This is a genomic window from Paenibacillus sp. Negev47 (assembly GCF_058313655.1).
In genome coordinates, this window is record NZ_CM177754.1 from 4,151,125 (window position 1) to 4,266,467 (window position 115,343).

General features: G+C 45.4%; 130 protein-coding genes and 4 pseudogenes (2 of these 134 only partly in view). 13 read left to right on the plus strand and 121 right to left on the minus strand.

The window, feature by feature from the left end; genetic code table 11:
- Together AC4G47_RS18415 and AC4G47_RS18420 are read right to left on the minus strand one after the other, a co-directional pair.
- Positions 1-397 carry the 5' portion of a hypothetical protein gene (locus AC4G47_RS18415; RefSeq protein WP_491102140.1) on the minus strand. Its footprint begins 170 nt before the window's first position, so only the first 397 of its 567 coding nucleotides appear in the window; it begins with the start codon at positions 395-397; the stop codon falls past the left edge of the window.
- A gap of 289 nt (positions 398-686) precedes the next feature.
- Positions 687-1,040 carry a DUF3243 domain-containing protein gene (locus AC4G47_RS18420; RefSeq protein WP_491102141.1) on the minus strand — a complete coding sequence of 118 codons (354 nt, stop codon included), beginning with the start codon at positions 1,038-1,040 and terminating at the stop codon, positions 687-689.
- A 242-nt stretch (positions 1,041-1,282) separates the two neighbouring features.
- Between AC4G47_RS18420 and AC4G47_RS18425 the strand changes: the two genes are divergently transcribed.
- Entirely contained in the window at positions 1,283-1,492 is a 210-nt protein-coding gene (locus AC4G47_RS18425; RefSeq protein ID WP_491102142.1) for a hypothetical protein, read from the plus strand.
- 120 nt (positions 1,493-1,612) lie between these two features.
- Here AC4G47_RS18425 and AC4G47_RS18430 read toward each other — a convergent pair whose 3' ends face one another.
- The 13 genes from AC4G47_RS18430 to AC4G47_RS18490 all read right to left on the minus strand — a co-directional run bounded on the left by AC4G47_RS18430 (position 1,613) and on the right by AC4G47_RS18490 (position 14,201).
- Entirely contained in the window at positions 1,613-2,530 is a 918-nt protein-coding gene (locus AC4G47_RS18430; protein ID WP_491102143.1) for an NAD(P)/FAD-dependent oxidoreductase, read from the minus strand.
- Positions 2,531-2,711: 181 nt separating this feature from the next.
- A complete protein-coding gene (locus tag AC4G47_RS18435; RefSeq protein ID WP_491102144.1) occupies positions 2,712-4,343 on the minus strand; it encodes an S-layer homology domain-containing protein in 1,632 nt (543 codons plus the stop codon).
- A 94-nt stretch (positions 4,344-4,437) separates the two neighbouring features.
- On the minus strand, positions 4,438-5,037 hold the full coding sequence (locus tag AC4G47_RS18440) for a nitroreductase family protein (RefSeq protein WP_062833966.1): 600 nt from the start codon (positions 5,035-5,037) through the stop codon (positions 4,438-4,440).
- Positions 5,038-5,186: 149 nt separating this feature from the next.
- Entirely contained in the window at positions 5,187-5,441 is a 255-nt protein-coding gene (locus tag AC4G47_RS18445) for a YczO family protein (protein ID WP_491102145.1), read from the minus strand.
- 131 nt (positions 5,442-5,572) lie between these two features.
- Positions 5,573-6,421 (minus strand): AraC family transcriptional regulator, encoded by an 849-nt coding sequence (locus tag AC4G47_RS18450; protein ID WP_491106738.1) that lies wholly within the window; start codon positions 6,419-6,421, stop codon positions 5,573-5,575.
- Positions 6,422-6,501: 80 nt separating this feature from the next.
- Entirely contained in the window at positions 6,502-6,666 is a 165-nt protein-coding gene (locus AC4G47_RS18455) for a hypothetical protein (RefSeq protein WP_491102146.1), read from the minus strand.
- A gap of 53 nt (positions 6,667-6,719) precedes the next feature.
- Positions 6,720-6,911, minus strand: coding sequence for a redoxin domain-containing protein (locus AC4G47_RS18460; RefSeq protein ID WP_491102147.1), 192 nt, complete (start codon positions 6,909-6,911; stop codon positions 6,720-6,722).
- Positions 6,912-7,100: 189 nt separating this feature from the next.
- Positions 7,101-7,931: a carbohydrate ABC transporter permease gene (locus AC4G47_RS18465; RefSeq protein WP_076249967.1), complete on the minus strand. Its 831-nt coding sequence runs from the start codon at positions 7,929-7,931 to the stop codon at positions 7,101-7,103.
- A gap of 78 nt (positions 7,932-8,009) precedes the next feature.
- Positions 8,010-8,891 carry a carbohydrate ABC transporter permease gene (locus AC4G47_RS18470; RefSeq protein WP_491102148.1) on the minus strand — a complete coding sequence of 294 codons (882 nt, stop codon included), beginning with the start codon at positions 8,889-8,891 and terminating at the stop codon, positions 8,010-8,012.
- Positions 8,892-9,103: 212 nt separating this feature from the next.
- On the minus strand, positions 9,104-10,420 hold the full coding sequence (locus tag AC4G47_RS18475) for an ABC transporter substrate-binding protein (RefSeq protein WP_491102149.1): 1,317 nt from the start codon (positions 10,418-10,420) through the stop codon (positions 9,104-9,106).
- 172 nt (positions 10,421-10,592) lie between these two features.
- Positions 10,593-11,447: a response regulator transcription factor gene (locus tag AC4G47_RS18480; RefSeq protein ID WP_491102150.1), complete on the minus strand. Its 855-nt coding sequence runs from the start codon at positions 11,445-11,447 to the stop codon at positions 10,593-10,595.
- 25 nt (positions 11,448-11,472) lie between these two features.
- Positions 11,473-13,293: a sensor histidine kinase gene (locus tag AC4G47_RS18485; protein ID WP_491102151.1), complete on the minus strand. Its 1,821-nt coding sequence runs from the start codon at positions 13,291-13,293 to the stop codon at positions 11,473-11,475.
- 140 nt (positions 13,294-13,433) lie between these two features.
- On the minus strand, positions 13,434-14,201 hold the full coding sequence (locus tag AC4G47_RS18490) for a helix-turn-helix domain-containing protein (protein WP_491102152.1): 768 nt from the start codon (positions 14,199-14,201) through the stop codon (positions 13,434-13,436).
- A gap of 145 nt (positions 14,202-14,346) precedes the next feature.
- On the opposite strand from AC4G47_RS18490, the gene AC4G47_RS18495 reads away from it, so the two are divergent.
- Positions 14,347-16,608 (plus strand): FAD-dependent oxidoreductase, encoded by a 2,262-nt coding sequence (locus tag AC4G47_RS18495; RefSeq protein ID WP_491102153.1) that lies wholly within the window; start codon positions 14,347-14,349, stop codon positions 16,606-16,608.
- A gap of 246 nt (positions 16,609-16,854) precedes the next feature.
- On the opposite strand, the gene AC4G47_RS18500 is transcribed toward AC4G47_RS18495, so the two are convergent.
- The 21 genes and pseudogenes from AC4G47_RS18500 to AC4G47_RS18600 all read right to left on the minus strand — a co-directional run bounded on the left by AC4G47_RS18500 (position 16,855) and on the right by AC4G47_RS18600 (position 30,689).
- Positions 16,855-17,277, minus strand: a complete 423-nt coding sequence (locus tag AC4G47_RS18500; RefSeq protein WP_491102154.1) for a DUF1801 domain-containing protein — start codon at positions 17,275-17,277, stop codon at positions 16,855-16,857.
- Positions 17,278-17,296: 19 nt separating this feature from the next.
- Entirely contained in the window at positions 17,297-18,091 is a 795-nt protein-coding gene (locus AC4G47_RS18505) for an aminoglycoside phosphotransferase family protein (RefSeq protein ID WP_491102155.1), read from the minus strand.
- 17 nt (positions 18,092-18,108) lie between these two features.
- A complete protein-coding gene (locus AC4G47_RS18510) occupies positions 18,109-18,384 on the minus strand; it encodes a hypothetical protein (RefSeq protein WP_491102156.1) in 276 nt (91 codons plus the stop codon).
- A gap of 169 nt (positions 18,385-18,553) precedes the next feature.
- Complete coding sequence (locus AC4G47_RS18515) at positions 18,554-19,093, minus strand: GNAT family N-acetyltransferase (protein WP_491102157.1); 540 nt, start codon at positions 19,091-19,093, stop codon at positions 18,554-18,556.
- 203 nt (positions 19,094-19,296) lie between these two features.
- On the minus strand, positions 19,297-20,484 hold the full coding sequence (locus AC4G47_RS18520; RefSeq protein ID WP_491102158.1) for a glycoside hydrolase family 5 protein: 1,188 nt from the start codon (positions 20,482-20,484) through the stop codon (positions 19,297-19,299).
- A 208-nt stretch (positions 20,485-20,692) separates the two neighbouring features.
- A complete protein-coding gene (locus tag AC4G47_RS18525) occupies positions 20,693-21,109 on the minus strand; it encodes a hypothetical protein (protein WP_491102159.1) in 417 nt (138 codons plus the stop codon).
- A 25-nt stretch (positions 21,110-21,134) separates the two neighbouring features.
- Positions 21,135-22,163: an alpha/beta fold hydrolase gene (locus AC4G47_RS18530; protein ID WP_491102160.1), complete on the minus strand. Its 1,029-nt coding sequence runs from the start codon at positions 22,161-22,163 to the stop codon at positions 21,135-21,137.
- Positions 22,164-22,280: 117 nt separating this feature from the next.
- On the minus strand, positions 22,281-22,469 hold the full coding sequence (locus AC4G47_RS18535; RefSeq protein WP_491102161.1) for a hypothetical protein: 189 nt from the start codon (positions 22,467-22,469) through the stop codon (positions 22,281-22,283).
- Positions 22,466-22,999, minus strand: a complete 534-nt coding sequence (locus AC4G47_RS18540) for a GNAT family N-acetyltransferase (protein WP_491102162.1) — start codon at positions 22,997-22,999, stop codon at positions 22,466-22,468. Before AC4G47_RS18540 ends, AC4G47_RS18535 begins: the two co-directional genes overlap by 4 nt.
- Before the next feature lie 35 nt (positions 23,000-23,034).
- Positions 23,035-23,538 carry an NUDIX hydrolase gene (locus AC4G47_RS18545; RefSeq protein ID WP_491102163.1) on the minus strand — a complete coding sequence of 168 codons (504 nt, stop codon included), beginning with the start codon at positions 23,536-23,538 and terminating at the stop codon, positions 23,035-23,037.
- A 316-nt stretch (positions 23,539-23,854) separates the two neighbouring features.
- Positions 23,855-24,289, minus strand: coding sequence for a GNAT family N-acetyltransferase (locus tag AC4G47_RS18550; protein WP_491106739.1), 435 nt, complete (start codon positions 24,287-24,289; stop codon positions 23,855-23,857).
- Positions 24,290-24,373: 84 nt separating this feature from the next.
- Positions 24,374-24,910, minus strand: coding sequence for a P-loop NTPase family protein (locus AC4G47_RS18555; RefSeq protein ID WP_491102164.1), 537 nt, complete (start codon positions 24,908-24,910; stop codon positions 24,374-24,376).
- A gap of 33 nt (positions 24,911-24,943) precedes the next feature.
- Positions 24,944-25,492 (minus strand): GNAT family N-acetyltransferase, encoded by a 549-nt coding sequence (locus AC4G47_RS18560; protein ID WP_491102165.1) that lies wholly within the window; start codon positions 25,490-25,492, stop codon positions 24,944-24,946.
- A 2-nt stretch (positions 25,493-25,494) separates the two neighbouring features.
- Entirely contained in the window at positions 25,495-25,995 is a 501-nt protein-coding gene (locus AC4G47_RS18565) for a GNAT family N-acetyltransferase (RefSeq protein ID WP_491102166.1), read from the minus strand.
- Positions 25,996-26,208: 213 nt separating this feature from the next.
- Positions 26,209-26,358, minus strand: a pseudogene (locus tag AC4G47_RS18570) (methyltransferase); the annotation flags it as partial.
- 53 nt (positions 26,359-26,411) lie between these two features.
- Positions 26,412-26,783 (minus strand): hypothetical protein, encoded by a 372-nt coding sequence (locus AC4G47_RS18575; RefSeq protein WP_491102167.1) that lies wholly within the window; start codon positions 26,781-26,783, stop codon positions 26,412-26,414.
- Positions 26,784-26,903: 120 nt separating this feature from the next.
- Complete coding sequence (locus AC4G47_RS18580) at positions 26,904-27,371, minus strand: DUF2691 family protein (RefSeq protein WP_491102168.1); 468 nt, start codon at positions 27,369-27,371, stop codon at positions 26,904-26,906.
- A gap of 84 nt (positions 27,372-27,455) precedes the next feature.
- On the minus strand, positions 27,456-27,998 hold the full coding sequence (locus tag AC4G47_RS18585) for a GNAT family N-acetyltransferase (RefSeq protein WP_491102169.1): 543 nt from the start codon (positions 27,996-27,998) through the stop codon (positions 27,456-27,458).
- Positions 27,999-28,448: 450 nt separating this feature from the next.
- Positions 28,449-28,979 carry an AAA family ATPase gene (locus tag AC4G47_RS18590; protein WP_491102170.1) on the minus strand — a complete coding sequence of 177 codons (531 nt, stop codon included), beginning with the start codon at positions 28,977-28,979 and terminating at the stop codon, positions 28,449-28,451.
- Between the two features lie 188 nt (positions 28,980-29,167).
- Positions 29,168-29,704 carry a GNAT family N-acetyltransferase gene (locus AC4G47_RS18595; protein WP_491102171.1) on the minus strand — a complete coding sequence of 179 codons (537 nt, stop codon included), beginning with the start codon at positions 29,702-29,704 and terminating at the stop codon, positions 29,168-29,170.
- 148 nt (positions 29,705-29,852) lie between these two features.
- Complete coding sequence (locus AC4G47_RS18600) at positions 29,853-30,689, minus strand: phosphotransferase family protein (protein ID WP_491102172.1); 837 nt, start codon at positions 30,687-30,689, stop codon at positions 29,853-29,855.
- Between the two features lie 203 nt (positions 30,690-30,892).
- On the opposite strand from AC4G47_RS18600, the gene AC4G47_RS18605 reads away from it, so the two are divergent.
- Positions 30,893-31,342 carry a DUF1569 domain-containing protein gene (locus AC4G47_RS18605; protein WP_491102173.1) on the plus strand — a complete coding sequence of 150 codons (450 nt, stop codon included), beginning with the start codon at positions 30,893-30,895 and terminating at the stop codon, positions 31,340-31,342.
- A gap of 14 nt (positions 31,343-31,356) precedes the next feature.
- Here AC4G47_RS18605 and AC4G47_RS18610 read toward each other — a convergent pair whose 3' ends face one another.
- From AC4G47_RS18610 to AC4G47_RS18665, 12 genes and pseudogenes are all read right to left on the minus strand, one after another.
- Positions 31,357-31,956, minus strand: coding sequence for an HAD-IA family hydrolase (locus AC4G47_RS18610; RefSeq protein WP_491102174.1), 600 nt, complete (start codon positions 31,954-31,956; stop codon positions 31,357-31,359).
- A gap of 66 nt (positions 31,957-32,022) precedes the next feature.
- Entirely contained in the window at positions 32,023-32,538 is a 516-nt protein-coding gene (locus tag AC4G47_RS18615) for a hypothetical protein (protein ID WP_491102175.1), read from the minus strand.
- Between the two features lie 87 nt (positions 32,539-32,625).
- The gene (locus tag AC4G47_RS18620; protein ID WP_491102176.1) at positions 32,626-33,105 is read right to left on the minus strand and encodes a DinB family protein; all 480 of its coding nucleotides are present in this window, start codon (positions 33,103-33,105) and stop codon (positions 32,626-32,628) included.
- Between the two features lie 86 nt (positions 33,106-33,191).
- Positions 33,192-33,394, minus strand: a pseudogene (locus AC4G47_RS18625) (chemotaxis protein); the annotation flags it as partial.
- A gap of 54 nt (positions 33,395-33,448) precedes the next feature.
- Positions 33,449-33,931 carry a DinB family protein gene (locus AC4G47_RS18630; RefSeq protein ID WP_491102177.1) on the minus strand — a complete coding sequence of 161 codons (483 nt, stop codon included), beginning with the start codon at positions 33,929-33,931 and terminating at the stop codon, positions 33,449-33,451.
- Positions 33,932-34,012: 81 nt separating this feature from the next.
- Entirely contained in the window at positions 34,013-34,378 is a 366-nt protein-coding gene (locus AC4G47_RS18635) for a DUF4180 domain-containing protein (protein ID WP_491102178.1), read from the minus strand.
- Between the two features lie 74 nt (positions 34,379-34,452).
- A pseudogene (locus tag AC4G47_RS18640) lies at positions 34,453-34,602 on the minus strand (histidine phosphatase family protein); the annotation flags it as partial.
- A 2-nt stretch (positions 34,603-34,604) separates the two neighbouring features.
- The gene (locus tag AC4G47_RS18645) at positions 34,605-35,372 is read right to left on the minus strand and encodes a nucleotidyltransferase domain-containing protein (RefSeq protein ID WP_491102179.1); all 768 of its coding nucleotides are present in this window, start codon (positions 35,370-35,372) and stop codon (positions 34,605-34,607) included.
- Positions 35,373-35,610: 238 nt separating this feature from the next.
- Entirely contained in the window at positions 35,611-36,237 is a 627-nt protein-coding gene (locus tag AC4G47_RS18650; RefSeq protein WP_491102180.1) for a Type 1 glutamine amidotransferase-like domain-containing protein, read from the minus strand.
- 51 nt (positions 36,238-36,288) lie between these two features.
- Positions 36,289-36,618 (minus strand): annotated as a pseudogene (locus AC4G47_RS18655) (VOC family protein); the annotation flags it as partial.
- Between the two features lie 179 nt (positions 36,619-36,797).
- Positions 36,798-37,406, minus strand: coding sequence for a dienelactone hydrolase family protein (locus tag AC4G47_RS18660; protein WP_491102181.1), 609 nt, complete (start codon positions 37,404-37,406; stop codon positions 36,798-36,800).
- Positions 37,407-37,797: 391 nt separating this feature from the next.
- Positions 37,798-37,998, minus strand: a complete 201-nt coding sequence (locus tag AC4G47_RS18665; protein WP_491102182.1) for a helix-turn-helix domain-containing protein — start codon at positions 37,996-37,998, stop codon at positions 37,798-37,800.
- Between the two features lie 171 nt (positions 37,999-38,169).
- Between AC4G47_RS18665 and AC4G47_RS18670 the strand changes: the two genes are divergently transcribed.
- Entirely contained in the window at positions 38,170-38,457 is a 288-nt protein-coding gene (locus tag AC4G47_RS18670; protein ID WP_491102183.1) for a hypothetical protein, read from the plus strand.
- A 159-nt stretch (positions 38,458-38,616) separates the two neighbouring features.
- Here the strand turns inward: AC4G47_RS18670 and AC4G47_RS18675 are convergent, their stop codons facing one another.
- From AC4G47_RS18675 to AC4G47_RS18715, 9 genes are all read right to left on the minus strand, one after another.
- Positions 38,617-39,126, minus strand: a complete 510-nt coding sequence (locus AC4G47_RS18675) for a GNAT family N-acetyltransferase (protein ID WP_491102184.1) — start codon at positions 39,124-39,126, stop codon at positions 38,617-38,619.
- 230 nt (positions 39,127-39,356) lie between these two features.
- On the minus strand, positions 39,357-39,854 hold the full coding sequence (locus tag AC4G47_RS18680) for a hypothetical protein (protein ID WP_491102185.1): 498 nt from the start codon (positions 39,852-39,854) through the stop codon (positions 39,357-39,359).
- A 246-nt stretch (positions 39,855-40,100) separates the two neighbouring features.
- Positions 40,101-40,730, minus strand: coding sequence for a histidine phosphatase family protein (locus AC4G47_RS18685; RefSeq protein ID WP_491102186.1), 630 nt, complete (start codon positions 40,728-40,730; stop codon positions 40,101-40,103).
- 248 nt (positions 40,731-40,978) lie between these two features.
- Positions 40,979-42,076: a Gfo/Idh/MocA family protein gene (locus tag AC4G47_RS18690; RefSeq protein WP_491102187.1), complete on the minus strand. Its 1,098-nt coding sequence runs from the start codon at positions 42,074-42,076 to the stop codon at positions 40,979-40,981.
- Positions 42,077-42,323: 247 nt separating this feature from the next.
- Positions 42,324-43,496, minus strand: a complete 1,173-nt coding sequence (locus AC4G47_RS18695; RefSeq protein WP_491102188.1) for a Gfo/Idh/MocA family protein — start codon at positions 43,494-43,496, stop codon at positions 42,324-42,326.
- Positions 43,493-44,407, minus strand: a complete 915-nt coding sequence (locus tag AC4G47_RS18700; RefSeq protein ID WP_491102189.1) for a sugar phosphate isomerase/epimerase family protein — start codon at positions 44,405-44,407, stop codon at positions 43,493-43,495. The genes AC4G47_RS18695 and AC4G47_RS18700 overlap by 4 nt, the downstream gene beginning before the upstream one ends.
- 253 nt (positions 44,408-44,660) lie before the next feature.
- Positions 44,661-45,158 carry a metallophosphoesterase family protein gene (locus AC4G47_RS18705; RefSeq protein WP_458126464.1) on the minus strand — a complete coding sequence of 166 codons (498 nt, stop codon included), beginning with the start codon at positions 45,156-45,158 and terminating at the stop codon, positions 44,661-44,663.
- Between the two features lie 34 nt (positions 45,159-45,192).
- Positions 45,193-45,627 (minus strand): Rrf2 family transcriptional regulator, encoded by a 435-nt coding sequence (locus AC4G47_RS18710; protein ID WP_491102190.1) that lies wholly within the window; start codon positions 45,625-45,627, stop codon positions 45,193-45,195.
- Positions 45,628-45,669: 42 nt separating this feature from the next.
- On the minus strand, positions 45,670-46,047 hold the full coding sequence (locus tag AC4G47_RS18715; RefSeq protein WP_017689054.1) for a DivIVA domain-containing protein: 378 nt from the start codon (positions 46,045-46,047) through the stop codon (positions 45,670-45,672).
- Between the two features lie 199 nt (positions 46,048-46,246).
- Here AC4G47_RS18715 and AC4G47_RS18720 point away from each other — a divergent pair, with 199 nt between their 5' ends.
- Positions 46,247-46,813, plus strand: coding sequence for a TraR/DksA C4-type zinc finger protein (locus tag AC4G47_RS18720; protein ID WP_458126462.1), 567 nt, complete (start codon positions 46,247-46,249; stop codon positions 46,811-46,813).
- A 190-nt stretch (positions 46,814-47,003) separates the two neighbouring features.
- On the opposite strand, the gene AC4G47_RS18725 is transcribed toward AC4G47_RS18720, so the two are convergent.
- The 8 genes from AC4G47_RS18725 to AC4G47_RS18760 form a co-directional block, all read right to left on the minus strand.
- Positions 47,004-47,249: a hypothetical protein gene (locus tag AC4G47_RS18725; protein ID WP_491102191.1), complete on the minus strand. Its 246-nt coding sequence runs from the start codon at positions 47,247-47,249 to the stop codon at positions 47,004-47,006.
- A 146-nt stretch (positions 47,250-47,395) separates the two neighbouring features.
- Positions 47,396-47,623, minus strand: coding sequence for a helix-turn-helix domain-containing protein (locus AC4G47_RS18730; protein WP_491102192.1), 228 nt, complete (start codon positions 47,621-47,623; stop codon positions 47,396-47,398).
- A 77-nt stretch (positions 47,624-47,700) separates the two neighbouring features.
- On the minus strand, positions 47,701-48,420 hold the full coding sequence (locus AC4G47_RS18735) for an MFS transporter (RefSeq protein ID WP_491102193.1): 720 nt from the start codon (positions 48,418-48,420) through the stop codon (positions 47,701-47,703).
- A gap of 120 nt (positions 48,421-48,540) precedes the next feature.
- Positions 48,541-48,816 carry a barstar family protein gene (locus AC4G47_RS18740; protein WP_491102194.1) on the minus strand — a complete coding sequence of 92 codons (276 nt, stop codon included), beginning with the start codon at positions 48,814-48,816 and terminating at the stop codon, positions 48,541-48,543.
- Positions 48,817-48,829: 13 nt separating this feature from the next.
- Positions 48,830-49,270 (minus strand): ribonuclease, encoded by a 441-nt coding sequence (locus AC4G47_RS18745; protein WP_491102195.1) that lies wholly within the window; start codon positions 49,268-49,270, stop codon positions 48,830-48,832.
- A 267-nt stretch (positions 49,271-49,537) separates the two neighbouring features.
- Positions 49,538-50,545, minus strand: coding sequence for a Gfo/Idh/MocA family protein (locus tag AC4G47_RS18750; RefSeq protein WP_491102196.1), 1,008 nt, complete (start codon positions 50,543-50,545; stop codon positions 49,538-49,540).
- A gap of 2 nt (positions 50,546-50,547) precedes the next feature.
- Positions 50,548-50,922, minus strand: coding sequence for a replication termination protein (locus AC4G47_RS18755; RefSeq protein WP_105598241.1), 375 nt, complete (start codon positions 50,920-50,922; stop codon positions 50,548-50,550).
- A 375-nt stretch (positions 50,923-51,297) separates the two neighbouring features.
- Complete coding sequence (locus tag AC4G47_RS18760; RefSeq protein ID WP_491102197.1) at positions 51,298-52,446, minus strand: acyltransferase; 1,149 nt, start codon at positions 52,444-52,446, stop codon at positions 51,298-51,300.
- Between the two features lie 62 nt (positions 52,447-52,508).
- Between AC4G47_RS18760 and AC4G47_RS18765 the strand changes: the two genes are divergently transcribed.
- Entirely contained in the window at positions 52,509-52,910 is a 402-nt protein-coding gene (locus AC4G47_RS18765; protein WP_491102198.1) for a YidH family protein, read from the plus strand.
- A gap of 160 nt (positions 52,911-53,070) precedes the next feature.
- Here the strand turns inward: AC4G47_RS18765 and AC4G47_RS18770 are convergent, their stop codons facing one another.
- The 11 genes from AC4G47_RS18770 to AC4G47_RS18820 form a co-directional block, all read right to left on the minus strand.
- Positions 53,071-53,676 carry a general stress protein gene (locus AC4G47_RS18770; protein WP_491102199.1) on the minus strand — a complete coding sequence of 202 codons (606 nt, stop codon included), beginning with the start codon at positions 53,674-53,676 and terminating at the stop codon, positions 53,071-53,073.
- Between the two features lie 109 nt (positions 53,677-53,785).
- Entirely contained in the window at positions 53,786-56,305 is a 2,520-nt protein-coding gene (hrpB, locus tag AC4G47_RS18775; protein WP_491102200.1) for an ATP-dependent helicase HrpB, read from the minus strand.
- Positions 56,306-56,447: 142 nt separating this feature from the next.
- Positions 56,448-57,254, minus strand: a complete 807-nt coding sequence (locus tag AC4G47_RS18780; RefSeq protein WP_491102201.1) for an SDR family oxidoreductase — start codon at positions 57,252-57,254, stop codon at positions 56,448-56,450.
- Between the two features lie 188 nt (positions 57,255-57,442).
- Complete coding sequence (locus AC4G47_RS18785) at positions 57,443-58,285, minus strand: PP2C family serine/threonine-protein phosphatase (RefSeq protein WP_491102202.1); 843 nt, start codon at positions 58,283-58,285, stop codon at positions 57,443-57,445.
- Between the two features lie 10 nt (positions 58,286-58,295).
- Positions 58,296-59,048 (minus strand): vWA domain-containing protein, encoded by a 753-nt coding sequence (locus AC4G47_RS18790; RefSeq protein WP_145318689.1) that lies wholly within the window; start codon positions 59,046-59,048, stop codon positions 58,296-58,298.
- Between the two features lie 34 nt (positions 59,049-59,082).
- Positions 59,083-61,161, minus strand: coding sequence for a hypothetical protein (locus tag AC4G47_RS18795; protein WP_491102203.1), 2,079 nt, complete (start codon positions 61,159-61,161; stop codon positions 59,083-59,085).
- A 158-nt stretch (positions 61,162-61,319) separates the two neighbouring features.
- A complete protein-coding gene (locus AC4G47_RS18800; RefSeq protein ID WP_017689071.1) occupies positions 61,320-61,595 on the minus strand; it encodes a WXG100 family type VII secretion target in 276 nt (91 codons plus the stop codon).
- A gap of 186 nt (positions 61,596-61,781) precedes the next feature.
- Positions 61,782-62,327, minus strand: coding sequence for a WXG100 family type VII secretion target (locus AC4G47_RS18805; RefSeq protein ID WP_482073737.1), 546 nt, complete (start codon positions 62,325-62,327; stop codon positions 61,782-61,784).
- Positions 62,328-62,333: 6 nt separating this feature from the next.
- On the minus strand, positions 62,334-63,164 hold the full coding sequence (locus AC4G47_RS18810; protein WP_491102204.1) for a hypothetical protein: 831 nt from the start codon (positions 63,162-63,164) through the stop codon (positions 62,334-62,336).
- Positions 63,165-63,180: 16 nt separating this feature from the next.
- Complete coding sequence (essC, locus tag AC4G47_RS18815; protein ID WP_491102205.1) at positions 63,181-67,185, minus strand: type VII secretion protein EssC; 4,005 nt, start codon at positions 67,183-67,185, stop codon at positions 63,181-63,183.
- 52 nt (positions 67,186-67,237) lie between these two features.
- Complete coding sequence (locus AC4G47_RS18820; protein WP_458126446.1) at positions 67,238-67,558, minus strand: hypothetical protein; 321 nt, start codon at positions 67,556-67,558, stop codon at positions 67,238-67,240.
- 420 nt (positions 67,559-67,978) lie between these two features.
- Here AC4G47_RS18820 and AC4G47_RS18825 point away from each other — a divergent pair, with 420 nt between their 5' ends.
- Positions 67,979-68,218 carry a hypothetical protein gene (locus AC4G47_RS18825; RefSeq protein WP_074094612.1) on the plus strand — a complete coding sequence of 80 codons (240 nt, stop codon included), beginning with the start codon at positions 67,979-67,981 and terminating at the stop codon, positions 68,216-68,218.
- 119 nt (positions 68,219-68,337) lie between these two features.
- Here AC4G47_RS18825 and AC4G47_RS18830 read toward each other — a convergent pair whose 3' ends face one another.
- From AC4G47_RS18830 to AC4G47_RS18860, 7 genes are all read right to left on the minus strand, one after another.
- Positions 68,338-68,490, minus strand: a complete 153-nt coding sequence (locus tag AC4G47_RS18830; RefSeq protein ID WP_186327703.1) for a hypothetical protein — start codon at positions 68,488-68,490, stop codon at positions 68,338-68,340.
- Between the two features lie 246 nt (positions 68,491-68,736).
- Positions 68,737-69,117, minus strand: a complete 381-nt coding sequence (locus AC4G47_RS18835; RefSeq protein WP_491102206.1) for an aldehyde dehydrogenase family protein — start codon at positions 69,115-69,117, stop codon at positions 68,737-68,739.
- Positions 69,033-69,299: an aldehyde dehydrogenase family protein gene (locus AC4G47_RS18840; protein ID WP_491106740.1), complete on the minus strand. Its 267-nt coding sequence runs from the start codon at positions 69,297-69,299 to the stop codon at positions 69,033-69,035. Before AC4G47_RS18840 ends, AC4G47_RS18835 begins: the two co-directional genes overlap by 85 nt.
- 176 nt (positions 69,300-69,475) lie before the next feature.
- A complete protein-coding gene (locus AC4G47_RS18845) occupies positions 69,476-70,015 on the minus strand; it encodes a GNAT family N-acetyltransferase (RefSeq protein WP_491106741.1) in 540 nt (179 codons plus the stop codon).
- A gap of 152 nt (positions 70,016-70,167) precedes the next feature.
- A complete protein-coding gene (locus tag AC4G47_RS18850) occupies positions 70,168-70,506 on the minus strand; it encodes a L,D-transpeptidase (RefSeq protein WP_491102207.1) in 339 nt (112 codons plus the stop codon).
- 55 nt (positions 70,507-70,561) lie between these two features.
- On the minus strand, positions 70,562-71,707 hold the full coding sequence (rsgA, locus tag AC4G47_RS18855) for a ribosome small subunit-dependent GTPase A (RefSeq protein ID WP_491102208.1): 1,146 nt from the start codon (positions 71,705-71,707) through the stop codon (positions 70,562-70,564).
- A 409-nt stretch (positions 71,708-72,116) separates the two neighbouring features.
- The gene (locus AC4G47_RS18860) at positions 72,117-72,710 is read right to left on the minus strand and encodes a DUF2087 domain-containing protein (RefSeq protein WP_458127220.1); all 594 of its coding nucleotides are present in this window, start codon (positions 72,708-72,710) and stop codon (positions 72,117-72,119) included.
- Positions 72,711-72,888: 178 nt separating this feature from the next.
- Between AC4G47_RS18860 and AC4G47_RS18865 the strand changes: the two genes are divergently transcribed.
- The 3 genes from AC4G47_RS18865 (at position 72,889) to AC4G47_RS18875 (ending at position 75,042) form a co-directional block, all read left to right on the plus strand.
- Positions 72,889-73,887: a YpdA family putative bacillithiol disulfide reductase gene (locus AC4G47_RS18865; RefSeq protein ID WP_491102209.1), complete on the plus strand. Its 999-nt coding sequence runs from the start codon at positions 72,889-72,891 to the stop codon at positions 73,885-73,887.
- Between the two features lie 5 nt (positions 73,888-73,892).
- Complete coding sequence (locus AC4G47_RS18870; protein ID WP_036609212.1) at positions 73,893-74,336, plus strand: DUF441 domain-containing protein; 444 nt, start codon at positions 73,893-73,895, stop codon at positions 74,334-74,336.
- 193 nt (positions 74,337-74,529) lie between these two features.
- Positions 74,530-75,042 carry a hypothetical protein gene (locus AC4G47_RS18875; RefSeq protein ID WP_036609214.1) on the plus strand — a complete coding sequence of 171 codons (513 nt, stop codon included), beginning with the start codon at positions 74,530-74,532 and terminating at the stop codon, positions 75,040-75,042.
- A 91-nt stretch (positions 75,043-75,133) separates the two neighbouring features.
- Here AC4G47_RS18875 and AC4G47_RS18880 read toward each other — a convergent pair whose 3' ends face one another.
- Together AC4G47_RS18880 and AC4G47_RS18885 are read right to left on the minus strand one after the other, a co-directional pair.
- Positions 75,134-75,583, minus strand: a complete 450-nt coding sequence (locus AC4G47_RS18880) for an NUDIX domain-containing protein (protein WP_458126440.1) — start codon at positions 75,581-75,583, stop codon at positions 75,134-75,136.
- A 99-nt stretch (positions 75,584-75,682) separates the two neighbouring features.
- The gene (locus tag AC4G47_RS18885) at positions 75,683-75,979 is read right to left on the minus strand and encodes a HesB/YadR/YfhF family protein (protein ID WP_017689086.1); all 297 of its coding nucleotides are present in this window, start codon (positions 75,977-75,979) and stop codon (positions 75,683-75,685) included.
- Positions 75,980-76,460: 481 nt separating this feature from the next.
- On the opposite strand from AC4G47_RS18885, the gene AC4G47_RS18890 reads away from it, so the two are divergent.
- Together AC4G47_RS18890 and AC4G47_RS18895 are read left to right on the plus strand one after the other, a co-directional pair.
- Positions 76,461-78,206 (plus strand): ABC transporter ATP-binding protein, encoded by a 1,746-nt coding sequence (locus tag AC4G47_RS18890; RefSeq protein ID WP_491102210.1) that lies wholly within the window; start codon positions 76,461-76,463, stop codon positions 78,204-78,206.
- A 12-nt stretch (positions 78,207-78,218) separates the two neighbouring features.
- Positions 78,219-80,309: an ABC transporter ATP-binding protein gene (locus AC4G47_RS18895; RefSeq protein WP_491102211.1), complete on the plus strand. Its 2,091-nt coding sequence runs from the start codon at positions 78,219-78,221 to the stop codon at positions 80,307-80,309.
- Positions 80,310-80,462: 153 nt separating this feature from the next.
- Here AC4G47_RS18895 and AC4G47_RS18900 read toward each other — a convergent pair whose 3' ends face one another.
- The 8 genes from AC4G47_RS18900 to AC4G47_RS18935 all read right to left on the minus strand — a co-directional run bounded on the left by AC4G47_RS18900 (position 80,463) and on the right by AC4G47_RS18935 (position 87,265).
- Positions 80,463-81,089: a YdcF family protein gene (locus AC4G47_RS18900; protein ID WP_491102212.1), complete on the minus strand. Its 627-nt coding sequence runs from the start codon at positions 81,087-81,089 to the stop codon at positions 80,463-80,465.
- On the minus strand, positions 81,086-81,631 hold the full coding sequence (locus AC4G47_RS18905) for a hypothetical protein (protein ID WP_491102213.1): 546 nt from the start codon (positions 81,629-81,631) through the stop codon (positions 81,086-81,088). The genes AC4G47_RS18900 and AC4G47_RS18905 overlap by 4 nt, the downstream gene beginning before the upstream one ends.
- A 99-nt stretch (positions 81,632-81,730) precedes the next feature.
- Entirely contained in the window at positions 81,731-82,441 is a 711-nt protein-coding gene (locus AC4G47_RS18910; RefSeq protein WP_491102214.1) for a hypothetical protein, read from the minus strand.
- The gene (locus AC4G47_RS18915; RefSeq protein WP_491102215.1) at positions 82,438-83,493 is read right to left on the minus strand and encodes an ATP-binding cassette domain-containing protein; all 1,056 of its coding nucleotides are present in this window, start codon (positions 83,491-83,493) and stop codon (positions 82,438-82,440) included. The genes AC4G47_RS18910 and AC4G47_RS18915 overlap by 4 nt, the downstream gene beginning before the upstream one ends.
- A 5-nt stretch (positions 83,494-83,498) precedes the next feature.
- Complete coding sequence (argS, locus tag AC4G47_RS18920; RefSeq protein WP_491102216.1) at positions 83,499-85,229, minus strand: arginine--tRNA ligase; 1,731 nt, start codon at positions 85,227-85,229, stop codon at positions 83,499-83,501.
- Positions 85,230-85,508: 279 nt separating this feature from the next.
- A complete protein-coding gene (locus tag AC4G47_RS18925) occupies positions 85,509-85,643 on the minus strand; it encodes a hypothetical protein (RefSeq protein ID WP_256704105.1) in 135 nt (44 codons plus the stop codon).
- Between the two features lie 124 nt (positions 85,644-85,767).
- Positions 85,768-86,103, minus strand: coding sequence for a four-helix bundle copper-binding protein (locus tag AC4G47_RS18930; protein WP_062833864.1), 336 nt, complete (start codon positions 86,101-86,103; stop codon positions 85,768-85,770).
- A gap of 73 nt (positions 86,104-86,176) precedes the next feature.
- Positions 86,177-87,265, minus strand: a complete 1,089-nt coding sequence (locus AC4G47_RS18935; RefSeq protein WP_491102217.1) for a CobW family GTP-binding protein — start codon at positions 87,263-87,265, stop codon at positions 86,177-86,179.
- Positions 87,266-87,436: 171 nt separating this feature from the next.
- Between AC4G47_RS18935 and AC4G47_RS18940 the strand changes: the two genes are divergently transcribed.
- Positions 87,437-87,955: a MogA/MoaB family molybdenum cofactor biosynthesis protein gene (locus AC4G47_RS18940; RefSeq protein WP_264929223.1), complete on the plus strand. Its 519-nt coding sequence runs from the start codon at positions 87,437-87,439 to the stop codon at positions 87,953-87,955.
- 68 nt (positions 87,956-88,023) lie between these two features.
- Here the strand turns inward: AC4G47_RS18940 and AC4G47_RS18945 are convergent, their stop codons facing one another.
- From AC4G47_RS18945 to AC4G47_RS19080, 28 genes are all read right to left on the minus strand, one after another.
- Positions 88,024-88,578, minus strand: coding sequence for a hypothetical protein (locus tag AC4G47_RS18945; protein ID WP_491102218.1), 555 nt, complete (start codon positions 88,576-88,578; stop codon positions 88,024-88,026).
- Between the two features lie 74 nt (positions 88,579-88,652).
- Complete coding sequence (locus AC4G47_RS18950; RefSeq protein WP_491106742.1) at positions 88,653-89,672, minus strand: oxidoreductase; 1,020 nt, start codon at positions 89,670-89,672, stop codon at positions 88,653-88,655.
- A 110-nt stretch (positions 89,673-89,782) separates the two neighbouring features.
- Positions 89,783-90,430, minus strand: coding sequence for a hypothetical protein (locus AC4G47_RS18955; protein ID WP_491102219.1), 648 nt, complete (start codon positions 90,428-90,430; stop codon positions 89,783-89,785).
- 364 nt (positions 90,431-90,794) lie between these two features.
- Positions 90,795-92,249, minus strand: a complete 1,455-nt coding sequence (locus AC4G47_RS18960) for a nicotinate phosphoribosyltransferase (protein WP_145318764.1) — start codon at positions 92,247-92,249, stop codon at positions 90,795-90,797.
- Positions 92,250-92,444: 195 nt separating this feature from the next.
- Positions 92,445-93,002 carry a cysteine hydrolase family protein gene (locus AC4G47_RS18965; protein ID WP_491102220.1) on the minus strand — a complete coding sequence of 186 codons (558 nt, stop codon included), beginning with the start codon at positions 93,000-93,002 and terminating at the stop codon, positions 92,445-92,447.
- 67 nt (positions 93,003-93,069) lie between these two features.
- Positions 93,070-93,873, minus strand: coding sequence for an NUDIX hydrolase (locus AC4G47_RS18970; protein WP_062833857.1), 804 nt, complete (start codon positions 93,871-93,873; stop codon positions 93,070-93,072).
- Between the two features lie 78 nt (positions 93,874-93,951).
- Positions 93,952-94,356, minus strand: a complete 405-nt coding sequence (locus AC4G47_RS18975; RefSeq protein ID WP_491102221.1) for a PaaI family thioesterase — start codon at positions 94,354-94,356, stop codon at positions 93,952-93,954.
- A gap of 211 nt (positions 94,357-94,567) precedes the next feature.
- Positions 94,568-94,981, minus strand: coding sequence for a YlbF/YmcA family competence regulator (locus tag AC4G47_RS18980; protein ID WP_491106743.1), 414 nt, complete (start codon positions 94,979-94,981; stop codon positions 94,568-94,570).
- Between the two features lie 304 nt (positions 94,982-95,285).
- Entirely contained in the window at positions 95,286-96,842 is a 1,557-nt protein-coding gene (gene miaB / locus AC4G47_RS18985) for a tRNA (N6-isopentenyl adenosine(37)-C2)-methylthiotransferase MiaB (RefSeq protein ID WP_491102222.1), read from the minus strand.
- 315 nt (positions 96,843-97,157) lie between these two features.
- Positions 97,158-97,730: a phosphate propanoyltransferase gene (gene pduL, locus AC4G47_RS18990; RefSeq protein WP_017689107.1), complete on the minus strand. Its 573-nt coding sequence runs from the start codon at positions 97,728-97,730 to the stop codon at positions 97,158-97,160.
- Positions 97,731-97,925: 195 nt separating this feature from the next.
- The gene (locus AC4G47_RS18995; RefSeq protein ID WP_491102223.1) at positions 97,926-98,927 is read right to left on the minus strand and encodes a dipeptidase; all 1,002 of its coding nucleotides are present in this window, start codon (positions 98,925-98,927) and stop codon (positions 97,926-97,928) included.
- A gap of 86 nt (positions 98,928-99,013) precedes the next feature.
- Positions 99,014-99,274: a stage V sporulation protein S gene (locus tag AC4G47_RS19000; protein WP_007430104.1), complete on the minus strand. Its 261-nt coding sequence runs from the start codon at positions 99,272-99,274 to the stop codon at positions 99,014-99,016.
- A 117-nt stretch (positions 99,275-99,391) separates the two neighbouring features.
- The gene (locus tag AC4G47_RS19005) at positions 99,392-100,186 is read right to left on the minus strand and encodes a TIGR00282 family metallophosphoesterase (protein WP_062833853.1); all 795 of its coding nucleotides are present in this window, start codon (positions 100,184-100,186) and stop codon (positions 99,392-99,394) included.
- Positions 100,187-100,349: 163 nt separating this feature from the next.
- On the minus strand, positions 100,350-101,891 hold the full coding sequence (rny, locus tag AC4G47_RS19010) for a ribonuclease Y (protein ID WP_458126423.1): 1,542 nt from the start codon (positions 101,889-101,891) through the stop codon (positions 100,350-100,352).
- A 311-nt stretch (positions 101,892-102,202) separates the two neighbouring features.
- Positions 102,203-102,940: a regulatory protein RecX gene (locus AC4G47_RS19015; RefSeq protein ID WP_491102224.1), complete on the minus strand. Its 738-nt coding sequence runs from the start codon at positions 102,938-102,940 to the stop codon at positions 102,203-102,205.
- A 285-nt stretch (positions 102,941-103,225) separates the two neighbouring features.
- A complete protein-coding gene (recA, locus tag AC4G47_RS19020) occupies positions 103,226-104,290 on the minus strand; it encodes a recombinase RecA (protein WP_458126421.1) in 1,065 nt (354 codons plus the stop codon).
- 242 nt (positions 104,291-104,532) lie between these two features.
- On the minus strand, positions 104,533-105,789 hold the full coding sequence (locus tag AC4G47_RS19025) for a competence/damage-inducible protein A (RefSeq protein ID WP_491102225.1): 1,257 nt from the start codon (positions 105,787-105,789) through the stop codon (positions 104,533-104,535).
- A gap of 106 nt (positions 105,790-105,895) precedes the next feature.
- On the minus strand, positions 105,896-106,483 hold the full coding sequence (gene pgsA, locus AC4G47_RS19030) for a CDP-diacylglycerol--glycerol-3-phosphate 3-phosphatidyltransferase (RefSeq protein WP_145318782.1): 588 nt from the start codon (positions 106,481-106,483) through the stop codon (positions 105,896-105,898).
- 321 nt (positions 106,484-106,804) lie between these two features.
- A complete protein-coding gene (locus tag AC4G47_RS19035; RefSeq protein WP_458126419.1) occupies positions 106,805-107,296 on the minus strand; it encodes a YajQ family cyclic di-GMP-binding protein in 492 nt (163 codons plus the stop codon).
- A gap of 153 nt (positions 107,297-107,449) precedes the next feature.
- Positions 107,450-107,650 carry a hypothetical protein gene (locus AC4G47_RS19040; protein ID WP_133384340.1) on the minus strand — a complete coding sequence of 67 codons (201 nt, stop codon included), beginning with the start codon at positions 107,648-107,650 and terminating at the stop codon, positions 107,450-107,452.
- A gap of 61 nt (positions 107,651-107,711) precedes the next feature.
- Complete coding sequence (locus AC4G47_RS19045) at positions 107,712-108,767, minus strand: RodZ domain-containing protein (protein WP_491102226.1); 1,056 nt, start codon at positions 108,765-108,767, stop codon at positions 107,712-107,714.
- A gap of 66 nt (positions 108,768-108,833) precedes the next feature.
- Complete coding sequence (locus AC4G47_RS19050) at positions 108,834-109,601, minus strand: DUF3388 domain-containing protein (RefSeq protein WP_145318788.1); 768 nt, start codon at positions 109,599-109,601, stop codon at positions 108,834-108,836.
- A 197-nt stretch (positions 109,602-109,798) separates the two neighbouring features.
- Positions 109,799-110,062 (minus strand): DUF3243 domain-containing protein, encoded by a 264-nt coding sequence (locus tag AC4G47_RS19055; RefSeq protein WP_145318791.1) that lies wholly within the window; start codon positions 110,060-110,062, stop codon positions 109,799-109,801.
- 120 nt (positions 110,063-110,182) lie between these two features.
- Positions 110,183-110,953, minus strand: a complete 771-nt coding sequence (gene ymfI, locus AC4G47_RS19060) for an elongation factor P 5-aminopentanone reductase (protein WP_026081137.1) — start codon at positions 110,951-110,953, stop codon at positions 110,183-110,185.
- Between the two features lies 1 nt (position 110,954).
- Positions 110,955-112,235 (minus strand): EF-P 5-aminopentanol modification-associated protein YfmH, encoded by a 1,281-nt coding sequence (yfmH, locus tag AC4G47_RS19065; RefSeq protein ID WP_491102227.1) that lies wholly within the window; start codon positions 112,233-112,235, stop codon positions 110,955-110,957.
- 3 nt (positions 112,236-112,238) lie between these two features.
- Positions 112,239-113,519 carry an EF-P 5-aminopentanol modification-associated protein YfmF gene (gene yfmF, locus AC4G47_RS19070; protein WP_491102228.1) on the minus strand — a complete coding sequence of 427 codons (1,281 nt, stop codon included), beginning with the start codon at positions 113,517-113,519 and terminating at the stop codon, positions 112,239-112,241.
- A gap of 128 nt (positions 113,520-113,647) precedes the next feature.
- Positions 113,648-114,481 (minus strand): spore cortex-lytic enzyme, encoded by an 834-nt coding sequence (sleB, locus tag AC4G47_RS19075; protein ID WP_491102229.1) that lies wholly within the window; start codon positions 114,479-114,481, stop codon positions 113,648-113,650.
- A gap of 192 nt (positions 114,482-114,673) precedes the next feature.
- Positions 114,674-115,343: the 3' portion of an FtsK/SpoIIIE family DNA translocase gene (locus AC4G47_RS19080; RefSeq protein WP_491102230.1), read on the minus strand. Its footprint extends 2,069 nt past the window's final position; the window shows 670 of its 2,739 coding nt (coding positions 2,070-2,739); its start codon lies beyond the right edge, outside the window; it ends in the stop codon at positions 114,674-114,676.

Consider the following 115,343-nt stretch of genomic DNA (forward strand, 5'->3'; position numbering starts at 1 on the left):
GATCATATAACTGCATCAATACTTCAGCATTGGCACTAACTTCAACCTGTTCCTGCTCTTTACTGTCATTGACAATATAGTAGCCATCTGGTGCACCGTCTATACCTGCTTCCGGATTGCGCTGTGCAAAAATCGCATCAGCTTCTTCACCTTGATACCAGCCAATCTTGTCCACTGTCATAACCAACTTGCCATTCTCTTGGTGCAAACCTTCCACATAGGCTGTAAACATCTCAGAGTTGGCAACCTGAGCTTCTTTCGCAGTAGGTTGTTGAACGTCCGTACTACCTTGAGCATTCGCAGGGGTAAGTAAATATGTAGTCAGCACAATGATACCAAGTAAAGCAACAACTGCACCGATCATTCGTAGTTTCCATTGTTTTGCCGCGTTCTTCATAGGTAACATCTCTCCTTAATATGAACGTTACTATTCCTTAACCGGAAGTCTTCCTTCTCAAACGCTCATCTGAACTATTGATTCCAACGTTCTTTCTTTTCTTATCATACTTGCAACAGAGACTATAAAAGTATCAGCCAGATTAAAAATAGTTACAATGCGCGTCACCACTCCAGTCTGTAGTCTTCTTAAACGGTAAAAGAACCCCTGATGTCTTCTCCATTCAGGGGTTCAATACATATATACGATTCTTATGCTTGTCAATGTATCTTATGCATAGATGCTCATCTTAATGATTGGTTGTAGAGCCTTGCGCCAAACGAACGAGCATATGAGCCAGCATATGACGTTCTTCTTCCTTACCTACATTCCATAGCTCCTGAAGCAACTTCTCTTCACGATTGCGAGGTTCCTCCCGAGCTGCGAGATAATCCGCTACTTTCTCAGCGATTTTAGCCATCTGCTCCTCGCTTAGTCCAATGGATTCTCCCATCGCAATTCGCTTACCCAGGTACTCTTTGAATGCGTCAAAGTTCTGTAAAATCTGTTCTCTTTCTTCCGGCGCAATCTTCTCAATTGCATTGTCCACCTTGTCAGTAGAAACTTGGCCATCTTTACGGATTACGTGATTTTGTTCATTCATCTGAATAACCTCCTTGAGAATAGTTGTTCATTGGATTAATACAACATACTTAACATTAACCGGTTATCTATAATATAAACTCCTCACTTAAGTTTAATCAGTCCATTTCTATCCTGTAAGCGTATTGATCTTTGTGCATCACGTTTCAAATGAACTCCAGCGGTTAATCGTTTACATATACGTAATGGTGTTTGGACATCTTAAGAAACACCTGTACATTACGGAACAAGGAGGGATTTCCCATGAGCGACAAAACCAAACATGAGAAAACAAACGATGAACTTGAACCAGGCGTGAACACGGTGATCCATCCAGACAAGCAAAATCCTGGGCCAACCGATATGATTGAAGGTGTGGTAGGCGATATCGTGGATAATATTCGCAAAGATTTCTCACATGACTCGAAGGACGAGACGCCTTCTTCCAAGTCAACGGATTCATCGAGTAAATAAGCACGATCCTTTTCTCCATAGCAAAAGATAGCTTAAAAAGTCCTCCTGCCATACGTATGGCTTGGGAGGACTTTTTGGTAATGAACAATTGAATAATCAACCTCATATCTGGAGTGATTTTCAAAGCGAATCCTTTGTCATCTGCTGTAACGCCTTATGAATCCAGATCGCGGCAATGGAACCTTCACCCATCGCAACGGTTGCTTGTTCTGCATGCAGACCCAGATCCCCAGCAATCCATACATTCGTCGCTGCCTGCAAGCTGCGCGGATTGGCTTCTACATGTTTATTATCTGCGATCACAGCTCCAAGCTGCTCTGCCAATTCATAGTGCACCCGGTTGCCTCCAAAAGCGATAAACCCACGCTCCGACTCAAAGATCTGCCCATCATCGGTCAGAACACCGGTGATATGGCCGTCCTCAATCTGCTGCACTTCCTGGACCGCCGCTTCCAGATAACGAACGCCCGCCTCTTTCATGCTGCGATGAAGTTCAGCAGATATGGGGGCCTGCTCATGGTTGATATATAACAAATCATTCGTACGCTGAATTAAAATCATCGCCATATTGGCCCCTGCTTCACCAGATCCCAACAGAACTGTCCGCTGATCCTGAATCTCATAGCCGTCACAATCAGGACATACATAGACTGTACGACCCAACGTCGGGGTTAATCCTGGAATATCCGGAACTCGATCCGTAAGACCCGTTGCCAGAAGCACCGTTTTGCTCCTATATTCAGATCCGGAAGTACCAAATAATTGAATCTTCTCACCATGACGTCCTGCTTTAACGATACGGTCTTTCTCAAAAGCTACACCGGTTCGCTCTGCCTGCATCCTACCTCGGGCACGGAGTTCTTCGCCGGACACCCCATCAGGGAAACCGAGTATATTATGATACGACCGACACAATGTCGATCTGCCCTCTCCCGCATCAATCACCAAGACCTGATGGGCCGAATAACGCCCAAGCTGAATGGCCGCCTGAAGCCCTGCGAGCCCTCCACCTACTATTATGCAATCAACCTCTCGCATGCTCCTTCTCCTCCTGAACTTCCATTTATCTATTTTAGGTAAACAATTTGTCCTTCTATACATTAAACCGTTCAGTCAAGCTTAAACGCGTCCTCGTCCTCCTTATCTTATACCAAAATAAAAAGACCCAAACCATCCGCCTGAATCACGGTGAGTTTGGGCCTATAAAATTCATGATTGCTTAGAAGTTATACGATTCAAATCGTGATGCATTCGAAATGGCGTTCCATACATCAGCTGTTTCACCACCCATATACCAATAAGCCAGTCCAGCAATTTGCCGCTGCTCACTCATTAACACTTTGGCTGATAAAGAACGACTATCCTCTGCCCATATATATCTTGGTGTACCGTTACTGTTGTAACCAATAATATATTGAGCCAGACTTGCATCCCAACGTCTTACAGATCCCGTGGCATGCGCGCGGGTTCCCTGTTCTGCCAGTGTAATGTCCCAAGAACTGGTTGCCGGATTCACTGAAGACCAGTCTCGTGTATATAATGGAAGGGCCAAAATTGTTTTGGCACGTACTACTTCGGAGAGCATGGTATCCAGCGCCTTTTCCACCCATGGAAGCGAGGCCACCGATCCTGCTTTTGGATCACCATTCCAGTGTTCCTCATATCCCATCAACACCATATAATCCGATACCGCACCCAGTTTGGCATAATCAAATGCATCCGTCCAATCTGTACCGAGGTCTGGCGATACATCCACAGACACAACTGCACCCAGTGCGTGCAATGTAGCCGTCAAGGAGGTGACAAATGCTGTTAACCCTTCACGATCCACAGGATCGACATTCTCGAAGTCCACGTTAATGCCGTCCAGTTTATAGGTTTTGACATAGGTGGCTACCTGTGAGATCACTGCTGCTCGGTTGACTGAACTCGATAACATCTGATGGGTAAGTGCCGAATCTGAACGATTGCCAAGCAATGGCCATAGTTGTCTGTTGGTAGCGGATGCCCAGGATATTAATGCCGGGTCCGCGTGATCTGTTACTTTCATACTGCTATTCAGGAAAAACCAGCGCGGGACAAGCGTATTCACTTCAGACTGTTCCACTTGCTTCTTGAATTCAGCCGTCGTGGAGTTATATTGCCAACCCAGCTGGACGCCGAGTTCATCCGAACGCCGTAACTGCTCAGACCATGTTTTCTTTTGTAAAATGGCATCGAGCATGACGGCTGCTTCTTCTCGCGTTACCTGGTCATGCGGTCGGAACACGCCTCCACTGCCTCGCATCAGTCCTAGTTGATATACCGTCTGTACATAAGGGCGTGCCCAGTCCGAGATATCCGCAGCGTCGAAATATGTTGAAGATAAGAGCGACGTCTCTACGGGTTGTTGTTTTAACATGCGAACAAGAAGGGCAGCCGCTTCTTCGCGCGTAATGGAAGCATTAGGCTGGAACGTTCCCTGACCTTTACCCTCCAGAATAAAAAGATTCGTCATGGCGGCAACGTTGCCGTAATACCAAGCATTCATGCTTATATCCTGATAGGGATTAATGTTATTTTTAACGGGCTTCAAACCTAGCAATCTCACCGCAAACGTTGCAAACTCTGCACGAGTAACGGCCTTCTTCGGTTCAAAGGTAGTCTCTGACGTACCGGCAGCAATACCTTTGTCCACCAGATGCGTAATGGCATCCTTCGCATAACTCGTATGCGTATCCTGAAACTGTTGCTGTACGGTTGCAGCTTGAACGGTATTACTATATCCAGCCACCGATCCAAGTGCTAATACCCCGCATAAAGCCATTTTCCACTTGCGTTGGTTCGTTATGTCTTTTAATCTATTATTCACATCAAAAAGCCTCGCTTCATTGGATTACGATCAACTATCATCGTATCAAATTGAAGCGAGGCCGTATGTGGTTAAATGTTGGGAAATGCGAAGCTTACTTGTGTACTTTTACGCGCTCTTCAATCGGTTGGAATTCTTTCTCACCCGGTGTTGCCGTTGGTTTACCAAATGGCATCTGAGCGATCAATCTCCAGTTCTCAGGAATGTTCCATTCTTGTTTAACCTTCTCGTCAATCAATGGATTGTAGTGCTGCAAAGATGCACCCAGACCTTCTTGTTCCAGAGCAGTCCAGATCACCAGTTGCAACATGCCGTTGGATTGGTTCGCCCAGATCGGGAAGTTATCCGCATAAGCTGCAAAATTCTGTTGAAGCTGTGCGATTACATTGTTGTCTTCGAAGAAGAGAACCGTACCATATCCGCTGCGGAATCCAGTCATTTTCTCTGCTGTGGATTTGAAGGCTTCTTCATTGCCTACCACTTCACGTAAAATTTCTTCTGTGTGATTCCACAATTTATCATGTTGTTCACCGAGCAATACAACAGCACGGGATGTTTGTGAGTTGAAGGAAGTTGGTGTGTATTTCACCGCTTCTTCTACGATTTCCTGGATCTTAGCATCCGAAATTGTAGATTCCTTGCTGATTCCATAATAAGATCTTCTGTTTTTCAACGCATCAAAAAAAGTAGTCATTCTTATTCGCCTCCCAAAATAGTCTTTTTCATTCGCCAACATAGTAACTATAATATAGTAACATACATTAGTCAACAAACTAATTTATTTTCACCAAGCACACATTCATCGATAACACTTGAACTTTTTGATTCAAAACTTTAATGGGATTATTCTTCGTTCGTCTTTTTGCGATAATCAGCCCGGTATTTTTCTTCCGTAGACGAGTTACTCTTCGTCTGATCCTTATTCTTCTCTTCCTGTGCTTCCATGTTTAGGTCTTCCATTGGAATCGGGTCTACGGTCTGTTCTTCCTCATGCATGTCAAGCAAACTTTTCTTCTCTGTTTGATACTGCTCGGGATTGTCATGGAAACGTTTTGTATCGTTATCGTTGTTATTCTGATCCGGTGTGCGCTCTTTCATTCATGATCGCCTCCTCTGATTTCATTACCCTTTCTTTACCTGTTCTGCCTATCTTCTAAACACGGTGATGTGCATTCATGAAAGAAAAACAAAAAGCCAACCAGACAAGCTGGTCGGCTTCAAGAAGACTTCTATGACTGACCATGCAATCGGGTACGATACAGGTCGGGCGAACATCCTACACTTTGCTTGAATATCCGGCTAAAATGGGAAAGCCGTTTGAACCCGGACAATCGACTTGCTTCTGTCACCGTGATCTCAGGTTGAAACTGAAACAACAACTTTGCCTGATTGATGCGACGGTCATAGAGATATTTGAATATCGTCAAACCTGTCATTTCCTTGAACATACCTGCCAAATATGGTTTGGACAAATGCAATTCCCGTGCCAAATCATCCAGACCAATGTCTTTCATATAGTGGGTATCGACATAACGGATAATGTGCTGCACATGCCGCTCCCTCTCCGATGATGGAAGGTGTTCTTCAACATCGCCTTGGCAGATCTCTGCTACAAAATACAACAGGTCACACAGCCGGACATTCATGCGCTCCTGTCTGAAACGGGTCTGACTCTGAGACAGACGATGGAGATCGTGTAATAGCGCTTCGAATTCAGAGCGGGTATCTCCCGCCAGATTGACCCGGCAATTTCTGAGTTCTTCAAACGGCTTCAGCACCTCAACCATGCGATCCGGATGCAGGCTGCTGCGAATGGCAGACGGATCAAAATGCAATGTGCTTCGCTCATAAGCACTGCCGGGTTTCGGATGCGGTCGATGAAGAGTCAAGCCATGCATCAGCACCAGATCACCCGGCTCCAGGTTATATACCCGGTCTCCTATGATATAAGTACATTCTCCATCATGAAAATAATATATCTCATAATGCGGATGTGAATGGAATCCATCTGACTTGCCCGGGTTAAACGTGCTGGTGGAACGGTAACTATACTCCAGTGAAGCACTAAATTGCATCATGCTTGGCACATCCATGCACCTCCTGTTCGGGAGAGGGAAACGATTCGTGTCATGACCCTTTAGGATATATATAAAATGAATTATAGAAGCTGTTTAATGCTCTCCTGAATCTCGTCGATGGAGTCAACCGGTTCAAAACGTCTGACCACATGACCCTCAGCATCGATGAGGAATTTCGTGAAATTCCATTTGATTGCATCTCCATGTAACCATTCCGGTGCCTTCTCAGCCACCATTAATTTCAATAATTTGGCCTGTATGTCTGTCTCATCAAAGCCAGCAAAAGGCCCTGATCTTTTCAAAAAGTCGTAGAGCGGGTGCACCCTTGATCCTTGTACTGATCATACAGCTTCTGCATGTCATCGAACTGGTGCGTATACTTACATTTACTTGCCGTGTTTACGATGAGCACAGGCTTTCCTTCATATTGATAGAGCGGGAAACGCTCTCCACTGGTTCTGGTTACGGTAAAGTCATAGATGGTTGGCATAAGTCTAGTGCACCTCGCGATAGTTATGTAGTCATATAGAGTCATATATCATTGTTAATTATATACGATGTTTGAACTATTGTATCGCGGAAGATAAGTTACTCTCCTTTTCAATAGAAAACCCTTCTGCCGCGAAAATTTCTTCGTTCAGCAAAAGGGTTATTTTATGGGATCACAGTGACAGCAGCTTCAACCCTTCACGGCACTTCCGGCCACGCCCTGGATAATATAATGCTGACCCACCAGGAAGACGATGATCATCGGAATAATACCTGCCGTGGCAGCGGCCATCATGCCGTTGTAGTCTACATTGTTCTCCAGAATAAAGTTCTGCAGTCCGAGCGGCACGGTATAGAGGTCTTTGTCAATCAGGAACACAAGTGCATTCTCATAGTCATTCCAGTGCCAGGAGAAATCAATAATCGCCAGTGTAGCCAGTGCAGGCTTCGCCAGGGGCAGAATCAGCCTGAAGAAAATGCGCAGGTGACCGGCACCGTCGATGAACGCCGCTTCCGAGATCTCTGAAGGCACTGACAGGAAGAATTGCCGCAGCATAAACACCCCAAAGATCGTGAACATTCCAGGCAGGATCAATGCCCAATGTGTGTTATATATGCCGACCCACTCAAACATCAGAAACTTCGGTACAAAGAGCACCTGCGGAGGCACCATCATCATCGAGAGATAGATCAGGAACAATGTCTCCCGACCTTTGAATTGAATCCGTGCGAAGCCATAGGCTGCAAAAGCCGAGAGAAATACAGCTCCGACCGTGCTAATTAGTGATATTTTCAACGAGTTCAGATAATATGTCGCAAAAGTATCCGCTCCGCTCCAGACCTTGATATGATGCTCCCAGTTCAGGCTGGAGGGTATCCACTGGATGGGATAGGTGAATACGTCCGCAGGAGATTTGAACGATGTGCTGATCATCCAGATGAACGGCATAATCATCAGCAAGGCAAAACCGGACATCAGAAGTGTCAATATGATTTTTCGAATCTGGGTCAAGGACTCCATGCGGACTATAGGTGAATGCGGAGCTGTGGGCTTCGCGCTCGTGGTATTTCGTTGCTCCATAATGATTCCCTCCCCTCCTTAATAGTGAACCCAACGTTTCTGACCAAGCCACTGCAATACGGTGAAGATCATGATGATGGCAAAGAGCGCCCAGCTAATGGCAGCAGCGTATCCCATCTCGTAGTAGCGGAAGGCATTCTGGTAGATAAACAGCGACAGGACGGTTGTACTGTTCCCCGGCCCACCCTGGGTAATCGCTTGAATGATACCAAAGTTCTTAATGGTCATAATCAGCCCGGTAATCAGCAGCAAAAAGGTAGTCGGGCTCACAAGCGGCCAGATCACTTGGCGTATCGTCTGCCAAGGACGGGCTCCATCGATCCGTGCAGCCTCAACCAATTCCTCCGGGATTTCCTGCAAGGCGGCCAGATAAATAATCATGTTGTAACCCAGCATGAACCAGATCCAGATGATATCAATCGCAACCATGGACCATTCCGTTGTCGATAACCAGCCCGGTGGATTCGTTATACCGATCCCGCGCAAGAAACCGTTAATCGGCCCCGACGTAGGCTGGAATAACAGCATCCAGACAAAGGCGATGGCAACGCCGCTGGTGATATAAGGCATGAAATAGAGAGCACGCAGCGTTTTTTGCCAATACACCGACTTGTTCAGCGCCACCGCCACGATAAATGCCAACCCCATCGATACCGGAACTGCTAACAGAAATACAAATGTATTTCGCAGTGCCACGCCAAACAGATCATCATTTATCATTCGGCGAATGTTATCCAGCCCGACGAAATTCGTCTCCGGGCTCATGAATTTGTAATCGGTGAACATGAGATAGAACGAATAGACAGCCGGTATAATAAAAAACAACAGCACGCCAATCATATTGGGCCCAATAAACAGATACCCGAGCCTGCTCTGCCGTTTCATCCAGGATTTATGCATATGCTCCCCCACTCCTTAACATCTGTTCTGGAATTAAGCATAACAAGATGTCCTCTAACATTTAAGGAACATAACCCTGTACCTGATATCACAGATATATGTATTTCGGAAGTGCTTTTTGGGAGAGAAACAACATGGAATTGTTCTATTGCTTATATAGAAAAAGCCGTCCCATAAGGGACGGCCTTCGCTCTTGGTGTAGCACTTACATTCTATTGATTCTGCTTCAGCCAATCATTATGGCGTTTGACCATGTTCTGAACCGTAACTTCGGCAGTCTGGTTACCAAGGAAGAACTTTTCATACTCCTGTGCACGCAAGTCGACCACCTCTTGCGCAATGCTGCGGACAAACGTAGGTGTCTCATCACCATACAACACGAATTCCAGAGACTCCTTGTCATAGGAATCGGCATAATCACCCAGCAGATGATCGATCGCAGTCTGTTGATCGACCGCATTGGAGGAAGGCAAACGTCCACCAGCAGCCATCGGCATCATTCCTCCATCGGCGTACCATTTCAGGAACTCCCATGCGGCTTCTTTGTTTTTCGACTTGGAATTGATGGCGATAAAGTCTCCCAGTCCCCCGCTCTTCACCATATCCGCTTCCTCTGCAGCCAGTCTCGGTACAGGGGCAAAGGCGATTTTCCAATCTCGAGGGAACTCGGTTATGTTGTTCGATGTGCGGATCAGCCATTCGCCAATGTTGATCATGGCAGACTCACCACCAAGAAACATGTTTTCCACCGGCATTTTGGAGGTCAGCTGCTCACCGAGTGGCGGTGTTGTTGCATCCTCCTTCATCATTCCGTTCAACGTCTCCAGCCATTTGGTAACGAGCGGATCATCGAGATTGGAAGTGCCGTCTGCCTTCACATAACCGTTCTTCACCAGAACGGAATCAAGCGGGTCTACATAGGAAGCGGTATGCTGTACCAATCCGTACTTAAAGCCAGCCGTCTTCAGTTTGAGTGCATATTCACGGGCTTCATCCCATGTCCAGGCTGTCGGTACACTCAGTCCGGCCTGATCAAGCGCTTTCATATTTAAAGCGAAGAAGGCAGCGTTTTTCTTGGTCGGCATCCCGTAATATTTTCCGTCCACTTTCCAGGAAGCCGCATCTTCACCCATTTTCTCATCAATGTTGTAGTCGGTGAACTCGCCCAGATCCAGTGCTGTACCGCCCTTGATGCGTTTGTCCAGATTCGTGAGGGTATAGTTGACGTACAGGTCAACGTTTTGCCCGGTGGACAGCGCCGTATCCAGCTTCAGGTTGCCATCATCGTCATTCACAAACCGTACATATTCCACCTGAATATCGGGATTCTCCGCATTCCAGGTATCCACCACTTCCTGTGGACCATTCTCAGGCGGCACCGCGCCCCACATGGTGAGCTTCACTTTTCCCCCTGCCGCTCCACCTCCGTTATCTCCACCGTTGGTCTCATTTTTACCTACACAGCCGGCAAGCAATCCCAGCATCAGCACGCCTACGATCAATCCCGTTAATCCTCTTTTGGCTCTCATCTGGTCACATGACCTCCCTGAATTGAAGTGAATGTACCTTCCGTTACATCGTAGCAGGGACCTTCCTGGGTTCATAAGATACATATCCATGATTCGGATTGAACAAAAATACGGATTTACTTGTGCTTGCCTGTTCACTCGGTACACATATTCCTTCTACTCATCCGGTGAATCACGAGCGGTGGCGATACTGGCTGGGCGTGCAACCGGTCCAACGCTTGAATATTTTGATGAAATAATTATCGCTTCCGAATCCCACGCGGTAACCAATCTCCTGTACAGGAAGATCCGTCTCACGCAAGTATTCAGCCGCTTTCTCCATACGCACCCCATGCAAGTAGTGAATCAGGGTATGCCCGGTTTTCTTTTTAAACAAAGCACTCACATAATTCTCTCCCATCATCACATATCGTGACATGGATTTGACGGTAATGTCCTGATCGTAATGCTGCCCGATGTACTCGATAATTTTGCTAATTTCCGGGTGCTTCACAACCGGCTCACGAACAAGCGTGAACGGAAGATCAGTCTCAGACGCTGTCGCGGAAGAGACCGTAAGAGAGGTAGGCGAAACAGGCGTTGATGTGATTAGCGGAGGTGCAGAAGGCGACACTTCATGATGATTTGTTTCTGTCTGGGCTTCAGCCGATGCTCCCAGTTCCTCACTTACTTTACGAAGTGTATCACGCAGTGAATTCACACTCATGGACAGTTTCAGAATATAATTTGAAGCTCCGTATTCCATCGCACGCCGAACATATTCGAACTCCCCCATACAGGTGAGCATGACAAACTTGGTTTTCAACCCGGCTTGGCGGGTCTGTTTGAGTAATTCAAGACCATCCATACCCGGCATGACAATATCAGTCAGTACCAGATCCGGTGTATCCCGTATGATCATTGCCAGCGCTTCGGTCCCATTACCGGATTCTCCGATGACCGTGAAGCCCAGCTCTTCCCAGGAAATGATCTCTCGCACCGACTCTCGTACGAATACCTCATCCTCTACAAGTAATACTTTCCACATGTTCCAGATTCCCCTCTCCAGTCGGCTAGTCTGACCGCTTCTGTACATAAGGCGTCGACAATAAAAAAGGAATGCTGAACCTCACTAATGTCCCCGGCTTGGTATCGATCACCTCAAGTTTACTCTGACCTTTGAACAATAACCGCAATCGTTCCCTGAGGTTGGACAGGCCGATCCCCGGACGCGTCCGGGTTACCTGCAAACGCCGGGATTCCTCCATTCCGATACCGTTGTCTGCCACCTCCAGCATCAGTGTTGCTGTGTCTTGCCTATAAATGCTGATACGGATCTGCCCAAGCTGCTCCAGTGGCCCGACACCGTGGTGAATTGCATTCTCCACCAGGGGCTGCAAGCTCAGCTTAGGCACCAGCGCATACTCCAGCTTATCGTCAAATTCACAAGTTACCTCGAAGCTATCGCGGTAACGAATCCGCTGGATATGAAGGTAGGCTTGAACCAACTCGATTTCATCCTTCAGATATACCAATTCGACCTGTGAATTCAGGCTGACCTCCAGTAATTTGCCCAAGGAAACACACATCTCGGAGATCTCCTCATTCCCGCTGCGTATCGCACTCCATTTCATTGTATTCAACGTATTCAGGAGAAAGTGCGGATTCATCTGAGCCAGGAGCATATGAAAATGTACCGCTTCCTTCTGTCGTTCCTCCGTCTTGAGTCTGGCAATCATCTGATTGGCATCGTCCAGCATCGTATTAAATGTACGTGTCAGTTCCAGCACTTCTCCACGGCTGTGGCCCTCAGGAATACGAATCTTGAGGTTTTTGCGGACGACCTCCTTCATCTGTTTCTGTAGATGCGACAAAGGGCGCGTGAACGTCGCGGAGATCATAAAAGCCATCAGTACGAATGCTCCTGTGAACCCAAAAAAGGTCAGAAAATAACGCTGTTTCAGTTCAGATATCTCTGTAAAGAGAATCGAGAGCGGAATCCGATTCACCATATACCAGTCCAGTGATTCAATGTACACGTAGTTAATCAGCGTATCCGAAGCTGGATCGGTTAGATAAGCCTCTGCCGGATGGAGAGCTATTTCAGCCGTAACCTCAGGGGAGAGGGCTGCAGTTTTGGATGAACGGGCAATGGTCTCCCCACTACCTGTAATAAGATAATACTCCTGGCTACTCTGTGAATCCTTCAGCATGGTCTGGAACCAATAGGAATAATCGATGCTAATTCGTGCCAGTCCATACCGTTTGCCGCCGCTATCTTTCATGTAGGCATACAGTGACAAAAGGTACGGGCTGGAGGATAGCTCCCGCAGCACATGGTTAGTATCTCGGGCATCCCAGCGATAAAAAAGTTCTTCCGGTTGAAGCGGGTGTGAATCCGCACCACCTTTTGAAATCGTGATTTCCCCAAGACGCTCGCTGAATTGTTGCAAATAGGGGCCGTACGCCAGTGCTTTCTCGGGCAAATACGAAGTGTAAACGCTATCATAAAAATCCAGCAAGGTAAAGTACACGGAAGGATTATATAGGAAGAAACTGTTGTTGATCATCTTAAACTTCTCTTCCACCAACGACTTGTTCTCAAGCGGCGTACGATTGTCCGGGGAGGTCAGCACACTTCTTACCGCAGAATCCTGTTCCAGAAAAATGAGTGTTTTGAAGGCGATGCTCATCTGGTCCTCCAAAGAGCGGTACATCTGTACCAGCTGCTCATGACTCTGCTCACTGATTTTCTGCTCGACCAGCGATTCAATCTGCTGATAATTGTAGACATTCAATGCACTGAACGGCAAGAGAATCAACACCACAAACGCGCCGAACAGGCGGTATCTGAGCCGCTGTGGCAACCAACTTTTCCAGTTTGGCTTCTTCATTCCTTAGTGCTCGCTCCCCTACAATTAATGAACCCATTATAGCACCTGCCTGCCATTTATACCCGGAGTCGAATGATTTGCATGGATTTGTGATATCCGTTGCCTGCATTCAAGAGAAGTGCACAGATATGTTCTATTCGTCATACTTGATGCCGTCTCCGGTATTCTGAGGGGCTGATCCCCACCGTGGACGAGAATACGCGGCTCAGATAAAATCCGTTTTCATACCCACATCTCTCCGCAATCTGCGTTAGGGTTAAACGGCTGTCCGCCAGCAAGGCTTTGGCCTTTTTGAGACGGATCGCTTTCAGGTAATCGGATGGTGTTTCTTGAAAAGCCTCCCGGAACCTTCGGGTAAGCTGAACTGGACTCAACGCCAGACGCTGGGCCAATGCTCGGAGACTGACCGCCTCTCCTGCCCATTCCTCGAGCAGAACTGCCGCTTCAGTCATCAGAGCGTCTTCCGTGAACTTTCGCTCCATTAATCTACTCTGTCTGCGCTCCCATTGATAAAGTTGCCACAAATCCATCATCAGATGGGTTTTCCACCCTGCCGAAGCCTCATCATTGTCCTCGCTCATCTGTCGTAGATAAGCATACGTTGAAGCCAGACGCTTCGTATCATTAATCAGGGATTTTCCGATCGGCGGCAGAAGATCCTCATCCTCTGCGGAGTTACAACGGAACTGTATATAGTGAAACGTCAGCGGAGTTACAGTCTCTCTGCGAAAAGGAACGTGGGGCGGACACAACACCAGATCAGCAAAACCCGCCTCTCCCGTATGTCCCCCGATCTCATAACGAAATACGCCCTCTTCAACGGCAAAGACCACCCAAGCGTCGTAGATATCCTCAGCCAAGGCAAACTCAGCTTTCTTCTTCCAGTAGATGTGATTAAGGAGGTCCATGATACACCTGCCTTTGTTATGAAATAAAGTATATGCTCGATGATAATATAGTGTATTTGAAAAGTAAATATATAGAACTAATATGAAATTATAGATATGAAATACGAGCTTAGGCTCCTCCATATTCAATGAGAGAGGTGTTCATATGAACGAACTCGTTAAACCGGATATCACCGTCATCGGAGGCGGGCTAGCTGGCGTGTGCGCGGCCATATCTGCGGCTCGACTGGGCCAACAGGTCGCTCTGGTACAGAATCGCCCCGTACTCGGCGGCAATTCCAGCAGCGAAGTACGCGTATGGGTCTGTGGCGCTACCGCCCACGGGATTAACCGCTATGCCCGCGAAACTGGCATCATGGGAGAACTGTTTGTAGAGAATCAGTATCGTAATCCAGAGGGGAATCCCTATCTCTGGGACTTAATCATTCTGGAAGCCGTTCGAGCTGAACCCAACATCCGTCTGTACCTGAATACCGATGTCCATGAAGTCGTGGCCACTGGGGATGGAGAGGAACGTATGATTACCTCTGTTACCGGGTGGATGATGGGCTCAGAGCGCAAAATCCGATTTGAGAGTCAGATCTATCTGGACTGTACTGGCGATGGACTTGTTGGCTTTCTGGCTGGTGCCAAATTCGCACTCGGCCGGGAAGCCCGCAGCGAGTATGGTGAAGAATGGGCACCTGAGGTGGCCGATCAGATTACGCTCGGCAGTACACTTCTCTTCTATACCAAGGATGCTGGTGCGCCTGTCCGTTATATCCCGCCTTCTTTTGCAAAGGATATTACACAGACCAGCATTCCGATTCGCCGGGTCATTCGCAGCGGGGATTCCGGTTGTCATTACTGGTGGATTGAGTGGGGTGGTGAACATGACACTGTTCATGACAATGAGCTGATCCGTGATGAACTGTGGTCCGTGATCTATGGAATCTGGGACTATATCAAGAACTCCGGCAAGTTCGATGCAGAGCAGATGACGCTGGAGTGGATCGGTTCGCTGCCTGGCAAAAGGGAGTACCGCCGCTTCACGGGTGACTATGTGCTCACCCAGAACGATATTATCAGCCAGCGGGAGTTCCCGGATGCCGTTGCCTTTGGCGGCTGGTCCATTGACCTGCATCCCCCGCAGGGCATGTACGCCGAAGCGAGCGGCTCGAAGCATATGCATGCCGATGGCGTGTATCACGTGCCGTTCCGCTCGTTATATTCCGCCAATGTGCGGAATATGCTCATGGCCGGACGCGACATCAGCGCATCGCATGTCGCCTTCGGCACAACCCGCGTCATGGCGACATGCGCGGTCATCGGCGAAGCCGCCGGTACGGGCGCGGCGCTCTGCGCGGCCATGGGGGTGTCGCCGCGCGAGCTGCACGTGAGGCATCTTGCGGTGCTGCAGCAGACATTGCTGCGGCAGGACGCATCTATCATCGGGGTGCGCAGCCACGATGAGCTGGATCTGGCCCGGCGTGCCAAGGCTACAGCCTCCAGCACGCTGACGGGCATCGCTCTGGAGCAGCCTGGCGAGACGTACCCGCTGGGTACGGATGTTGCCCTGCTGCTGCCTGTGCATCCAATGCTCAGCGGCCTGGAGCTGCTGCTGGATGCATCCAGCGATACCGAGCTGACGGTAGAGCTGTGGGATACGGGGCGTAAGGAGAATTACGTCCCGCATTCGTTACAAGTTACGGCAACCGTTAACGTTACGGCGGGAATCGCGCAGTGGGTGAACCTTCCGCTCGAATGGAGACCGGAAGAACCGCAGAATGCTTTTATTATCATCCGCGCTAATAAAGCCGTCTCACTCTACCATTCGATAGAAGCACACAGCGGGGTGCTGATCTTCTTCAAAACGGAAGAAAACCATGTTTCCAAAAATCTGGAGGACCACGCGACGGATCAGCCTGTCGTCTTATGGTCCATGCAAGGGTTGGCACGTCAGCCATTCTGCTGTCGTACCCTCTCTGAGACCACGGCCTATTCAGCGGACAACACGATCAACGGCTACCATCGCCCTTTCGGTGGCCCGCAGCAGTGGATGTCACAACCTATGCAGCCTGACAGACCCGAGTGGGTGCAACTGACGTGGGAAGATCCACAGACCTTGGCTGAACTGCACTTGACGTTCAATGATGATGTGAACGAGGATCTGGTTAATCTGCATCACCATCAGACGACATTCCGCGTCATGCCTGAACTTGTGCGCGATTATCGGGTGGAAGTATTGACCCCGTCTGGGGAGTGGATCGAGATTATAAACGTATCGGAAAACCGCAGAAGAAAAGTCATCCATTCCTTGGCTACACCTGTGTATGTGCAGACGATAAGAGTAATCATCGATGCCACTAATGGCAGCAGGTATGCGGAGTTGATCGAGATTCGGGCGTACGGGGAAGCTACACGGTAGGAGGACTCTGAGCACATTAGGTTTGGATACCGATTCTGGCACTGATCAACGTTTACGATGGATATTTACAGTACGGATCACATATGTCATATGTATAAGTGTCTTCACTCCTGAACGAGAACTGCAAGCAAAAAACAGGTTGTCTTGATCTTCAAGACAGCCTGTTTGAGCGTTATAACGTTTATGGTGATGGAGGGAAGCAGTTTATTTCTCCAGTGATTCAGTACTTGTTGATAGCATGCAGAGTTATTGATCCGGATAAGTTTCTTTTAGGAACTCAACAGACTGCACGATTAGTGCTTTCAACACATCTACATGAATATCCGCGACCTTGTTGATGTACACACATGCTTTCCCTGTTGTATGTTTTCCAAAGTCTTTCAGCAGTTCTCCCCGCTCGCTATCCCCTGTGGCAAAATACAAACTGATCTTTGCCTTTCGTGGTGAGAAGCCCACTAGTGGTGCATCCCCTTCGTGACCAGATTCATATTTGTAATGGTACGCACCGAATCCAATAATACTCGGTCCCCACATTTTAGCTTCATAACCTGTCGTCTCCGTGAAGATGTCCAATAATTGATAGGCGTCTTCCTGTTTTTTTGCATGTTCGATCTGTTCAATAAATTCAATAACGCTTTGGTCTGTTATTGTTGTTTTAAGTTTATACATTGAAGGGATCACTCCTTAATTAAGTCCAGTCATCAAAATGCTTTTCCAGAAAGATAAGCTCTTTCTGATAGTGTGCGAGATGACCTTCTTCTATCATTTTCATAAAAGCATGTTCCCCGGCAGCCGCACGATCAGATAATGTTTTACACATAAAACGAATGCGCGATATAACCCATTCCTTCAGGTCTGCCGGCACACACAGTCCATACGTGCTCATAAATAATGTAATGCGTTCGTTACGAATAGATCCATGCGCCAGGCTAGAGTAAGGCATAACACCCTTTCCATCCATCTTTGGTGAGAAATCTGCGAGTGGGACGGACGTATACAAGGCATAGGCGATATCCCACAGGCGCGGACCCGGACCTGCCATATCAAAATCAATAATCCCTTGAGGACGGCCGTCCTTGTACACCACATTATACGGCGCAAAATCATTATGACATACAACTTCATCTTCAGTTATGCCCGGATATTTGTTCATTGTCTCTGATGTGGCTATAAATCCAACGGTCGCATCATGGTAACTTCTCAACAGTTTAGCGACACCCATCAAAGATTCGTCTGACCACATATACTCTTCTATATCAGGATAGTCATTGCCTGGAACGATTCCTTCAAGGTAAGAGAGTACTTCTCTCCCCTGTTCATCTGTTCCGAGAAATCGAGGAGCATGGTCATAACCAACTTTTTCGAGATGTAAAAGCAGTTCATGCACATATGAATTCGGTTGGGCATGCCGGCGAACCGTCTCGCCTATTCTGACAACCTGATTCACATTACCTCCCGTGAACTCTTGCTCCTGTTCGGACACTCTCATCCCTCCTAAAGCTAAACTTCTTTGGTATGGGCATGATTACGATTTTTCTTATAACTTCCCGGAAACCCTGCAACCAATAACATAAATCCTACGAAAAACATGAAATATACGAGTAACCCTGTAGGATTATCATTCGTCTGAGCAAACGGGGGTACGTTGGTCCCACTTGAAGCATATCCTGCTTCTACTATAGCGGTGGATACTCTTATAGCAATTCTCTCCATCGTCGAAATAAACACACTACCAATCATGAGGACTACACCCAAGATCTTGTTGATATTATTCATTTCATGCCTCCTTCATGATCCGTCCACTATTTTATGAGTTTCTCTACTTAATGTCTTTCGATTCTCTATTCCATATTCCTACATTTTATATCAAGGGACCTGTTCTAATATCATCACCGCAAACAGCGACGTCATCACTGACGCCGCTGTTGTTTGCTCTCACAATATGTTACGTAGCCACTTCATGGTGCAGATCCATACTATTTTCGAAAAAGGCGGACCGTTCTACATGATATAGATCATAGATCTGCTCCTTGATATTGATCAACTGGTATACATCGGGATAGACATCATTAGCTAATTTCACATAAGACAGTTTTTCTACCGCTTTTCTGGACCTTACATTTTGCTTGCGTATCTTCATAAATACCGTCTCAATCGCATGTTCCAGAAACAATTCAACAAAGAAGGCTGATTTCGCTTTTTGGCTATACCCATTCCCAAAATACGGCGATCCAATCCATGTAGCTAAGAATCCTCTTTGATACTCGATGTGATATAGATCAATCGTACCAATGGGCTGGCCAGTTTCATTCAAAATCGTTCGGGAAATCACCGTTTTTTGTTCTTCTTCAGCCATCAATTGTTTGGTCAGGAATAGATATTCCTCATACGATTGGCATGCATAACGAACGTAAGGAAAAACTGCGGGGTCCATCATTAAGCTGTACAGTGAATGGCATTCCTGCAAATCACGTTTTTTTAACATTATGTCTACCACCTAGTCCTTTTAGTCCGCTATATCAAGCAAATTAAGTATATAAAAGGTATTGTGGCATTTAATGAATTCTGTATATGGCTTATGTAAAATTGATTGGAAAAATATTCATTGGATTATTTCAGGCTGCACAAAAAACCGCGTGTCCCTTTTACAGGAATACGCGGTTTGCATGGATTAAGCTTAACAGTCAATTATTGCATACCTTGCATGATGGCGTTAATGATGTTTTGCTGCGTCACAGTATTGTTCGAACGGTTAAATAATGCAAATCCATGTTGACCATTGTGTCCATTGTCCCAATAAACAGGAACCATTTTGTATTTCTTCGCTTTTTCTGTAACTGCTTTTGCATATGCAGCACGATATACATTGTTGCTGGAATCGTAGGACGTTTTATCAATGGAACCGAACTCACCAATCACTACAGGATAGCCTTGAGTCACAAATTTATCATACATGGACTTGAACTGTGATTCCAGATAATCTTCTTGTCCCCAAGTAGATTTTTTGGAAGGATTCGTAGCCGTTGCCCCCCATTGCGTGATATTACCGTTTTCCTCACCTGCAAAATCCCATGGAGAGTAATAGTGTGCTGAGATCATGATTCTCTTCTGTGAGCTAGGAATGGCGGAGGATCTGAAATTATCTGTCGGGAGCGCGAAGCCATAATTACCAACAGTGAAGTCAATATTGGTGTTCCAGCCCGGAATCAGCAACCATCTGGCACTGTTGTTCCCTCCAGTCTGACGAACCGTATCCACGAAGATTTGATTATAGGCGTTCAGATTAGCGTAATACGCAGAATTCGGGTTACCATAGTTACCATCGAATACTTCGTTCATGGATTCGAAAATAAGACGGTCATTGTAGTTGCTAAACTTAGTGGCAATCTGCTGCCACACCTTTTTATACTTTTCCTTAATCGCCGTCTGATTGCCACCATTCACGAGCAGCCATCCACCTTGGACTGAATTGTACCCATCGCCATGAATATTGATAATGACATACAGGCCTTCATTGTACGCATAATCCACCACTTGCTGAATTCGATTCAGCCATGCTGCATTGATTGTATAATTGGGAGCGCTTCCAATGTTATTCAAATAGGAAACGGGAATACGAATGGACTTGAAGCCTGCTGCTTTCACCTTTTTGATCAACTCTGGAGTCACCGTAGGATTGCCCCATGCAGTTTCATTCGGTGTGCCGTTCACCGCTGCTTCCAGCTGATTGCCCAGATTCCATCCTGCACCCATCTCAGCCACAATTTGCGAAGCGTCCGCTGCAGACGCCTTAGCGCTCCATCCGGTAAAGGCTACCGTAGCCAGTAATACAAGCGCCAAGCTACTGATGCCAAACTTCTTCCATTTTTTGAACATAACCATACCTCCGCTTATCTTATTATTTTTTCATCAAGCAGTGCGGTTAATCTATTTATACAGATTGAATGATACGAGAATCCACACCCTCCTCTCTATCGATCAAACAAAAGAAATATTCGTCTACCCACAACATAATAACACATTTTTGGAAAATAAAGCACTATCTTTATCCTTATTTTTGACTGTTTATTACAAAAACCTCCATTTAACCATTTAAGTTGATTGCTTGGATTCGCTCTCTATCAAAATCAACAATCATGATGTGAGCTTGCAGGATATTGTCTCCACAAGCAATTGTTGCTCCATAATCCGCTATACTGTTAAATGTGATATCTACACGGTACACTTCAATTTCATTAAACCAATCCTTATGTACCTTTTCATGAAGTTCATTCTCATAATATTCTCGAAATACAGTCTCACAAGTTGAAAACCATTTAACGTAGGACTCTATTTCATTAGCAATCGAATTTAGTTGCATATCTGTGGACACATATATTCGGACGTCGTTTAAATCTTCATCCTGAATGGAATGTTTAAATATCTGCACTGTATTTTGCAGAATGTAGCACCGATAACGCTCATCACTCTCTTCTTCAAGCTCAATGAATTGACCTAACAATAGGATCTGCTCCTCTCAAGGCATCTTAGAATAACTCTTGTAACCAATCAGCGAATTTTTCTTTCTCCTCAAACTGTGGGTAATGCGCCGACTCGTTGAATACAACGAATTCTTTGATCGGTGCATCGAATCCGTCGAAATAATCACGTGCTGCATTCGCAGTGGTCATATAATCATATTTACCCATCACAAAATAGGTAGGAATCTCAAGATGATCAACAATTTCGGGTAAATTTTGATCCAATGCTTCTCTCAGTAAGATTTCTTGTAAACTCAGAACCCCTGTATAAAAGCGAATCATATCCAGCCCATTATATTCGGGATTGAAAAGGAATCCTGAAATATAATCGCTATTTTCATGGATGAGTCTGGCTGCACCACCGTACTTTTGCACAAGAATTCTAGGCGTAAGTTCCTTTCCTTGCTCAATCGAGCCTCGAACTAGCTCCAGTTTCTTAACGTCCTCTGCATTACCGGCTTGTTTCGCTTGTTCTAGCGTGTACTCTAAGCTTTCTAGCTCACTCTGAAGCGTATTTGCCATCTGCCCAATGCCTATATAAGCGTGAAACTGAGTAGGTGCTTTAGCCGCAGCTTTCATCCCGATGTATGTACCAAATGAATGACCGATTAATATAACCTTCTCTTGATTTAACTCCTTAGATACATAATCCCTTAACGCTAACAAATCATCTACTAATACATCTGTCGTCAGATTCGAGTAATCTTCAGAAAAGTGATAGGACTTTCCGCTCCCACGTTGATCATAATGCACAACAGTGAAGTTTTGTTCAAGCTCCTGTTGATACTTCCTAACGTAAGGAATCTCAGAGCATCCAGGCCCACCATGCACAAAAATCAGGATAGGGTTACTCCGGTCAACTCCCCTAATCATGACTTCATGTCCTGCACCGTTAATTTCGACCTGCTCTAACATGCTGATGCTGTTCTCACCTTTAATTTTGGGTGTCCATGTAGGAAATATCAGAGCTACTATAACCATTAAAATCATACTGAATATGCTGCACTTGAGTATCTTCCGTATTTTTTTGCGCATGAAATGCTCCTTAAATAATAAGTTTCATTTGTAATTCTACAACGGTTCCTTCACCGTAATGGATACAGCAATTCAACGGGTTCTTTCATCAGCTCTTCTTGGAAGATGTAATTGTGATCAGCTCCACCAGTATCCTCTATCATTTTTGTCCTCCAGATACCTCAACCAGCTCTGTGGATGAACTTCACCGCAAATAATATCCGGCTTAAACTCATGAATCACATCCTTGTAAAGTGAAAGAGAACAATGATATTGCTCCCTCAGTTCTGGATTATGAATGGTTCCGAGTATACCAACCGTTGTCATGTGCCCAGCTCCTTTATCATATGTATATCTTTAGGCTCTTTGTCATAGAGTTCTTGATCAATCTCTTTTGCAATCTGACTACCCTGGCTTCTGTAAAAGGATACCGCCGATCTCGTCTCTGTGGAGGAAATATACAGATACAGTGCTCCACGTTTCTTAGCCTCTTCACTTAACTGGCTCAGAATATGTTTTCCAATACCTTGTCTTCTGTAGGAGCGCGAGACATACATCAAGTCAATCTGTAATTGATTACATTCTTTCCCTCGGTATTGATGTGCCAGTACTCCAAATCCGATTAATTGATCCCCAGCAAAAGCGCCATATGCCATGCCGCCTTGTTCTAGTTCATAGACATACCGAGTTTGAATCTCTTCCAAAAGCTTTGCATCCCAGTTTGAACACTCATGATCTTGTTCTAGCTCAACCAATCCGTTCTCTCTCATTTCATATATGAGATCAATATGTTCCGAGCGATCTATTTCCTGCAAATGGTTTACATCTTCAATGGTCAAAGTTCTATACGTTATCATGGTCGTTGCTGGTCCTCCTTTCAATCTTGTTCTCTTCAATTAATTTTGACATATCCATTGGAACGGCTATTGTAGCTTATTTTAATTACAGGTAACTCCTTCGAATGATTTACTTCGATGGTGTATTTCTCAAGCTCATGATTCTCAAGTCCATCCCATCTGTCCGAGAAATGGTAAAACATATCTCCGAAGTTCATGCCTTCAGGTAATACATCCACAAGCTTTATTTCATCAATTTCAGACTCCGGTAAGCTCTCCAGCAATTTAACCTCAGCATAAAAGACCATACCAAAACTCCCATTCCATTCATATACTCCATAAGGTGTTAATTCAAAACGCACTGCGCCTGTCTCTTCATAGAGTTCTCGACTCGCAGTGTGTAGAATGGTTTCCCCTATTTCTTTGTTGCCTCCTGGGATCTCCCAACCTCCTCTTTTCCTATTTTTGATGATGATGAATTTATTGTTGTATTTCGCCATCATAACTGCAAATTTGATTAACTCTGGATCAATTTCATCTAGATCAAACCAGTGGCTCATGTTATCTCTCCCATAAACAACTATTCTTTCAATATATAATTTTCAAACCACTGAAGTGGTAGCAAGCTGTCATCGGATATAATCGTTGTAATTACCGCAACCAACCCTCGTTTTTGGTTAACAAATATGTATTGCTCTCTTCCGCCACACTCCATGCTGTTCGTATAAAACCCCAAACTTCAACATATCTTCGATCTTCATTCGCAAACCAAAACCACCGACGTCAATCCCTTGCGTATCCTGATACCAATGGAAATCGTTAATAGATGCTTAATCACCTGTGATTTAAAGCTTCAATAAGGTTATTCCCCCAATATTACAATACTTTCTTCAAAAAATATTGAATGATTCCATCAGGATATTTATCAATTATTCCAAACACGTTATAGCCCATATTTTGATAGAATTCCGGAGATTGATAAGAAAATGTACTCGTGTGTGAAAGCTTGCATCCTGATTCAGAAGCCATGCTTTCTGCTTGCATAATTAAAGATTTTCCATACCCTTTCTTTCTGTGTTCTTCATCTATCCAAAAGTTGTCGATATATAATGTCTCGCAATATGTAGCACAAAAAATCCCACCGACTGCCTCACCTGTCTTATCTCTCAAAAACAAATTAATAGTTTTTCCGGGTTTAGTTAACAACCCATTAGTTTCTTTAAGATTATAGTTATATAAGTTATTACAAACTTTTTTATAGTCTTCTTCATTATCATCAAATACGATTTGTAATTCATCTTCATGATTCATGCTATTCAATGTTTAAGCCTTCTCTCGTGTAACTGGTTGAATTTTTATAACTCCTACTATATCTCCTCTTTCGGTAATCCTTGATTACCCATAACGTTCTTTTTCACTCTCATTCACAACCACTTCCAAATAATGTTCAATTAACTGAATAACTTGTTTTTTATTTTTAGTGATCATTGCTATCTTTCTGTTTTTGTTAATCATATCTATGGCTGCTTCCATATTATATTGATGGTTCCACCTCACAATCATCTTGCATACGTTCTTGAATGACTGCTTGTAATTCCAAGGTCGCAAACCCAATCTGGATAATACAAATCTCTTTATAATTCGATAATCTCTGATGAAAACATTTGGATTTAATACAAAAACCAAATCGGCTTCTTGTATGGATTTTAAAGTCCAATCTTTGTACTGCACTCCTTCTATGATCCAGGCATCTGAACTGACGATAGATTGGATGGAGTCATCCCTGACACGTTCAGGATATCTCAGATTTTCGGCGCTTCTGTCCCATATGAGATTGTCTAATTCATAAGAAGGAATACCATATTTATCAGATAATTCTTTGGCTAATGTTGATTTCCCACTTCCACAAGATCCAATAATTCGAATTCTCATACACTCTCCTGGCGCCCCTGTCGTCTTTGTTCATTAGTCTGTTAGCTTATCTTTCTTCAAAAATGCATAGATGACATTATCAACAAATCGATTTTTCCAATAATAATTTTCTTTCAATATGCCTTCTTCACTGAAGCCAATTTTCTCAAGCAACGTTCTTGATCCCGCGTTTTCTGGCTCCACAAAGGCTTCAATCCTGTTTAATTCAAGGTTCTCAAATCCGTATTCAACGATTTTCTGAGTGACCTCGGTCATGTAACCCTGCCGCCAAAACTCCGGTGCTAACTCATATCCCAACACAGCTTTATGATGTTGTTTCATCCAACCATGAAATCCGCATGTTCCAATAACTCTACCGTCCGACTTCAAAGCAATCCCCCAGCGGAGAACCTGACCATTTTCGAATCGTTCATTCCATCTTTGTATGAGATCTTCTGCTTGTTTAGTATTCGTAAAACTTTCTACATCGTAAAACTTTGTAACTTCATCTGAAGAAAAAATATGAAATATGTCTTGGGAATCACTCTGTCTAATCTCTCTTAGCAGCAATCTTTTAGTTTCTAGTTCAGGAAATAAAGTCATATCTACTTTACCTCCATCGAGTATACAGCTACATTTTTCCCTATGATGTCTACATCCTTCTCGTGTTTCATGCCATTCTTTTGCGCGACTTTCATAGAACCCACATTGCCATGTTGAATTAACGATATCAATCGTCTCTGTTTCAAGTGATCTATGCCGTATTCTTTCCATGCTTTTGCTTGTTCGTATCCGTAACCCATTCCCCAGTATTGCTCGACAACCCAGTAACCAACTTCAAGCTCATCAGCGCCTTCAATGGTTTGAGGAATCAGTCCAGAGGTTCCAATTAACTTGTTATCCTCTTTATTGAATGCGAGGAACAGCCCCTTATTATCTTTATTCCAGTTGATGAACTTTTCCAGACTTTGCATGGTTTCTTCCTTCGTCCAGGGTCCTCCATGTCTTATAAACTTCATCATATTCGGCTCACTTGTCATCTCAAAAAGTAAATCAAAATCATTTTTAGTATATTTCCGAAATATGAGTCTTTCTGTCTCCATCATTCCTTCAGCTCCTTATGCATTCACTTCACTTCAAAATCGTTTGTTCGCGATCAACTGTCGATGTGAAAAACGCCTGCCTAATGTCTTCTCGAAATACTTCTTTATACCGATGTCTTCCAATCTGATCAAAACGCGCTTGAACTCGCTTTACGTGTTCTGTATCTGACTTTATCTTTTTTTCAATCTCTTCGTATTGTCCAAGGGTATCGTATTCCCACATCCACATCCATAGTCGATAATATCTACTGACTTTTCAACCTTCCATACACGTTGAACCAAAAACTCAAGATAATCATCGTTATAGTACAGCCACCGTGTATTCTTCAGATAATCAATTTGGTCATCCCAATAATAATCAGACAAAGTGAAATTCCTCCCTCATACAATGTAATCGTATTCACAAATAAAATTTTCATTCAAAATTGCCGTGCACTGATCGTTAGATCAACTTTATGTCCTGTACTGCTGAAAACATAAACTTTGAAGTCTGTTGTTCTCCCTACAGCCAAATTCACTTTTTTTTGAGTTCCTTTATCAATCGGAACTTCAAGCGGAGTATTATTGCCCACGGTGATTTTCATATAAAGATTGCTCTTACTGGTATTTTCAATCCACAGATGCGCATCTTCACCGTTATCAGGGTCCATTGTAAAGGTCTTTTCATAAGAAGCATAACTACTATGATTGGTAGAATGGATGAGTTGAACGGACGAGGGTGCATTAACTGAATTTGTGGGGAATAATAATGATAAAGCAAGGCCAATTCCTAAGAACATATGTAATGACAATGTATTCCGCTCCTCTATATAGTTACTATAAAACTTAAGCATTCCAATTACTTACATAATTGTACTACGAAAGCATGGGAGGGTCTATCTAACCTTAGCAGTTAATCCCATGCACCTTTATCACCAGACAGACAGTTTAGTCCTCGTATCATTCTCATCCGTTATATATTCGAGAGATTGAAACCTTTGTCTTTTTATGTGATCATATAATCCCTCAATTTTTTCTAGATCTTTACAATAAACCGTGACGTAGATACTATCAATTACGAGAAGAACCATCTGACAGTCACTCATCATATAATCTTCATAGGTGATTACATCTGTTATTTGTGCGCCCTTGGGATATGCCTTTAAATTCGCAAATATTAAATAATACTTGTAGTTATCAATAAGCTTTTGTAATTCCTCTCGATTCATACCAATAATCATTTCTGGAAAAAGACTATCCCCTAACGTATCACCAACAACGAAATATGACTCCTCCTCACGAATAATCCAATCAAAATTAGATACTTCCATTGGTTTTAAAATCTCCCCAAGAAAGCTACCGTAGGTATTTGGAATCTTAAAATGTATGCCTCTGTTCATTTGTTCACCCTTCTTATGCCTAAATATTAGTACAATTATCTTTTGATTTTTGCCTGAATAAAGCTAATGAGATGTCTCCTGAGACTATGACTGCTCATATTCAGTTTTTAAGATACTCATGCAAACACCATCCCAATATTTCCCCATTTTATATATCTTCTTTCTGTATCTTCCTTCTTCTTTAAAGCCACATTTTAAATAACACTTGTAAGCAATCTCATTATACTCGTACACCTCAAGTTCTAATCTATTTAAATTTAGCTCTTCGAAGACAAACTTCTGTAGTACAAGGATTGCTTCACTCCCATAACCTTTACCTAAAAATTCTTTTCTCCCTATTACAACTGCTAAAGATGCAAAGCGGTTTTTCCAATCAATTTTGTACAGATCAATCTGACCTATATAATCTAGCGAATCATTTAATCCGATAATAAAACTTTTATTTGAAGACTTGCCTTCAACCATTGTCCTGAAAAAGGTTTCCGTTTCATAACTCGAATGAGGATACAAAAAATTATCTGATAAAGTCCCTGTAATTTCCGGATCGTTCACCCATTGTTTTATGTACTCCAAATCAGGATCCTGATATTCTCTTAACACAATTCTTTCTCCATAAATACGAGACATCGTTACCCCTCCAACAATCCATCACAATAATTTTTGGAAACTTCCAATATCCAGTTTTCTATCAAATAATGATTATCCCATCATTTGATTATTTTCAAGGATTATATAAGTTTTATAACGCGTATCCTTGTTCATGACAGAGGTTTTAATCTGATCAAGATCTAATTCTTCCGTATGAAACGAAATCGTTGTATTCAATACATAGTAGTTATAAATAGTTCTAATTTCAGGGAGGTGCTGCTCGGTACCTCTTCAAAAGTCACTATCATAAATTACCATCCATCCTCTTCTGTTCATTTTCTTCAACAATACCAGCATCTATCTAAGAAATCCGAACTCACCGCATTTTCTCTAAATCAGGAGGTAGCGAAAATCTCCCTTCTTTATTAGGCTCAACATCATAATGTACAATCATCATCATAAAACCCTCCTATTAAAACCGAATGGTAGTTATTTGAATAGGATCTTCTTCCATATGATATCTATGATTTCACGGGTCTCCAGATGATCGGTAACAATGCGGGTTTGAAATTTATCATCCTTGAAAGCCTCAATACACTTTGGTGCTTGTTGATACTGCCAGCCTCCAAATTCATCTCCACGTTTAGCCAAACGATGATAAATTGTCTCCTCTGTAGCCATTAGACAAAAATGATGAATGTCCTGATCGATCTCTTTCAGCCCGTTATAGATGTAATGAAAGTTTTCTTCTTTATAGATGGTCATGGGGATGATTAAGTGTTTGTTGTATTTCTGCTTTACTTCTTTAGCCGTCTTTACCGTTAGAACTCTCCATAGTTCGATATCTTGGAAATCATCTGTCCGTTCCCTCTCCTCTCTACAATTCTCCGGGAGAAGTTTTCTGAGCATATAACCAATTTCTTCAGGATCATAGATCATACTGTTTGCAATGAAAGGCTGAAGCGCTTCTGCTGCCGAAGTTTTTCCGGAACCAAATGCTCCGTTAATCATAATGATCATTTCATCACTCCCTTTACTAGATCGTATCACCGCACTTTTCCAACTGGTTCATATCTAATTCTCATTCTTTCTAGTAATTTTTATAATCAGTCTATCAATAAGAAATCCTATCCACCAATCTGAATGTTACAAAAGAGCACAACCATGGAATCAAGCTTCTACTCACAAGGTTATGCTCCTTAGGTGCATTAGGTGGCATTTATTCTTTTCCATTCATCTTCTAAAATGCTCATCTCGATTAGATTCCAGAATGTATCTTCATATCTTCTGGCATCGCGAGTAAGTCCTTCTCGCACGAAGCCCGCTTTTTCATAACACCGGATGGCTGAGACATTGAAATCAAAAACGCCCAAACTGATCCGATGCAATTCTTCCTCTTCAAATCCAATTCGAAGTGCCTCATCGATCATTTGCTTCCCATAGCCTTTACCCTGATATGTCTTGCCAACGAGCACCTTACCAATGCGCCCTGAACGATTATATCGATCGATACCGCCGAGAGCAATATGGCCCACAATCTCCTGAGTCAATTCATCCATCACTTTATATATGAACTTATTCGAAGTGTTCTTATCATTCGCACCATGCAAATAATCCGATAGTTGCTCCCTGGAAAGTGGATAATGGAATCCAGGCCCGGCCCACTGGAGCAGAAACGCTTCGTCCCCACTCCATTCAATCAGTTGATCAAAATCTTTTGGTTCAAAATATTGAAATGTAATCATGTATATCTGCCCCTTCCTTTTTATGTTATATCATATACTACTTCTGTTCTCTTGTATCATCATAATTATGAGCTTCATCCAACGCTCTGTTTCTTAAATTCATTTCACGAATGTAGTTTCGAACAACATTCATTGTACTAAACACGTTTTATACAAAACGAGTCTGTAGCGTCCATTCCAACCTCCGTAGCCATTCCGCCTTTACATCTGCATTTGCGTACTTGATTCGATTTAATATATGTATCACTTTGGATGTTGAATAAGCCTTGATTAAATCGCTTGTTATTGGAACATCTGAATGTGGTTTATACGCGTTCAAGAAAACTTCTGTCAGTTCCTTAGCGAAGTGCGGATAATGAAGATTCACAAACCATATGACCCATGCAACATCATACAAGGGATGGCCCCATGCTGCCCATTCCCAATCAATAATGTGCATCGAATCATTTGAGATAATTACATTATGTGGCCCATAATCTCCATGAATTAAGGTTGATTTTCCTGTACCCGATACACTAAGAACATGTTCGACCGATTTCTTCAAATGGTCAGGAACAAGATCGTACTCATCAGCTTTGGGATCAAACAGGTTCATAAGCGGCAGATCCACTTCATAGTTACCCCGCTTAAGAGAATGTACGTCTCTGGCCAGAAATGTTCCAAGTCGCTCAAATATTGTTCTCCGTTGATCTAGGTCCCCTTGTTCTAGAAGCCATTGACCATTAAGCCCAGGAACGTAATCCATGATGACGAATAGTAATTCGTTTTCTTCAAAATAATCATGAACTCGAGGAGTCATTCCAGCACTGTCTAAAAAGGTTAGACAACTAACTTCTGTCCTCGCATCTATATTTTTATTACTATATACTTTTGCAATGACTAATGGATTGGAACCTTCAAGTAAAAGTGTGGTGTTGGTATAGCCGCCTGTAAGTTTAACTATTTTTATATTATTGAATTTTTGTAATAAGATATCGTAAATCACTTGGGCCGTTCCTCCTTTCTATTTTTTTGCCATAACTCGCTGTAAATCACTACTCCTAAAGAACATACAGCAAAGCCTTAGTTTGAAACTTTCATTGGTTAACTGGAGAAACAACAAATCTATCCATTGTTAAATTGATTCAAATTAGTTAAAATACCCATATTATCATGTTCGTTTTCCAAAATGATGATTGGGGTGTTCTTATGAAAAGTATCTTCAATACAACGCATACTGCGGAAATCGTGGAGCGCATTGATCAACTCAATGCAAATTCCAAACCTGAATGGGGAGTCATGCAGGTCGCTCAAATGCTGGCTCACTGCTCAGCATTTCAAGACATTCCCATGGGGAATGCTTTTCCACCTAGAGGATTGCTGGGGAGGCTCGTTGGAAGGTTTGCCAAATCGATGTTTTATAATGAAAAGCCATTACCACACAATATGTCGACCATTCCAACAATTATCATAGAAGACAACAGAGAGTTTGTGGTAGAGAAAGAGAAACTGAAACAAAAGATTGCAACTTTCCAACGTGGTGGTCCAGAAAAATGCTCTTCTCACCCTCATCCTTTTTTCGGAAGATTAACTCCTGAGCAATGGGGTATAGGCATCTATAAACATTTAGATCATCATCTTAAGCAGTTCGGTGTGTAGTTCGTAATTGTGAATTATATTTGTTTTTCATTAATGAACAACCTCGACTCAACTTCATTTATCCAATTACAGTGTTCATCTGCAAGTAATGTCTCCCACCCAAGATTTTTTGCAGATTTCAAATTTTTCTCTTGATCATCTATAAATAAAACCTCTACTCCAACAGGCAAAAAGGAGTCAACCCGTTTGTATATCTCAATATCAGGTTTGCATAAACCCACTTGATTAGAGATGGTTACACTTTTGGTAAATGAGCTTAAACGGCTCAGATTCGGCTCTATCCATTCCTTACAATGATTGCTGAGCAGATGGATATCGGCGGACTCACTCCATCGTTCAAGATATTGAGTAACTGGTAACGGAACTATTGCATTTAATATTATTTCCTTAGCTCTGTTTGTTGAGATTGTAGGATACATTCCCATTAACCATTCCCAAAATTGTTCTTCTTTCATGCTTCCCATCCAAAGCCCTCTTTTAATTCCTTTGAAATGCTCTTTTAATGCATCTGTAGATAGATCATATTCCTGAGCCATATCGTCCCAACATGTAAGTGACATATTGCTTAACAATACACCTGCAATATCTAAAACGATCTGTGGTCTGCCTTTCATTTTATCGACCCCCAAGTTCATCTAATACGACGTAAAACAGGCCTCAAATTACCTAAAAGCATAGCATCATGTGGAAGGAAAGCATGCACACCTGGTCGTATGAATTCCTCCCGACTCTGGCGGCATGCCCACTACACCCATGAACGGCGCCAGAGATACAGTGAAGGATGTTCCGTTTATTTCACAGGTTCCACTCATCGTTTGGCGATCAAGTGTCCAATTCAGCGACAGTTCTTCAACCTCTGTTAGATGTAACTTTGGGTTCTGCCAGTTCGGATATCCGCCGGCGGAAGTAAACCCGTAACTCCCGGGTACGATCTCATTGAAAACAATCTCCAACGTCTGCCCTTGCTTCGCCTCATCGATATAGATCGGACCGATTAATGCATGACCTCCATCTTTTTCACCTTGTCGATCAAAAGGATTCATGCGTTCCGTATAACTCACACCCGTTCCCCAGCCCGCATCCAGCGTCTGAAAACGAATGGAGTCACCAGATTTCACGCTCAAAATGGGAGTTACCTCATTGGTAAATGAACCGATCAGACTTTCTTGAGTTAATTCAATCGTATGAGTACTCACTACAATCCCTCCCTGGTTTGGGATACGTATTATATTCAAATTACGCCACATGCTGCATTCCGTACCGCCCCCTGCCGGCTAAATCATTTACGCTTCAAGGTTGGCAAGATATTTCTTCAACGGTTCCATATGATGCTGGTCATGCCATATAAAATCTTTAAGATATTGGGGAATATAAAATACGTTCCCCTCTGCGTCCAAATACGTCTGATGAAGCTGCTCTTCTGATAACCCTCGAATGTCATTCATAATTTTATGGCGGTATGTGATAGCCTTATTTACAATTTCGGACGTCTCTGTGCGGTTCCCGTACTCAATAGCTTTGCGATTAAACTCTTCAAAATTCATATGTTTCAACGTAACTGTCTGCTTCAGAGCAATCTTCTCAATCGCTTCCTTGTAAAAATATCGATCCCATAACATCATATGGCTGACGATGGATTTTATCGTCCACTTCCCTTCTTCCATGCTTGAATTCCATATCTTCTCTTCGAGATGAGTCAACGTTCTGACAAACAACGCCCATTCTTCAAAAGTTTGAAGCAAATGTTCAATCTCTTTAGTCATGATTGCATTTCCCCCTTCTTTTTTTGAAATGATTCACTGCTCTATATGTTCTCGTCGGTCCGATTCATCCATTCCAAAGCATAATCGACGCCATCGATCAGAACATGCTTCCCGCTATCGGAAAATAACTTTGCCGTGTGATACATCATGATGATGGCTTCACTCAGATACTTCCAGTAATCCGTTTGGAGATGTTTATCTCCGATTTAATACGTTTGCATCGCTTCTACTATGAAGTTTTACCAGAGCTGGTTACACCGTTCAAAAAAATAATTCCGCCTTTTTCCATCGTCATCACTTCCTTTTACAGAGGTTATGTTTAATAAAAGTATCACTGCGGTTGCTACGGATGTTTCATTGATTTTTTGAGCAGCATGATCTGGCCAATATGATAAGCGTTATGAATACATAGATTGGATACAACTCCCCACCATGGCGCGTTGAAATAGGAAGGGATTTCTTGGACCAATTTGTGTTCTTCGTTATCCTCGAGCGCCCTGTTCCAATCACTAAAGACGGTTTCCAGTCTATGTAATGCCTTTTTCCATTCCAAATCATTAATTTTAGACGGATCTACGTGAAATGTATCATCATTATTAGTGGAATCCTGCCCGCAGATCTGTTCGGCATTATATCTCTCGAGCCACTTCTCATTCCAAAAAATAAGATGATTGACGATCGCCCAAATGGAATGCTCCCCCTCATTCTTTACATAAGCGGCCTCAACAGCATTGAGGTCTATTAAAATATCATGAAGCGGAATAAACCAGCTCTTATCGTGGTAGCAGGCGTTTAACTGGTCTTTGAGAATAGCTTTATAACTCATCCCTTTACCTCCCTTTGTTTTAATCGTTCATGATCCGAAATCATTTTAAGAACGCTTTCAGAATATATCGAGTAAATTTGCTTAAGCCTTGCTCAGTTTCTCAATAGCCTGATCTTCATCGGGCAGGAAGAATATATCTTTTCCATTATTGCTTTCATATATAAAATCCTTGAGACTCTTACTTGAATAACCCGAGAAATCACCAATGATTGCAATCTTGGTCTGGTAGTTAATGAACTTTTGAAGGACTTCTCCGGCAAGACGTGTTTTCAAATCAAAGAATTCATCACATACTTCGGACTTGTTTATAATAATACGATTACTATTCGCTTGATAACTGACCGTCGCCAGAAGATCTAAAGCCGACTGAACATCGACGATTAACTTGTCATTACTAGTGACGTAGGCAATCTCTATTCCATTCGCATTGATTGTTCTAATATTCATATGCTTCTTCCTTTCCATATCTCGGTAATTATATAAAAATGTGTCCGGTTGCTATCGTTTCCCTGACAATATCTCTATTCATTCCACAGTCTTATTACGTCTTTTAATTCAAAGTTCTCAAAATGTAATTTATAAATATCTGGTTTCTTTAATTGAACTAAAAAATTCAAACCGTAACTTGAATCAAAATAATTCATCATCAAAGTCATTACAAGTCCATGTGTTGTTAGCCAAAGGAAGTTCTGGAAGCAGCCATTGTATTTAAGGCGTTCTCAAAATAGCTATATACTTCATCTGCAATTGCCAGAAACTCTTCAACAAGTACATTACTATCCAAGTAACAAGCATACAGATAATCAACTAAAGCGGAGTCAATATCGCAATAGTCCAATATGGCATTCTTCATCTTAATCATGTCATCTTGCCATACACCTGTATCTATTAAAACCAAAGAGTATAATGCACGAATTAATCTCTTAGAATAACCTTTAACATATCTAGTTTTAATTGTGTGATCACTAGCATTAGAAAGTAAACGATGTATACGATCTACTTCCTCCTTGGTCTCTGTATTTAAGTCTAAAATGAACTCTGGAGAAATAATGATCGGTGGTACTTCTTCACCAACGTCATGACCATACATGCAAACACAAATGACCTTAACCCAAAAACCCCACTCATTCGGTTTGCTTAATACATCGTCCATCGAGCAAATGGTCGTATCAATCTTAGTTACGACTGGATATTCTTCCAAAAGCCTGTCTTTGATATTTGACAATCTTTCGTAATCAATATCTTTGGGATTGACACATACAATAGTAAAGTCTGCATCTGACTTAAAAGGTTTAGCTGTTCCTTTTGGAATCGAGCCACACATATAAATGCTATGAATCTTACCTTTAAATTCGTTAAGTATATGATCTATATACTTATCAACCAAATCCTTATATTCACTTTGTATTGCAATTCTATTTATAACTTTTTCTAATATCATATAGACTCCTCCTAAAATAAAGAACTTCTTTCGGCTAACGTTGTTGTATTCACGAACCCGAGAGGCTTAAGGCAGCGAAGCTGCCGGGGCCGACGGACTTAGCCTCGCAGGAGTTGTCTGCTGGATACTACTTCCTCGAAATCCCACTGGCAGACCAAGTGGCGTAGCCCAGCAGCGTGAATACGGTGTTAGCAAATTTCAGGGGCTTCTTCGAGCTACTTTCGATGAATTTACACTTTCAATGTGCTTGGTTCATTAAGATTGAGATATATTCTTCATCTTTAAGCCTTGTCACCTTACAGTTCTCATTGAATTCAAATTCTACTATTCTCTCTTCAATTGTTTTATTAGTACTATCTTTAAATATGTCCTCTCGATCATAGTGAGGAAAAATAAGCTTGTCGGTTACACCTAATGCCTTAAAATCCGTTAAATTCATTGTGTTCATCTGAGGAGTAAAGAAATCGACAATGTTAATATTCGGCCCCAGTAATAACGTTCCTGCACTTACTCCGACTATAATTACATTCTGTGCGGCCAGTGTTCTGATAATTTCATCAGCACCACTTTTTTTAGCGTAATACAATAGTGTAAATGGATTTCCACCATTAATATATATAACATCTCTATGTAAGAGAATTTGCGGGTCATCAAATTCAATATCTACAAAATTGATATGCTGAAATCCCATGTCCTTAAACTCTTGCATTGCTCTTTGTGCATATCTATTAGTTTCTTTTCTAGGGGATGCTGTTGTAATAATTGAGACTTTTAATTGAGAAATATCTCCATCAATAAAATCCAGAAATTGATTTTTAATATCTTCAGTATAAAAACCACAAGAGGTTAGTAACAAGCTACTCATTGAAATCACCGTCCTTAACTAATAGTTTATCTAATCTTTATAATTTAATTAAGCATTCCCCTGATTAGGCCTGACAAATGGATTGATTGAATCTCTTTTTCCAAATGGGACAGGCTCTATTTCAATAGTTTGAAGCCATTTCACACTGTCCCTAAGATCTTCATAACTAACTCGAAATGCTATATGCCTTAATGATGGATGATAAGAAGTGATATACTCTTCGCCCTGCCATAGACCCACCCAACTCTTTTCTTTTTCAATCCAGAAGAAAGCTGTATCTTCATCTCTTCAGGCCAGCTCTAATCCTAATTTAGAATAAAATTCGATTGATTGATGTAAGTCGCTCACTGGTAAATGTGCTTCATACAACCCAAGTATCATGTTTTCTCCCTTCAATCTGCCGGTTTCAGATAACGTCTCTCGTATTCACGAACCCGAGAAACTTAAGGCCCAGGGCCAGCCTCGACGGGGTTAGGTTCGTAGGGTTGTCCGCCTAGATCACTTCCTAGAAATGCCTCGGGCGGACCGAGGGCCAAATCGCCCGAGGCGTGAATACGTGGTTATCTGATTAATGTGCCTTCTTCGATTCGCTTAAAAAATTCTATGCTTTTATTTGTACATTCCATGTACTCTTTGCGGTTATAGGTTCTGTAGTATGGATTCATAAATCCATGTTCAGCTTCAATAATTTCTACAGTAACGTTCTTCTTATTATTTATTTTGTTTTCCAATTCAAGTACATTAAATGATTTCTCACACACTGGAAAAAATAATAAGGTTGGACATCTTGATTCTATTTCTACATAATTTCTAATTCTCGATCCATAAAATCCAATAATTCCTTCAACCACATACTCACTACACATCCATGCAATTGTTGCTCCGATGCTAAATCCAACAATATAAATCTGTTCAAACTTCGTTCTATTTGTATCTATTATTTGTTCTACTTCACCTAATGATTTGGTAAATCCAACTTCGTTCATGAAATAGGCATACGCTTCATCTTCTTTGTCATAAGAATAGAATTCTCGATGTAATAGATTTGGAATTAGGACATCAAATCCTTCTTTGATCATTACGTCACTAAATGATTTTATATGATCGTTTATTCCATATATTTCATGAAGGATAATGATTAATGAATTTCTTGAATTATATTTGTACATTTAATCCCCATCTTTCTAAAATGACTTCGCACAGGTTTCCATGTTCACGACGTCCCACCACCTTAAGTGAACGAAAGTGAGCCAAAAGATATCGGTTCTGCATCAAATATACTTATCCCGAAAGTAGTTTTTATATCTTCAAGTATTTCATATAGAATACTCTCAGGTTCTTTCAAAATCATAATAGGGTTATCTCCTTAATCTGATAATGGTTTTACACCGGTTTCATATATACATTCCTGATTCATGAACCCCAAAGGGGTTGTCTGCTGAAATTCCTCTTTGAAATTCATCTGCAGACTAAGGCTCCGACAGGAACCGCAGCTTAAATATGTTGTTATACGACGGATTCTCATCTCTGAGTAACCAGCCGGACATTATTATCCCATCATTAATCTGCTATATGCTCCAGTAAATCTCCAGGTTGGCATTCTAATGCCGTACATAATTTATCAATTACTTCTAAAGATACATACTCATTCGTGTTGAGCTTTGCCATCGTTGCCGATGAAATCCCCGTCATTTTTAATAAATCTTGTTTCTTAATCTCCCTGTCAATCAATAATTTTTGAAATGGTTTATAACTTATCATCTGGTACTCCTTCATATCCGAATTAAATTTTTCTTTAATTATATGAAAATATATTTCCCTAATCAAAAATATCTTTGATATGTCTTGACTACAATTTTCATTATGATAAAATAATATTCAACAAGTTAAATTTTTGTTCGTAAAATAAAATATAACGGACGGTGATCATTTATGTACAATTCTTTAGAAGTCTTACTTGATTCGTTGATTCGTAATCGAATTGAAGCCTTATATAGCGATCTTCTCAAGAACAACACCATCTATAATCAATTCTCATCTGATCGAAATCTTTACTTCAAACAGTTACATGAACTTATACCTCAGGATATGCATAAAACTCTATTTCTTTACGATGATGCAGACCTCTCAGTTCAAACAATCCTAGAACGTGAAATCTACTTGCAAGGTTTTAAGGATGCTCTTCAATTACATAATGAATTAAATATAACTTCTAATTGAGAGCCAAACTCTCTCTTTTCATTTGATCTGTCGTATAACGTTCCGTATTCACGACCCAGCGTATGCTGGGTGTCCGGTGAATGCCGGACCAAGGACGAATATCCGCAGCGTGAATATTATGTGATATGATGTCAGCATCTTCTACGAATAATCTAGCATCTATTCTTTCATTTGAAATACTTGAACAGGTCCATTCCAGTTTTCATTGTCTAATATAACTTCTTCGTAATTCCCATCTGTTAACTCGTTAATTACCTTGTTCCAGAAAAAATTTGCTGCCCTATTTTGTGGAGTCTGTCGTACTTCCCACGTCCCTTTATAGGTATTGAAAACAAAACGTGCTACTTGTTTTCCATATCCCTTATTTCTGAATTTGCGCATTATAAAAAAATCACTAATTACATTTGTGTGGGTTGCTGTACTTGCTTTTACATATTCTTTAGGGACATCTGTTAAAACAAGTACAAAGCCAGCCAGTTCTCCATTAATCTTTAAGTAAAATGGCTTACGATATTCATCTGTCCACTGATGATCTAGGTACTTGTAAAGATAAACTCCATGATTAGTCAATTCATGTCCATCAAATTCACTTGAGTCATATCTATAGAACTGCATCAAACTGTTTAAGATAATTTTATCATCATATGGAACTTCCAAGATCTCCAACATGTTATTTCTCCTCTGTCTGCAATTTTTCATTTATTTTATGTATATGTTTTTCCATTTTGGTTTCATATACGCCTTAATTTTTTTTGCTGATTTCCGATAACGTTCCTGTATTCATGAACCCGTAGGGTTGTCTGCTGAAATGCTTCTCCGAAATCCATCTAGCAGACCCAGGCTCCAGCGGAGCCGCTGCTTGAATATGATGTTATACGAGGGACTTTTCATCATTAAATTCACTTAAAAAAAATGTCTTTTATATATCCTCCAATAAATCCAGCAACAATAGCTGTAAGTGCTATCTTCGAAAGATCCCACCAAAAACTAATAGTTTTTTGCTTCTTTTCTCTTAGTAAACGTTCAATCTGGATATTCATAATACTCTTTGATTCTTTTTTATAATGTTCTAATTTCAAGTAAGTTGGTTCAAAACTTGTAAGTTTTTTCGCTTCATCGAATAACAATATACTTTGATTTTCTATTATTATATTTATTTGCTTTTTTAGTACTATGATTTCTGTTTTTTTTAGCAGTTTTAACTTACTAAATTCCTCAATATTACTAATAATCTGATTGTTTAGTTCCATGAATCCAGAAGTAATAATATCATCACTTGCAAATGCTGCTGTTAACACATTCCTTTTATTCAATTCACTAATTGTTTCCCCCATAGCATCTCTGATTTTATATTCAATAATCATTTCTAAATCTTCTACTAATTTAGTAAATTTCATCGACTTCTCCCATACTTATATTTATTCAATAGTTTTTCGTATAACGTTATTGTATTCACGAACCCTCACTACCTTAAGCCCCAAAGGGGCGGCCGCGATGCGGTTAGGTAGTGCAGGGTTGTCCGCTGAATCTACTCCACCGAAATCCCTCTTGCGGACCGAGGGACAGCGCAGCCGGCCAGATTCGTTAATGCGGTGTTATATGATGTCATCGTCTTCTTAGAGATACTTAACAATATCTTTCTTTTATTCGAGATGCTTTGTACAATTGAATAGAACGCACTCCCATTCTCTTTCATTCAGTTTAATAATCGTAATTGATGTATTTTTTATATTTGTTTTAGTGAAGATCTTCGGAAATAAATGTTGTAGTGTCAGTCCAATTAATGCTCCATGGCTAATTATTAGAATTCGTTTATTCGGATACTTAATACTGACTTCTCGAATAAAGTCTATACCACGTTTTGCAACTTCCTCAAAAGGCTCCATTTCCAAACTTTTCAAACGCCAATCAGTTCCCCATTTCATAATTCGCTCTTCTTCGGTGGTGCCTTCAATTTGACCACAGTTAATTTCTCTTAACCGGTAATCAGCAGTTACCGAATTTATTCCTAATGCATTACTAATAACTTCAGCTGTTTGCAAAGCCCTTATTAAGTCACTCGAGTAAATAAAATCCCATTGTTCACTATAAACTCTTTTAGCAGTTGCTTTAGCCTGTGCCAATCCTTCCTCATTTAATGGAATATTTGAAATACCTTGTGCCTTACCGAGAGAGTTCCATTCAGTTATTCCATGCCTTATTAATCCAATGGTTGTTGTCATATATAAACTTTGCCTTTCCAATGTATTTACGCTGATTTCATATAACATCATATCTACGAACTTCGTAAATACTTCTCTTTTCAAACAATATCCGAACTACATATAATATAACCCATATTAATCCATCTGCGAAGTCACGAACATATTTAAAAAAGCAGCCCCAGTGTGAACTGCTCCATCGTTAGAAAAGACTAACCTGTGGATGCAGTTTAACGTTTGGGCTGCTCTTTCTTCACTCAACAATAAAAGAATTACTGATATCCTTCACCAATCAACCTTTGCCCTCTTCAGCTAAAACATTACTTCGCTCCACCACTCCAGACAACTCGCTCGCTCATGGCTTTGTGCTGTGCAATCAGGCAGAGTTCTGCCGCTTTGAACGCATGCTCCTGCGTCATGGCTGTCTCGGTCCGGTCCAGACAATCGCGAATGAGTTGGCCAAAGAAAGGATAACCAATTTTGCCTTTTACATTGTAGCGGTACTCCCCTTCATGATTGACCAGGTACACCTGATCCCCCTGAGGTTCCCTTGCGATGTCGATATACTTCCGCAGTTCGATATAACCATCCGTTCCCAGAATAACCGTACGTCCATCGCCCCAGGTGCCCAGACCGTCTGGTGTAAACCAATCCACTCGGAAGTAACCGGACGCTCCGTTATCACCAATCAGAGAGGCCTCGCCGAAGTCCTCCAGCTCAGGGAACTGGGGATGATTGAAGTTATGCACACGACTGAACCCTACCTCAGCGTCCGTACATGATGCAAACGTCAGAAATTGTTCTATCTGGTGACTCCCAATATCACAGAGAATACCTCCATACTGCTCATGATTGAAGAACCAGTCGGGTCTTCCTCCGGCATTTAAGCGATGCGGGCCTGTACCCATAACTTGCACTACTTTGCCGATTGCCCCTTGTTCGATGAGCTGCCCCGCATAGATCGCACTTTCTACATGCAGTCGTTCACTGTAATACACCATGTACTTTTTGCCCGTTCGCTTCACTTCTTCTCGTGCAAGCTTTAATTGCTCCAGCGTGGTAAACGGTGCTTTGTCTGTAAAATAATCCTTGCCTGCGGCCAGAACTCTCATGCCAAGCGGCGCACGATCTGAAGTGATTGCTGCACTTGCCACTAGTAACACCTCATCATCTGCAAGCACTTCCGCTTCCGATGCCGCGACTTGAGCCTGTGGGAACTTCTTCCGAAATGCCTCTACCTTCGCCGGGTCCGGATCATATACCCATTTGAGGGTAGCTCCAGCATCCAACAATCCTCCAACCATGCCGTAAATATGCCCGTGATCCAGCGCAACAGCAGCAATGGTGAACTCACCCGGAGCACATACGACCTCTTTTGTGACACTTTTCGGTGCATAAAACATCCCGTCTTTAGCCATGTCATCCCATCCTTATTATAAAATTATGATTACAATGAACTCGTCTATATAAGCTGAACTAGAGATTATTTACACAGACACTACGATGACAGAATAACCTTCCAATCGCTGTTATCCCCAGATTTTTTGATTCCCTTTTCCAAAGGGGAAAATCCGGGGATAAAGGCGAACGCTTCGCTTTTCCAGGTTTTCCCTGTCCTCTCCGTTACGTGTACATGATTAGTTCAACTTATATAACAAATTGTCTTCATTTAAACGTCTGACTCAAATCAGCAGGTTGACTGCCACTGAATGCCTTGTCTTTCTTCGTTGTTGAACCAGCAATACGTTCTTGCAAATGCTCATAGAACAGATCCTCGTCGATCGGCAGATCCACCCAGTTATCCGTCCAGGTGGACAGCAACATCGCATTCGACAATGTTAATCCGTGTATACCATCCTCACCGGGAGCAATAAGTGGTGCGCCTGTACGAATTGCATCCACCCAGTTGCGAATTAGGCCAGGGTGACCCGTCTCCACACCCGTAATCGGAATCTCGCATTTCCAACATTCTGGCTGTCCAAAACCCCCGGTAAACCGCTGATTGAATTCAGGCTCAGATTCCCGAAGTCGCCAGAAAGTAAGTTTGCCATCTTCAATGACGATTTTACCTCGGTCTCCGTTGACCTCGAATCGGTTGGTACCCGGTGCTTCGCCAGTAGTCGTTACAAAGACGCCTGTTGCACCATTTTCATACTCCACATAAGCCGTTACATCATCTTCTACTTCAATGTTCCGATACTTGCCAAACGAACAGAAAGCACGCATTCGCACCGGCATCATGCCAATGGTCCACTGCCACAGATCCAGTTGATGCGGGTCCTGGTTAATCAGTACACCGCCACCTTCCCCTGCCCATGTCGCACGCCAGCCGCCGGAATCATAGTAACTTTGAGATCGGTACCAGTTCGTAATAATCCAATTGGTACGCCGTACCTCGCCCAGTTCTCCCGAAGCGATTAAGTCTCTTAGTTTAATGTAGAGTGGGTTGGTTCGTTGGTTGTACATCATAGAAAAGACTTTGCCGCTAGTTGCGGCCGCTTCATTCATCTTGCGTACCTGTTTCGTATACACGCCCGCTGGCTTCTCAATCATGACATGCAAGCCATGCTGGAAAGCCTGAATGGCCTGTTCCGGATGATCATAGTGCGGCGTTGCAATAATAACTGCATCAATCGTACCCGAAGACATCATCTGCTCTGCATCCTGCCAATAGGTAACCGTAGGAGGAAGATGAGCGGATACCCAGCTTTCCATCTCTCTTCTTACATCACATACAGCGACCAGTTCTGCGCCAGGCACCTCTCCGGCCACCAATGTTCTGGCATGGGATGCTCCCATATTTCCAATACCAATCACGGCTACTCGTACAATACTCATGCCTGCTCCCCCTCTTCCACACGACGCTTAATTTCAGTGAATACATCTGCAAAATGCTGTAACATCGCCTTGGATTTCAAGGCACCACTGAAGTCCTCAATTCCGTAGTATCCGTCATATCCGACGGCTCTCAGATCCCGGAACATCTGTACCCAATCCACCATGCCTTCAGTCAACGGTGTCCAGTGACATTTCCAGGGTGTATTCAGACTCATTCCGTTGCTATGTTCAGTCACATTAGCCTTTTGCGAATCATTCGCTCCTGCTTCAAACCACCCGGCATTTTTCACATGCACATGAGCCAGATAAGGACCCAATAACTCAAGTCCCATCCGATGATTCTCATATCCTTCATGTACCATGTTGCCCGGATCGTACAATACACCAACATGCTGCGGGTCCAGCGATTGCACCAGTCGATAGGCCAGCGAAGCTGTCGGTGCAATCGTCTGATGATGCGTCTCTACAAGGGCCTTGATCTTGTACTGTTTGGCTAGATCCTGTACTTCACTCAGATAATCAACGGCTTTACGATACAACTCAGGATAGCTGGTCTTGCGATCATATCCGGGAACACCAACACGCATCATCGAAGCTCCTAACCCTGCTGCAGCCTGAAACGCCTGCTCTGTAGCAGACAGATCTCCACAGTTCAGATACGGTACGAGTGCAATGGATCTTCTACCTTGGCTTACCGCCGCTTCACGGAATACAGGAATCTGTTCCTGCCAGCGACTTGGATCTACCGAGCATCGATTATTTCTCCAGTAAGAAGGTTCCTCGGATATCGCATCTTCAGGAATTCCGCGAAAACGCCACTCGATTCCATCGATCCCGGCTGCTGCTGCAGCTGATGCCAACTCTTCTGCATTCAAATCTGGGGTAGCTACGGTGAATACAGATAATTTCATCTATGTTCCATCTCCTTATGTAAACGTATTCAATTCATGTCGTAAAGGCATTGTATCACTCCACTGAACGTGACCATAGGGGAAAACGCCAACAGGTGAATGACAGATAACGAACAGAGCACATTCCCCATTCAGAGATAACTCCCAAGGGATCAGATGACCAAAAACCAAAAAGACACCCCTGAAACAGAATTCGCTTCTGTTCAAAGATGTCTTCTCGTTCTGGTCTATTCTGCAACATGTACGCAACTGTCTAATCCCGGTCAAAGAACACGTGTTCAGCCTGTATCTTCCCTTGCTCGATCGTCATGATTCCAAATGAATATTGCTTCTGAAAACGTCGATCTGTCGGTGACCCAGGATTAAATACCAGCATATTGTCCACCGTGTGCATTACCGGAATGTGTGAATGTCCATAGATCACAGCATCTACCTGTTGGCCTGCAAAGGTATGGATTGCATTTTGCTCTGTACCCTTTGACCCTCGATGACCATGCACAAGACCCAGACGAAGTCCCTCCACCTCAACAATACGAGAGTACCCCAGTTTTTCAGCGATTTCGGACGGGTCCGTATTACCAGCTACTCCTTCAACCGGTGCATACTCGCTAAGCATTGGATGTACACTCCAATCCGACCAGTCACCGGCATGAAGAATCAGATCGGCACTCGGCAATACATCAAGGAGCCTAGTTGGTAACTTGCCTGATTTTCGTGAGAAATGTGTGTCGGAGATGACTATGACTTTCATATCACAACCTCCTTTCCTTTACGCCCTTTTGCATTTACTCTGTCTGCGATGCAACAGCTTGCATCTGGGAGCTGGAACGCTCCATATCTTCGAGCGTGATCGACGCAAAAAACTGTTCTACCTTAGCCTCGGCAACCTGATACAGATTATTCAGCAGGCTGTCAATATGCAAGCCCACCTCACAATCTGGGTTACAATTGCCATGAATCGGAAACAGTGGGCCTTCATCCTTAGCAGCCTGATAGATCATGGCTAATGTGATTTCACTTGATGGCTTCGCCAGATAGAAGCCTCTTGTTCCAGGAGAAGAATTCACTAATCCTGCCTTTTTCAGCCTGCCCAGAATACGTCTTACGACGACAGGGTTGGTATTCACGCTACCTGCGATATGTGCAGACGTGATTCGTTCAGGCGCGCTGAGTGACAATAACAACAGACAATGCACACTGACCGAAAAATGAGTACTCATGATTAACCACCTTTATTTAATATCATCCCAGACATGCTGACATTATTCAGAGAACAGATCCTTTTCGGGACGTGCTCTGATCTTGAGTTGTCGCACACTGTATTCCAGTTGTTTCACAATATCATCCAGCTGTTTACGATCAATCTTGGTCGGATCTTCTACCGGTTTTGCGGACGACTTGAGATCCCGAATCGTTAACTGCTGTTCTTGCCATTTGTCCATCAGATCTGCAATATTGGCATAGAAACGTTCGTAATCTTTGATGACCAGGTCAAGGTAAGCATCCACCTCATCCGGATCATAACCACGAAGTTTATAATTGAATTGTTTTTCATGAATCGATAACGCATCTAGCTGTACACCCAATTGTTTGAACAATTGTCTTTGTTTATCCAATCTTCGTTTCATATGTTCATCCATATTGACAACCTCCATTATAGGCCAAGCCGTGGTTCTATTTCCTGTGAAGAACATACGGCATTTTCTCTCTCTATTTTTTATAACACATAATCCGTCAGATATAAAACGATACGACCCTTTTCCTGACGAAAATGATTGCTTTTCATCTAATTCGGGTAAGGACACACTACACCCCACAATGGGAAAGGAGCATGTCCTTATGAGTACATTAACCCAAGATCAACGTCAAGAACTGAAAAACGCCCTTTTGGAGCAACGCGAAAACTTGCAGCGTCATTTTGAATCCAGCATGGAAGACGGTGCTCCGGCCCAGTCGCTGAAAGATTCAACCGGTGAGCTGTCCTCCTATGACAATCATCCGGCAGATGCCGGTACAGAAACATTTGAACGCAGCCGTGACCTGGCGATCGACGATACATTAACAGACGAATTCAATCAAGTGAACGACGCATTGGAACGTATGGAGCAAGGTACATACGGAACCTGTGTAACGTGCGGAGAGGATATCCCCTTCGAACGACTTGAGGCTATTCCATATACGGCATACTGTATTGACGACACGCCTAACCGGGAGATCAGCAACGATCGGCCTGTTGAAGAAGAGGTAATGACCATGCCTCCAAGTGGTGCTGGAGAAGGAAGACAGCAGAACGCCGGCAAGTTCGACAACGCGGATGCTTGGGAAGCAGTCGAGGAATATGGTACATCCAACTCCCCCGCAACCGCAGCCAAACGTGATGTGAAGGACTATGATGAGAACATGTAACATCGTTATGAACTCAAACAGTAAGCGTCAAAATTGAATTCGATTCAATAGGATGCTCCACCATTAGCCTTTCTTGTCACGCATTAAAAAGCCGCCAATGGCGGCTTTTTCTAGTTTTCTCCAAAGCAGTCTCTCACGTTTGCCTTTGCTTGCTTCCAGCGATAACGCTGAACCCATAAATTCCGTCCGTTTATTCTTCCGACTCACTATCAGATAATGCAGATTCCTGCCGCTTCGAATCTGTACGAGACGCTTTCGAAGTTGATTTGGCCTTACCGGATGTAGCTTTCTTTTTCTCTTTTGCATCTGTCTTAGATGCAGGTATTTTCTCTAACGGTCTAGAGAGAGCAGAAAATAACTGAAAGACCTCATGTTCCCCTTGATGATTCTCTTTCGTTGTATAGGGTTCACAGAGTTTAATGATATTTTTATACAACTGCTCTACTTCCTCACGGGTTGCATACAGCGTGATGTCGGAGAGAAACATCCGATCTTCGTTTTCCGCCTAATGCATGAATCGCTGACGACTTTGTTCGAACATCTCATTCAATAATTTAAGCGTTTCGGACCGAAACACCTGTTTCAATGGTAAGTTTTCCTTGTCTTCTTCTTCGTGACGGAGATGGATCTCTCCGGTAAATGGTTCGTAGTATTTCGCAATAATCTAATCTCACGTGTGGAAACGATGGTGAGCAGACCGATTTTCTCCAACTTTTTCACATGATAGTGTACTTTGGCGAGCACCTCACCCATCTGATCAGCGATCTCTTTGACCGTAGAGGCCCTGCCCCGCTTATTAAACATATTCATAATCTGTATCCGATACGGATCGGAGTAGATTTTAATTTCTTCAATTGTGGAAAGAACTTTGCTGCATCCCTGTATCCTCATTTCCGGGGTACCTGTTGCCCATCGATGCCTCTATTATACCGCTGCATCAGGGCTTCGGTCAAAACAAGCCGGAGCTGGCATGCTACATAAAATCGTATAATAATCGCTTCTGAATGTACTTCACAAAGCGTTCGAAAACTTTTGCTTAGAAGCAGCATACCTGCTGACATGGCAAGCATAATACCAAAGACAATAATAATTAAAGCACTTAGTGCAAACAACCCAGCATCAATCAGGATCGTCCACGCAATGCCTATTGTAGCAATGATTGCACCCGCCACTGCAAGTCCTGCGAGCTCTGCCACTCTGGTTGCGGAAGACGACATGGCATTACCGGAGAGCAGCATCGATTGGGGGAGCAATCGGGGCACACTGGACACTTCCGCAGGAACAGTAAAGCATTCCAGCAAAGAATTCAGAATCGTGATGACAAACAGATGCCAGACTTCGAGTTGCCCCAGTCCGAACAACAGGGCTATAATACCCACGAACAACCCGCGACTGGTATTGGTAATCACAATCACTTTTTTGAGAGACATGCGATCAACCAAAGCACCGGCGAACAGACCCAGGAGGATATTGGGCAAGAAATTCACCGCCAGCAGCCTACCCATCAGCACTTTCGAACCGGTCAGAATGTATACCATCCAGCTGTATGCAATCGAATCAATGGAATCACCAAATCTGGATACAACTTTACTAAGCATAAACTGCATGTATGGCCTGATTCGTAATCAACAACGGACTTTTTGATCCACTTCCTAAAACAAAAAAACAGACCACATGTGGTCTGTTAGGTTGGGCTCATCATATTTATAAACGCCTACATTTTCTGCCTACTTCTCAATACTCAATTGAAATCCGGACTGCTCAGCCTGTACCTCGAGCATCAGATTGCGTACCCGGTCTGCTTCATTCCCCAGTCGTTCTTCGCTGATTCGGTAGTTGGTCCATTTTAACTCAAGTGGAAGCTCAATTGTCCCCGTCAGGCAGTCCCACAAAGCGTCGAGATTACCGCCATAAAAATCTGGCAGATGCAGCTTATCCTTCAATTGCTGATGAAGTTCAGCCGTACTGGTAAATTCTTGTCCATCCAGAATCACAATATTCATGGCTGTCCTTCCTTTATTTCATCCGTGTAAATGATGCATAGTGGTCTGTCGTTTTGTAGATGAGTCCATCATTGGAATACACGATCCGATCAGAATTACGGAAACCGGAAGTATAGTTGATATCCGCTTCACGCCATGTACGTCCGCTTGCTGATGGCAGAAGACCCTCACGATTGCCGAATGTATCTCCGCCGATGCTTTTCCCAGGAGCGACGACAGCCAAGTTTCCTTTTGACGCTACCCAGCCGAGTCCTGTTGCCTGTGATTTGGTAATAAAGTTACATGGCAATGTTCCATTTGCACTCAAATAGTTTGCTACACCTGTAAATGTATTGATAATGGTACATGTTGCAGCAGATGCCTTCTGCTGTGGAACTGGAGTGAGCTGTGAACCTGTGAGGAAAACGAACGTTAACAACAATGCCAGTACAGCGGTTGATAGTAATCTTCTCATTAATTCGGCCTCCCGATCCTTCAAAGTAGATGAACCTGTCACGATATGTGTTCTGTAAGCCGCAACTCTCTAGTTGGATGTTCTGCTAGATTATAGTAAACAAGTCATCTCATGACTATTTATATCACATCATTTTGGTAGAAATATCAAATGAAGACGTTCAAATTGTAAAATATTATAATTATAACATTTTAAGACAGAAAAAGACTCTCATCTCTGAAGATGGAGTCTACATGTTTTAGTATGTTTGATCTGGTTTGAATTGGTCTAATCGATCAGCTGCACACGTTGACGAGTTCGTGCCGATTCCAGGCACGCATCAATGACACGCATGTTTTGAATGGTATTTTCCGGACTGAAAGGCAAGGCCTCTCCTTCAAGTGCAGCAGCCGCAAACGTTTCAACCTGTAGAACATAGGAATTGGATACCGATACACGCTCCTCACGACTAACCGAATCCGTGTGCACAATAATCTGAGGTGGAATATCACTATTCTCCCAGCCAAACACTTTTGGCAGTTCGATTCGCCCATCCGTTCCCAGGATCTCCATCTCCGCTCTTCCTGAAGCCCACATGCCACAGTCAAAGGTTAAGGCTACCGAATTCGGAAATTCCACCAGTCCCGAAGCCATCATATCCACCCCATCATGCTCGTCCGAAAATAAAGCATGTACTGTCACCGCTTCCGGCTCTTGTCCCAGATACATCCGTGCCGCCGAGATTGGATATACGCCAAGATCAAATAACGATCCGCCGCCCATCTCTCTTTTGAATCTTACATTTTCCTTATCATCTGCGGTATTACAGGTGAAGTTACCATGGATGGCTCTGACGGTACCGATCTCCCCGCTGGCTATAATCTCTTGCACACGTCTGTGCTTGGGATGATATCGATACATAATCGCTTCTGCAAATAGAACGCCTTGCTGACGACATACCTCGATCATTTCTGCCGATTCATCAGCGTTCAAGGCAGCTGGTTTCTCACATAAAACGTGCTTGCCAGCCTGTGCAGCTTTAATGGTCCATTCTTTGTGCATATGGTTAGGCAAAGGAATGTAGACGGCTTCGATATCCGGATCAGCGATGAGTTCTTCGTAACTGCCATAGGATCTGGCGATGCCGAGTTCTTCGGCAAGGGCTTCCGCTTTTTCCTTGCTGCGGCTGGCAATCGCCAAGACTTCACCCCGTTCGGACTGCTGGATTGCTGGAATGACTGCATTTCTGGCAATGGTTGACGTACCGAGTACACCCCACTGTAACTGTTTATCCATGCTTATCTTCCTTTCGTACCGTAATTGTCCTCATCTGCCTTGTGTAACATGCCGAGACAACGATCCAGATCCGTTTTGACCTGTTTCTTGTATAATTCAGCTTTCTCCGCACCATCATCCGTGAAGTGATATAGAACGATTTCCTGGAAATCGACCTTCGGATCATTACCCTTCAGCTTCTTCGTGCGATAAAATACACCCTGCTGTACCAATTCATGTAATGCCCGATATACCTCGCTCTGGGGTGGTACATAACCGTAGTCTTTGAATTCCTGCTTCATCGCCTCCAGCATCTCGTAACCATATCCCCTGTGCTGTTCAACCATCGTAATCAGATAGAGCTTGATAAATGCCCGTTGTGCAATCATAAAAGCCACGTTCATACCCCTCCTGTCAGAACCTATATATCTAGTATTATAAAACTTATGTTCGGGTTCTGCCATCTTTCTCCGCTTTGCCTCCCTTTTATCGATCTTATAAGAGGGCGAGAAAGTAAGGGTGTGAATACGCATCAACATAGAGGAAGCACAGAAAAAGGTTTTCTTTTGTGAATTTTTCATGTAATGAAATTTTAAAATAATTTTAAAAGTCGGTGTATCCAAGAGATTAATCTGAGCCATGCCAATTCCATGTATTAAACACAATGATGCAACGCTCGCATTTTGGTCGAACCTGTATGCCTGCAAGCCTGTAATTCTGCATTACTGCTTTACGCCATTACTCTGTTATGAATTTTTCATATGTTGATATATTCATTTATTGCGGACAGTCTTCGGTACGGTTCCCACAATCCATTTACCCCAGCTTACGCGGGAGATGAGCCATGTCAACACACAGGATAGGGCGAGAGCCAACAACCAGGTGATGATCATTCGAACGACAGGGTTCCAGCCCATAGCGACATAAAACAGTTCATCCGGAATATAGCTGTACCGCAGCATCAACATATGCATCAGATATCCGCCGTAGGATACACCACCAATCCATCCAAGCAATTGTATAGTCCTGAGATTGTGCAACTTACCAGCCAGTTGATACATGACCATAATGGAAGCAATCAGAAAGAGTGCCATATCAGGACGGATCAGGCTGACCGTATAAAACGTAATTTTGATTCCCTCCGGCTTCTGAAACTCCAGCATTAATAAATATGTAAACCGAAGACCCAGCACGGTAAACATCGTCCAATATACCCAACGTAACCGATGAATCCATTCATTCCAGCGCTGGACAGATAACCCCGCCGCTGCACCAAGCACAAAATAAAGAAAGAAATAGAGGAAATTGCGGTCTGCGTACGTTGTAAAAGCATCCGTCAGTACCGGGATATTCAGCCATTCCATGAATTTGGCGATGTTACCTAATTGATCTGCGAGCACCAGATACACAGCACCCGTAATCAGCAGCGCTATCATGCGCCCCTTGGCCTCATATCGGTTATATACATAACGAATGGCTCGCAAGAAGAGCGGAAATAACAGATAAAACTGGATCAGCATAATAATGTACCAGAAGTGTGAAGTGGTTTTGCCCGTAATCAACTTCAGGCCAAGGTCTGGGATATCATTCCATCCAAATCCGGTCCAGCCTCGCGGTGCAAGTGTAAAGTATATGAGTGACCAGATGAGATAAGGAACGATGACGTCGGTTACTCTTTTTCTCATGAACTTCCCATAATGCAGCTTGTCTCCCGTGTTATAAAAAAGCACCATACCTGTTATGAATATGAACAAAGGGACTGCAAATTTGGAGAGCATCAGCAGTATAGCCAATAACACGCCATCCTCCAGTCTCGTTTCCGGTACAAGGGCGTAATGTGCAATGGAGTGCTGGAGAACCACTGCTGCAAATGCTATTCCCCTTAAGCTCTCAATTTCTGTAATACGTTCTCTGCGAGGCATACATTCAGCCGTCCTTTCTTGGTTTTGCGATAAAAACAAAGTACAATGAAGCCGTAGATCTGATGAACGGAGTGATTCATATTTCTTTAACTGACAAGGACTTAACCACGATCGACTCCAAGTATGTTCAACAACATCTGGCTAACGAGCGAACTTTTCTGGCATGGGTACGCACCGGTATTGCCATGGCAGGCATCGGTTTTCTTGCTGCAGGATTTGGCTTCAATTCCTCAGCCTATGACCGTCTTGCGCACATTGCCGCGATTATCACAGGGATCACTTCTCTGATTGGCGGTATATCCATCATTTTATATTCGGCAGCGGCCTATCATCGGAAGCGTACACAAATCAATGAACAAACGTTTCAGGCATCGACCGGATTAATCCGGTTTCTTACCATGATGCTACTGGTGATTGGACTCGCTTTGGCTATTCTGCTGTATGTATTGTTATTCCCTGCTTGACTGGGTAAAAACACCACCGTCATTTATCATGTACAACTATATCACAGGGACAAAAGCCGGCCTCCCTTAAGGAAACCGGCTTATGACCATCTGGTGCATCCTGTATGTTATTCTGTTTTCAGGTATCATGTCATTTAATTCAACCAAGTAAGCGAAGCTTTTACAAGAATGTATTGTTACCCAATCGAGCTGCCTTGCTTTGGGCTTCCAATCTGCGTTCTTCCATATCCAGATCCGGACGTTCTGCGGGTACATCTCCGCGATGAGCTGCTTCAGCTCTGTCCCGGTTAATCTGGCTGTTGCTGCTGAATACATCGTACACATCGGAGTCCCGATCCGTGGAATCTACGAGCAGCAGGATTTTACCATTTTGTACATACTCCTCATACTGTCTGGCATCCTCTTCCGGAATACCCAAACCTACGAGACCACCAACAAGTCCGCCAGCTCCCGCACCTACAGCTGCACCAGTTAATGCTGCTGCAATGGGACCCGCGGCCAGAATGGGTCCTATGCCGGGTATGGCCAGTGCACCGATACCTGCGAGCAAACCAGCTACTCCACCAAGTACACCACCTGTTGCTGCACCCGCAGCCACGCCTTCAGGGGCTTTCGTACCTGTCTCTTCCCGAATCGCCTTCAGTTCATCCCGATCTTGCGTAATTACCGAGATTTCGTCTGAAGTGAATCCTTGTGCTTTCAGACCCTCGATAGCCTGTGATGCTTCACGTTCTGTATTAAACACACCTACGATTTTCTTCTGCATAGTGAATCCCTCCTCATCTTATTGAGTGGTTCGCTATGTTATTACCCGCTCTGTTTTCTTTCAAACGCTTGCAAGTCAATATACTAATCTGAAAAGAGAAATTAATTCATCATTTCCCCCGTGGTTTGGCTCGATTAGTCGCGACCGCTTCTAGTGGATTATCCGGCCAATAGTGCTTCGGATAACGGCCTTTCAGATCTTTTTTGACCTCAAAGTATGTCTCTCGCCAGAAATTGGCCAAATCACGTGTAACCTGTACAGGTCGCTGGGCTGGTGACAACAGGTGGATGGTCAACGGAACTCGCCCTCCAGCTATACGAGGCGTCTCCTGTTGTCCAAACATCTCCTGTAGTCTTACCGCAAGCGTAGGATCTTCCGGGCGGCTGTAGTCCACGAGAATACGGGAACCACTGGGCACCTGTATATGAGTTGGTGCTTCATCGTCCAGTTGTTGTCGCTGACTCCAGCTTAGTCCACCGAGCAATACATCATGCATTGATAATCTCTTTAGATCGGCTGCCGATCTCATGCCTGTCAGATAAGGTGCGAGATGTTCAGCCAGCTCTTCGGTCAGATCATCTTCGATCAGGTCTGGCCACTCGGGTAGATGGAGATGCAGGAACCTCAGCCTGTCCGCAAGTTGTCTGGACGCTTTGTTCCAGGGCAAACAGTCCAGACCTTCCATCCGTATTCCACTTAACAGTGCTTCGAGCACCTGATCTTCAGGTGGCTGTGCAATACTGCTCTCTTTGATTACAAGGGCTCCGATTCGTAGTCTCTTATGTGCCCGCACACTCCGAGTATTGGAATCCCAAGCCACTTGCACTTCATTGTGCAGCAGGTGCTGGCCTGCCTGCAACAATGTGTGCTCCTGCAACGGCGCAGCCAGCAGGATGCGCGCATCTGCGCCCTGGTCGTCTGCCTCGGCTGCGACCAGATAAGCTGAACGGCTCAGCGATTCTGTCGCTGCGAGCCGTACGCCGCGGCCGCTGCTCAGCAGATAGCGGCCGTCCTCCCGGCGTTGCCCGATCCGGTCCGGATAGGCGAAGGACAGCAGCAATCCGCAGCTGTCCTCATCCGGCCGCACCGGATCGGCCGCCGGGCCGAGCGCCGAGCGCAGCTGGCGGCTCTCCTGGAGCATGCGCCGCACGGCCGCGCCGTCTGCGACAGCCGCTGCCGCTTGCGGCATGCCGCTGCTGTCCGCGGTCAGCAGCGCTTCTACGCGCGGGCGGAGGTCCGTGCCCGCGCCTGCACTGCCACTGCTGCGGAGGCCGGCAGGCTCCTGCAGCAGTGCCGCCAGCATGCTGGCGTAGCTGGCCAGCCCAAGCTCCGCCGCGCGGAGCAGCATGCTGGCCAGTCGCGGATGCACGCCAAGCGTGTTCATCCGCCGCCCGAAGGGCGTGATGCGGCCTGCGTCGTCCAGGCCGCCCAGCTGGCGCAGCAGCGCCTGTGCCTGGCCGTAGGCGGCGTCAGGCGGGGGGTCCAGCCATTGCAGCTCTGCTGGGGACTGGACACCCCAGACGGCAAGCTCCAGCGCCAGCGGCGCAAGATCCGCGGAAGTGATCTCTGGCCGAGCTGCCTCAGGCAGCCCGCCATGAACCTCTTCGCTCCAGAGCCGATAACACACACCCGGGGCGATTCGCCCTGCACGCCCCCGTCGTTGATCGGCTGACGCCTTGGACACCGGCTGAGTGACAAGTCTGCTCATGCCCGTACGCGGCGAGAATGCCGATGCTCGACTCAACCCCGCGTCTACCACAATCTTAACTCCAGGGAGTGTGAGACTGGATTCAGCAATAGAGGTGGCGAGCACAATTTTGCGCGACCCCTCAGCGGCTGGCCGTATGGCCTCATCCTGTTGTTCCACCGGCATACTGCCATACAGAGAATGAACTTTCACCTGTGCAGGAAGAGAACCCTTCAATAACTCCCGCTCTGTACGATGTATCTCTTTTGCGCCAGGAAGAAAAACAAGCACGTCCCCCTCTTGTTCGGTCAATGCCTTGACTATGGTCTGAGCCGTGAATTGTTCCAGCTGCATAGCTGCTGGTCTCGGCACATATCGTGTTTCCACCGGAAACGTACGTCCCGGACAGTGAATTGATCTTGCATCTTCGCCAAGCAATGCACACACGGGAAAAGGATCAAGGGTTGCCGACATCACCAGCAGCTTCAGATCCGGACGCAACATCGCTCGGGATTCCAATGCTAGAGCCAGACCCAAATCCCCATGTAGATGACGTTCATGGAATTCATCGAATATAATCATCGCCGTGTCCTCAAGTCCCTGATCCTGCTGCAACATCCGGGTCAACACGCCTTCCGTCACAACTTCAATGCGTGTCGCCTGACTCACCCGTGTATCCATGCGTACCCGATATCCTACGGTCTGCCCAGCCTTTTCCCCAAGCGAAGCCGCCAGCCTCGATGCAGCTGAACGTGCGGCCAGCCTTCGGGGCTCCAGCATAATGATTTTCCGTCCGGCAACCCACGGCTCCTCCAGCATAGCGAGCGGTACGACAGTCGTTTTTCCCGCACCCGGTTCTGCAATTAACACACCTGTATCCTGATCCCGAAATAACTGTCTTAACTCCGGAATAATCTCTTGTATCGGTAAATCTATATGCATATTATCGCTCCTAATGAATGTACCCTACTGCTCTTCAGTATCACTGTTCGAATGTTAGCATTATAACAAAAAAAGCCGTTCCAGAGGAACGACTATCCAAGACACACTTATTTAGCATCATGAAATTACGCAACATACCTAATTAGCTGAGCAGTGATTCAGCACCATCAATGACAATCTCTGCTCCGGTAATATGTCTGGATTCTGATGAAGCGAGGAAGCTTACCAGATCCGCAACATGTTCCGGCTGACCCGGTCCATCTGCAAGTGGCTGCTGGCCTTCCGGGAACTCCATCGGAATAATGATCTGTTGCAGATCATCCGTTTTGACCGTACTTTGATCGATATTGGTCGCAATTGCTCCCGGACAGATCACGTTTACACGTATCTTGAACTTCGCCAGCTCAAGTGCAGCCATCTTGGTAAAAGCAACCTGCCCCGCCTTGGACGTGCTATATGCCGACATGCCAAAGCTTGAGAAGCGTTGATTGCCGTTAATCGAACTCGTAATGATAATGCTACCGCCACCCCGTTTTTTCAAGTGAGGCAATGCATATTTAACGGTGAAAAATGTGCCATTCAGGTTGGTAGTAATAATCTGTTGCCAATCTTCAACCTGAATATCTTCAATGGGTGCCGATACCCCGTTAATGCCCGCATTGGCAAAAACAATATCCAACCCACCGAATAACTCCACGGTTTCAAGCACTGCTTTTTCCACACGTGCCGGGTCGGAAATGTCAACATCAAATGCTCGCGCCGCACCTGGATGCACCGCATTAATCTCTGCTTCCGTTTCCGAGATCCGATCATTCACCAGATCAAACAGTGCAACTTGTGCACCTTCCTTGGCCATCTTAACCGCAGAGGCTTTCCCAATTCCTGAGCCTGCTCCGGTGATAATCGCCACCTTGCCTTGAAACCGTGACTTGCCGTTATGTTGTGTCATTATCCATCCACTCCTTCAATTTAGCAATTATGTAAGAATGTAAAGTCAAGCTCATCGTTAAAGTCAATTCTTCACAATATTACCCAAAAAGAGTGTCTTTTAAATCAACACCAGCAAGTTTTTTCACAGTTGATCTTCATCGCTGTTACGGCTACATCAGGTCACTTCAACACTTTATATCCAGCAGTTTACCATTCCAACTCAATGAAAGCGGCATCATCTTCAAGACCACCCGTATGTGTAGCATCCAGCAATACCTGAATGTGTTCATCGGGGACGTAAGCCTGGATCGCATCCAGGTCGTTCAGTCCATCTGTATATAACTGAAGACGTAGCGAGTCACTTGCTGTCCCTTTTGTCTCATAGATGTGCGGCTTGCCGCCCACGGGACCTTCAAGTGTAGACCAACGCTCATTCGTTTTGCAATGTGCCTGGAACATGTCAGACTGTTCCTGATTATTGCGCCAGAGGCGAATACGTGAATCTCCTTGCCACGCTAACCACACACGGCTTTTGCGACTTCCTCCTGTGAGCTCAATCCGCCCACAGACATACATGGCCTGACTGCCGCGGCTTCGCTTTTCCATTAATACTTCACGTAGCAACAGAGGGGAACTCTCCAGTGGTTGTATTTTCTCCAGTTGCTCGGATGCAGGAAGGGTCAGATCATGAAGAAGACGTTCCACGGCCTCAACCGTCGGGTGCTGCGTCGTTTCCAACCAATCCAGCAAAGCATTTCCCAGAAACCGTGCTGCAAAGTCGCCCAGATAACTCATGCCTACTCCATCACATAATACAAAATTGCAGACATTCCCATTCATGCGGACCGCAGCAAAATCCTGTCCGGAATCACCCTGATTAACCGTCTCTGCGGCTCTGCCGTAACCATATCTGCACTTGAATGCACCTTGATAACGAGTTAATGGCTGTTCTCCGGTCTGCACACTCACATACCGAAAGTTGCCATGCCGTTGCTCGGCATGGCCCCCCTTATCACCAGCAGACAATGTTGCCAATCGCATTGCTCTCATGATTCCCCTCCTATCTCACAGGCGTAGCAGCGGACATCTGGAACCCGATCGATACCAATTCTGCGCAGGTACCTGGCAGCATCATGAGTGCACCGGGAGCAAGCAAATAATCAGCTTCAACAAGCATTTCCCGATAACTTTCGGGCAGGACGGATGACATATTGCGCAGCTTCTCTCCATGCTCATCCTGAAGATTCGTTTCCGGAGAGATCCCCTTCCATCTTCTAGGTTCAGCAATCGGCCCTTCCAGCAGATGATCGGATATAAAAATATTCTCGACCAACACATTGCCGTCCGGCACACTCATGCCCATGATTCTTTTGGCAATCGGCTCGGGATCTTCACCTGTAGCCACCCCATCGGTCATGTGACATACAAGTGGCGCAGGACAATCCTGCATATTCGGAATTTCGGCCTGTAGAATCTTTTCCGCCTGTAGGAAAGCCTTCGCAGAATCCGAAAACCGCCTCGGTGTCAGGTCAGGCAACGAACCGACTGCAGCGATCTCGTCAATCCCTTTGATTCCGTTCAACAAGTCATATACATCATCACTATATGCTAATATCGCTATGCGATAGCGAGGTGTCAGACGATTCCCCTTCGTGGACCGAAACACCATTTGGCGAATTGCAAGTGATAATGCATCATAGACAACGTCAATCCGCCGACGATTTTCCAGAACCATATTCATGGAGGCGCTAATATCAATTAAATATATAATAAGTGCGGGTGTACGCTGTGATGCTTGAATCGTGTAGTTCATCTAGGGTGAGCCACCTCCGTCGTTCAAGTTGTTATTATAAGTTGGGCAACGTGTAGCTGTTGTTGCTCAAGAATTTGTTAATGGCACTCATTCGAGCCGCTACTTTGCCGACCCCTTTGAAATAAGCAGCATCGGTATTGTAAAGTTTTTTGAAATCACGGGCATACGATTCCGCATTTTCAATTTTTCTGCCTATTTGCGCATTATACGTTTTATTGTAATGAGCAATCAGCGTGACCACATTCTGCGCACGTTTTTTCTTGAGCGCAGCTGCCTGAGCGATCTCTTGCTGACGTTTAGCTTCAGCTGCCGCTTTACGCTCCGCTTCCTGTTTTGCAAGTTTGGCATCATTCTCTTTTTTCCAGACCAGATAAGCTTCATATTTTGCCTGTTTATCATACTTCTCCTGCTGTGCTTTCTTGGCAGCTTCTTTCTTCTGCTGCTCCTGCTTCACCAGATAGGCTTCATATTTTGCCTGCTTGTCATACTTGGCCTGTAATGCCTTGCGCTCTTCTTCTTTTTTCTTCGCTTCAGCTTCCTTTTGCTTGGCTTCAGCGAGCTTTTTCTTTTCCTCTGCGTCCAGTTTTGCGGCCTCCGCAGCCTTTTGTTTTTCTTGTTCTTCCTGCTGTTTGAGCGCTGCCGCCTTCGCAGCTTCAGCCTCTTCTGCAGCCTTTACCTCGGCCAGTCGTGTAGCTTCCAGTTGTTCTTGCTGCTTCACCTCTGCCTGATCCGCGAGTATTTTGACCGTTGGCACGGTTCCTGCCAGCAATACAATAAGCACAGCGGAAGAGATCATGAACTTTTTGGATCTGTAGAAAGGGACCGGTACAGGCTTACTTGTATCCTCTTTTGGATTGAGCTTGGCATCCAGTTCCTTGATTGCAGCCTCCACTTCCATCTGCATCGCACTGTTATGCGGAATAAAATGATACAGCGAACGATACACTTCCAGTGCAGCAGCCGGCTTGTCTTCATCCTCAAGGGCTCTTGCTTGCAGGAATAAACGGTTCACAACCGCTTCCTGATCAGGAGATTGTTGTGTTTGAGAGTTGTTCCCCTCTTGAACATTCGTTGTTTCGCTTGCTGGTTCTGAACTTTTTTTCAAATTATCATGAACAGCATCTGGCTGATCAGCACCCTTTTCTTCTGAGGTCGCAGCCGCCACCGCATGAGCCTGATGGACGTCTACCGCCGCCAGAGCAACATACCACTCACCAAAAGTCGGACAACTGCTCAGATCGTGACTTTCCCAGGCGCGAATAAACAGCTCGGAAAGTTTCGAACCCCAACGCTTCTCCAGTGACTCCCGCATTGTATAATAGCGTTCACTCACCGTTTGCATTTCATGTTGGTCAAAATAGCTTTCGCCCCACGCTTTCTCTACAATAACCGGGTCTGACCAGCTTAACATCTCAGCAATAATTACGGCTCCGGCAAATCGGTCAGCATAAGAACTCCACAAACCGCTGTGCACTGTTCGATGGGCCGCATAACCGGGTGACCCGGCAAGCAGGGCATCCGGACGATCCATCTTGGAACCGTACATCTGCTCGACATCCACGAGTTCTACCGCAGACGTCTTCCCCAGGTTCTCCACTTCGGAAAAAAACGGAATCATTACATTGGGCGCGGACATATCGCAATGAGCCAATCCACGCTGCTCCATCGCCGAACCCGTTCCGGCAAGCGCTCTGGCCAGCTTCAGGCTCTCTTCTGCCGTCAACTGTCTTTGATCACTGATCACGTCGAACCAGGTCTGACCTTGCACCCATGGCATCAATACCGCATATAACAGATCGGGATGTTTTCCAATGAGCGCTCCGTTTCTTTCCGGAGTGAGCACATCACGCTTGCATACCTGCAAACCTGGCAGTTCACTATAGGACTCCATATGCTCAGACTGATATACCATAGCAGGAATACGGAATTTAGGGAAAAATACTTTTAGTGCTTTGGCCCCATGAATGGAACCATTACGGGGTATCAATTGATAAACAATCCCCTGCCTTCCGGCTTGGGCATAAGCCAGACCCGGCGCAGCCGGATGTTGCCCAATCGTATAGGCAATGTCGTTAATCACCACTTCATCCCCGGGATTTGGTTGAAAAGACATGCTTATCCCTCTCTCTGTCCTAGTGTCATAGTTGCAACAAAAACCGGGTGTTGTGAAACCGCCCGGTTTTTGCTGTAGTTGTACATCTTCAGCTTGCTACCCACCTATAATTCAGGGCGAATTCAGACTTCAAATCGGCCTGATCTATGTAAAGCAGATTAACGAGCTTGGTCAGCTGTACGGAATTTGTTAGCAATAGCTGTAAGTTCAGCGCTGATGCTGTTCAGCGTTTGAACGAATGATTGCATTTGTTTGCTAGCTTCTTGGAACTCCTGGAAGAAGCGTTGTTTTGTCATACCTTCCCATTGTCCTTCCATGCTTGTGATGGATTGAGTCAATGTAGATACGATTTGCTGACTTTGCTCACCGCTTTGTTTAAATTGGTTGGAAACTTGATCAAGCTGCTCTGGGGTAACTAAAATACGTCCTGCCATTGGTAAATTCCTCCTTGGTTTGTGCAATTAATTTTTGACTTGTTCAAATTGTACTATACCAGGATCAATCGGACAAAAGCCGAAGGACCTACTCCTATTTACCCCATTTTCAGCAATTTAAACTTCTCCTAACAGCCTATTTACAAAAAAAAAATTCAATTTCTGCTGTCCATTTATTCTCCCTTTTTAGGAGACCACAGGCTCGGTTCCTCTCCTTCCCCGAAAGGAAGGATCTGTGAATCTCCATGCTACAGGCTCAGGCTGCATGGCCTGCACCAGTGTAGCCGGGGAGCCATCAGGCGGCGCGGCATCCTGTACACGATATACGGCCGCCATTGCGGAAAGGGGATCGGATACAGCTACAGTTGCAGAATGTGCAGGCATGATTTCTCCTGTACGATTGTTCTGAAGAACATTCAGCATATTGACCGCATTGCCATAGGCTGTGTTCACATGACTCAGCACGGAACGATACTCCATGTCTGCCTGCTGGAATAACAACGCTTTGCGTCCCAGCTGTACGCTCAACTCCATCAAACGACGAAGCGCATCCTCGCCCAGTCGTTTACTGTGATTCCATTCACTCATCACCGCTGCGCGGGATTCAACCTCCCACTCCAGCGAATGAATCGCTTGATCCAACACTGTCATCTTTTGCTGTATTTGCTCCGCTGCATACTGAATCTGCCTGCTCAGTGCCCGAAGCACATCCGGTTCCACACGAATGCGCATTTACCATCACCTTTCCTCTTCCCCTGCAGGCTGTTTAAGCCAGTCCAGCAGCATCTCGTGAAACTGTTCTCTAGTCGTCAGTGCTGCAACAAGCCAATCATCTGAAGCGGCGGTGCTCATCCGGAACAACCAGTTGGAGACCGCACTTGCAGCAAATGCTGCCGACTGCGACTTCCACCCGTCTTCATTCCATACAAGCAACCGAAGCTCCCCATCTGACTCCTTACCCACCAGACAGCGTGCCAGCGCAAGTGACCCCTCAGGATCACTTGTCTCCTGTGCGAGTTCATCTGCTACGGTCTGTACCTTGCTGTTTTCCAGTTCATTCATAACATCATAAAACTTTTTCTTGGAGCACATTAATGCCGGTTTCTCCGCAGGAGAATGGCCGCTCCATTTCATCCGCTCAATCAGGACATCAATGGCCTCACGAACACTCCCCAGATCGTTAAGCCGGAACGAGTCCGGTACATCGGCAACACGGGAAACTTCAACGACCCGCTCATCCGTGCAATGTATATAACTCTCGTATGACTTGCCGTTGATCGTGTAGCGAATCCAGCAAGCTCTGTCGGATAGTCCGGCAATGGCTACTCTGGAGAAAACGGTCGGTGTCATGATCAGCTCATCCGTCTCCTGATCCTGAATCAGATATCCTTTGTCAAGCAGGGAGGTCTTGACACGCTCCCACTCCATCGCGATATCCTCCGCCATATAGCCGCGAAACGGATCTTCCACACCAAGCAGTCGGTCTGAACCGAGAATACCGGCCAGGAAAAAAAGTTCTTTTGTTTGCAACGTGACTACCTTTTGCTTAGAATCATGAACCGTCAACATTATGAGCCACCTCCCCTCAAACTACAACATGCCATCGGTCACGAATTTCAGAAATCCAATCGGTCATTTTCCAGCTGTCATCATATGGAACTGCACCTTTAACCCTGGAATATTTACGTTTCACATAATAACCTTGACCCGGAGGCAGTACCTTCAGCCCAGCTGAACTACCTCCGGATTCGGAATAAGGTATACGGAAGAACGAGAGATCGTTAGGGTCTAAAGTCCCAAATAGCATTCCGCTCTGGGAAGCCTTCACATCCGTTACCCAGTCAGAACCAAAGGTCGGGAAGTCTGCAGGCACCCCTGACAGAATCACATGAACGCCGCGATCCCTACCTTGACGAACAATCGCTCCCAATTGATCTTTTACATTAAAGTCGTTTAGCTGCTTGGACAAGGTGTCCGCATCATCGATGACGAGCACAAGTTCCGGTCCACCGGAAATCTCGCCTCTTTTCAGAACTTCATCGTACAACTGTTGAATCACAGGTGCAAGCTGTTCTTCTCGCGATACGTGTCCACGGACATGGGGCAAACTGCTGATTTCTCCCAGCCCACCTGCACCATAACGCATATCTACCGTGTATATTTGCACATCTTCCGGAGAAGCATGATAAGCCAGTGATAACATCCAGGTCAACAAAAATGTCGTTTTGCCGCCTTCCATCGGACTCGTTACCATGAAATGCGGGCCTTCACGAAGATTAAGCTGGAACGGTTCCAGATCGTCCGTAAGCAGCCCTACAGGTACAGTTACAGACGAAGTATCCCAAGCCTGACCATATGTTCCTGTCCGAATGAGTAGATCCTTGAGTTTGATCTCTTCCGGAAGGGGAGCAATCTGTGGTGCTTCTTCCCCTGTCCAGCCTTGGCGAATCTCAGCGATCGTCCGGCGCAGTGCCGAGGAACGCTTGCCCTCATCTGCTCCAGAAGAAGGTAATGCCGCCTGGAACATCAACGGTGGCACCTGCCCTTTAACCAGACCTCTACCTGGCGGAAGTTGGCTTGGTGCCTTGGAAGGTCTCCCCACGGCATAATAATAGTCACTTGGATCGGATAATTCAAATGAAACTGCATTAGGAATATTGCTTCTGAATTTCTCAAATACATCCGTTACCCGATTGGCAGTAAGCACAAATGTGATGCCTAGACTGCCGCCTTCACGCAGGATCGTCTCCAGAAGTTCATTTTCTTCTGGATAGGCATTGCGGAATGAAAGATAACCGTCGATAACCACCACAATCTGCGGGACGGCTGCATGAGCTGTCCGACGGTAGGCCGAAATCGTTTTAACGCCTGCTTCCGAGATGATATCCTTGCGTTGTGCTAACAGCTTGAGAATATAGCGGAATAACCGTTTGATTCGGTCTTCCTCCTCAGCCATCATCACGCCACCGATCTGAGGAAGTGCTGCAAAATCCTTCATCATGCGTCCCATATCGATAATGTAACCATGCCAAGGTTCAGTTCTGTGGGAACGTGCCAAGGACATCAACAAGGTCTGAACAAATGTTGTTTTTCCGAGTCCCGGCATGCCGTAAACGACCAGATGGCCTTGATCCACGGGCAATGCAAGCGGCTGCTGGCGTTGATTAGGGAGGTCATCCAGCAATCCAACCCGTGGTTTCAGACCACTCGCGCCGCCATCAAGCAGCACATCGCGATTCTCTTCTTCCTGCCATTCCTGAAGACCTTCCCATTCCAGTGTCTCTGGTAAAGGTGGCAACCACGGTCCTGGCAAACGACGGATACCTGCATCTGCTGCAGCCTTCGCTACATAGTCAATAAAGACCTGAAGCTGTTTCGGAACATCTTCTCCTTTAAGAACGGCTCTCCGCTCTCCGGTTAGCAGGGGTTCCCGCTTACCGTTCAGGCGCACTTCCATAACAGGCAATACAGTCGTTGCGTCCTCCTGCTGGTTATACGGCGCACCACTCCAGGCGAATTGCATCTCTTCAAATACTTCATCACTACCGACCTGAAAATATCCACGCCCCGGCTTCGTAATCCAGGCAGCATTTGGGATCTTGATCATGTCCCTGCTATCTCCCTCACTCTGTACGCGTAGGCAGATCCGGAAGCGAGAATTACTCCATATTTTATCATCCACAACGCCAGCTGGCTTTTGGGTTGCCAGGATTAGATGGACCCCAAGTGTCCGTCCAATGGCCGCTATACTGATCAATTCATCCATGAACTCCGGCTGGTCCCGCTTCAATTGAGCAAACTCATCAATGATAATGACCAGATGCGGAAGTGGTTGCTCATGTCTGGAACGCAGAATCTTGTAATATTCATCAATGTGCTGGAGGTTTCCCGCATCATTTAATATTTTTTGCCTTCTGACCAGTTCGGCACGAAGGGAAATATTCGCCCGCTCAATCAGATTTCCATCCAGATTGGTGATCGTACCCACTACATGTGGCAGATCAACAAATGTATTGGACATCCCGCCACCTTTGTAGTCAATCAACATGAACGCCAGATCATGTGGATGAAATTCAGCAGCCAGTGAGGCTACGATGGACTGAATGACCTCACTTTTACCTGAACCGGTTGTACCCGCAATCAGACCATGGGGGCCATGACCCTGACGTTCGATTTTATCATGCAGGTTAAGAGCAATTTTTTTGCCACCAGCTCTTACGCCCATAGGTACGGGAAGTGTGTCAGGATATCTCGTCTGTCCCCACCTGGACACCACATCCAGATCCTCCACACGTGATGTGCTCAGCATATCGAATAACGGGAGCAGTTGTGGGATATCCGAAGCAGATGAACGCTTCAAACGAATCGGTGACATATATCGGGAAAGTGCCTCTGCCATCTCCTTCGAGATTACATCAGGCTTGTACGTTTGCTGAATAACATCCGCATCTTCGGTTTTTTTGATATACACACCTTTGCCCTTGGAGGCTTCCATAATCAACTGACAGTGCATTGGAAGAGACTCCTTACGATTAGCCAGTATAATGGTGCATACATCGATCTCCTGAGCCGACTCCAATAGTAGCGGAAGTAGCGGTTCTTCTTCAATCAATTGTGTATCGGAGAGAATCACAACGTAACAAGGCGTTTGCACGCTTTTCTTGTAACGGTCTTCCTTATTGTTACGGCGCCGGTTCAACACGGAAAACAAGCTGTCCGCCAATTGATGCGCACCGCTGTGCCTGTCGGCCATATAGCGTTGTCCCTGGTCTTCATCCCAGATATGAGGCATCCAGCGAAGCCAATCCCATTCCTTGTGGTCTTTCTCTTCATAGAATGCAGCAAGCTTGAGTTCATCCGGTGAATGCCGTACCGTCAGTTGTGAGATGATGACTCGCAGGGAAGCGAGAACCTCATCCCGATCACCGACCAGCCCCATAACTTTCGATTGAAACAGTGGCAATGTGATGGAAGCATCCGGTACCGTCTGGAATTCGGCCGCAAGTTCATGGGCAGCCTCGATGAGCTCATCCTTTTCGTAGCCATCAATCCGTGGAACCTGAAGCTTGATTCGGAATGGAATCTCTCCCGTACCGATACGCACTTGAAGGAAATCATCGTCCTCCGGTGAACGTTCCCACAAGGAACTGTTCCGATTCTTCACCACTTGAAGACACACACCCGGATCACCGTGAATCTCGTACAGACTCTTCACTTGCTCCGCCTGCGCTTCCTTCAGTTCTTCCCGGTGTTTGTCCAGCTGAGCAAGATACATGATTTTGCGTTCTTCCAATTTTTTGCGATATGATTTCTTGTTGCTCAGATACACGAAGAATGGAATGGTGTAAGAAGTAAGCATCATCATGACCGTCATCATCTGAAACATCATATAACTGCTGTTGTTCATTTTGCCGGTCATGTTGATATATACGTAGAAACCAATGCTGACCATGGTCATCATGATCGGCACAATAATGGATATCATGGAAAACGTGGGTTTGCTCGGTTCTGTTGGAGGCCTGAGTATTTCAAGCCCTTCTTCCTTGAGAACCGGTGTCATTCTTGGAGAACGCTGATATAACACATTCACGAAGAGAAGACCTCCTTTAGTTCGTTCAATAGAATGTATACGTTCAAAAGCCCTATTTGTTGCTGTCCTGCTGAAACAATGAACGTCTTCCATATACAGGCGCTTCTTCTGAAGTCGTTGAAAATGCCCGCTGGACACGTACGCAACTGCCTTGCCGCAACCCGGTTTCCATTAACTGCTGCGCGTTCTGTGGAGAGAACCACAGACCTTCCGGGAACTTGGCCTCAAGGATATACTGAACGCCGTCTCCCGGTGCCTGTCCAAAAATACGAACACCGAGTAATGTTTTCAAATGTTCAATTGTACACTCGTCCGGAACCTCGATATCGAACCATTCGCCTTCCTCGCGGCCAGAATACACGGTAAGAATCATCCGAATCCCTCCCATGGTCTCATATGTAAATTGTCCTAATGTCAGATTAAATCAAAAAAAGAGAATGAATCGTTATACCAACCCTATTTTCTTACATAAACACCCTGTTTGCAATGTACCTCCTGTAATTTTGTTACATATGACCCACGTATATATTAAAATATCGTACATTCGACTCAGAACTTTCGTGGCAGTTATGCATTTAAATATTGCGAGGATGCGAAACTTTTCGATTTTGTTCCATTTAAATGGGAAATAAGTTCAGTTTTTCAGGACTTTTATTGCTTCGCCCACAATCTAATTGTGAACATTTTTCAAACATTAACCACCTTTATGTTTTCATAAGCTGATTTTAAGGTAATTTTAAGCATTGGAATTTAGTATTACCTGTATGAAATAACTCCCGTGAGGTGATTTCAAGTGAGAACCCTAATAACCTTTCAAAACAAATCAATCCCTGTATATTTTAATCAAGAAAACAAACAACCTATGCAGAAGACATTAAGATTGCTTAGCAGTGCTCTTGAGCATAAAATTAGCAACGGTAAACGCGCCATTCAAAAATGTCTGCATTCTTTGATTAGTATTGAGATTGTTAACGGAGAAGCTATTCTCCACAGTCGAAGTGAAAATGACTCCCTTGCTTTATCGTTATATTAAAAGGAGTTCATCAAGTTACGTTCATTATAAGACATGAAAAAGGAAGCTGTCGCTAAAGACAAGCTTCCTTTTTTGTGTATACACGCTAACCGCAGATTGGGATCCATATTAGTCATCATTTAATGCAGTTTGCTTAGGACATAGGTGGCATCATGTTCTTCCGCAATCTCGGCTTTACGAATACGAATGACAAACAGCCGAACCAAATTGGCACGTGTATGTTCTTCCTGACAGGTATCCAGCTTCCTCAGAATAAAGCGGTCAATGGACATGAATTTCAGGGCCCCTTTGCCATTGGATTTACGGATCGGTTCTTCCGTGTATCCATAAATAACCAGATAAAGACAGTCCCAAACAGCTTTTTCGCCCTTAGGCTATGCAGTATTTTTCTGAGGTGTAAAATCGTGCAAAAAGCCTGTCCCTTCAAGCTGGAGACGGAATTTCGCATGATTTGTCGATCTTTAGGTGATCCGTTCTAACCCTCCACAATTGACCCTGCTAATTCAACTTTTTTCGACTTAATGTACTCCCGGATAGTCTCGATATTGGTGCTGAATGCTGATCCAGCGAGTACGTGTGAACTTCTCAATCGCCCAATCTCCGCCGAAGCGTCCAATTCCCGAAGCTTTCTCACCGCCAAACATCACATGCGCTTCATCGTTCACGGACTGATCATTCACATGCACCATGCCGGATTCGATATGCTGGGCGACCTGATATCCTCGATTGAGATCTTTGGTGAATACCGAACCACTGAGTCCATACAAGGTATTCGCCAGACGCACAGCTTCCTGCTCATCACTTGCTTTCATGATCACAGCCACTGGACCAAACAATTCCTGCTGCACAATATCTTGTTCAGGTTTGACATCCGCAAGTACAGTAGAGACTTTGCCCATTCAATCGAATTTTCCTGAGCTGATTCATAAGCGTTATCTATGTCTTTCTTATTGGAAGAGCGCCATGTGGCAATAACTTCTCCCGTATAAGGGTTGATATTCTCCATTGTTTTCTCCCCGGAGCCCTCTACCCATTGCCCATTAATATATTGTTTCGTCCATGTTGTATGTTCGGTGTCCATTAAGTCATCTGGATACGCCTCCTGATCAAGATTGAATGACACACCTGCAAAACGGTGTAATACATCATTAACCTTGTTCAGAATTACGCAAACGTGCAGACCTGAATTAACTCTTCCATTCCTTGAACTTAAGGAAACAATACAATGCACCAATTCCGTCGCTCCCTACACGCCCTTCATTTTTCAGGCAAGCTCTTCTCTCCAAAGAGGCTCAAGTCTTCCCATCCGTAGCCAACTTCAATCAAATCTTGACCCCCGATGCGGATGGACTGTGTATGGACTGGAGAGCCTCCCATCTTTTCATAGAAGCGGCACGCTGAATTACGCTCCAAAGCCCATATGATCAACCTTTTCATATTATGGGTTCGCAGATGATTAACAACATGTGTAGCCAATTGCTGACCTATCCCCGTTTGTTGCATTTCCTTCAGCAAATATATGGCGTACAACTCTCCATCATAAGCTAATTTGCCTTCACGCTCCCTACCCCCACAGGCAAATCCGACAATGTTCCCATCATGCTGTTCAGCTACTACCAGGATCTGATCCTTTTCGTCAGAGCGAATCGTCTTTTCCCATTGGGACAATCTTGATTCTATAGTCAAATGATCCAAAAAATCGTCGGGCACAATTCCGCGATACGTTGTTTTCCAACTCTCTGTATGTACAAGGGCTATTCCCTGCGCATCCCCTTCACGCGCCTGCCTGATCTGCATGGCTATCACTCGCTTTCTCTCGTAACTGCCGTAGCTTTACCATATTATATGTCCTTCTTTTTATAATTCCAAATTCATCCACTTCAATCCTGGCTGTGAGAACTTTTTTGGTTACTGGCTACGCTTAACCTCTTAAAAAGTAAAATCCGGCCCTACGGCCGGATCGTTACTCTCGTGCCTACAGAAACCTTGGAAGACAGGTCCAGTACATCCGAGTTGTACATGCGTATACAACCATGGGAGACGGATTTGCCAATGGACCAAGGCTCATTGGTTCCGTGTATGCCATAATGGGGTTCAGACAGCCCCATCCAAAAGACCCCAAATGGCCCTCCTGGATTGGATTGCTTGTTAATAATAGTGAACTCCCCGCTCGGAGTCTGCGTGAGCATCTTGCCGGTTGCCACTGGATAGCCCTTAATCACCTGGTTGCCATCCAGAAGATATAACATGTGGTCGGATAGGTCCACAATGATCCTGTAATCTGGCATAATGACATCCCTCCTGACCTATCTTATGCAAGCTAAAGGATGATGCTCACTGATTTCAGACTTCTTCCCACTCTTTCACACTACGGGAGTGCTTGGGTTTACGACTACTGGCCGGTTTGCTGGAGGCTGTGCGCCTTCTGGTTGCCACCTCTTCTTTACGTTGTTGATATTGCAATTCCTTTTGCATTTTCAAATAATTGCTCAGCCTTTTTTCATCCAATGAACCATCCTGGATAGCCTCTTTCACTGCACATCCAGCTTCCCGTGTATGAGTGCAATCCAGAAATCTGCATGTGGCAGCGAGCTCTTCAATTTCTCCAAACGCATGCGAAAGTCCATCATTGCCTTCATCCCACAGATTAAGCTCACGCATTCCCGGAGTATCGATCAATACCGCTCCCTGTGGAAGTACAAACATCTCCCGATGTGTTGTGGTATGTCTTCCACGACTGTCTCCCTCACGGACGGATTGGGTAAGTTGTACATCCTCGCCCATCATCCAGTTCACAAGCGTAGACTTACCGCTACCAGAAGAACCTGTCAGTGCAACAGTTAACCCTGGCTGTAGATATCTTTCAAGTAGAGACTTACCTTGGTCCTCCACAGCGGATATCGCCAACACTTCGACGCCTGGAGCAATTCCCTCTACACTTCGGATCTGCTCTTCCACATTCGGACACAGATCACTTTTGCTCAGAACAATGACCGGTCTTACGCCACCATTCCAAGCCATCATCACATATCTTTCGAGCCGTCGAAGATTGAAGTCATGATTAAGTGCAGCAACAATCAGCAATGTATCAACGTTTGCGGCGATTAATTGTTCCTTGGTCACCGGACCTGCGGCCTGTCTTGACACCCGGCTCTGGCGTGGCACCAGATTGTGAATAATTGCTTCTTCGCCTGCCTGCCCCGTAATCGCCACCCAATCTCCAACTGCTGGCACCAAGCTGGTCTCCAGACTATCATGACGCATTCGGCCCGAAACTCTTCCCCAGCACTCGCCCTCTTCTGTAATCAAACGTTGCAGATGTCCATGGTCTGCGATAATTCTGGCTGGTTTTCTCTCCTGCTCTTTCATCCCTGTCTCTTGCCATAGTTCCTGCCACTTGAAAGACCAGCCGTACTTCTCAATAGGGTTATCTAAAATAAAAATTCCTCCCAAAATAAGTTGTTTACTTCGTTCAAGCCGATTGAACATTCGTCTCCGGTTCCAGATCAAAACAAAAAACCACGAGTATAATCACACCCGTGGCAATACGTAGTTATCCGAATGAAAGACTTCCCTGTTGTAGATATAACGGATAGAACACTTGATCAACCGCTACATTCAATTCAAGGAACACCCTTAATTGCAGACAAAAAAGCCACGGGTCCGTCACCCGTGGCTTCATCTGAGCATGCGATAATTTACGTTACTAATGGATACTACTATCCACCTAACGTAAATTACATGCTTTGATCCGTTCCGGAGACGCTGTTCATATTCAAATTAACGTATACAGCATTTAAGTTTGTCATAAACAATCGCCTCCCTTGTAGAATTATCCATTATGTTACACAGTGTACTTTGCTGTTGTCAAGCCCAAATATATTTTTACTAGTCCGATCTATTTGACCTGATCCCAGCGTGTCCACATCTCCTTCGGATTCAGTTCATAGATTTCCTCTTCCCGGTACATGAACTGATGCATGATAAATTCCCGCCGAATGGTCGCAAAATCCTCATGATACTGTTGTATAAATGTATTAATCTCTTTCTCTGTGTACTTCCGACCGAATTCAAGCTGCTCCACCAGATGACCAAGTACAATCAGTTTTTTCTTGTATTGAGCCGGAATCTGACGCAATCGTCCATCTTTGGAGAAAAAATTTCTCATGACCGACGCTTTCAACGTTTCGTTCACATCACTCATATCCGTAATCTCCTCTCGCTTAAAGATAAAATCAACCGAAGCCTGTGCATTTTCGTGGATAAACGAAGGATTAAGTGTGAAATACACGGTATTCTTCTCCCGTCTTTCCTTGATCAGCGCTGCCTCTCTAAGCTTGGATGCATGATGTGTAACGGTTGGCTGTGACAGATTGAGCCGCTCGGCAAGTGCCTGCCCGTGCAGTTCACCCTGTGCCAACAGCAGCAGCATGCGAAGCCGGGTTGGGTCAGCCAACGCTTTATGATAAGCCACTATTTTCTCCAGCTGCATCATCGTTCATCTCGCTTTCAATTAGATATTCATCTAATTTGATACTAATCTTTTCTTCTTACTAAGTCAACTCCAATGAGGTCAAGTCTGTCTGCCTGAGTTAAACTCACGCTTGAACTGGCATTGGTCCGTTTTTTACGGTAGGATTATATTGCTTGAAATAAGGAGGATTAAGAACATGGAAGATGTCATTATTATCGGCGGAGGCCCATGCGGTCTGTCTGCTGCCATTGAATGCGAGCGGTTGGGACTGTCCGCTGTGATTGTTGAGAAATACAATATCGTCCAATCTATTTATCTGTATCCAACCCATATGCAGTTTTTCAGTACAGCCGAGCTGCTTGAGATCGGAAACGTTCCGTTCAGCACACCTAATGATAAACCGTTTCGTTATGAAGCACTCGCCTATTATCGCAGGGTAGCCGAACATTTTGGCCTGCGTGTTCATAACTATGAGGAAGCCCGTGAGATCAAACGCAAGGATGATGGCACGTTTGAGGTACATACGCTCAATCGACGCGGGGAGGCCATCGTACATGTTGGACGCAATGTCGTTGTTGCTACCGGTTATTTTGACCATCCTAACTATCTGGGTATCCCCGGGGAAGACAAAGATAAAGTAACCCACTACTTCCGGGAAGCCCACCCTTATACCCGTACACGTGTCGCCATTATTGGGGGAAGCAACTCAGCCGTGGATGCGGCCATGGAACTGGTTCGTGTCGGAGCGCATATCGATATGGTTTATCGCGGCAGTGGTCTGTCCCAGCATATTAAACCATGGGTACGTCCGCTATTTGAGAGCTTGGTGACGAAAGGCCGTATCACATTGCATCTGGAATCACGCGTGAATGAAATATTGGATGATTCGATTCGTCTGATACACACGGATGGCTCCACTAGTGAATTGGAGAATGACTTTGTACTGGCAATGACCGGTTTCCGTCCAGATCGTCAATTACTCACATCGGTAGGTGTGGAGATGTCTGATGATATGGATAAACCTCTATATGACGCACAAACGATGGAAAGTAGCGTACCTGGTGTATATGTGGGTGGAGTGATCGCTTCGGGGCGTAATGCCAATGAAGTCTTTATTGAATCCGGGCGCTGGCATGGACGGTACGTTGCTGAACATATCGTTAGCAAACAACGCGGTCAGACTGAAGGGAAATGAAAACCATGGACATGACTTCCCTGCTGTTGCTCGTGTTTGCGGCCCTTGGGATTATTAGCAGCAACACACCTGTTACCGTAGCGATGGTATTTCTGTTGTTGTTACGGGTCCTGAACCTGAATCAGGCTTTTCCATGGCTTGAAAAATACGGACTCACACTGGGTATCATCATTCTGACTATTGGCGTAATGGCACCACTTGCCAGTGGCAAAATGAGTCTGCAGACGATCGGGGAGTCTTTCCTGCACTGGAAATCACTGCTCGCCATTGGTGTAGGATTACTGGTGGCTTATCTCGGTGGACGAGGCGCTACGTTGATGGGAACACAACCAACTGTCGTTGCAGGGCTCCTGATCGGAACAGTCCTTGGCGTTGCCCTGTTCAAAGGTGTGCCTGTTGGGCCATTGATTGCGGCGGGAATATTGTCGTTGCTACTGGGGAAATCCTGATACAGGTTATGATCGTTGTAACCTGACATGGTCTGCAGATTGGCTGTATTTCCCACCGTTGTGTGATATACTTCTATTCATGCAAATCATGTACACGAGTCTACAGCAGAATAATCCATATTGTGGTTATGCTGTTGCATAAACGTATAGATTCACTTTGCAACTATTAATGGCGCAGGAGGATTCAGGAACCATGTCACGTCAGTTTATTACAGAAGCCGTGATGGTGGCCATTTACGGTCAATTGCTCGCGCCGCCCGCGCCTGTAGAATATATTGTTCCTTATACCACCATCCTTGAGCTATATGAATTTCAGACCAGTCCTGATCCTATGATGGATAACCCGGCAGACGACCAGCATGTGAAATCCAAAATCAATGAAATGATTTCTTATTTCGAGGAACCCTTGAATAAGAAAAAAATAGAGCGTGCGTTGCTTGTTCCATGGGCAAAAAGCCCCTCCATTCTATTTGGTGATCAAGTATCCATTGCCATTATCAATGCCATAGATACGGCACAGTACGGGGAATATTTCGATCCCATTGAGACCGAACTGCTCCTGACATCTCAGCGTCTCAGTATTCCGATTCTCACCGACCAGGTTGAACTGATTGCACGTATTATTGAATCGGAATCACCTGTACAGGTATTCGATATTGATGATTTTGATTTTGCGATGGATGATGAACCTCTCGATCAGGTATAAATAATGCACTGAATACGTGAGTCAGATTAAAAAAAATGACCTCGTCACCCACTTTATCGTGGATGACGAGGTCATTTTTGCGCATGCTTAATTATTCTGCGATATCACTGGCTAACAGGATTCGGCTAATCTGATTCAGAGGTGGTAATGATTCCAGAGCAAAGAACTTCAGACCTGCATCACTATTTACACGTGTTTCCACAAGGTCATCCTGAATGATTACGGTCCGAAACAGGGCAATCACATAATACTCTTCATCTCCGCTTGAATGCAGATACCGAAGATCAGGTCCTGAATACAACCCTTCGAGTGTCATGGTATCGGTTGTCCAACCTGTTTCTTCCCATAGCTCCCGATGTGCGGCATCCTCAATGGCCTCACCCGGGCGCATCTCACCGTTTGGCATCCGCCAATGACCATGCCCAGCATGCTGAATCAGCAGCAATTCACCTTGTTCGTTCTCAGCCCGTACAGCCGCCTTTACAACAATATGAGAGCGTTTTGCGATATACTGGGCCAAATCTCGGGCTGGCAGATTCATTGCTTATCCCCTCCTCCTATTTGGAAGCCGGTGGCGACCTGTGACTCATCTATTGCCTTGCAGAATACTTCAAGAATTAGGGCATGTCTCAAAATCGCCCTAGATTTCGGTATAACGATACTCGATATCCTGACCTTCATCAACGATATCTACATGCAGTTGGTGCCCTTTCAGATACCAGTAATCATGATCTTCCATAAAGAATTGGATACCCGACACTTCGGTTTGATCCGCAGGGTGTCTTGGTTTCTCCACAGCAATGCCGAGCGAAAATCCAGGATGAAGACCTCCGCCAGAGCTATAACGGGCAAAAAATCGGATGCTGTCTCCCTCGTTCAAATTCAGTTCTTCCTTGTACCAGCGAGCAGCTTGATCGGATACATGTATGGTACTCATTTGGTGTCAGCTCCTTCTGTATATATATGTTCCATCATATCTCTACAAAGACTTGAATACAAACCCGAGTGACTACATAAAGGCAAATTAAGTTGTGAAAAATGTTTGACAGATTGTAAAAGCCGGTGTTAAGATGCAAACATACGAGGTCTACATTGTATTTATTTCCAAAAAAGAAAGGGTGATTACGGTGTTTAACAAACATATGATTGGTCAATTCAGCACACAATTAAATACCGGAGCACACCCGAAATCATTATTCCGTTCATAAGTCGGCATCACAGGAGTCTCTTTATTGAGAAACTCTGTTATGTTTACTCACAATGAAACGATATGGTGGCGGCTCTGCTCTTGGAGCCATGCTGCGTATGATTATATCAAGACATACCGCCTGCGTGCGGTATGTCTTTTTTTGTGGGTATATTTCGGCATACATGAACGGAATCTGTCTTTCACGGACATCGAAAGGAAGGGATAACACTTGTTCTCTGTACTTAAAAACCTGGCCTGGTTCTTCCGGCTGGAACGCAAACGATACCTTACCGGTGTCATTTTGCTTATTCTGGTGGGCGTTGCCGAACTGCTGCCTCCCCGTCTTCTTGGCAATGCCATCGACGAGATCGTGCGTGGTTCGATTACTGGGGCCTCACTCACCCGTTACATTTTGCTTATTCTGGGAACCGTCATCATTATCTATCTGGTTACATACGTTTGGATGCACAAACTATTCGGTGGTGCCAATCTGGTAGAGCGGCTGCTTCGTTCCCGCTTCATGGACCACTTGTTACGAATGACTCCTCCCTTTTTCGAGAAAAACAGAACCGGTGATCTGATGGCTCGGGCCACCAATGATCTTCGTTCCATTGCCACCACAGCAGGCTTCGGCATGCTGACCTTAACAGACTCTACGGCCTTTCTGGCCACCGTATTGTTCGCCATGGGTTTTCTGGTCAGCTGGAAACTGACCCTGGCGGCAATTCTGCCTTTACCTTTTATCGCCATTGCCATGATGATCTATGGTAAAGCTGTACATCAACGTTACACCCTGGCACAAGATGCTTTCGGAGATATGAATGACCAGGTGCTGGAATCCATTGCCGGTATCCGTGTCGTGCGTGCCTATGTCCAGGAGCGTCTGGACGAGAAACGATTTGCCGATGTGACCGAAGATGTATATCGCAAAAATCTGGCCGTTGCCAGAATGGATGCCCTGTTCGAACCCACAATCCGACTCTTCGTTGGACTCAGTTATGTGATTGCACTTGCCTACGGCATATATCTTGTATTTCATAATGAAATTACCTTGGGGGATCTCGTATCGTTCAATATGTACCTGGGGATGATGATCTGGCCAATGTTCGCCATCGGCGAATTGATTAACCTGATGCAGCGTGGTAGCGCCTCACTTGACCGGGTCAATGAGACTTTATCCGTAGAACCTGCTGTACAAGATGTTGATCAACCTGCTCATGTTACGGATCCGGATGAAATTGCGATGCAGGATGTTACCTTCCGTTATCCCAGTTCCACTGTCGACAATCTCAGTCATATCAGCTTTTCGCTGCGACGTGGTCAAACATTGGGTATCGTAGGTCGTACGGGTAGCGGCAAGTCCACTTTACTCAAACAGTTGCTTCACGAATACCCTGCGGGATCGGGTAAATTAAGCATCTCGGGTCATCCGATTCAGGATATCGCCAAAGATGACTTGCACAGTTGGATCGGTTACGTACCACAGGAACAAATCCTGTTCTCCAAATCGGTTCGTCAGAACATTCAATTCGGTAAACCTGGTGCCAGTGATGAAGTGATTATGGAAGCCATTCGTACCGCCGCTTTTGACGGAGATCTGGGGACTTTGTCCGATGGACTGGATACACTTGTTGGTGAAAAAGGAATCTCTCTGTCCGGTGGACAGAAACAGCGGGTATCGCTGGCACGTGCCTTTATCGCGAGTCCTGATATTCTGATCCTTGATGACGCCTTGTCTGCGGTCGATGCACGCACGGAAGCCAAAATTATTGAAAATATACGCAACAAACGCTCGGGCAAAACCACACTGATCTCGACTCATCGCCTGTCCGCTATCGAACACGCTGATCGAATCATCGTACTGGAGCACGGGAAAATTATGGAAGAAGGCACTCACCAGGAACTGTTAGCCATGAACGGCTGGTACCGTGAACAGTATGAACGGCAACAGGTCGAGTCCAATCTGTCCACGTAGGAGGTCAATTCATTGAAGTCTAATACAGGCAAAAGGCTGCTTGATTACGCCTTGAAAGCCAAAGGAACATTTATAGCTGCATTAATTATGCTTACCATTGGTGTTGCAGCAGAGCTCGCCGGGCCGTTCATCGCCAAATCCATGATCGACAATCATTTGCTCGCGATTGAGCAGCCTTTCTATGAGACGACTGCTTCGGATGAAGCCGCAGTCTACAACGGCAAGAACTACAAACGCGAAGGCTTGTTCGAACCCGATGAAAACAAAGGTCCCGAGGTGCGGGTATTACAAGCAGGTAGAAGTTTTTATTTTGTAAACGAACCGGTGAGCGCACCTGATGGGGACCGCACATATGCGGATGGAACCCTCACGGTGACACGTGCAGGCGAAGTGACAGGCCAATATGCGGCAGCCCCCCTGTCCGCTGGTGAACTGTTTGCTTTTTACAAACCGGAGATGCCCAGCATCTATCAATTAATTGTGTATTACATGATCTTCCTCGTGATCTCGGTCATTATGGAGTTCGGTAAAACATACTGGCTGCAGTCCTCAGCCAACAAGGTCATTCAAAGACTGCGCAACGATGTGTATGCTCATATCCAGCGACTGCCGGTGCATTTTTTTGATAATCTGCCCGCAGGTAAAGTTGTATCTCGGGTCACGAACGACACAGAAGCCGTCAAGGATCTGTTTGTTGCCGTTCTTTCAAACTTTTTCTCAGGTATCATCACGATTATGGGTGTCTATGTCGCACTCTTCCTGCTCGATGTTCGCCTCGGCCTGATCTCGTTATTCGTCGTGCCGATGCTCATTGCGTGGATTGTACTCTATCGCAAATTCGCTACTCGCTACAACACGATCATTCGGTCAAGGCTGAGTGAGATCAATGCGATCATTAACGAATCCATCCAGGGGATGTCCATTATCCGCGTTTTCCGCCATCAGAAACAAACCAAGCAGGAATTCGAAGATCTGAATGATGACTATATGAAACATCAGAACAAAATGCTAAATCTGAATGCCTTCACCTCACACAACCTGGTTAACGTATTACGGAATATTGCCTTTGCGGTTGTCCTGTGGTACTTCGGTTCAAGCGTGCTGGATGGCACAAGTATTATCTCACTGGGTGTTCTATATGCCTTCGTCGATGTTCTGGGCCGCTTGTTCCAGCCGATCACCGGCATGGTGAATCAGCTCGCCAACCTGGACTCCTCCCTCGTATCCGCTGGACGCGTCTTTGAGCTAATGGATGAAAAAGGAGAAGCCGTTACCGATGGCTCTATGCCAAGATACAAGGGAAATGTCGTATTTGACGATGTATCCTTTGCTTATAAAAAGGACTTCGTACTCAATAATATCTCGTTCAAAGCATCCCAAGGTCAGACGGTCGCTCTGGTCGGTCATACCGGTTCGGGTAAAAGCTCGATCATCAATCTGCTATTCCGGTTCTATGATCCGCAAAAAGGCAAGATCACGATTGACGGTCAGAACGTCAAGGATCTGCCCAAACAGTGGATTCGGGAGCATATGGGGATTGTACTGCAAGACCCGTATCTGTTCACAGGTACCATTGCTTCCAACGTCAGTCTCGGTGATGAGAAGATCTCCCGTGAACGAATTGAACAGGCGTTGCGTGATGTAGGCGCTGAACGCATACTGGCTCATTTGCCTCAAGGCTTTGACGAACCTGTCATCGAAAAAGGAAGTACATTGTCTGCTGGGCAACGCCAATTGATCTCCTTTGCTCGGGCACTGGCGTTCGATCCCGCCATCCTCATTTTGGATGAAGCGACAGCCAATATTGATACGGAAACAGAAGCTTTGATTCAGAACGCACTCGAAGTCCTCAAAAAAGGACGTACTACCTTCATCATCGCTCACCGTCTGTCCACCATTCGATCGGCAGATCAGATTCTGGTTCTGCATCGCGGGCGTATTGTTGAGCAAGGTGCACATGATGAACTGATGGAGCTTAAAGGGCGCTATTATAAGATGTATCAGCTTCAGCAAGGTGCACAAGCAGCAGTGGGCGCAATTATCGAGAGTCCGTCAGGCGATTCCGTTCCAACCTCAACCTCCTTTGCCGGAGGCAATGCATAACAGAGTTAAACAGAAACTTCTTTACAACCAATCAGAAATGATGCGCGCTCAAAAGGCAACACAAAAAACGATCTACATGGCTACCTTAGGGGTTTGCGGTGTAGATCGTTTTTTTGTGTCTTCATCTGGAGCCATATTCCGATACCCGCAACCTCACGGCTGCTGCGGATTGTCTATCCATCCTTTGATCGTATATCCCATGTACATCACGGTCTCTCTTGCGAGAAAAGGAAACTTGCTGCGCCAGGTTCGATACGCCGTAGTTCGTGTCGGGGAGGGTACAGCATCCATACCCAGTCCGGCAGCCAGCTTCATGGCCCGTTTCATATGTAAAGGGTCACTCACAATCGTATACGTTTCGTAACCGGCCTGTTCACCTATTGGAATTGAATTGATCAGATTCTCCTCGGTGATTCTGGATTCGGTCTCTACACGAATGTCCGCTGGATCTACTCCATGTTCAATGGCATACTTCTGACCAACTTCAGCCTCCGTATGTTCTCCATCATCACCTGACCCGCCTGTAAAAAGCAGATTACGAACGGTACCCTGACGGTATAATTCAATGCCGTGCTCGATACGTTCGCGAAATACAGGTGAAGGGTTATCCCCCGCCACAGCTGCACCCAGAATGATCGCTGCATCCGATATCCTGGATGAGTCCTCATTCGTATAGGCTGATATACGCACTGCCGTAACCACAGTCCATAGGATCCCTACCATTACTACGGCCAGAGCCGTAATTATAATCCAGCGTTTCGTTTTGCGTTGACTTCTCATTCATCCTCTTCCAAAGCCCTTGCTTGCATGCTCTCAGCATGCATACGCTCCAGCGTTTGCAGAGCTGCTGCCGATTCGGCATCCAAACCAAGCTCTGCAATCCAGGCACCCGTATATTGCTGAAGGCTGATCTCCAGCTCCTGAGCACGGTCTTTGAAGTCCTCCAATTCCTTAATCATGCGTGATCGTCCTTCCGGACTGAATGTCTCATGGATTCGTTCCTTGAAGTAATGATGTACGATACGATTACGTTGCTGCCACAATTCATTCAATTGAAGAGTTTCTTCCTCGGAGAATGTAAAATGATGGCGCACTTCGTGAATGAGTTGCCCTAGTGAACTGCTCATTTTTCGTTCGTACAGATCTTCCAGATCCTCTTCAGACACAGCCTTACCCTGAGACAATTTCATTAATAAAATCAGATTGACCAGCTGCTGTTCAAGCGCCTGCCCGTAGTACACTGCCAATCCGTAATAGGCAAACAATTCCCTGGAGTGTTCGCTGTCCAGCATGTCACCATTCTGGATGTCTGTATTTTGCATATGCGAGCGCCCCCTTTCAACCGTACAATGTTATCCATCCATGTCCCTCTATCCTAACCAAACCAAGAGTAACATTCAAGTTATCGGGAAGCGCGGCTTCTAACTCCGTAGATCTCTTCTTCCAGACAGCCATACATGGATGATTAGTAATCCCAATGCATAGAGCACAGTCCACAACATAACCGTGATAAAGGAGTCCATCTTTGATTCTTCAAATAACATCATCTCACGAACCACATAAAAGGCAGGTGGCAGAATTCGGCCAAGCCATTGTAACGATTCAGGCAGACGTTCACTTAAGGAACCTTGGACAAACGATAGTAATAATACAATAATGAGGGCCGGCATACTGCGACTAAGCAAGGGGATGTACGATTTTTGAAAGAACACACTAATGCCCAATCCCAGCAGGGATAGCCCCAGATGTCCGCACCAAGCCATCATCCACTCCTCGCCTGTGGGCTGTCTATCGAACATCCCCGCGAACACGGGATACAGTACAGTAATTGCGGTGAGTATGAATTGCATTACCCAGGCACAGATGAATTGGCCCGTTACAACCTTACGCCTGCTTCCTGCATGAAGGACAAGCAATTGATATTGCCTCGCAGGTTCGGTATTCATCACCATTACTCCGAGCCAAGCAGCTGCCAGAAATAACAGCATGGCCGTGACACTGTAACTGTCCGCAATTGGGTTGGGTTTGTAGGAATAGATCAGTAGCATGGCGATGATATAAAAGATAACCGGTGCAAAATATTTCTGTGATCGAATGTGATGTCTTAACAAATATCGGGTTAGATGCATCATTGAACCTTTCTCCCCCTATCGTCCACGGAAGAGCCGAGGCCCACAGATTCTGTGATGACTCCATGACTCGAATGTGCAGCTGGATGTTGACCTTCCAGCAAACTTTCCATATGTAATTGACTTTCCTCCTGTTGTACAGACACAACTGAACCGCCTGATGCCAGAATCATTCTAAGGACATCATCTGCTAATTGTTGAACTACTTTCCAATCCCATAACCAAGATTTTGAGTTCCCCGAGCTCGTATTACGAACTAAAGACAGCACTCCCGGTTGTTGTAAAATGAATGGATCGTTAGCGAGATCCTCACCAGCCTCCGTTAGACTTTGAATATGTACAACGGGTTCGCCAACTTGTAATAAATCCTCACGACTCCAGCATCGAAGCATGCTACCTTTTTTTAGCACAATCACCTGTTCTGCCAAACGTTCAATTAGCAATGGTTCATGGCAAGCTGTAACGATGGATGTCCCTTCAACCTTCCATTGCCCCAATAAGGATACTATCGCCTCTTGAGCTGGAATATCCAAGCCTGACAACGGTTCATCCAGCAGCAAAAGACCACCCGGCCCAGGTAATAGAGCTTGAATCAAATTTACTTTTTGAAGGGTGCCCTTCGATAATAAGGGTAACTTCTGTTCGATCGCAGTATCCAGATATAAAAGTTCACTAAGTTCTTTAATCCGCCCTCGCAGTATTTCGGGGCGAATGCCCCGAATCCGTCCCATGTCCCACAAGTACTCTCTTGAGGTGAAAGGTAAACGTGGCAGCCCATCTACTGCATACCTCTCATAACCCCGCATTGTGCACTGAATTGACCCTGTATCAGGTAACAAAATACCCGCCATTATACGTAAGAGTGTGCTTTTGCCAGAACCATTTCTGCCAACAAGCACAGCACATTCTCCCTGCTTCACTTCCAGATTAATTTGATCAAGTACTTGAGCATTACCTAGTCTTTTGCTCACTTGTTGAAGCAACAAACCTCGTTCTGATGAGTCTGGTACAGCTTGATCGGATTTCTTGAAAAGTCCTCGTGTACTCCATATCACTGGAATCACATCCGTTCTGGAGCTTGCACACCTAGCAAATGTAAACTGTACGCTAGGCGTTCGGCAGTACGTGAGGCCAATGCAACTCTGAAGGATCTTACATCAGAGGGTGCATCCGCAATCCGTTCAGCGTGATAGAAGCGGTTGAACGCTTGAGCCACATCAATCGTATATTTTGCAATGACCGAAGGCTCATTCCGATGAATTGCTTTTTCCAAATACTCGGGATAATCACCGAGCAGTTTCAGCAATGCCCATGAGGTATCTCCGATACGGGATGGAGTGGTTACTGTGTCATTCTCACCATCCGCAAGGCTGGATTGAGGTAATTGGTGTTCATTTTCCACACGTATCGCCTCTTCTGCCTTGGCAAGCACACTTTGAATCCGGGCATGGGTATATTGCACATAAGGTCCGGTCTCCCCTTCAAAACTCACCGCATCCTCCAGGGAGAAGTCTACATCGTTTAGCCGATTATTACGCAGATCCCCGAAGATAATGGCACCTACACCGACCGCCTCAGCCACCTTCTGAGGGTTCTCCAGATTCGGGTTTTTCTCCTGAATAATTTGCAGTGCACGAGCGACTGCCTCATCCAATACTTCCTGCAAAAAGACAACTTTGCCGCGGCGCGTAGACATTTTCCGTCCCTCGAAACGCATTAATCCAAACGGGATATGTTCACACTTCGCAGACCACTCATGTCCCATACGGGATAGGACCGCAAATACCTGACGGAAATGAAGCTTCTGCTCACCTCCGACCACGTATAACAACCGATCTGCCTTCATCACCTCATGACGATAAACCGCTGTAGCCAAATCCCGGGTAGGGTAGATCGTTGTGCCGTCTTTTTTGATAATCAGACACGGGGGCATATTCTCATCTTCCAGACGTACTACGAGTGCTCCATCACTCTCTTCAAGTAAACCTTTCGCCTTGAGTTCTTCGACCACCGAGCCCATCTTGTCATTGTAAAAGCTTTCTCCCAGCGTATGGTCAAATTGTACGTTCAGTCGTTCATACATCCGGTTGAATTCCTTCATGCTCACTTCCACAAAGAACGCCCATAACCGCTGTGCTTCATCATCTCCTTGCTCCAGCTTGCGGAACCACTCCCGTGCCTCAATCTCCAGTGAAGGATCGTTCTCCGCCTCATCGTGGAAGCGCACATACAGTTCCAGTGACGTACGGATCGGGTCTGCCTGCAACGCTTCATCATTGCCCCACCGTTTATACGCTGCGATCTGCTTGCCAAACTGGGTTCCCCAGTCTCCCAGATGATTCACACTTACAGAGGTATAACCCGCTTCGTTATACAACCGATACAGTGCTGCACCGATTACAGTAGAACGCAAATGTCCGATTCCGAAGGGTTTTGCGATGTTAGGGGAAGACATATCAATTACAACACGTGAGCCTTCGCCAATCTGAAGCTTACCGAATGCGGCATCCCCCAGTTCTTTCAGCAGATTCGGCGCAAGCTCCTCCCGATTGAAACGGATATTTACATACGGCCCGGCGGGAGTCGCTTCAAGTCCTGCTGTCTGCAATCCAGATGCGAGCTCGGTAGCAATGACTGTCGGTGCTTTCTTCAATGACTTCGCCAATGCAAAACAAGGGAATGCTGCATCCCCCATCTCCGCCTGTGGTGGAACTTCCAGTAATCTCAGAACCTCTTCTTCATTCAATCCGGTTAAGGGGGCAATATAGGCCACAGCCTGCTTCATCAACATGTCGAACACTCCTTATCCATTCATTATTGGCTGAAAATAAACACAAAAAAGCTCTCGTCTCTAAATAAGAGACGAGAGCTGACTTAACAGTTGCCGCGGTACCACTCTAAGTGAACAGTTACTCCTGATCCTGCATCAACATGCATACCAGTAGAATCTGCTCCGCTCGATGCGTATAACGGTCGCAAGCCGAATTACCCTCAGACAGATATAGTTCATCCACGATAAGGATGCATACATCTTTTCGGATAACCATCTCAGGGGTGCGTTTCACTCAGGTCATGTCATACCGGCTTCCACCTCTCCCGGCTCGCTGTCATGTATGGATCTGGCTACTCTCCCGATCATTGATATTCTTCGTTTCAATTCATTGCCATCATTATACATACCACGATCAGACTTGGCAACCTGCATTAAAAATCCCCTACTGAAAGGCAACACATAGGCACATCGTCTCAGATGTCTGTGTTCATTACCTTCCCTTAGGGGACCCAGATTATTATCCGTTTTAATTATATATATTCCAAAGAAATAATATTTAAGCCACTGCTGCCATCAAACGGCAAGCTTCTGCACATCTGCGGCAAGCCTCTGCACATGCTTGGCAGTGATCGTGCTGGTGTTTGCCACACTCTGCGGCACAAGCTTCACAAGCTTTCACACACAATTCGCATATTTCGGCAATGAAATCACTTCCACGTGTCATGGCTTGTGCAGCAAAGCTGCAAATCTCTGCACATTCCCGATTCAAACGAATGCAATCACGGAGCATCGCCAGATCATATTCTTTCAGACTCGATATGTAACATACGTTGCAAGCATTCATGCACTCCAGGCAAGCATCGATACATTGTTGATATTGTTGTTGTGTCATTTAAAGTTACCTCCCAGGCAAAGTTTGCTATGCTTCTTAATACCCAGTACGGAGGAACATTGAATCATCTATCCTACTTTATCGCTTCCAATTCCAGTAATTGGTCACGAATGACAGTTTGGTCAAAATGTTCACCTATAAACACAGCAACATTAGGGACATCTCCTTGAGGTGTGATCTTCATATAATCCGATTCACGGTAGGCATACTGGAACCAGAAGCGGCTCGCCGTGTCACTAAACGATAAAATGCCTTTCGCTCGGTACACGTCTCGTGGCAAAGCAGATACAAATTGTTCAAATGTTTCGCTGTTCACCGGATGACTGAAATAATGCGTATACACCATGACATGTTCGTGTGATGCATGAGGAATAGATTGCTCATGCCTGTGATCATGGTCATGAGTATGGGATGCGTCAGTATTCGTTTCATGTCCATGACTGCATCCATGTGCGCCACAGGCTTCCGTATGCACATGATGATCTTGGTGAGCCGGCTTTCCTGCTTCAGAAGCTGATTCCCGAACGTGCATGTCTGCACCGCTACGAAGCAACAGACCCATCTCCACCTCACATTTAACCGTAGGAATTACAGGTGCGAAGCCATTCCATTTTGCCAAAAGCTGCTCCAGATCTTTCAGTTCCTGTGCATTCACCCGATCTGTCTTGTTCAAGAGAAGCACCGACGCACAACGAATCTGCTCCTGCATCAGTTTGAAGGTCTGCCCCTTCTGCTCCTGATACAGACCAGATAGATGTGCTGCATCCACAACGGTAATGAGACTTTTCAGTTCCAATCGCATGTAGAGTGAAGTTTCTGTGACCGCATCCAGAATCTCCATTGGATTCGCCGCACCAGTGGCTTCAATAATGATCACATCCGGTGATTCCTCTTGAACGAGCTCAGCAAGTTGCAATCCCAAGTCGCCACGTACGGTACAACAGATGCAGCCCCCTAACATCTCCGTCATCGGAACGGTAGAATCCACAATCTGACCATCCAGATTGACTTCGCCTAACTCATTCATCACTACTGCGGGACGCAAACCCTGTTGTTGCCAATGTTCGATCAACTGAACAAGCAGTGTTGTTTTGCCACTTCCCAAAAAGCCTGACAGTATATATACAGGTATGGATTTTTCTTTCGAAATCGTTTCGTTCATCCTTAAACACCTCTCTGATTGTCCTTCTTGTAACCTAATCTATCTATATCTAGCGAGTGTACACCATCCCGCATTCGTTGTGCAATAACGTTCAACTCTTCTCCAGTACATTGCCTGATTCTTACGAATGTTCTATGCTATGAGGACATGTTGATTGAAGGAGGAAGTTTCATGACTAATTCAGTGGAACAACATCGCCAGGAAGCCCCTGACACGGTATCGTGCATGATTGTTACGGTGTCGGACACACGCACCAAAGACACTGACACCAGCGGCCAGCTCATGCACCAGCTTCTGAATGAAGCGGGTTATCAGATTGTTGAATACATCATCACACCAGATGAAACGGAGAACATTCGAAGCATCCTGCAAGATGCAGCCGTTCGTGATGATGTCGAAGCCGTGCTGCTTAGCGGCGGAACAGGGATTGCACCCCGAGATACAACCTACGAAGCGGTGTCTTCACTGCTCGACAAAGAACTTCCGGGCTTTGGTGAGATCTTCCGTTTTCTCAGTTACACCGAAGATATCGGTTCCGCTGCCATCCTGAGCAGAGCCGTCGCCGGAACAATTGGACGCACAGCGGTATTCTCCATGCCAGGCTCCAAAGGAGCTGTCAAATTGGCCATGGAAAAACTCATTTTGCCTGAGCTGCGGCATGTCATGCGTGAAATATATAAACCCGTCTGAAAAATCAGACGGGTTTTTCGGGTTTATTTTCAGCTATACGGCAAGGTACAAAAGGTATCTCGTTCTACTTACCTTAGTTGCTCCAGCACATGTTGGAACACCTGCATAACGTCCTGTTCATACTCATCCTTTTCGCCACCGGAAGCCGTATAGACCAGTGAAACGTAATCTTTGCTGCGAATCGTTGTTCGGCCAAGCACATTCTCCAAGACAGCCTCATCACTATGCTCACTATACATTTGTTTCATGCCGGCAACCCGTGCTGCCTTATCTCTGAAAATATGGACTTTCACGATGTGTCTGCCACTTCCATTCAACAAATACATATAAGAGATCCCACCATGGTCGTCGTCGGCAGACATGTTATTCATCAGCTGGATACCCTTTGCTTCAAAACTCTTACTCATCTCATTCGCCAATGCTCCGTTTAATCCGTGTCCTTGACTCTGTGCCCGCATGTTTCCTTCATCCGTCGCTTCACGTGTATAGACCTTCCGCTCCTGCTCGATGGATGATGCCGAACAAGCCACCAGGGCCCAGACACTCATGATCAACACGCCACTTACCAGTACCGACTTGATTGTTCTTCCAACCAGACTTCGCACCTTTCTACCACACCACATGCCAATCCTTCCTTTCCAGCCACATGTACTGTGACCCAATCAGGTAGAATTAGCATGTCTAAGGACTAAGAATCTTATTCGGCTGGCAGATCTGATATCGTATTGACCACGGTACGACCTACTGCACCACCTTGGAGTATCGTCTCCAGCGTATCAGGCAATTGGTCTAAGGAGATTTCCTGGATTCCCAGTTCCAGCGCACGCTCTGGTTTCCATTCACCGCCGAGCAGTTTCCACAATCGTTCCCGACGTTCCATTGGACAATATACAGAGTCTATACCAATAAGCTGGATGCCACGCAATATAAACGGAAGTACCGTGGATTCAAAAGCTGTGCCTCCGGTTAATCCGGATACCGCAACCGCACCTCCGTATTGGATCTGTTTCAATCGCTCCGCGAGTGCCGGGCCTCCTGTCGGATCGACAACTCCCGCCCATAGCTGTTTCCCCATGGCTCCTCTAGCTGGAGCATCGGCTTCTTCACGAGTAATAACCTCTGAGGCCCCCAAGTTTCGAAGGAATGGCTCTTCCTGCTCCTTCTTGCCTGTGCTGGCTGTTACTTCGAAGCCCAGCTTCGCCAGGATCGCAACTGCCATACTGCCAACACCACCCGTTGCACCCGTAACCAGTACCTTGCCCATCTCCGGTGTAACTCCAGCCTGGAACAGCGCATCTACCGAAAGTGCAGCGGTGAATCCTGCGGTCCCAATCGCCATGGCTTCTTTTTCACTGAGACCCGGTGGCAGAGGTACCAGCCATTCACTGCGTAGACGAGCATACTCGCTGTAACCCCCATAGTGGGATACGCCAGGTTCAAACCCTGTACTGATCACACGATCTCCCGGTGCAAAACGTCCGCTTACCGATTCCTCTACCGTTCCTGCCAGGTCGATTCCAGGGACCATTGGGTATTCACGAACTACACCGCCTTTCTCAAGGGTTGCAAGCCCGTCTTTATAATTGACACTCGAATATTGCACCTGTACCGTTACATCTCCATTTGGCAGATCTTCCTTCTTCAGTTGCTCTATAGCTGCTTTTACTCCGCCCTGGTCTTCTTTGCGGACAACATATGCGTTAAAATGATTCTTCATCATTATTCACTCCTTAATAATCTTTAATATTTTTCCATTAAGTACATGAATTATTCGCATTCAAGCTTAACAGCTACCTATTGATTCTTTCATAATACTCCTGTTCAAGCTCAGTGTCTCCTAAGCGTCAACAGATAGATTAGCGGGCCCACAATGGGGATAATCCCTGCCGCAACCCAAGCAGATGAACGTCGACTTGCTACAGCATCCCTGTATATCGCAATCATGGAAAGTAAGGTCAGCAGAACAAAATCAATCGTCATGATATGTACAAATGAAGATTGCTTGAACGCTTCCATATATACATCCGGATGACCTTGCGTCACTGCATAGAATGCTGTCCCCAGCGTCAACAGCAAAAGAATTACATGCGTCAGCTTATGGGCTGCTACCCGTCCAATCCCCGACTCCCGCTGACGACCAAAATGCAAGCTTGCGTAGCCGGAAGATCTATACGCGGATGATGACCATGCATAATAGGGAAGCAGGGCAAAAGCACCCAGTCCGAAAGAAAGTACAACAAAAGGCCAAGCGGGTACACGACCACTTCGCTCTTTTGCAGATGTTCTTAACAGCATACAGGCATAAACTGCCGGGAAAATACCTAACCACGAAAATGCAGTAAGTAACCAAGGTTCTTTGCTTTGCAGTGTGATCAGTTCTTTGATTAGAGGGTCACTTCCAGGTGACTGCCCCGGTGCCAACAACAATGCATAGGCTATAAAAGCGACCCAGACCAATCCTAATATCCATCTCATGTCTGCACCTCCTCTTACTTTCATCCCCTGCGACAATGGTATTGAAACAATACCAGGACACTCCATCGGCACTAAAGGAGCTCCCCTAAAATGTTGAAGCTAATTTTAATTGGTGAAAGATGCAGAATTTGGCGTCTCCTGCGCTTTCCCGAGAAATAATGACTGCATTTCCCCTTTAAATACGTGTTCAAAAAGGATGGATTTCAGCAAAACTCAACAAGCTAAATTCCAGTATAGCCTGTTACCCAGGCAGTCTGTCCATGAGATTTCTTACATCCCTGGTCCAGATCATCGAGATCATATTAAAAAGGCATAAGCCAGTATTCTTCACTGGTTATGCCTCTCTGTTATGGTTATGTGTGAACTATTCTTCTGTGGATTTCACATGTTCGGCAATGAGCTTCTGCTTCATATTCCAAGCCGCCGGGCTGATATTCACACGGTAGATCTCCGGGTTGAGTTTCCGTTGGTATTCAGGCCAGAAAAGGTCCATCTGTTCCCGATGATACGCACGAATCTCATCCAAATTAGGCAGGTCATACACTTTGCGTCCGTTCACAAAGATCGGCTCCAGCATATTTACCGCTTCGTAGCGGGTAACGGTCTTTTTCAGATAAGGGTGTAGCGGGTTGAACAGCTTGAGCGGTCCGCCTTGTAGCGGCTGCTCTTCCCCTGGGTAGCAGATATAATCTGCAATCGCTTTGCCATGCTTCGGATCAATGATCCGGAACACTTCCTTTTTACCTGGTGTAGACACTTTTTCAGGATTGGCAGATATCTTGATCGTAGGCAGCATAGTACCGTCCACTTCACGCTCCACCAATTTGTATACTCCACCCAAAGATGGCTGGTCAGAAGCGGTAATTAACTGTGTACCGACACCCCATGTATCAATCCGTGCTCCTTGAGCCTTCAGGTTGAAAATCGTATTCTCATCGAGATCATTGGATGCAACAATTTTCACATAATCCAAACCAGCCTCATCCAGCATCTGACGTGCCTGAATCGATAAGTACGCAAGGTCACCACTGTCGAGACGAATGGCATTCATCTTTTTACCCTGGCTCTCCAACTTCTTGGCTGTCTTGATGGCGTGAGGTACCCCACTGTTCAACGTGTCAAAGGTATCAACCAGTAGCGTAACCTGATCAGGCAACACTTTGGCATACACGTCAAACGCCTCCTGCTCGCTCATAAAGCTCTGTACCCAGGAATGGGCATGTGTACCTGCTGTTGGGATCCCGAAGCGCTCTCCGGCCAGCATATTGGACGTTGCATGGAAGCCTGCCACATACGAAGCACGTGCGCCCCAGATGGCGGCATCAGCTTCCTGTGCACGCCGTGTACCAAATTCGAGTAAAGTATCCTGTTGTGCCACCTGTTTGATCCGCGAAGCCTTGGTTGCAATCAACGTCTGATAGTTCATGAAGTTAAGTATCGCCGTCTCCACCAATTGTGTCTCCATAATGGAGCCTTCTACCCGAATGAGCGGTTCGTCAGGGAAAACAATTGCGCCTTCCTTCATGGAATGAATTGTCCCCTGAAATGAAAACTGGAGCAACTCTTCCAGAAAGACCGGGTCGTAATTTTCCTCTTGTTTGGATAAAAATTTGATGTCGTCCATCGTGAACCGAAGCTGACTGATATAGTTCACAATCCGTTCCAATCCGGCAAATACCGCATATCCATTGCCAAATGGAAGCTTACGGAAATAGGCTTCAAATACAGCCTTTCGTTTGTGAGTACCATTCACCCAATGGGCGTACATCATATTGATCTGATATTTATCCGTATGTAAAGCCAGGCTAGTTGTCTGCATTTGTCTCATCCTCTCTGACTTCCGCTCGTGCCCGCCGATTTCACCTGTGAGCACGGGTTAACATATGGAGACTTATTCTTCATGATTCTGTTCATCCGTATTAACAAACAAGTCTCCCGTACAAACTCTATACACCATTCACCACATTCATCCGGTTCCTAACATTAGGTCAGACAGACATGATTGTCGAGTAAATTAAGCCAGAACTGTCTCGCTCGCCTTAACCACCGAAGCACCAAGGCTGGAACGAAAATGTCCAAGTGCCCACTCATGTCCTGCCGGATTGAAGCTTGCAACGGCATCTTCATATACCGTAATATGAAAACCTTTATTGTAAGCATCCACTGCAGTATGCAGTACGCAAATGTCCGTGCATACCCCAATGAGCGCAATATCTGTAATGCCACGTGCACGCAGTCTGAGTTCCAGGTCTGTACCACAAAATGCGCTGTACCTTGTCTTATCCATCCACCGAATATCCGCTTTCCGTTCTTCCATCACTTGGGCAAGACGACCATATAACCGCCTTCCTTCCGTATTCCGGATGTTATGAGGCGGGAAAAGGGCTGTTTCCGGATGATACGGATCATTCTCTTCGTGCAGATCCACAGCCATAATCACTTCATGTTTATTATTACAGTAAGCTTCCGTTACAGCTGCGACCGTCTCTTCGATCTCAACCGCAGGCTGACCTACAGGTAAAGAACCTGTCACAAAATCTTGTGTAAAATCAATGACAATCAGTGCTTTCATCGTCAACACTCCCTTGGCCCAGAATGGTTTGATCCTGATTCAATTCAGATTGACACCCTACACATTATTACGTATAGATTGACAGCCTTGGTACGAGTTCTGTAAAACGATATAGCTGCGCCGGACGCTGTGAATACTGATTGGAACTCACAAGGTTACCCTCTTCATCCCGCACTTCTTCCACAATGCCTTTGCGACTGCGGGTAGATGTAATCTTGCGAATGAAGTTTGGTTCTTCAAAATCCGGTACAACACTTTGAATAACCTGATATAATTCACTTAACGTAAAGTCACGTGGCAGGAACTGCCTAGCAATCGTCGTTTCCAACATCTGCTGCTGAATACGTCGATATGCATCTTCAATGATTGTCCTGTGATCAAAGGCCAGTTCCAGTTCTTGCAGCGCCTCCTGAATGGTGAACAATCCAACATCCTCAGCATCATCAGCTGCTTGGCGTTGATCCAGCATCCATTCTTCCACAAGCGCGAAAAATGCATGAGAGATAATCCACCCTCTCGGGTCACGACCCGGCTGACTGTATACATTCAAGTACTCCAGATGTCCACCGTCTACACCTGTCTCTTCCATCAGCTCACGCTTTGCTGCACCGTAGATGGATTCATTCTCCTGACAAAATCCACCGGGTAATGCCCATCTACCTGCAAAAGGCCAGCCTTTACGCTTAATCAGCATCACTTTAAGTTCCCGAATGGGAAGTGTCTTGGTCACCGTCTTGCGCTCTCGCTTGGTCAAGGTGAACATAACGATATCCGCAGGAACACCATCGGGTGTACGATATTTTTTGGAACTATAGGCACGTGCTGCTTGTTCATCGCTCTCTGCATTGAAGTGTTCGTAGTTTTCGCTCATGGGCACCACCGACTATTTTCATTTTGATAATTTCATTATGACATAATAATATCTTTTGTCAACAGCGGGATTCTTGTTTTACGTTCTTGGACGTGCTATGCGGAATGTCGCCGTAGCCATGCATCCCAATGTACCCGATGCATCACGTACTTCCGAATGAGTCGTAACACTGCGTCCAGCCTGATGCATTACCGTAGCTGTCACCGTCAACTCTCCTTGTTTCATCGGTGAGAGAAAATGTACGTTCAGATTCGTTGTCACACAGCCGTCTACTTCCATTGCTGCTGTGGCAACCATACCCATCGCCTGATCCATCAGTGAAGTCAATACCCCACCATGAATAATTCCCATGGAATTGGTATGATGTTCGCCAGCCGTCAGCGCGATCTGCACTTCATTTCCGTCTCCTTTTATATAACGACAGCCGAGAAATCCCCAGAACCGTCCATCTCCGTCTTCCACCATTTTGTCCAAAATGCTCATTATTCATTTCTCCTTTATTGCACTGTACGTATCAAGCTCTTGATGTCATGTGCCTTATTAATTAAAAAAAACGTCGCACCACAGAAAATAACCCCACAGTGTGGAGCTTTGCTTGGAAGTATATTCCGAGTACTGGCTATAGCCACCCCATGTTAACGATCATAATGTAATGTCAAAAAAGGCGCGGACTGCGTCCGCACCCTTCCGTCATTTAACCGCAATTGGTCGGAGGTGAATCCGTTCCAGCCTCCACGTTCACTTTTTCGGAAACCGTATCTCGGATTACAGAGATCACAAGCTGAAGCAAGTAGTTGATATCGCTCTGGCTCTGCTGGAATTCCGTAACCAATGGAATACTGTCCAGTTCGCTTTGCAGATCGTCAATTTCCTGTTCAATTTTGCTGACCATCTCAACATTTTTGAAGCTTTCAAAAGCAACGATCTCTTTTTGTTTCTTCTTGATGGTTGCAATCAACTGCTGGATGCGCTCATGATCACGAATTTTGGTTTCAGCCTGTTGAAACTGTCTAACTTCCTCACTCGTTCCGAGCATATCAGCCAATTCTTTGGCTTTTCCCATAATGTCGTCGCGTATGACCAGATTGCGCGTATCGTAGGTAGGCATTCCATAATGATTGTACTGCACTTCTTCCTGCGCCACTGAAATCGCTCCATTCTATGAGATGATATAAGATGAGAACCTGGGCTCAAATGAGTTCAAACGTCTGCTCCATGACCGCTGCGGGTACGGATCGTTCTTTTGATCGCTGTTGTCTCCGGATTTTTCTGATTACAATTGTTCAAGGTTAAAGTCCGGAGACAAAGGCGAACGCTTCGCTTCTACAGACCGATTCCGTCCCCTCCGCTACTTGCGCGAATGTCCGAACCTGATATTGAACCCCAAAATTCTCATCTTATTGGTGTGTGTATTACTGATTGGCAGCTACCGGCTCAGAGACCAGATTGCCCCGAATATAAAAAGTCATCGGATCGGTGATTTCCACTTGTACGAAAGTACCGATCAATTCTTTGGGTCCTTCAAAATGCACCAGCTTGTTGCTGCGGGTACGTCCTGCCAGAACTTCGGAATTCCGCTTGCTCTCACCTTCAACGAGCACCTCAACGACTTTACCGCGTTGCCCTTCATTGCTCCGGTGGCTGTATTCGTTGATGGTTTCATTCAAGCGTTTCAAACGTTCCTTCTTCACTTCCATCGGTACGTTATCCTCCATCACCGCAGCAGGCGTACCTTCACGCGGGGAATAGATAAAGGTATAGGCAAAATCATACCCTACTTCACGGACAAGGGAAAGTGTATCTTCAAATTGTTCTTCCGTTTCCCCAGGGAAACCAACAATAATGTCCGTTGTCAACACGACTTCCGGAATAGCCGTTTTAATTTTGCCAGCCAGGTTCAGATAGTGTTCCCGGCTATACTTACGGCTCATACGCTTGAGTACTTCTGAACTGCCAGATTGCACCGGAAGATGGATATGCTCCACCAGGTTTCCGCCCTTCGCCAGCACTTCAATCAAGCGATCATCAAAGTCACGTGGGTGACTGGTTGTAAAGCGTACTCGCGGAATATCGATTTGGCGAATGGCATCCATCAAGTCTCCAAAACTGTAGTTCAGGTCGGTGAAGTCCTTGCCGTACGCATTGACATTTTGACCAAGCAGGGTGATTTCCTTGAAGCCCTGTCGTGCCAAATCCCGTACTTCGGCAATGACATCTTCCGGACGACGGCTGCGTTCTTTGCCCCGTGTGAACGGAACGATGCAATATGTACAGAACTTGTCGCAGCCATACATAATGTTCACCCAGCCGCGCATACCCTCACGTTTCTTCGGCAGGTTTTCAATGATGTCGCCTTCCTTGGACCACACTTCAACAACCATTTCTTTGCTGAACAGCGCTTCCTGAATCAGATGTGGCAACCGGTGCACATTATGTGTACCAAAGATCATATCCACAAAGCCATGCTTCTGCATGATTCGGTTGACGACGCCTTCCTCTTGAGACATACACCCGCATACGCCAAGCAATAATCCTGGACGTTCGAGTTTTAGCGTTTTCAGGTGACCAAGCTCACCAAACACCTTATCTTCCGCATTTTCCCGTATGGCACACGTATTGAGCAGAATAACATCAGCCTCTTTGCGATCCTCTGTAGCCTGATATCCCATAGACTCAAGTAGTCCTTTGATGGTCTCCGAGTCATGCTCGTTCATCTGACATCCATACGTATATACAATATAGTGTTTGCCGTTTCCTATGTTTTTCAGTTCATCGGGAACGGCATTTTCGTAAAGCACCTGAACGTCTTCCTTGCCCCGCTGTTTCTCCTGACGATGATTGGGTTCTGATTTGATGTTAATCTCACGGCCCCGGATTCTTATCTTTTTGCTGAATTCATCTTGCGAAATTACTTTGGCATCGGAGAAATCAAAATATTGGGAGTAATCCTTTTTTGAGTCTTTAGCCATTTCCTTCGGTCACTCCTTACAGCCTCAATTAATAAAAAAATCGTTCATTCATCCCTGTTCCACGTGAATTTCTCGCTTGGAACAGTAAAAGAGCATTACAGCAAATTATAGCATGAATTGGGCTGAAGTTCCACATCCAAACAACCTGCCCCTTCGTCTATTCCGAAACATACAAGGCTCAGAAGAATGCTCCGAAAACAAATAAAAACCTGAGCCTTGCCATCAGGGTTGGAATTAACCGACCTTGTTGGCTGTGCTCAGGTTTATATGTTATTCAGACCGCCTTATTTAGTGGCTGAAGGCTATTTCATGTAATTAGTCGATGATTTCAGCAGTGTCGCCATTACGAGCGCCAGCAGCGTTAGCTTCATCTGTATCAATATGCATGTCCAGTGCGAAAGAATCGGATACACGAGCCAGTACATTTTCCAGTACAAGACCACGATCTCCGCCCAGGCGTACTTTCAGCATTTGTTTGTCCTCGATACCCCATTTAGCAGCATCAGAAGTATGGAAGTGGATGTGACGAGCAGCAACGATAACACCTTTATCAATCGTAACTTCGCCAGCAGGACCTTTAATCGTGATTCCCGGTGTACCTTCAATGCTTCCGGACTCACGTACAGGTGCTTTAACACCAATAGCAAATGAATCTGTCATGGAGATCTCCAGTTGCGTTTCAGGGCGAACAGGTCCAAGGATACGCACTTTATCAAACTGTCCTTTCGAACCAATAACCGCTACGGTTTCGTTAGCAGCGTATTGGCCAGGCTGAGACAGAGGTTTAAATTCAGTCAGTTCATAACCTTTACCAAACAAAATTTCAACGTGCTCTTGGGATACATGAATGTGACGGGCAGATACGCCCACAGGTACTGTTTTACTCATCGTAAATTTCACTCCTTGTTTATCTATGGCCTGTACTCAGGCTCTTAACAATCCAATGGTATTATACCCCTTTTTCGAGTGAAATGAAAACGAACTGGTGAAAATTCATGAAATACACTTATTTCGCCATCATTTCACTCCTTTATTTGGAAAACCAGTTTCAATTTAACCCATTCATTCCCACACGCAACTTCACTATTTCACGGAAGTCCCCTTCATCTTCATCTTCGGATTGCTCTCTGGCAAGTGTTCCCCCAGATAACTCGTCGCATTCCCCCATAACCAACCGCGCACCAAATGTTCATCATAGTGCTTGAGCAGCTTCTCCATCAGTCTTGGGTAATGTCCTGCATTCTCGAGTCCTTGAATATACGTCGAAATTCCATCAAAATCGGACCCCATCATCAGATGATGCTGCCCGCCAAGAGAACAGATCTGCTCGATATGAGGCAGCAGGTCCTCTATACGGACTTCCCCCTCCTGTTTAACAAACCAAGGGACAAACGTCAGTCCGATCCGTCCTTCCCGGGCAATGATGGCCTGAATCTGATCATCTTTCAGATTGCGCACATGGGGACATACGCTATAACTGTTAGAATGAGAGGCGATAAATGGACGCTTGCTCAAGTCAGCCAGTTCCCAGAAACCTTTCTCCGTCAAATGAGACACGTCTAACAGCATGCCGACTTCATTACATAGGCGAACCAGTTCTTTTCCCTTCTCCGTAAGTCCCGCTCCGCGCTTCTCCATGATTCCGTCAGCCGCCCAATTGGCGTAGTTCCAGGTAAGTCCAACAATTCGAACACCCATCTGATAACATAACTCCAGATAGAACAGGTTGCCCTCCAGGCCATCCACACCCTCCAGTGTGATTAATCCCCACGGACCCTCTGTTTGGCCCACCTGAGGCACCTGTTCACGCCACAACAACGTCTGTGTGCCGCCAGCACGCTCCCTGCTTCTCTCTACGCGCTTACGATAAATATCTAACTGCCCCATCACATGTTCAAACTTGCCTCTGCCTAGTACTTCGGGCAAATAGATGGCGAACGCCTGCAAACCTACTCTCCCCTCTTTCAAACGTCGCATATTCACATCCAGTTGTGGAGCATCTTCGAATGAAAGTGTCGGCTGCATCAATATTTTGCTCAGTGCGTCACAGTGAAAATCGGCTACACGCCAATCAGACATGGACATCGTTAACCCTCCTTCTATAATTTACTACAAAAAAACGCAAAAAAACCTGTCTACATCGTAAACAGGTTCAATGCATAACACATGTATTATCTGGGCTCCACAATCAGCTTAATGGCCGTTCGGTCCTCGCCGTCGATCACAATGTCTGTAAAAGCTGGAATACAAATCAGGTCAACTCCGCTTGGTGCTACAAATCCCCGGGCTATCGCTACCGCTTTAATGGCTTGGTTCAGTGCTCCCGCTCCAATTGCCTGCAGTTCAGCATTTCCACGTTCACGAAGAACCCCTGCAAGAGCGCCGGCTACAGAATTAGGATTGGACTTTGCTGAAACTTTTAATACATCCATGGTAAGTACCTCCCTGGGAATGTTGAAAGTTTGTTTCCACTTACTAGATGTTATTCGCGGGAGGCAAAAAAATTCCTTCTTTTTAGACGGGTTTCCCTGCAAAATGGGACAATACCCCTATTCCATGCGCCACTCGTCTTCCATCAGACGAATTTTTTCGATGCGTGTTGCTGCGCCTGTGGCTTCATCAATCTCCACTAGGACACCATGGAAATGCCATTTGCCATCATCAACAACGAATCGCACGGGTAGCTGGGTGTAGAACTTGCGCAACACGGCCTCACGCTCCATGCCCAATATGCCGTCACGCGGCCCTACCATGCCCGCATCCGTTAAGTAAGCCGTTCCTCCAGGCAAAATCCGGTCATCATTACTCTGTACATGCGTATGTGTGCCTACAACGAGCGAAGCACGTCCATCCAGATGCCATCCCATGGCAATCTTCTCTGAAGTCGCTTCAGCATGCATATCGACCAGAATACATTTGTAATCCTGGCGCAGCTCATCTACAATCTCATCAGCTACACGGAATGGACAATCCAGGGCAGGCAGGAACGTTCTTCCTTGCAGATTGACAATGGCCAGCTCCTTGCCTTCGCCTTTGACAACCGTATATCCTCGTCCTGGTGTTCCTGGTGGAAAGTTAGCTGGTCGAATCATGCGTGGTTCATCATCTATAAAATCAAAAATATCCTTATTGTCCCAAGTATGATTACCAAGTGTAATGCCATGTACACCCCAGTTGAAAAACTCATTCGCGATTGCACCTGTAATGCCGCGACCTGCCGCTGCATTTTCACCATTGACAATCACCACATGTGGCTTATACTTCGATTTCAGGTACGGTAAATTTTCCTTTAATGCCTTACGTCCCACATTGCCTACTATGTCACCAATAAACAAAACTTTCATTGATTACTGCCTCCTCAATCCCTGCAAAGTCCCTTTACTTCAAATGTTGAACCTTGCAGGACTCTATCTCATGCTTTATGATGTGTAATTTCACTAAATAACCTTATAACAGGCTATCAACAGGAAAAGTGGCCCACTACTGCGGCCACTTTTCCATAATACTCTATTTTGCGTATTCAACCGCACGGGTTTCCCGGATGACAGTGACTTTGATGTGACCCGGATAGTCGAGTTCATTCTCAATCATCTTCGTGATGTCACGGGCTAGGCGGAAGGCTTCAGCATCATCGATCTTCTCAGGCTGTACCATAACGCGAACTTCGCGTCCGGCCTGAATGGCGTACGATTTCTCGACACCTTCGAAGGATTCTGAAATCTCTTCCAGCTTCTCCAGTCGTTTGATATACGTTTCCAGCGTTTCGCGGCGTGCGCCTGGTCTTGCTGCGGAGAGCGCATCTGCTGCGCCAACCAACATGGCGATGACCGAAGTCGCTTCGCAATCTCCGTGATGGGACGCGATACTGTTGATTACAACCGGATGTTCTTTGTATTTCTTCGCCAGTTCCACGCCAATTTCGACATGTGATCCTTCCACTTCGTGATCCAGCGCTTTACCGATGTCATGCAATAGACCTGCACGTCTTGCCAAAGTTACGTCTTCTCCGAGTTCGCCAGCCATCAGTCCAGCCAGATAAGCGACTTCCATGGAATGTTTCAAGACGTTCTGACCGTAACTTGTACGGAACTTCAACCGGCCCAGGATTTTGATTAGATCCGGATGCAGACCATGCACGCCCACTTCAAAGGTAGCTTGCTCACCGTATTCACGGATGCGCTCATCCACTTCTTTGCGGGATTTCTCAACCATCTCTTCAATCCGTGCCGGGTGAATACGTCCATCAGCCACCAGTTTCTCCAGGGCAGTACGGGCGATTTCACGGCGAATCGGGTCAAAGCCCGACAGAATAACAGCTTCTGGCGTATCATCGATAATGAGGTCAATCCCTGTAAGGGTTTCAAGCGCACGGATGTTACGTCCTTCACGACCGATAATCCGGCCTTTCATTTCTTCATTTGGCAGGGTAACAACAGATACCGTTGTTTCCGCTACGTGGTCAGCCGCACAACGTTGGATGGCGAGCGTAATAATCTCGCGGGACTTTTTGTCCGCTTCTTCCTTCGCTTGTTGTTCAATGTCCTTGATCATTTGAGCCGTCTCATGACGAACTTCCTGTTCTACGTTGGACAGTATGATACTGCGTGCGTCTTCCATAGTGAGGTTGGATATACGCTCCAGTTCCGTCACCTGGTTTTTGTAGATCATTTCGATCTGCTGCTGTGTCTCATCAATTCGTTTCTCTTTGTTAGCCACTTGCTCTTCTTTACGTTCGAGTGATTCCAATTTTTTATCCAGCGACTCTTCTTTTTGCAACAATCGTCTTTCTTGTCGTTGAATTTCGTTCCGACGTTCACGAGTGTCTTTTTCAGCTTCAGCACGAATGCGATGGATTTCATCCTTCGCCTCCAGCACCGTTTCTTTCTTCAGTGCTTCTGCCTCTTTTTTCGCGTTCTCCACGATTTGTACGGCAGCTTGTTCCGCACTAGAGATTTTAGCCTCTGCAAGAGATTTGCGAATAAAATATCCTACTCCGAACCCAATGATTAGCGCGGCCACAACGAGAACGATCATGATTGCAGGTTCCATACTGTTCACCTCCTCGTTGGTTCCTCCAAGGCATTCCTTGGGTTAATTTGCAGTTTTCAAAACCTTACATATGTTTGGGAATAACGAATACTCACGGCGATCCCCCGCCGATTTTCATTTCACATGTACATGTCTCCATGTACTATTCACTGTTTCCAGCGAACCCATAATTAAGAATGGTATAAATCTTAAGAAACCGAAACCGCTTTTTTGGAAGGAAAAAGGGTTGTCCATTTCTTACAGACTCATGTCCATTTTAGTATTTGACGAAAGAAATTGTCAAGAGAATGCAGTATAGAGACTCTAGTCGGCTAATCCCATAACAACGCCTCGTCATCTTCAGGGTCCCCAGCCTCATCTTCTTCAATTAAACAATTCACAACTCGGCGCACCAAATCCATTGAAAAACCACGTCTCATTAGGAAGGGAAGCGTTTTATGTTTCTTCTCTTTCACGTCCCCTTTGACCTGATTCCACTTTTTGCGTCCGGCGCTCAGAGCAGTCTCAAATTCCGCATCTGTACTGATACCTTCGAGTGCCTCAACAATGAGATCATTAGCAATTCCCTTTTGACGCAGCTCTTGCCTTATCCACAGTTTTCCCTTCCGCTTGCCCTCCATACGCTGTCTTGTCCATTCCTTCGCAAATAGATCGTCATCCACCAGCTTCTCTCGCTCAAGCCGATCCAGCGCCTCTTCAATCAATGATGCATCAAACTCTTTCTGACGAAGTTTCTGACTTAACTCATGCCGTGTACGAGGTTTATGCTCCAAGAAACGCAGAGACTGTGCGTAAGTCCGCTGTCGCTCGTCAGCTACGATGATTTCTTCCAGATCCTTCTTCATAAACGTGTTGCCCTGCGTCATCCTGTATTTAATCATCACGTCTTCAAGGACCGTAATGGAGTGTATGCCAAAAGTGATGCGGTAACGAGCTTGTCTGCTTTTCGTTCGTTCTACCCGTGTAATGGTAAGTTCTTCGTTATCAGGAAATTGGGAGAGGCCATCCCCTTCTACTTCTTCATATAAATCCTCGTCATGTTGATCCATTCAGGTCTCCCCTTTCATAACTCTTTCCATCTGAGCTCTACGCCAAGCGTTCATTCACCGAAGATAGTTAACGCTAATACAAAAAGCCGGGAACTCAGCCCGGCCTTTTCTCTCACAGTCATTGTGCTAACAGCCCCTGTCCATTGGGACAGGGGCTGTTAGCACACCGAGAACATTCCCACCACAATTCCTTATCCAAATCGAACAAAGCTCAATCAGACAGGGTTACGGAGTTCAAAGGGCGGCGCCCTCTGGATCCTCCCTACAAGGGAGGATTTAGGAAGATTACTCGTTGATTTCGAATAATTCTTGTTCTTCTTCTGCTTCTTTTTGTTGATCTTCACTAGTTGGCGCAGGAACTGCAGTAGTCAAGTTACTAGCTACACGAATTTTTTGTTCAATGATTTCAGCAATGTCCTTATGCTCTTTCATGAACTGCTTCGCGTTCTCACGGCCTTGTCCTAAACGCTCACCTTCGTATGAGTACCATGCACCACTCTTGTTAACGATGTCCAGCTCTGTACCAATGTCAATGATACTGCCTTCTCTCGAGATCCCCTCACCGTACATGATATCCACTTCCGCTTGTTTGAACGGAGGTGCGACTTTGTTTTTCACCACTTTAATACGAGTACGGTTACCAATCATGTCATTCCCTGATTTGATACTCTCAATACGACGTACATCCAGACGTACCGTGGAATAAAACTTCAGGGCTCGACCACCAGGTGTTGTTTCCGGGTTACCAAACATAACGCCGACTTTCTCACGAAGCTGGTTAATGAAAATTGCGATTGTTTTGGATTTGCTGATTGCACCAGACAATTTACGTAGAGCTTGAGACATCAAACGCGCCTGTAAACCGACGTGTGAATCACCCATTTCGCCTTCAATCTCTGCTTTTGGAACCAATGCAGCTACAGAGTCAATAACGACGATATCTACTGCACCACTGCGCACAAGAGCTTCTGCAATTTCCAGCCCTTGCTCACCCGTATCTGGCTGAGATAGAAGCAATTCATCAATGTTAACACCCAATTTGCTTGCATATTGAGGATCAAGAGCATGCTCGGCATCGATAAATGCTGCTTGTCCACCAACGCGTTGTACTTCAGCGATCGCATGTAATGCGACAGTTGTTTTACCTGAAGACTCAGGTCCATATATTTCAACAATACGGCCTTTAGGCAAGCCGCCTGTTCCTAATGCAATATCCAAAGCCAAGGAACCACTGGGAATAATTTCCACGTTCATATGAGTGGACTCACCCAGTTTCATGATGGATCCTTTACCAAATTGCTTCTCTATTTGACGGAGCGCCATATCAAGCGCGGCACGACGGTCTGACAATAAGCTCACACCCTTTACTGTTTATAAGATAATGATACCTTGTTTTAACACGTTTGCCAAGCTTTTTTTCGAACATACATTCGTTTTTTTGTGAAGGCCGAGGCGCCTCTTCCTCTATGAAACTTTCCATTAAACAGAAAAAAGAACCGTAAACAAGGCTGTTACGCCTAATTCTACGGTTCTTCCGTCTTCCTTAATTATACTTGCTTGGAACTCTAAATGCAATCCAAGCTGTTAACTAATCAATCCATCGCCACAAGTTTTTGCCATAAGCGATAGAGAATTGCTTTGGCCGAGCGAATGCGAACAGTCTCGCGATTACCATTGATGCGCAGTTCATGAATCTCGGTTTCTTTTCCACGTTCAGCAAGAGCGATAAAGACAAGTCCAGGTGGCTTGCGTTCCGAATATCCCGGTCCCGCTACACCCGTAACGGCCAGACCAAAATCAGCATCGCCAATCATTCGGATCTGCTCAGCAAGCACTTTTGCAACTTCCGGACTTACCGCCCCTGGCGCCTCTTCACCTTCCAGATAATCATGAGGCACATTCAGCAGCTTTTCTTTAATTTCATTAGAGTAACAAACAATTCCACCCTTAAGCATCGATGCACTTCCAGGTACAGATGTCAGACTTTGCATGACAAGCCCTCCTGTGCAGCTCTCAGCAGCACTAAGCGTCAGACCCATATCAGACATCATGGTTACAATTGTGTACTCTATAGGCACATCCTCGTTCGCGTAGAGATGTTCTGTCAACCGCTCACGAATCCGGACTTCCATCGCATCCAGCTTCAGCATCGCCTCCCCCTCACTTGCGGCCTTTGTGGAGACACGTACTGTAACTTCACCCTCACTTGCATAAGGAGCGATCGTAGGGTCTGTCTGCGCATCAATCAGATCCAGAAGTCGATCTTCCAGAGCAGACTCACCAATACCTGCGAATTTAAGCATTCGGGAATAGATCGGCATTTCTTCTGTAAGTACATGCTGGAACAGCCAAGGCTTGACTTCCTGTTCAAACATTGGAATCAACTCTTTAGGTGGTCCAGGCATCACAACATAATATTTATCATTGTCAGAAATCGCATTTCCTGCAGCTAGACCGGTTTCATTGGCGAGAGGTGTCCCACCATCAATAACGATCGCTTGACGTCGGTTATTCTCTGTCATTTTCACATTACGATCTCTGAAAAAGCTCTCAATCTTGTCCATGGCTATTCGATCTATATGGAGTTTACGGTTAAGAACTGCTGCCAGCGCATCCTTGGTCAGATCATCTTGCGTAGGCCCTATACCCCCGGAAAATAAAATAACGTCTGCGCGGCCCTGTGCAATACGAATGGCTTCACTGAGTCGAGTCAGGTTATCACCAACTACCGTTTGGAAATATACATCGATCCCGATCGCAGCCAATTCACGAGATAGGTATCTGGCATTGGTATTGACGATTTGTCCAAGCAGCAACTCTGTGCCAACTGCAATGATTTCTGCCTTCATTAAGCATCCTCCTGTACACGTGTTGGGTTATCAAAGGGCAATAGGATATTTTCCTATTGCCCCTGACCCAATGCTTCTTTCATGTTACCCAGTTTAACGCCAACTGTTATGCTTTCGTTAAATGAAGCAAATTTTTGTTTTTGATAAAGTAATCGATACCCGACCAGATGGTAATAAGCGCTGCTGCCCATACTGCGATAATATCGACGTGAATACCTGTGTATGAAAACGGGAAATTGTTCAACAGCAACAAGACAATCGCCACAATCTGCACTACAGTCTTCAGCTTGCCCCAGTTACTGGCGGCGACAACTGAACCATCCAGCAACGCAATTTGACGCAAGCCGGTAACTGCAAATTCACGACTAATAATAACGACTGCAATCCAGGAATCCAGCTTGCCCATCTCTACAAGCGAGATCAAAACTGCAGTAACCAACAGCTTGTCTGCAAGTGGATCGAGCAGTTTCCCCAGATTGGTAACCATGTTATTTTTCCGCGCAAGGTACCCGTCAATTCCATCTGTGCTTGCAGCGATGATAAAAATAACAGCAGCAATCAGTTGATTATACGGAAGCGAAAGGCTTCCAAGTTGCAACGGCTCTGGATAAAATGGAAAATCCACGAGCAGGAACACCATCAAAAAAGGGATTAAGCAAATTCGTGCAAGCGTAATCCGGTTGGGTAAATTCACAAGACGCCCTCCCTCATATCCTCCATTACTCCAAACATTCATCTTAATCCCGTTATCATCATCCGGAACATGAAATGTACAATTTCAATGTCAATCCATATTAACATGATCCCACTATGTAGAAACGCAAAAAATAAAGTCAACCGCTCAAAAGCAAAACCGCTTTAAACGTTCCGGTGACTTCCAGAAGTGTACTGCTTTTCACAAAGTCAGCAAACGATGAGGACTGGACTTGATGCATGACTGCCAGCAATGCACACTTAGTATAATATACGCCCCAATACAGTGTCAAAAAACACTTCTGCTACAAAAAAGGCCATATTACTTGAAATTTGTATATTGCAAATCCAGAGGCAGGTTAGCACCGTTTAGCATCTGCATTACCGCTTGCAAATCATTTTTACTCTTACCTGTTACCCGGAGCTGGTCTCCCTGAATCTGACTCTTCACCTTCATCTTGGAGTCCCGAATCAGGATATTAATTTTTTTGGCGATATCCTGGTCAATGCCCTGTTTGAAATTCAAACGCTGGCGGACTGTTCCAGAAGAAGCCGGCTCTACTTTGGCGTAATCAATGTTCTTCAATGGTAGACCACGCTTCGCCATTTTGGATTGCAGCACATCAATGACAGCCTTGAGTTTGGTCTCATCATCAGATACGATCGTTAACGCATCCTTATCCAGTTTCAGACTGCTCTTGCTGCCCTTGAAGTCATAACGAGTGCCAATTTCCTTCTCGGTTTGTGTAACGGCATTTGTCAGTTCTTGCAAGTCCATTTTGGACACGATATCAAATGAATTTTCTGAACTCAAACCAGTCACCCTTTCAGTTAATCGTATGTTCTGTAACATTATAGAGGATACCTTAAGCAAAAGTCTAATTTCAAGGGGTTTTCTTCAAAGAAAAAAGCATTTTTGACCTCCACTGAAGTGGTTGCCAAAAATGCTTGCTGGTCCAGCTTCCAACTAATAGCGGCTCCGGTTGGGCTGTCTGAACATATCGAGCACACCCAAAAGCACATGCGCAAGTCCAAAACCCAAAATTCCGTAACCCCAAGCACTTGGAGTCAAGTAATAACCCAGGAGGCTGACAATGATCCCTAAACCTGTTACGATCCAGCTGACTGTCACAGCCATCCACCTCACTTCACCAAAAGTTAATTGCAAGTCAAGACCCCGTTATTGTCTCCTGCAGTAAACTCGGTTATTCGCTACCAGTGGTGATCCCTTAATTGGTACCTTCTGTACCGTCCGTTGATCCATTTTCAACGCCTGTGGATGAAGCTGTACTACCACTGTCTTCACCAAGCTTCAGACGGATCCGATTGGTTGCCTTACCATCCGTTACAACTTGCCCACCAACCTCAATCGTGGTCGCTGCAGCGTAACCGGACTTAATATACATTCCAGCACTATCCAGTTCAAAGGTAAAGCTGTCGCCTTCGGCTGTATTGCCATACTCCAGCTTCTCTCCACTGGAATTCTCACCCTTGTACACTTCCAGCCAACTATGACCTGTTGCTTTAATCGTAACCGTTACAGGCTGGCCTGCACTCCCGTTAACTTTAAAGTTCGTAATATTTCCTGATTTTCCGTCTTCTGCAACCGTTACAGTAGACGGTGAGTTATCGGCAGGTGGTTCTTCCTCAGTTCCTTCTATCTGTCCATCCGTTTGGCCATCTGTCTGTCCGTCCGTTTGACCATCAGTTTGACCGTCCGTCTGTCCTTCAGTGTCCGTACCGCCACCGTTGCCTCCAGCGTCGCCCTCAGCGCCTGAGTCTGTCGCAGGCGGATTAGATGCCTGTCCGTTATCGGCTGGTTGATCCGGTTTATCCTCAGGTTGTTGCTGACTGTCTGTAATTTTGACCGAATCCAGCCCCTGATTATCTTCAGGATCATCCTTGTTCAATACGACGTACGCATACAACAAAACAACAATCAGAATCGGGAAGGTCCACATCAGTGCGACAGACATCCATCGATTACTACGTTCAACTGGACGGCTGGAACGCTTCTGAATAACCGGTTCCATCGTTGCTTCCGCCTCTTCTGCCGGTACGTCTTTTTTGTGTCCCTCCAGCAGCTCATCAGGGTTCAGTCCCACGGTCTCCGCATAGGTTTTAATGAAAGCACGCACATAGAAGCTGCCCGGAAGCACTTTGTAGTCTCCTGCTTCTATGGCCTCCAGATACCTCTTGCGAATTTTTGTCATTTCCTGTACATCGTCAAGACTCATCCCTTTTTGCAGCCGGGCCTCTCTTAACTGCTGACCCAGTTCAGACATGCCATCTCCCCCTTATGTTTATCTCTTGAGTTGTTGCTAATCTATTCCATGATTCCGTACGGTTCCTTACAATTCGTCGGTGTAGCTAGCCGTAAACGTATCATAAATAATTTCTTCATTCGGATTGTTGCGAAGTTCAATAATAATATCAAAATTATTAAAATCATATTCGGATTCCTGTACAAAAATATCCGGATGTTCAATAACCTTGGTACTAGGCATGGTCATAATATCCTGCAACAAATTGTAATGACGCTCACTGGAGCGAATGGTACTAACAATACCGTCAATAATGAACACATTGTTTGGGTTCAATTCGTCCTCGGAGAGTTGGCTCCTTATGGTCTGACGAAGAAGTGTGGAGGAAACAAATGTCCATCGCTTCATTGCACATACGCTACCCGCAATAATGGACTCCGTTTTGCCAACACGAGGCATTCCACGCAAACCGATGACCTGATTGCCTTCCCTCTTAAATACTTCACCCAAAAAGTCCACAAGTAACCCAAGTTCATCTCGTGTAAAACGAAATGTCTTGCGATCATCCGAGTCACGGTCAATATATCTGCCATGACGTACGGCCAGAATATCCACCAATTTAGGTTGACGCAAAGCCGATACGGTGATGCTGTTTACCTTGGCAAGCATCTCACCAAGCAAACGGATTTTCTCATCGTCATCCGATTCAAGCAGCATGCCTCGGGTTTTGCCTTCCACACCGTTAATGGTCAATATATTCACTTCAAGCATCCCCAGCATAGAGGCTATATCGCCTAACAAACCGGGTCTGTTCTTATGTATTTTATATTCCATATACCATTGTTTAGATTCCATTTCAACACCCCGTAATGCATTATTCCACATTATTCGACAGCAACAGAACGTGTCCGCTGGACAACAATCTGAGACATCTTCTAAAAATGGGTCACGTTAATGATATATAAAATGAAAATGAATTACAAGAACAGCTCTGTAATCCGTTTGTAATCATTAGAGAAAAGCCCCCTTGCGGGAGCTCTTCATCTGTAATCTTATGCGTTTTGTTTGGCCAATTTGACCATCAGGGTCGCAATCGTACGACGCTCATCAGCATCGCCGACATCCCATAATTCTTTCAATGCCCGGTTGGAATGGTTCGCTGGATCGACTTTCTCATCGAGGAAATCGCCGATTTCATACGCTAGTTTGTTGATGGTATCTTCACTCATTCCCATCTTCTCTGCTTGCAGTACGCGGTCACCCAAGAACTTCTTCCATGTGTCAAAACTGGAGAGCACTGTTTTTTCTGTTGACATGATAAATCCTCCTTAGCTGTCGCATGAGATTTAAAATCAACCAGTTGTAATATGTGCTTTCGAGACATTTTATATACGAGCATTTTGAAAATATTAGAGACGGCTGCTTTCCAACAACCTTCACGTTAACCAACCGCCATTTGGACTAATAATCTGCCCATTGATATAACCCGATTCAGGGAGCGCCAGAAAATAAACTAGTGATGAGATTTCATCAGGTTGGGCAAGTCTACCTGCCGGAATCTCCTCTTCCAGCATTTTCAGTTCACTTTGATCGAGATGGTTCAACATGGATGTCTGAACTGCGCCAGGTGCCACAGCATTTACGGTTACTCCGGATGGCGCGAGTTCTTTCGCGAGCGCTTTGGTGAATGCATTCACCCCGCCCTTAGTTGTGGAATACAGCACCTCACAAGAGGCGCCTGACAATCCCCAAATCGACGACACATTAATAATTCGGCCATACCTTTGGGAGATCATGTGAGGCATCATTTCCTGTGTACACATAAATGTACCTTTCAAATTGATTGCCATCACTTCATCCCAGATTTCCTCTGTAACATCAGACAACATTCCATAGTGCGAGATCCCTGCGTTGTTCACAAGGATATCTGGCATGAGATTGTGTGACTCCAGCTTCTCACGCATACGCTCAATCTGTTCACGGCTGCGAAGATCCGCAGACACGGTCATGATCTTGCCACTGCCCTGTTCCATGCATCGTCTGGCCGCTTCATTCGCTGCTTCATGCGATTTCATATAGTGTATAACGACATTCATTCCCACTCTGGCGAAACGTTCTGCGATAGCCGCTCCGATACCACCGCTTGCTCCAGTAACCAGTACAGTCATTTCCCCAATTGCCTTCAATTGTCCTGTTCCCCTCTCCATATCAAGGACTCACGACTAGCGATACAGCCAGTTGATCCCAGCGAATATGCTCTCTCAGTCTGAGATTCACATCTTCCAGTGTAATCGATTCATAAAGTGGGAGCATATTGAAGAAATCACCGCCACGGAATTGCTGACGTGTGAATTCATGTGCAATGTTCTCCGGAGAATTGAGCATGCGCAAATATCCGCCTATTTTCTTTTTGCGTGCACGTTCAAAGTCCGTGGATTCAAACCCTTTCTCCACAATAGCATCCACTTCTTCACGTATACGCGCGAGGAGTTGATCCGGGTCTTTCGTATCACCACCGATGGCCGAAAACGCATATTGCGGCGAACTGTTATACTCATGTCCAAAGCTATCGGAGATCAGATCCTCGTCATAAAGCTTCTGAAATAACTGTGTGCTTGAGCCGAACAGAAGATCCATCATTAACTGCGTTGTCATATCTCGTCGCAACAATTGTTCTCCAGTGAGTCCAACGTCCGTCTCTTTGAATCCAAACAAACATTTGGGCAGTGAAACAGCCAGCTTCGCTTCCCTTCTGGCTTCGCCTACCTGCTCAGGCTCCTGTTCGAAGAAGCGTTGAATACTCCCCTGGGGCTTGTAATCTTTCTGTTTCTGGTTCGAACGAACCATATCAATGACTTCCTGTGGATCTACACCACCCACGACGAACAAGAGCATATTACTCGGGTGATAGAAGGAGTTATAGCACTCATATAACATCTCTTTCGTAATCGTACGGATGGACTTCACCGTTCCTGCAATATCGATATGCACCGGATGTTTCTGATACATGGCTTCGATTAATCCAAAATAAACACGCCAATCCGGATTATCAGCATACATGTCAATTTCCTGTCCGATGATGCCTTTTTCCTTTTCCACATTTTGATCCGTGAAGTAAGGATTTTGCACAAAGTCGACTAATGTTTGTATATTTTCCTTCACATGTTCGGTCGCTGAAAACAAATAAACCGTCTGATCAAAGCTCGTAAAAGCGTTAGCTGAGGCACCATGAGATGCAAACGTGGCAAAAATATCACCCGTTGGTTCTTCAAACATTTTATGCTCCAGGAAATGGGCGATCCCATCCGGAACCTTCACTTCTTCCTGCCCTTCAACCTGAAAGTGATTATCCACTGACCCATACTTGGTTGCAAACGTAGCATACGTTTTCTGGAATCCCGGTTTAGGCAAAATATAGACATGCAGTCCGTTATCCATTACTTCGTAATATAGTGTTTCCTGCAAATGCTCATACCGAATGCTCTCCACCGATTATTCCTCCTTCTCGTCCCGCAAGAAATAAATCGTATCCAGACGGAATTGTTCTGCCGCCTCACGAACATCTTCCTTGCTGATATGTTCTACCTGTGCCAACAGTTCTTCAGCCGTTCTCTCTTTGCCTGACAACTGCCGATTGAAGTCATAAGCGATCATCTCAAAGGCGGAATCCTGCATTTCTTTAAGCAGGTTACGAATCATCGCTTTGGTTTGGGACATTTCGAGATCACTGATCGTTCCACTTTTCATTTCTTCCAGCTGTTGTTTGATGATGGTTACGGCCTTTTCATAATTGGGGATTTCAATCCCGGATTGAATCGTTGCAATGCCTTTATGTCCGTCATATCGCGAAGACGCGTAATACGCCAGGCTTTCTTTTTCACGTACATTCACAAATAGCTTGGAATGCGGATATCCGCCAAGAATACCGTTGTACATTAATGCTGCTGCATATTGAGGATCTCCATAGGTGATCGATGTGCGGAGTCCCATATTGAGTTTTCCCTGACTCACATTAAGTCGCTCAACAACGGTTTCCACTTCTTTATCTCCTCGCACTGCTGCCTGTGTCTGGTAATCGGAGGAAGACGTTCGATCTACATTGAAATGACGCTGAACGAGGTTCTCAACCTCCTCCAATGTCGTGTCACCCACCACATACAGATCCATACTCGCCTGTTGCAGCCATTCCTGATAAGATGCAGTTAGTGTGTCGGGTTCAATCCCAGGCAGATCCTTTCGCTCACCCAGTGGATGAAGACGGTATGGTTCGTTCTTGCACATTTCCTCGATACTGCGTTCAGCGGCATAGCGCATTTTATCATTCACGATGGACTCCAGCTTTTTCCGAACCGTCTCTCGCTCTGCTTGTACATAAGACGTCCTGAAATGTCCATTCTCTTGTGCAGATCGGGTAAGAACCTCTCCAAGGAAGGCAAATGAACGATCCAGTAGCTGCTCATCTCCACCAACAAAGGAATCATTAATGGTATCCATTCGGAACTGTACAATCTGGTAATCTCCGCGTTTATAAACGTCAAAACCAAAACCCGCTCCATACAGATGTTCCAATTGTTCACGAAATTGCGTTGTTTCCGGATAAGACTCCGTGCCGCGCCGGAGAACAAAAGGTGTCAGTGCTACTTTGGTTACCGTATCTTCCCGCAAAGGAACTCCTGCATATAGCGATATCGCGAACGTTTTGAAACGTTTGGTCGGAAGCACATGTATACGAAACTCTCTCTTGCTGCCTCGTTCGAATCCTGATGTATTCAAATGTCAAAACCCCTTTACGGCGTCATTTATCGTGCACTCATCTTGAAGCTTAAACGTAACAACCATTTTAACCCAATCAAAAGGCAAGAAGCAACCGAAGTCACGCCTTCTGGTTGCTTCCAACATCATCACATACAAAAAATATGCTGCCCGATTGTTTTCACCTGTGGGCGGGTCCAGATCCATTTGGATGTTGCTGTCTTCGGATTAAAATAATAGAGGCATCCACCGGATGGATCCCAACCATTCAATGCCTGTTCAACTGCCTTTTTGGCTTGTGCGTTCGGTTCCAGATATATCTGTCCGTCTGCTACAGCCGTAAATGCACCTGGCTGAAAGATTACGCCAGAAGGCGTATTTGGAAAACTTGGTGAATTTACGCGATTCAGAATTACTGCTGCGACTGCGACTTGACCTTCAAACGGTTCCCCCCGAGCCTCACCATATACTGCGTTAGCCATAATTTTGAGTTCATTCTCCGAGAGACCGAGTGCATTGGCAGACCCCATATTATCTTGCTCTTTGTCTGCTGTGTTATTGCTACCCCCAGCCCCACCCCCACCTGCGGAATCCTTGTGTAATGGTGGTTCTGTTGGCGACCATTTGGTTGAAGCGTTATACAGCTTTAGCTTGGTTTCAGCACCAACCACACCGTCTGCTTTCATACCAAACTCGGATTGAAACCATTTGACGGATTTCAGCGTGCTGCTGCCAAAATTACTATCGATTTTACCATTGTAAAATCCCAGGTACTTCAGACGACCCTGAAGCTCATATACATCCTGACCGTAACTTCCATATTTCACTGTATTGCTGCTAAACGTAGGCAAGGCCTTTTCTTCTACCTGCGGTGTACGCTCGGCGGAACTTTCAGTTGCTGCATTCCCAGGAAGCAAATAACGAATTCCCAATGCGGATATCAGCAAAATAGCAGTGAAAAGCCAAAGATTCATTTTTCGCATCGACTGTGCTCTACCTTTCTCTTGTGGGATTAACAGAATCGCTAAGGTTATTATGACAAGCCTGCTTGCTTCCTATGCACCAAAACATCCGATCTTTGGAGTAGATGGCAAAACTTCAGTTCGATGGGCAAGCAAAAAGCCCTCAACCAATTAGGTTGAGGGCTTAAACGATCATTATATCTAGCCTATATACTACGAGCTTATTTTATTTTGTTGATACTGTTCAAGTGAAATCAATACTTCCCTTGGTTTACTACCCTCGTAAGGACCAATTACACCCCGGGCTTCCATGGAGTCAATCAAACGCGCTGCACGTGTATAACCCACCCGCATACGACGTTGTAGCAGGGATACTGAAGCTTGTTTTGCCTCCAATATAATCTGTACAGCCTGCTCATATAACTCATCCTGTACTTCGTCTGCCGCCTGAACGGAGTCATCCACCTCAGGTACGATGGACTCATCATACTGCGCTTCACCTTGACCACGTACATAATTAACAATATTCTCGACTTCTTCGTCGCTCATGAAGGCACCCTGTACACGCACCGGTTTTGATGCGCCCATTGGCATGAACAGCATGTCTCCACGGCCCAACAGCTTCTCAGCCCCACCCATATCCAGAATCGTCCGTGAATCCACTTGAGAAGATACCCCGAAGGCAATTCGGGATGGAATGTTGGCCTTGATTACCCCGGTAATAACGTCAACGGAAGGACGTTGCGTCGCAATAATCAGATGAATCCCGGCTGCACGAGCCATCTGGGCCAATCGTGCAATTGCATCTTCCACATCTCCGGCTGCAACCATCATGAGATCTGCTAGCTCGTCCACAATGACAACGATATAAGGCAGAACCGCT

Excerpts from the sequence above, each read along its gene's own strand:
- AC4G47_RS18420 (WP_491102141.1), bottom strand. The coding sequence starts at position 1,040 with ATGAATGAACAAAATCACGTAATCCGTAAAGATGGCCAAGTTTCTACT.
- AC4G47_RS18425 (WP_491102142.1), top strand. The coding sequence starts at position 1,283 with ATGAGCGACAAAACCAAACATGAGAAAACAAACGATGAACTTGAACCA.
- AC4G47_RS18430 (WP_491102143.1), bottom strand. The coding sequence starts at position 2,530 with ATGCGAGAGGTTGATTGCATAATAGTAGGTGGAGGGCTCGCAGGGCTT.
- AC4G47_RS18440 (WP_062833966.1), bottom strand. The coding sequence starts at position 5,037 with ATGACTACTTTTTTTGATGCGTTGAAAAACAGAAGATCTTATTATGGA.
- AC4G47_RS18445 (WP_491102145.1), bottom strand. The coding sequence starts at position 5,441 with ATGAAAGAGCGCACACCGGATCAGAATAACAACGATAACGATACAAAA.
- AC4G47_RS18450 (WP_491106738.1), bottom strand. The coding sequence starts at position 6,421 with ATGATGCAATTTAGTGCTTCACTGGAGTATAGTTACCGTTCCACCAGC.
- AC4G47_RS18460 (WP_491102147.1), bottom strand. The coding sequence starts at position 6,911 with ATGCCAACCATCTATGACTTTACCGTAACCAGAACCAGTGGAGAGCGT.
- AC4G47_RS18465 (WP_076249967.1), bottom strand. The coding sequence starts at position 7,931 with ATGGAGTCCTTGACCCAGATTCGAAAAATCATATTGACACTTCTGATG.
- AC4G47_RS18470 (WP_491102148.1), bottom strand. The coding sequence starts at position 8,891 with ATGCATAAATCCTGGATGAAACGGCAGAGCAGGCTCGGGTATCTGTTT.
- AC4G47_RS18475 (WP_491102149.1), bottom strand. The coding sequence starts at position 10,420 with ATGAGAGCCAAAAGAGGATTAACGGGATTGATCGTAGGCGTGCTGATG.
- AC4G47_RS18480 (WP_491102150.1), bottom strand. The coding sequence starts at position 11,447 with ATGTGGAAAGTATTACTTGTAGAGGATGAGGTATTCGTACGAGAGTCG.
- AC4G47_RS18485 (WP_491102151.1), bottom strand. The coding sequence starts at position 13,293 with ATGAAGAAGCCAAACTGGAAAAGTTGGTTGCCACAGCGGCTCAGATAC.
- AC4G47_RS18490 (WP_491102152.1), bottom strand. The coding sequence starts at position 14,201 with ATGGACCTCCTTAATCACATCTACTGGAAGAAGAAAGCTGAGTTTGCC.
- AC4G47_RS18495 (WP_491102153.1), top strand. The coding sequence starts at position 14,347 with ATGAACGAACTCGTTAAACCGGATATCACCGTCATCGGAGGCGGGCTA.
- AC4G47_RS18500 (WP_491102154.1), bottom strand. The coding sequence starts at position 17,277 with ATGTATAAACTTAAAACAACAATAACAGACCAAAGCGTTATTGAATTT.
- AC4G47_RS18510 (WP_491102156.1), bottom strand. The coding sequence starts at position 18,384 with ATGAATAATATCAACAAGATCTTGGGTGTAGTCCTCATGATTGGTAGT.
- AC4G47_RS18515 (WP_491102157.1), bottom strand. The coding sequence starts at position 19,093 with ATGTTAAAAAAACGTGATTTGCAGGAATGCCATTCACTGTACAGCTTA.
- AC4G47_RS18520 (WP_491102158.1), bottom strand. The coding sequence starts at position 20,484 with ATGTTCAAAAAATGGAAGAAGTTTGGCATCAGTAGCTTGGCGCTTGTA.
- AC4G47_RS18530 (WP_491102160.1), bottom strand. The coding sequence starts at position 22,163 with ATGCGCAAAAAAATACGGAAGATACTCAAGTGCAGCATATTCAGTATG.
- AC4G47_RS18535 (WP_491102161.1), bottom strand. The coding sequence starts at position 22,469 with ATGACAACGGTTGGTATACTCGGAACCATTCATAATCCAGAACTGAGG.
- AC4G47_RS18540 (WP_491102162.1), bottom strand. The coding sequence starts at position 22,999 with ATGATAACGTATAGAACTTTGACCATTGAAGATGTAAACCATTTGCAG.
- AC4G47_RS18545 (WP_491102163.1), bottom strand. The coding sequence starts at position 23,538 with ATGAGCCACTGGTTTGATCTAGATGAAATTGATCCAGAGTTAATCAAA.
- AC4G47_RS18550 (WP_491106739.1), bottom strand. The coding sequence starts at position 24,289 with ATGAATCATGAAGATGAATTACAAATCGTATTTGATGATAATGAAGAA.
- AC4G47_RS18555 (WP_491102164.1), bottom strand. The coding sequence starts at position 24,910 with ATGAGAATTCGAATTATTGGATCTTGTGGAAGTGGGAAATCAACATTA.
- AC4G47_RS18560 (WP_491102165.1), bottom strand. The coding sequence starts at position 25,492 with ATGACTTTATTTCCTGAACTAGAAACTAAAAGATTGCTGCTAAGAGAG.
- AC4G47_RS18565 (WP_491102166.1), bottom strand. The coding sequence starts at position 25,995 with ATGATGGAGACAGAAAGACTCATATTTCGGAAATATACTAAAAATGAT.
- AC4G47_RS18580 (WP_491102168.1), bottom strand. The coding sequence starts at position 27,371 with ATGAACAGAGGCATACATTTTAAGATTCCAAATACCTACGGTAGCTTT.
- AC4G47_RS18585 (WP_491102169.1), bottom strand. The coding sequence starts at position 27,998 with ATGTCTCGTATTTATGGAGAAAGAATTGTGTTAAGAGAATATCAGGAT.
- AC4G47_RS18590 (WP_491102170.1), bottom strand. The coding sequence starts at position 28,979 with ATGATCATTATGATTAACGGAGCATTTGGTTCCGGAAAAACTTCGGCA.
- AC4G47_RS18595 (WP_491102171.1), bottom strand. The coding sequence starts at position 29,704 with ATGATTACATTTCAATATTTTGAACCAAAAGATTTTGATCAACTGATT.
- AC4G47_RS18605 (WP_491102173.1), top strand. The coding sequence starts at position 30,893 with ATGAAAAGTATCTTCAATACAACGCATACTGCGGAAATCGTGGAGCGC.
- AC4G47_RS18610 (WP_491102174.1), bottom strand. The coding sequence starts at position 31,956 with ATGAAAGGCAGACCACAGATCGTTTTAGATATTGCAGGTGTATTGTTA.
- AC4G47_RS18620 (WP_491102176.1), bottom strand. The coding sequence starts at position 33,105 with ATGACTAAAGAGATTGAACATTTGCTTCAAACTTTTGAAGAATGGGCG.
- AC4G47_RS18630 (WP_491102177.1), bottom strand. The coding sequence starts at position 33,931 with ATGAGTTATAAAGCTATTCTCAAAGACCAGTTAAACGCCTGCTACCAC.
- AC4G47_RS18635 (WP_491102178.1), bottom strand. The coding sequence starts at position 34,378 with ATGAATATTAGAACAATCAATGCGAATGGAATAGAGATTGCCTACGTC.
- AC4G47_RS18645 (WP_491102179.1), bottom strand. The coding sequence starts at position 35,372 with ATGATATTAGAAAAAGTTATAAATAGAATTGCAATACAAAGTGAATAT.
- AC4G47_RS18650 (WP_491102180.1), bottom strand. The coding sequence starts at position 36,237 with ATGAGTAGCTTGTTACTAACCTCTTGTGGTTTTTATACTGAAGATATT.
- AC4G47_RS18660 (WP_491102181.1), bottom strand. The coding sequence starts at position 37,406 with ATGTACAAATATAATTCAAGAAATTCATTAATCATTATCCTTCATGAA.
- AC4G47_RS18665 (WP_491102182.1), bottom strand. The coding sequence starts at position 37,998 with ATGATAAGTTATAAACCATTTCAAAAATTATTGATTGACAGGGAGATT.
- AC4G47_RS18670 (WP_491102183.1), top strand. The coding sequence starts at position 38,170 with ATGTACAATTCTTTAGAAGTCTTACTTGATTCGTTGATTCGTAATCGA.
- AC4G47_RS18675 (WP_491102184.1), bottom strand. The coding sequence starts at position 39,126 with ATGTTGGAGATCTTGGAAGTTCCATATGATGATAAAATTATCTTAAAC.
- AC4G47_RS18680 (WP_491102185.1), bottom strand. The coding sequence starts at position 39,854 with ATGAAATTTACTAAATTAGTAGAAGATTTAGAAATGATTATTGAATAT.
- AC4G47_RS18685 (WP_491102186.1), bottom strand. The coding sequence starts at position 40,730 with ATGATGTTATATGAAATCAGCGTAAATACATTGGAAAGGCAAAGTTTA.
- AC4G47_RS18690 (WP_491102187.1), bottom strand. The coding sequence starts at position 42,076 with ATGGCTAAAGACGGGATGTTTTATGCACCGAAAAGTGTCACAAAAGAG.
- AC4G47_RS18695 (WP_491102188.1), bottom strand. The coding sequence starts at position 43,496 with ATGAGTATTGTACGAGTAGCCGTGATTGGTATTGGAAATATGGGAGCA.
- AC4G47_RS18700 (WP_491102189.1), bottom strand. The coding sequence starts at position 44,407 with ATGAAATTATCTGTATTCACCGTAGCTACCCCAGATTTGAATGCAGAA.
- AC4G47_RS18705 (WP_458126464.1), bottom strand. The coding sequence starts at position 45,158 with ATGAAAGTCATAGTCATCTCCGACACACATTTCTCACGAAAATCAGGC.
- AC4G47_RS18710 (WP_491102190.1), bottom strand. The coding sequence starts at position 45,627 with ATGAGTACTCATTTTTCGGTCAGTGTGCATTGTCTGTTGTTATTGTCA.
- AC4G47_RS18715 (WP_017689054.1), bottom strand. The coding sequence starts at position 46,047 with ATGGATGAACATATGAAACGAAGATTGGATAAACAAAGACAATTGTTC.
- AC4G47_RS18720 (WP_458126462.1), top strand. The coding sequence starts at position 46,247 with ATGAGTACATTAACCCAAGATCAACGTCAAGAACTGAAAAACGCCCTT.
- AC4G47_RS18730 (WP_491102192.1), bottom strand. The coding sequence starts at position 47,623 with ATGAATATGTTTAATAAGCGGGGCAGGGCCTCTACGGTCAAAGAGATC.
- AC4G47_RS18735 (WP_491102193.1), bottom strand. The coding sequence starts at position 48,420 with ATGCAGTTTATGCTTAGTAAAGTTGTATCCAGATTTGGTGATTCCATT.
- AC4G47_RS18740 (WP_491102194.1), bottom strand. The coding sequence starts at position 48,816 with ATGAATATTGTGATTCTGGATGGACAAGAATTTACCAGTACGGCTGAA.
- AC4G47_RS18745 (WP_491102195.1), bottom strand. The coding sequence starts at position 49,270 with ATGAGAAGATTACTATCAACCGCTGTACTGGCATTGTTGTTAACGTTC.
- AC4G47_RS18750 (WP_491102196.1), bottom strand. The coding sequence starts at position 50,545 with ATGGATAAACAGTTACAGTGGGGTGTACTCGGTACGTCAACCATTGCC.
- AC4G47_RS18760 (WP_491102197.1), bottom strand. The coding sequence starts at position 52,446 with ATGCCTCGCAGAGAACGTATTACAGAAATTGAGAGCTTAAGGGGAATA.
- AC4G47_RS18765 (WP_491102198.1), top strand. The coding sequence starts at position 52,509 with ATGAACGGAGTGATTCATATTTCTTTAACTGACAAGGACTTAACCACG.
- AC4G47_RS18770 (WP_491102199.1), bottom strand. The coding sequence starts at position 53,676 with ATGCAGAAGAAAATCGTAGGTGTGTTTAATACAGAACGTGAAGCATCA.
- hrpB (WP_491102200.1), bottom strand. The coding sequence starts at position 56,305 with ATGCATATAGATTTACCGATACAAGAGATTATTCCGGAGTTAAGACAG.
- AC4G47_RS18780 (WP_491102201.1), bottom strand. The coding sequence starts at position 57,254 with ATGACACAACATAACGGCAAGTCACGGTTTCAAGGCAAGGTGGCGATT.
- AC4G47_RS18785 (WP_491102202.1), bottom strand. The coding sequence starts at position 58,285 with ATGAGAGCAATGCGATTGGCAACATTGTCTGCTGGTGATAAGGGGGGC.
- AC4G47_RS18790 (WP_145318689.1), bottom strand. The coding sequence starts at position 59,048 with ATGAACTACACGATTCAAGCATCACAGCGTACACCCGCACTTATTATA.
- AC4G47_RS18795 (WP_491102203.1), bottom strand. The coding sequence starts at position 61,161 with ATGTCTTTTCAACCAAATCCCGGGGATGAAGTGGTGATTAACGACATT.
- AC4G47_RS18800 (WP_017689071.1), bottom strand. The coding sequence starts at position 61,595 with ATGGCAGGACGTATTTTAGTTACCCCAGAGCAGCTTGATCAAGTTTCC.
- AC4G47_RS18805 (WP_482073737.1), bottom strand. The coding sequence starts at position 62,327 with ATGCGCATTCGTGTGGAACCGGATGTGCTTCGGGCACTGAGCAGGCAG.
- AC4G47_RS18810 (WP_491102204.1), bottom strand. The coding sequence starts at position 63,164 with ATGTTGACGGTTCATGATTCTAAGCAAAAGGTAGTCACGTTGCAAACA.
- AC4G47_RS18820 (WP_458126446.1), bottom strand. The coding sequence starts at position 67,558 with ATGATTCTTACCGTGTATTCTGGCCGCGAGGAAGGCGAATGGTTCGAT.
- AC4G47_RS18830 (WP_186327703.1), bottom strand. The coding sequence starts at position 68,490 with ATGTCCATTGACCGCTTTATTCTGAGGAAGCTGGATACCTGTCAGGAA.
- AC4G47_RS18835 (WP_491102206.1), bottom strand. The coding sequence starts at position 69,117 with ATGGGCAAAGTCTCTACTGTACTTGCGGATGTCAAACCTGAACAAGAT.
- AC4G47_RS18840 (WP_491106740.1), bottom strand. The coding sequence starts at position 69,299 with ATGGACACCGAACATACAACATGGACGAAACAATATATTAATGGGCAA.
- AC4G47_RS18845 (WP_491106741.1), bottom strand. The coding sequence starts at position 70,015 with ATGCAGATCAGGCAGGCGCGTGAAGGGGATGCGCAGGGAATAGCCCTT.
- AC4G47_RS18850 (WP_491102207.1), bottom strand. The coding sequence starts at position 70,506 with ATGCCAGATTACAGGATCATTGTGGACCTATCCGACCACATGTTATAT.
- rsgA (WP_491102208.1), bottom strand. The coding sequence starts at position 71,707 with ATGTTCAATCGGCTTGAACGAAGTAAACAACTTATTTTGGGAGGAATT.
- AC4G47_RS18860 (WP_458127220.1), bottom strand. The coding sequence starts at position 72,710 with ATGCAGCTGGAGAAAATAGTGGCTTATCATAAAGCGTTGGCTGACCCA.
- AC4G47_RS18865 (WP_491102209.1), top strand. The coding sequence starts at position 72,889 with ATGGAAGATGTCATTATTATCGGCGGAGGCCCATGCGGTCTGTCTGCT.
- AC4G47_RS18870 (WP_036609212.1), top strand. The coding sequence starts at position 73,893 with ATGGACATGACTTCCCTGCTGTTGCTCGTGTTTGCGGCCCTTGGGATT.
- AC4G47_RS18875 (WP_036609214.1), top strand. The coding sequence starts at position 74,530 with ATGTCACGTCAGTTTATTACAGAAGCCGTGATGGTGGCCATTTACGGT.
- AC4G47_RS18880 (WP_458126440.1), bottom strand. The coding sequence starts at position 75,583 with ATGAATCTGCCAGCCCGAGATTTGGCCCAGTATATCGCAAAACGCTCT.
- AC4G47_RS18885 (WP_017689086.1), bottom strand. The coding sequence starts at position 75,979 with ATGAGTACCATACATGTATCCGATCAAGCTGCTCGCTGGTACAAGGAA.
- AC4G47_RS18900 (WP_491102212.1), bottom strand. The coding sequence starts at position 81,089 with ATGAGAAGTCAACGCAAAACGAAACGCTGGATTATAATTACGGCTCTG.
- AC4G47_RS18905 (WP_491102213.1), bottom strand. The coding sequence starts at position 81,631 with ATGCAAAATACAGACATCCAGAATGGTGACATGCTGGACAGCGAACAC.
- AC4G47_RS18910 (WP_491102214.1), bottom strand. The coding sequence starts at position 82,441 with ATGATGCATCTAACCCGATATTTGTTAAGACATCACATTCGATCACAG.
- argS (WP_491102216.1), bottom strand. The coding sequence starts at position 85,229 with ATGTTGATGAAGCAGGCTGTGGCCTATATTGCCCCCTTAACCGGATTG.
- AC4G47_RS18925 (WP_256704105.1), bottom strand. The coding sequence starts at position 85,643 with ATGCAGGTTGCCAAGTCTGATCGTGGTATGTATAATGATGGCAATGAA.
- AC4G47_RS18930 (WP_062833864.1), bottom strand. The coding sequence starts at position 86,103 with ATGACACAACAACAATATCAACAATGTATCGATGCTTGCCTGGAGTGC.
- AC4G47_RS18935 (WP_491102217.1), bottom strand. The coding sequence starts at position 87,265 with ATGAACGAAACGATTTCGAAAGAAAAATCCATACCTGTATATATACTG.
- AC4G47_RS18940 (WP_264929223.1), top strand. The coding sequence starts at position 87,437 with ATGACTAATTCAGTGGAACAACATCGCCAGGAAGCCCCTGACACGGTA.
- AC4G47_RS18945 (WP_491102218.1), bottom strand. The coding sequence starts at position 88,578 with ATGTGGTGTGGTAGAAAGGTGCGAAGTCTGGTTGGAAGAACAATCAAG.
- AC4G47_RS18950 (WP_491106742.1), bottom strand. The coding sequence starts at position 89,672 with ATGAAGAATCATTTTAACGCATATGTTGTCCGCAAAGAAGACCAGGGC.
- AC4G47_RS18955 (WP_491102219.1), bottom strand. The coding sequence starts at position 90,430 with ATGAGATGGATATTAGGATTGGTCTGGGTCGCTTTTATAGCCTATGCA.
- AC4G47_RS18960 (WP_145318764.1), bottom strand. The coding sequence starts at position 92,249 with ATGCAGACAACTAGCCTGGCTTTACATACGGATAAATATCAGATCAAT.
- AC4G47_RS18965 (WP_491102220.1), bottom strand. The coding sequence starts at position 93,002 with ATGAAAGCACTGATTGTCATTGATTTTACACAAGATTTTGTGACAGGT.
- AC4G47_RS18970 (WP_062833857.1), bottom strand. The coding sequence starts at position 93,873 with ATGAGCGAAAACTACGAACACTTCAATGCAGAGAGCGATGAACAAGCA.
- AC4G47_RS18975 (WP_491102221.1), bottom strand. The coding sequence starts at position 94,356 with ATGAGCATTTTGGACAAAATGGTGGAAGACGGAGATGGACGGTTCTGG.
- AC4G47_RS18980 (WP_491106743.1), bottom strand. The coding sequence starts at position 94,981 with ATGCCTACCTACGATACGCGCAATCTGGTCATACGCGACGACATTATG.
- miaB (WP_491102222.1), bottom strand. The coding sequence starts at position 96,842 with ATGGCTAAAGACTCAAAAAAGGATTACTCCCAATATTTTGATTTCTCC.
- pduL (WP_017689107.1), bottom strand. The coding sequence starts at position 97,730 with ATGAGTAAAACAGTACCTGTGGGCGTATCTGCCCGTCACATTCATGTA.
- AC4G47_RS18995 (WP_491102223.1), bottom strand. The coding sequence starts at position 98,927 with ATGTCCATGTCTGATTGGCGTGTAGCCGATTTTCACTGTGACGCACTG.
- AC4G47_RS19000 (WP_007430104.1), bottom strand. The coding sequence starts at position 99,274 with ATGGATGTATTAAAAGTTTCAGCAAAGTCCAATCCTAATTCTGTAGCC.
- AC4G47_RS19005 (WP_062833853.1), bottom strand. The coding sequence starts at position 100,186 with ATGAAAGTTTTGTTTATTGGTGACATAGTAGGCAATGTGGGACGTAAG.
- rny (WP_458126423.1), bottom strand. The coding sequence starts at position 101,891 with ATGGAACCTGCAATCATGATCGTTCTCGTTGTGGCCGCGCTAATCATT.
- AC4G47_RS19015 (WP_491102224.1), bottom strand. The coding sequence starts at position 102,940 with ATGGATCAACATGACGAGGATTTATATGAAGAAGTAGAAGGGGATGGC.
- AC4G47_RS19025 (WP_491102225.1), bottom strand. The coding sequence starts at position 105,789 with ATGAAGGCAGAAATCATTGCAGTTGGCACAGAGTTGCTGCTTGGACAA.
- AC4G47_RS19045 (WP_491102226.1), bottom strand. The coding sequence starts at position 108,767 with ATGTCTGAACTGGGTCAGCAGTTAAGAGAGGCCCGGCTGCAAAAAGGG.
- AC4G47_RS19050 (WP_145318788.1), bottom strand. The coding sequence starts at position 109,601 with ATGGAATCTAAACAATGGTATATGGAATATAAAATACATAAGAACAGA.
- AC4G47_RS19055 (WP_145318791.1), bottom strand. The coding sequence starts at position 110,062 with ATGTCAACAGAAAAAACAGTGCTCTCCAGTTTTGACACATGGAAGAAG.
- ymfI (WP_026081137.1), bottom strand. The coding sequence starts at position 110,953 with ATGGAGAGGGGAACAGGACAATTGAAGGCAATTGGGGAAATGACTGTA.
- sleB (WP_491102229.1), bottom strand. The coding sequence starts at position 114,481 with ATGCGAAAAATGAATCTTTGGCTTTTCACTGCTATTTTGCTGATATCC.